118 protein-coding genes, 2 tRNA genes, 1 other RNA gene and 2 other annotated features are annotated in these 115,343 nt (G+C 37.5%); of the genes, 102 read left to right on the top strand and 19 right to left on the bottom strand.

Annotated features, from left to right (window positions below):
* The first annotated feature begins 123 nt into the window (after positions 1-123).
* The 9 genes from glmS to AC6UC9_RS05440 all read left to right on the top strand — a co-directional run bounded on the left by glmS (position 124) and on the right by AC6UC9_RS05440 (position 8,394).
* A complete protein-coding gene (glmS, locus tag AC6UC9_RS05480) occupies positions 124-1,941 on the top strand; it encodes a glutamine--fructose-6-phosphate transaminase (isomerizing) (protein WP_500701363.1) in 1,818 nt (605 codons plus the stop codon).
* Positions 1,942-2,086: 145 nt separating this feature from the next.
* On the top strand, positions 2,087-3,232 hold the full coding sequence (locus AC6UC9_RS05475) for an ABC transporter ATP-binding protein (protein ID WP_500696841.1): 1,146 nt from the start codon (positions 2,087-2,089) through the stop codon (positions 3,230-3,232).
* A 57-nt stretch (positions 3,233-3,289) separates the two neighbouring features.
* Positions 3,290-3,604, top strand: coding sequence for a hypothetical protein (locus AC6UC9_RS05470; protein ID WP_500696028.1), 315 nt, complete (start codon positions 3,290-3,292; stop codon positions 3,602-3,604).
* A gap of 102 nt (positions 3,605-3,706) precedes the next feature.
* Positions 3,707-4,750: a lactonase family protein gene (locus tag AC6UC9_RS05465; RefSeq protein WP_500701387.1), complete on the top strand. Its 1,044-nt coding sequence runs from the start codon at positions 3,707-3,709 to the stop codon at positions 4,748-4,750.
* A 95-nt stretch (positions 4,751-4,845) separates the two neighbouring features.
* On the top strand, positions 4,846-5,673 hold the full coding sequence (locus AC6UC9_RS05460) for an HAD-IIB family hydrolase (protein ID WP_500701362.1): 828 nt from the start codon (positions 4,846-4,848) through the stop codon (positions 5,671-5,673).
* A 50-nt stretch (positions 5,674-5,723) separates the two neighbouring features.
* The gene (locus tag AC6UC9_RS05455; RefSeq protein WP_500694319.1) at positions 5,724-5,972 is read left to right on the top strand and encodes a hypothetical protein; all 249 of its coding nucleotides are present in this window, start codon (positions 5,724-5,726) and stop codon (positions 5,970-5,972) included.
* An 87-nt stretch (positions 5,973-6,059) separates the two neighbouring features.
* The gene (locus tag AC6UC9_RS05450) at positions 6,060-6,380 is read left to right on the top strand and encodes an ArsR/SmtB family transcription factor (protein WP_500701361.1); all 321 of its coding nucleotides are present in this window, start codon (positions 6,060-6,062) and stop codon (positions 6,378-6,380) included.
* Positions 6,370-6,972, top strand: a complete 603-nt coding sequence (locus AC6UC9_RS05445) for a cation efflux transmembrane domain-containing protein (RefSeq protein ID WP_500701360.1) — start codon at positions 6,370-6,372, stop codon at positions 6,970-6,972. Before AC6UC9_RS05450 ends, AC6UC9_RS05445 begins: the two co-directional genes overlap by 11 nt.
* An 81-nt stretch (positions 6,973-7,053) precedes the next feature.
* Positions 7,054-8,394 (top strand): dihydrolipoyl dehydrogenase family protein, encoded by a 1,341-nt coding sequence (locus tag AC6UC9_RS05440; RefSeq protein ID WP_500694322.1) that lies wholly within the window; start codon positions 7,054-7,056, stop codon positions 8,392-8,394.
* Positions 8,395-8,453: 59 nt separating this feature from the next.
* Here the strand turns inward: AC6UC9_RS05440 and AC6UC9_RS05435 are convergent, their stop codons facing one another.
* Positions 8,454-9,335 (bottom strand): 3-hydroxyacyl-CoA dehydrogenase, encoded by an 882-nt coding sequence (locus AC6UC9_RS05435; RefSeq protein WP_500694323.1) that lies wholly within the window; start codon positions 9,333-9,335, stop codon positions 8,454-8,456.
* Positions 9,336-9,492: 157 nt separating this feature from the next.
* On the opposite strand from AC6UC9_RS05435, the gene AC6UC9_RS05430 reads away from it, so the two are divergent.
* From AC6UC9_RS05430 to AC6UC9_RS05390, 9 genes are all read left to right on the top strand, one after another.
* Positions 9,493-10,020 carry a GNAT family N-acetyltransferase gene (locus AC6UC9_RS05430; protein WP_500701386.1) on the top strand — a complete coding sequence of 176 codons (528 nt, stop codon included), beginning with the start codon at positions 9,493-9,495 and terminating at the stop codon, positions 10,018-10,020.
* A gap of 17 nt (positions 10,021-10,037) precedes the next feature.
* Positions 10,038-10,811 (top strand): sulfite exporter TauE/SafE family protein, encoded by a 774-nt coding sequence (locus AC6UC9_RS05425; protein ID WP_500696035.1) that lies wholly within the window; start codon positions 10,038-10,040, stop codon positions 10,809-10,811.
* A 24-nt stretch (positions 10,812-10,835) separates the two neighbouring features.
* Positions 10,836-11,582, top strand: coding sequence for a sulfite exporter TauE/SafE family protein (locus tag AC6UC9_RS05420; protein ID WP_500701359.1), 747 nt, complete (start codon positions 10,836-10,838; stop codon positions 11,580-11,582).
* A 23-nt stretch (positions 11,583-11,605) separates the two neighbouring features.
* On the top strand, positions 11,606-12,355 hold the full coding sequence (locus AC6UC9_RS05415; RefSeq protein ID WP_500696848.1) for a sulfite exporter TauE/SafE family protein: 750 nt from the start codon (positions 11,606-11,608) through the stop codon (positions 12,353-12,355).
* Between the two features lie 46 nt (positions 12,356-12,401).
* Positions 12,402-12,610, top strand: a binding site (T-box leader).
* A gap of 44 nt (positions 12,611-12,654) precedes the next feature.
* Positions 12,655-14,052 (top strand): asparagine--tRNA ligase, encoded by a 1,398-nt coding sequence (gene asnS, locus AC6UC9_RS05410; RefSeq protein ID WP_500701358.1) that lies wholly within the window; start codon positions 12,655-12,657, stop codon positions 14,050-14,052.
* Between the two features lie 120 nt (positions 14,053-14,172).
* On the top strand, positions 14,173-15,573 hold the full coding sequence (locus AC6UC9_RS05405; protein WP_500701357.1) for a DHA2 family efflux MFS transporter permease subunit: 1,401 nt from the start codon (positions 14,173-14,175) through the stop codon (positions 15,571-15,573).
* 207 nt (positions 15,574-15,780) lie between these two features.
* Positions 15,781-16,284, top strand: coding sequence for a C40 family peptidase (locus tag AC6UC9_RS05400; RefSeq protein ID WP_500701356.1), 504 nt, complete (start codon positions 15,781-15,783; stop codon positions 16,282-16,284).
* A 77-nt stretch (positions 16,285-16,361) separates the two neighbouring features.
* On the top strand, positions 16,362-16,946 hold the full coding sequence (locus tag AC6UC9_RS05395) for a YdeI/OmpD-associated family protein (protein ID WP_500701355.1): 585 nt from the start codon (positions 16,362-16,364) through the stop codon (positions 16,944-16,946).
* A gap of 165 nt (positions 16,947-17,111) precedes the next feature.
* Positions 17,112-17,771 carry a hypothetical protein gene (locus AC6UC9_RS05390; RefSeq protein ID WP_500701354.1) on the top strand — a complete coding sequence of 220 codons (660 nt, stop codon included), beginning with the start codon at positions 17,112-17,114 and terminating at the stop codon, positions 17,769-17,771.
* Between the two features lie 55 nt (positions 17,772-17,826).
* Here the strand turns inward: AC6UC9_RS05390 and ssrA are convergent.
* Positions 17,827-18,193, bottom strand: a transfer-messenger RNA (tmRNA) gene (gene ssrA, locus AC6UC9_RS05385).
* A 49-nt stretch (positions 18,194-18,242) separates the two neighbouring features.
* Positions 18,243-19,016, bottom strand: a complete 774-nt coding sequence (locus AC6UC9_RS05380) for a Cof-type HAD-IIB family hydrolase (protein ID WP_500701353.1) — start codon at positions 19,014-19,016, stop codon at positions 18,243-18,245.
* Positions 19,017-19,133: 117 nt separating this feature from the next.
* On the opposite strand from AC6UC9_RS05380, the gene AC6UC9_RS05375 reads away from it, so the two are divergent.
* Entirely contained in the window at positions 19,134-20,303 is a 1,170-nt protein-coding gene (locus tag AC6UC9_RS05375; protein WP_500701352.1) for a class I SAM-dependent methyltransferase, read from the top strand.
* A 97-nt stretch (positions 20,304-20,400) separates the two neighbouring features.
* On the top strand, positions 20,401-21,765 hold the full coding sequence (locus tag AC6UC9_RS05370; protein WP_500694335.1) for a glucose-6-phosphate isomerase: 1,365 nt from the start codon (positions 20,401-20,403) through the stop codon (positions 21,763-21,765).
* A gap of 72 nt (positions 21,766-21,837) precedes the next feature.
* On the opposite strand, the gene AC6UC9_RS05365 is transcribed toward AC6UC9_RS05370, so the two are convergent.
* Positions 21,838-22,152 carry a hypothetical protein gene (locus tag AC6UC9_RS05365; RefSeq protein ID WP_500699797.1) on the bottom strand — a complete coding sequence of 105 codons (315 nt, stop codon included), beginning with the start codon at positions 22,150-22,152 and terminating at the stop codon, positions 21,838-21,840.
* A 115-nt stretch (positions 22,153-22,267) separates the two neighbouring features.
* Positions 22,268-24,346, bottom strand: coding sequence for an NlpC/P60 family protein (locus AC6UC9_RS05360; RefSeq protein ID WP_500701351.1), 2,079 nt, complete (start codon positions 24,344-24,346; stop codon positions 22,268-22,270).
* A 318-nt stretch (positions 24,347-24,664) separates the two neighbouring features.
* Between AC6UC9_RS05360 and AC6UC9_RS05355 the strand changes: the two genes are divergently transcribed.
* From AC6UC9_RS05355 to AC6UC9_RS05340, 4 genes are all read left to right on the top strand, one after another.
* Positions 24,665-24,874: a MerR family transcriptional regulator gene (locus AC6UC9_RS05355; RefSeq protein WP_500701350.1), complete on the top strand. Its 210-nt coding sequence runs from the start codon at positions 24,665-24,667 to the stop codon at positions 24,872-24,874.
* A gap of 92 nt (positions 24,875-24,966) precedes the next feature.
* Complete coding sequence (locus AC6UC9_RS05350) at positions 24,967-25,191, top strand: TipAS antibiotic-recognition domain-containing protein (protein WP_500701385.1); 225 nt, start codon at positions 24,967-24,969, stop codon at positions 25,189-25,191.
* A gap of 93 nt (positions 25,192-25,284) precedes the next feature.
* On the top strand, positions 25,285-25,782 hold the full coding sequence (locus AC6UC9_RS05345; RefSeq protein WP_500701349.1) for a DnaJ domain-containing protein: 498 nt from the start codon (positions 25,285-25,287) through the stop codon (positions 25,780-25,782).
* Between the two features lie 132 nt (positions 25,783-25,914).
* Entirely contained in the window at positions 25,915-26,382 is a 468-nt protein-coding gene (locus tag AC6UC9_RS05340; protein WP_500701348.1) for a DUF2798 domain-containing protein, read from the top strand.
* A 63-nt stretch (positions 26,383-26,445) separates the two neighbouring features.
* Here the strand turns inward: AC6UC9_RS05340 and AC6UC9_RS05335 are convergent.
* Positions 26,446-26,518, bottom strand: a tRNA-Gln gene (locus AC6UC9_RS05335).
* Positions 26,519-26,635: 117 nt separating this feature from the next.
* Here AC6UC9_RS05335 and AC6UC9_RS05330 point away from each other — a divergent pair.
* Positions 26,636-26,709, top strand: a tRNA-Glu gene (locus AC6UC9_RS05330).
* A 713-nt stretch (positions 26,710-27,422) separates the two neighbouring features.
* Here AC6UC9_RS05330 and AC6UC9_RS05325 read toward each other — a convergent pair.
* On the bottom strand, positions 27,423-28,457 hold the full coding sequence (locus AC6UC9_RS05325; protein WP_500701384.1) for an SIR2 family protein: 1,035 nt from the start codon (positions 28,455-28,457) through the stop codon (positions 27,423-27,425).
* A gap of 11 nt (positions 28,458-28,468) precedes the next feature.
* On the bottom strand, positions 28,469-29,032 hold the full coding sequence (locus AC6UC9_RS05320; protein ID WP_500701347.1) for an SIR2 family protein: 564 nt from the start codon (positions 29,030-29,032) through the stop codon (positions 28,469-28,471).
* Positions 29,033-29,314: 282 nt separating this feature from the next.
* On the opposite strand from AC6UC9_RS05320, the gene AC6UC9_RS05315 reads away from it, so the two are divergent.
* Positions 29,315-30,319, top strand: a complete 1,005-nt coding sequence (locus AC6UC9_RS05315; RefSeq protein ID WP_500701346.1) for a serine hydrolase domain-containing protein — start codon at positions 29,315-29,317, stop codon at positions 30,317-30,319.
* A 44-nt stretch (positions 30,320-30,363) separates the two neighbouring features.
* Here the strand turns inward: AC6UC9_RS05315 and AC6UC9_RS05310 are convergent, their stop codons facing one another.
* Complete coding sequence (locus AC6UC9_RS05310; protein ID WP_500701345.1) at positions 30,364-32,754, bottom strand: Xaa-Pro dipeptidyl-peptidase; 2,391 nt, start codon at positions 32,752-32,754, stop codon at positions 30,364-30,366.
* A 123-nt stretch (positions 32,755-32,877) separates the two neighbouring features.
* Here AC6UC9_RS05310 and AC6UC9_RS05305 point away from each other — a divergent pair, with 123 nt between their 5' ends.
* Entirely contained in the window at positions 32,878-33,234 is a 357-nt protein-coding gene (locus AC6UC9_RS05305) for a DUF1516 family protein (protein WP_500694343.1), read from the top strand.
* Positions 33,235-33,274: 40 nt separating this feature from the next.
* On the opposite strand, the gene AC6UC9_RS05300 is transcribed toward AC6UC9_RS05305, so the two are convergent.
* Both AC6UC9_RS05300 and AC6UC9_RS05295 read right to left on the bottom strand, forming a co-directional pair.
* A complete protein-coding gene (locus AC6UC9_RS05300; RefSeq protein ID WP_500701344.1) occupies positions 33,275-33,979 on the bottom strand; it encodes a type 1 glutamine amidotransferase in 705 nt (234 codons plus the stop codon).
* On the bottom strand, positions 33,979-35,331 hold the full coding sequence (locus AC6UC9_RS05295; RefSeq protein WP_500701343.1) for a MurT ligase domain-containing protein: 1,353 nt from the start codon (positions 35,329-35,331) through the stop codon (positions 33,979-33,981). Before AC6UC9_RS05295 ends, AC6UC9_RS05300 begins: the two co-directional genes overlap by 1 nt.
* Positions 35,332-35,561: 230 nt before the next feature.
* On the opposite strand from AC6UC9_RS05295, the gene AC6UC9_RS05290 reads away from it, so the two are divergent.
* The 23 genes from AC6UC9_RS05290 (at position 35,562) to AC6UC9_RS05180 (ending at position 55,204) form a co-directional block, all read left to right on the top strand.
* On the top strand, positions 35,562-36,134 hold the full coding sequence (locus AC6UC9_RS05290; protein ID WP_500701383.1) for a thymidine kinase: 573 nt from the start codon (positions 35,562-35,564) through the stop codon (positions 36,132-36,134).
* A 20-nt stretch (positions 36,135-36,154) separates the two neighbouring features.
* Positions 36,155-37,243, top strand: coding sequence for a peptide chain release factor 1 (prfA, locus tag AC6UC9_RS05285; protein WP_500694425.1), 1,089 nt, complete (start codon positions 36,155-36,157; stop codon positions 37,241-37,243).
* The gene (gene prmC / locus AC6UC9_RS05280) at positions 37,227-38,078 is read left to right on the top strand and encodes a peptide chain release factor N(5)-glutamine methyltransferase (protein ID WP_500701342.1); all 852 of its coding nucleotides are present in this window, start codon (positions 37,227-37,229) and stop codon (positions 38,076-38,078) included. Before prfA ends, prmC begins: the two co-directional genes overlap by 17 nt.
* A gap of 15 nt (positions 38,079-38,093) precedes the next feature.
* Entirely contained in the window at positions 38,094-39,107 is a 1,014-nt protein-coding gene (locus AC6UC9_RS05275; protein WP_500701341.1) for an L-threonylcarbamoyladenylate synthase, read from the top strand.
* A 36-nt stretch (positions 39,108-39,143) separates the two neighbouring features.
* Positions 39,144-40,388 (top strand): serine hydroxymethyltransferase, encoded by a 1,245-nt coding sequence (gene glyA, locus AC6UC9_RS05270; RefSeq protein ID WP_500701340.1) that lies wholly within the window; start codon positions 39,144-39,146, stop codon positions 40,386-40,388.
* Positions 40,389-40,459: 71 nt separating this feature from the next.
* Positions 40,460-41,092: a uracil phosphoribosyltransferase gene (gene upp / locus AC6UC9_RS05265; RefSeq protein WP_500701339.1), complete on the top strand. Its 633-nt coding sequence runs from the start codon at positions 40,460-40,462 to the stop codon at positions 41,090-41,092.
* Positions 41,093-41,390: 298 nt separating this feature from the next.
* Positions 41,391-42,101 carry a F0F1 ATP synthase subunit A gene (atpB, locus tag AC6UC9_RS05260; protein WP_500694350.1) on the top strand — a complete coding sequence of 237 codons (711 nt, stop codon included), beginning with the start codon at positions 41,391-41,393 and terminating at the stop codon, positions 42,099-42,101.
* Positions 42,102-42,121: 20 nt separating this feature from the next.
* Positions 42,122-42,334: a F0F1 ATP synthase subunit C gene (gene atpE / locus AC6UC9_RS05255; protein ID WP_010021947.1), complete on the top strand. Its 213-nt coding sequence runs from the start codon at positions 42,122-42,124 to the stop codon at positions 42,332-42,334.
* A gap of 41 nt (positions 42,335-42,375) precedes the next feature.
* The gene (gene atpF, locus AC6UC9_RS05250; protein WP_500694351.1) at positions 42,376-42,894 is read left to right on the top strand and encodes a F0F1 ATP synthase subunit B; all 519 of its coding nucleotides are present in this window, start codon (positions 42,376-42,378) and stop codon (positions 42,892-42,894) included.
* Positions 42,881-43,423, top strand: coding sequence for an ATP synthase F1 subunit delta (gene atpH, locus AC6UC9_RS05245; protein ID WP_500694352.1), 543 nt, complete (start codon positions 42,881-42,883; stop codon positions 43,421-43,423). Before atpF ends, atpH begins: the two co-directional genes overlap by 14 nt.
* A gap of 36 nt (positions 43,424-43,459) precedes the next feature.
* On the top strand, positions 43,460-44,995 hold the full coding sequence (atpA, locus tag AC6UC9_RS05240; RefSeq protein WP_500694353.1) for a F0F1 ATP synthase subunit alpha: 1,536 nt from the start codon (positions 43,460-43,462) through the stop codon (positions 44,993-44,995).
* 22 nt (positions 44,996-45,017) lie between these two features.
* Positions 45,018-45,944 carry a F0F1 ATP synthase subunit gamma gene (locus AC6UC9_RS05235; protein WP_500694354.1) on the top strand — a complete coding sequence of 309 codons (927 nt, stop codon included), beginning with the start codon at positions 45,018-45,020 and terminating at the stop codon, positions 45,942-45,944.
* A gap of 23 nt (positions 45,945-45,967) precedes the next feature.
* Positions 45,968-47,392 carry a F0F1 ATP synthase subunit beta gene (atpD, locus tag AC6UC9_RS05230; RefSeq protein WP_500701338.1) on the top strand — a complete coding sequence of 475 codons (1,425 nt, stop codon included), beginning with the start codon at positions 45,968-45,970 and terminating at the stop codon, positions 47,390-47,392.
* 13 nt (positions 47,393-47,405) lie between these two features.
* A complete protein-coding gene (locus AC6UC9_RS05225) occupies positions 47,406-47,834 on the top strand; it encodes a F0F1 ATP synthase subunit epsilon (RefSeq protein ID WP_500694356.1) in 429 nt (142 codons plus the stop codon).
* Between the two features lie 125 nt (positions 47,835-47,959).
* Complete coding sequence (locus AC6UC9_RS05220; RefSeq protein WP_500694357.1) at positions 47,960-48,190, top strand: DUF1146 family protein; 231 nt, start codon at positions 47,960-47,962, stop codon at positions 48,188-48,190.
* A gap of 21 nt (positions 48,191-48,211) precedes the next feature.
* The gene (murA, locus tag AC6UC9_RS05215; protein WP_500694358.1) at positions 48,212-49,504 is read left to right on the top strand and encodes a UDP-N-acetylglucosamine 1-carboxyvinyltransferase; all 1,293 of its coding nucleotides are present in this window, start codon (positions 48,212-48,214) and stop codon (positions 49,502-49,504) included.
* A 106-nt stretch (positions 49,505-49,610) separates the two neighbouring features.
* Positions 49,611-50,624, top strand: a complete 1,014-nt coding sequence (locus tag AC6UC9_RS05210; RefSeq protein WP_500694359.1) for a rod shape-determining protein — start codon at positions 49,611-49,613, stop codon at positions 50,622-50,624.
* Positions 50,625-50,637: 13 nt separating this feature from the next.
* Positions 50,638-50,913 carry a membrane protein insertion efficiency factor YidD gene (gene yidD, locus AC6UC9_RS05205; protein ID WP_500696061.1) on the top strand — a complete coding sequence of 92 codons (276 nt, stop codon included), beginning with the start codon at positions 50,638-50,640 and terminating at the stop codon, positions 50,911-50,913.
* 42 nt (positions 50,914-50,955) lie between these two features.
* Positions 50,956-51,171: a DUF2969 family protein gene (locus AC6UC9_RS05200; RefSeq protein WP_500696062.1), complete on the top strand. Its 216-nt coding sequence runs from the start codon at positions 50,956-50,958 to the stop codon at positions 51,169-51,171.
* A gap of 31 nt (positions 51,172-51,202) precedes the next feature.
* Positions 51,203-52,399, top strand: a complete 1,197-nt coding sequence (locus AC6UC9_RS05195; RefSeq protein ID WP_500694362.1) for an FtsW/RodA/SpoVE family cell cycle protein — start codon at positions 51,203-51,205, stop codon at positions 52,397-52,399.
* 102 nt (positions 52,400-52,501) lie between these two features.
* Positions 52,502-53,638: a D-alanine--D-alanine ligase family protein gene (locus tag AC6UC9_RS05190; protein ID WP_500694363.1), complete on the top strand. Its 1,137-nt coding sequence runs from the start codon at positions 52,502-52,504 to the stop codon at positions 53,636-53,638.
* A gap of 80 nt (positions 53,639-53,718) precedes the next feature.
* Positions 53,719-54,297: a DNA-3-methyladenine glycosylase I gene (locus AC6UC9_RS05185; protein ID WP_500701337.1), complete on the top strand. Its 579-nt coding sequence runs from the start codon at positions 53,719-53,721 to the stop codon at positions 54,295-54,297.
* 37 nt (positions 54,298-54,334) lie between these two features.
* A complete protein-coding gene (locus AC6UC9_RS05180; RefSeq protein ID WP_500696065.1) occupies positions 54,335-55,204 on the top strand; it encodes a helix-turn-helix domain-containing protein in 870 nt (289 codons plus the stop codon).
* A 20-nt stretch (positions 55,205-55,224) separates the two neighbouring features.
* Here the strand turns inward: AC6UC9_RS05180 and AC6UC9_RS05175 are convergent, their stop codons facing one another.
* The 5 genes from AC6UC9_RS05175 to rpsD all read right to left on the bottom strand — a co-directional run bounded on the left by AC6UC9_RS05175 (position 55,225) and on the right by rpsD (position 58,546).
* Positions 55,225-55,716, bottom strand: coding sequence for a universal stress protein (locus AC6UC9_RS05175; protein ID WP_500694366.1), 492 nt, complete (start codon positions 55,714-55,716; stop codon positions 55,225-55,227).
* A gap of 68 nt (positions 55,717-55,784) precedes the next feature.
* Positions 55,785-56,069 carry a hypothetical protein gene (locus AC6UC9_RS05170; RefSeq protein WP_500701336.1) on the bottom strand — a complete coding sequence of 95 codons (285 nt, stop codon included), beginning with the start codon at positions 56,067-56,069 and terminating at the stop codon, positions 55,785-55,787.
* Between the two features lie 6 nt (positions 56,070-56,075).
* Positions 56,076-57,359 carry a replication-associated recombination protein A gene (locus tag AC6UC9_RS05165; protein ID WP_500701335.1) on the bottom strand — a complete coding sequence of 428 codons (1,284 nt, stop codon included), beginning with the start codon at positions 57,357-57,359 and terminating at the stop codon, positions 56,076-56,078.
* A 14-nt stretch (positions 57,360-57,373) separates the two neighbouring features.
* Positions 57,374-57,832: a YueI family protein gene (locus tag AC6UC9_RS05160; protein WP_500701334.1), complete on the bottom strand. Its 459-nt coding sequence runs from the start codon at positions 57,830-57,832 to the stop codon at positions 57,374-57,376.
* A 108-nt stretch (positions 57,833-57,940) separates the two neighbouring features.
* Entirely contained in the window at positions 57,941-58,546 is a 606-nt protein-coding gene (gene rpsD, locus AC6UC9_RS05155; RefSeq protein ID WP_039144319.1) for a 30S ribosomal protein S4, read from the bottom strand.
* A 330-nt stretch (positions 58,547-58,876) separates the two neighbouring features.
* On the opposite strand from rpsD, the gene ezrA reads away from it, so the two are divergent.
* From ezrA to trxA, 33 genes are all read left to right on the top strand, one after another.
* Complete coding sequence (gene ezrA / locus AC6UC9_RS05150) at positions 58,877-60,595, top strand: septation ring formation regulator EzrA (RefSeq protein WP_500701333.1); 1,719 nt, start codon at positions 58,877-58,879, stop codon at positions 60,593-60,595.
* A gap of 113 nt (positions 60,596-60,708) precedes the next feature.
* Positions 60,709-61,854 carry a cysteine desulfurase family protein gene (locus tag AC6UC9_RS05145; protein WP_500701332.1) on the top strand — a complete coding sequence of 382 codons (1,146 nt, stop codon included), beginning with the start codon at positions 60,709-60,711 and terminating at the stop codon, positions 61,852-61,854.
* Between the two features lie 33 nt (positions 61,855-61,887).
* Positions 61,888-63,111: a tRNA uracil 4-sulfurtransferase ThiI gene (thiI, locus tag AC6UC9_RS05140; RefSeq protein WP_500701331.1), complete on the top strand. Its 1,224-nt coding sequence runs from the start codon at positions 61,888-61,890 to the stop codon at positions 63,109-63,111.
* A 42-nt stretch (positions 63,112-63,153) separates the two neighbouring features.
* Positions 63,154-63,357 (top strand) — a binding site (T-box leader).
* A 38-nt stretch (positions 63,358-63,395) separates the two neighbouring features.
* Positions 63,396-66,062, top strand: coding sequence for a valine--tRNA ligase (locus AC6UC9_RS05135; RefSeq protein ID WP_500701330.1), 2,667 nt, complete (start codon positions 63,396-63,398; stop codon positions 66,060-66,062).
* 49 nt (positions 66,063-66,111) lie between these two features.
* Entirely contained in the window at positions 66,112-67,455 is a 1,344-nt protein-coding gene (locus AC6UC9_RS05130; protein WP_500701329.1) for a bifunctional folylpolyglutamate synthase/dihydrofolate synthase, read from the top strand.
* 107 nt (positions 67,456-67,562) lie between these two features.
* The gene (locus tag AC6UC9_RS05125; protein WP_500694426.1) at positions 67,563-68,567 is read left to right on the top strand and encodes a rod shape-determining protein; all 1,005 of its coding nucleotides are present in this window, start codon (positions 67,563-67,565) and stop codon (positions 68,565-68,567) included.
* Positions 68,568-68,626: 59 nt separating this feature from the next.
* On the top strand, positions 68,627-69,475 hold the full coding sequence (mreC, locus tag AC6UC9_RS05120; protein ID WP_500694374.1) for a rod shape-determining protein MreC: 849 nt from the start codon (positions 68,627-68,629) through the stop codon (positions 69,473-69,475).
* Positions 69,459-70,007: a rod shape-determining protein MreD gene (gene mreD / locus AC6UC9_RS05115; RefSeq protein WP_500701328.1), complete on the top strand. Its 549-nt coding sequence runs from the start codon at positions 69,459-69,461 to the stop codon at positions 70,005-70,007. The genes mreC and mreD overlap by 17 nt, the downstream gene beginning before the upstream one ends.
* Positions 70,008-70,025: 18 nt before the next feature.
* Positions 70,026-70,706, top strand: a complete 681-nt coding sequence (locus tag AC6UC9_RS05110) for a septum site-determining protein MinC (RefSeq protein ID WP_500694376.1) — start codon at positions 70,026-70,028, stop codon at positions 70,704-70,706.
* Positions 70,706-71,509, top strand: coding sequence for a septum site-determining protein MinD (gene minD, locus AC6UC9_RS05105; RefSeq protein ID WP_500694377.1), 804 nt, complete (start codon positions 70,706-70,708; stop codon positions 71,507-71,509). Before AC6UC9_RS05110 ends, minD begins: the two co-directional genes overlap by 1 nt.
* 67 nt (positions 71,510-71,576) lie before the next feature.
* Positions 71,577-72,839: an EF-P 5-aminopentanol modification-associated protein YfmF gene (gene yfmF / locus AC6UC9_RS05100; protein WP_500701327.1), complete on the top strand. Its 1,263-nt coding sequence runs from the start codon at positions 71,577-71,579 to the stop codon at positions 72,837-72,839.
* Positions 72,832-74,118, top strand: a complete 1,287-nt coding sequence (gene yfmH, locus AC6UC9_RS05095) for an EF-P 5-aminopentanol modification-associated protein YfmH (RefSeq protein ID WP_500699820.1) — start codon at positions 72,832-72,834, stop codon at positions 74,116-74,118. The genes yfmF and yfmH overlap by 8 nt, the downstream gene beginning before the upstream one ends.
* Before the next feature lie 71 nt (positions 74,119-74,189).
* Positions 74,190-75,155: a helix-turn-helix domain-containing protein gene (locus AC6UC9_RS05090; RefSeq protein ID WP_500701326.1), complete on the top strand. Its 966-nt coding sequence runs from the start codon at positions 74,190-74,192 to the stop codon at positions 75,153-75,155.
* 73 nt (positions 75,156-75,228) lie between these two features.
* The gene (pgsA, locus tag AC6UC9_RS05085) at positions 75,229-75,810 is read left to right on the top strand and encodes a CDP-diacylglycerol--glycerol-3-phosphate 3-phosphatidyltransferase (protein ID WP_500699822.1); all 582 of its coding nucleotides are present in this window, start codon (positions 75,229-75,231) and stop codon (positions 75,808-75,810) included.
* 23 nt (positions 75,811-75,833) lie between these two features.
* Positions 75,834-77,072, top strand: a complete 1,239-nt coding sequence (locus AC6UC9_RS05080; protein ID WP_500699823.1) for a competence/damage-inducible protein A — start codon at positions 75,834-75,836, stop codon at positions 77,070-77,072.
* A 139-nt stretch (positions 77,073-77,211) separates the two neighbouring features.
* Positions 77,212-78,768 carry a ribonuclease Y gene (gene rny / locus AC6UC9_RS05075; protein WP_500701325.1) on the top strand — a complete coding sequence of 519 codons (1,557 nt, stop codon included), beginning with the start codon at positions 77,212-77,214 and terminating at the stop codon, positions 78,766-78,768.
* An 83-nt stretch (positions 78,769-78,851) separates the two neighbouring features.
* Complete coding sequence (locus AC6UC9_RS05070; protein WP_500699824.1) at positions 78,852-79,661, top strand: TIGR00282 family metallophosphoesterase; 810 nt, start codon at positions 78,852-78,854, stop codon at positions 79,659-79,661.
* Between the two features lie 15 nt (positions 79,662-79,676).
* Complete coding sequence (mutS, locus tag AC6UC9_RS05065) at positions 79,677-82,325, top strand: DNA mismatch repair protein MutS (protein WP_500701324.1); 2,649 nt, start codon at positions 79,677-79,679, stop codon at positions 82,323-82,325.
* Positions 82,326-82,337: 12 nt separating this feature from the next.
* Positions 82,338-84,254 carry a DNA mismatch repair endonuclease MutL gene (gene mutL, locus AC6UC9_RS05060; RefSeq protein WP_500696881.1) on the top strand — a complete coding sequence of 639 codons (1,917 nt, stop codon included), beginning with the start codon at positions 82,338-82,340 and terminating at the stop codon, positions 84,252-84,254.
* A 24-nt stretch (positions 84,255-84,278) separates the two neighbouring features.
* The gene (gene ruvA / locus AC6UC9_RS05055) at positions 84,279-84,875 is read left to right on the top strand and encodes a Holliday junction branch migration protein RuvA (protein WP_500694387.1); all 597 of its coding nucleotides are present in this window, start codon (positions 84,279-84,281) and stop codon (positions 84,873-84,875) included.
* Between the two features lie 15 nt (positions 84,876-84,890).
* Positions 84,891-85,904, top strand: a complete 1,014-nt coding sequence (gene ruvB, locus AC6UC9_RS05050) for a Holliday junction branch migration DNA helicase RuvB (protein WP_500701323.1) — start codon at positions 84,891-84,893, stop codon at positions 85,902-85,904.
* A 63-nt stretch (positions 85,905-85,967) separates the two neighbouring features.
* Positions 85,968-86,345, top strand: a complete 378-nt coding sequence (gene yajC / locus AC6UC9_RS05045) for a preprotein translocase subunit YajC (protein ID WP_500694389.1) — start codon at positions 85,968-85,970, stop codon at positions 86,343-86,345.
* A 73-nt stretch (positions 86,346-86,418) separates the two neighbouring features.
* Entirely contained in the window at positions 86,419-87,540 is a 1,122-nt protein-coding gene (gene dinB / locus AC6UC9_RS05040; RefSeq protein ID WP_500701382.1) for a DNA polymerase IV, read from the top strand.
* A 55-nt stretch (positions 87,541-87,595) separates the two neighbouring features.
* Complete coding sequence (locus AC6UC9_RS05035; RefSeq protein WP_500696089.1) at positions 87,596-88,552, top strand: DHH family phosphoesterase; 957 nt, start codon at positions 87,596-87,598, stop codon at positions 88,550-88,552.
* Entirely contained in the window at positions 88,552-89,913 is a 1,362-nt protein-coding gene (locus AC6UC9_RS05030; protein ID WP_500701322.1) for a DEAD/DEAH box helicase, read from the top strand. Before AC6UC9_RS05035 ends, AC6UC9_RS05030 begins: the two co-directional genes overlap by 1 nt.
* Before the next feature lie 260 nt (positions 89,914-90,173).
* On the top strand, positions 90,174-92,825 hold the full coding sequence (gene alaS, locus AC6UC9_RS05025; RefSeq protein WP_500701321.1) for an alanine--tRNA ligase: 2,652 nt from the start codon (positions 90,174-90,176) through the stop codon (positions 92,823-92,825).
* Between the two features lie 54 nt (positions 92,826-92,879).
* Entirely contained in the window at positions 92,880-93,161 is a 282-nt protein-coding gene (locus tag AC6UC9_RS05020) for an IreB family regulatory phosphoprotein (protein ID WP_500701320.1), read from the top strand.
* An 8-nt stretch (positions 93,162-93,169) separates the two neighbouring features.
* Positions 93,170-93,595, top strand: a complete 426-nt coding sequence (ruvX, locus tag AC6UC9_RS05015) for a Holliday junction resolvase RuvX (protein ID WP_500701319.1) — start codon at positions 93,170-93,172, stop codon at positions 93,593-93,595.
* 19 nt (positions 93,596-93,614) lie between these two features.
* The gene (locus tag AC6UC9_RS05010) at positions 93,615-93,923 is read left to right on the top strand and encodes a DUF1292 domain-containing protein (RefSeq protein WP_500694395.1); all 309 of its coding nucleotides are present in this window, start codon (positions 93,615-93,617) and stop codon (positions 93,921-93,923) included.
* Between the two features lie 96 nt (positions 93,924-94,019).
* Positions 94,020-94,274, top strand: a complete 255-nt coding sequence (locus AC6UC9_RS05005; protein ID WP_500694396.1) for a cell division protein ZapA — start codon at positions 94,020-94,022, stop codon at positions 94,272-94,274.
* Positions 94,274-94,768: a CvpA family protein gene (locus AC6UC9_RS05000; RefSeq protein WP_500696092.1), complete on the top strand. Its 495-nt coding sequence runs from the start codon at positions 94,274-94,276 to the stop codon at positions 94,766-94,768. Before AC6UC9_RS05005 ends, AC6UC9_RS05000 begins: the two co-directional genes overlap by 1 nt.
* A 14-nt stretch (positions 94,769-94,782) precedes the next feature.
* Positions 94,783-97,143 carry an endonuclease MutS2 gene (locus AC6UC9_RS04995; RefSeq protein WP_500701318.1) on the top strand — a complete coding sequence of 787 codons (2,361 nt, stop codon included), beginning with the start codon at positions 94,783-94,785 and terminating at the stop codon, positions 97,141-97,143.
* A 78-nt stretch (positions 97,144-97,221) separates the two neighbouring features.
* Positions 97,222-97,542 carry a thioredoxin gene (gene trxA / locus AC6UC9_RS04990; protein ID WP_500694399.1) on the top strand — a complete coding sequence of 107 codons (321 nt, stop codon included), beginning with the start codon at positions 97,222-97,224 and terminating at the stop codon, positions 97,540-97,542.
* 23 nt (positions 97,543-97,565) lie between these two features.
* Here trxA and AC6UC9_RS04985 read toward each other — a convergent pair whose 3' ends face one another.
* Complete coding sequence (locus AC6UC9_RS04985) at positions 97,566-98,036, bottom strand: YslB family protein (protein WP_500694400.1); 471 nt, start codon at positions 98,034-98,036, stop codon at positions 97,566-97,568.
* A 136-nt stretch (positions 98,037-98,172) separates the two neighbouring features.
* On the opposite strand from AC6UC9_RS04985, the gene murI reads away from it, so the two are divergent.
* Together murI and AC6UC9_RS04975 are read left to right on the top strand one after the other, a co-directional pair.
* A complete protein-coding gene (gene murI, locus AC6UC9_RS04980; RefSeq protein ID WP_500701317.1) occupies positions 98,173-98,982 on the top strand; it encodes a glutamate racemase in 810 nt (269 codons plus the stop codon).
* Positions 98,982-99,572: an XTP/dITP diphosphatase gene (locus tag AC6UC9_RS04975; protein WP_500701316.1), complete on the top strand. Its 591-nt coding sequence runs from the start codon at positions 98,982-98,984 to the stop codon at positions 99,570-99,572. Before murI ends, AC6UC9_RS04975 begins: the two co-directional genes overlap by 1 nt.
* Positions 99,573-99,607: 35 nt before the next feature.
* On the opposite strand, the gene AC6UC9_RS04970 is transcribed toward AC6UC9_RS04975, so the two are convergent.
* Positions 99,608-100,591, bottom strand: a complete 984-nt coding sequence (locus tag AC6UC9_RS04970; protein ID WP_500696097.1) for a mechanosensitive ion channel family protein — start codon at positions 100,589-100,591, stop codon at positions 99,608-99,610.
* Positions 100,592-100,730: 139 nt separating this feature from the next.
* Here AC6UC9_RS04970 and AC6UC9_RS04965 point away from each other — a divergent pair, with 139 nt between their 5' ends.
* The 17 genes from AC6UC9_RS04965 to AC6UC9_RS04885 all read left to right on the top strand — a co-directional run bounded on the left by AC6UC9_RS04965 (position 100,731) and on the right by AC6UC9_RS04885 (position 114,404).
* Positions 100,731-101,147 (top strand): DUF948 domain-containing protein, encoded by a 417-nt coding sequence (locus tag AC6UC9_RS04965; RefSeq protein WP_500701315.1) that lies wholly within the window; start codon positions 100,731-100,733, stop codon positions 101,145-101,147.
* A 14-nt stretch (positions 101,148-101,161) separates the two neighbouring features.
* Entirely contained in the window at positions 101,162-101,614 is a 453-nt protein-coding gene (locus AC6UC9_RS04960; protein WP_500701314.1) for a YtxH domain-containing protein, read from the top strand.
* A gap of 136 nt (positions 101,615-101,750) precedes the next feature.
* The gene (gene ccpA / locus AC6UC9_RS04955) at positions 101,751-102,752 is read left to right on the top strand and encodes a catabolite control protein A (RefSeq protein WP_500694406.1); all 1,002 of its coding nucleotides are present in this window, start codon (positions 101,751-101,753) and stop codon (positions 102,750-102,752) included.
* A 76-nt stretch (positions 102,753-102,828) separates the two neighbouring features.
* Positions 102,829-103,563: a YebC/PmpR family DNA-binding transcriptional regulator gene (locus AC6UC9_RS04950; RefSeq protein ID WP_500694428.1), complete on the top strand. Its 735-nt coding sequence runs from the start codon at positions 102,829-102,831 to the stop codon at positions 103,561-103,563.
* 62 nt (positions 103,564-103,625) lie between these two features.
* Complete coding sequence (gene comGA, locus AC6UC9_RS04945; protein WP_500701313.1) at positions 103,626-104,615, top strand: competence type IV pilus ATPase ComGA; 990 nt, start codon at positions 103,626-103,628, stop codon at positions 104,613-104,615.
* Positions 104,596-105,411 carry a type II secretion system F family protein gene (locus tag AC6UC9_RS04940; RefSeq protein ID WP_500701381.1) on the top strand — a complete coding sequence of 272 codons (816 nt, stop codon included), beginning with the start codon at positions 104,596-104,598 and terminating at the stop codon, positions 105,409-105,411. The genes comGA and AC6UC9_RS04940 overlap by 20 nt, the downstream gene beginning before the upstream one ends.
* A complete protein-coding gene (locus tag AC6UC9_RS04935) occupies positions 105,408-105,623 on the top strand; it encodes a type II secretion system F family protein (protein ID WP_500701312.1) in 216 nt (71 codons plus the stop codon). Before AC6UC9_RS04940 ends, AC6UC9_RS04935 begins: the two co-directional genes overlap by 4 nt.
* Positions 105,623-105,919: a competence type IV pilus major pilin ComGC gene (gene comGC, locus AC6UC9_RS04930; protein WP_500696102.1), complete on the top strand. Its 297-nt coding sequence runs from the start codon at positions 105,623-105,625 to the stop codon at positions 105,917-105,919. The genes AC6UC9_RS04935 and comGC overlap by 1 nt, the downstream gene beginning before the upstream one ends.
* Complete coding sequence (locus AC6UC9_RS04925; protein ID WP_500699838.1) at positions 105,903-106,349, top strand: hypothetical protein; 447 nt, start codon at positions 105,903-105,905, stop codon at positions 106,347-106,349. Before comGC ends, AC6UC9_RS04925 begins: the two co-directional genes overlap by 17 nt.
* Before the next feature lie 146 nt (positions 106,350-106,495).
* Positions 106,496-106,924: a competence type IV pilus minor pilin ComGF gene (locus AC6UC9_RS04920; protein WP_500696103.1), complete on the top strand. Its 429-nt coding sequence runs from the start codon at positions 106,496-106,498 to the stop codon at positions 106,922-106,924.
* A gap of 261 nt (positions 106,925-107,185) precedes the next feature.
* A complete protein-coding gene (locus tag AC6UC9_RS04915) occupies positions 107,186-108,178 on the top strand; it encodes a class I SAM-dependent methyltransferase (protein ID WP_500701311.1) in 993 nt (330 codons plus the stop codon).
* Positions 108,179-108,199: 21 nt separating this feature from the next.
* Positions 108,200-109,408: an acetate/propionate family kinase gene (locus AC6UC9_RS04910; protein ID WP_500696104.1), complete on the top strand. Its 1,209-nt coding sequence runs from the start codon at positions 108,200-108,202 to the stop codon at positions 109,406-109,408.
* Between the two features lie 203 nt (positions 109,409-109,611).
* The gene (locus AC6UC9_RS04905) at positions 109,612-110,970 is read left to right on the top strand and encodes an amino acid permease (RefSeq protein ID WP_500701380.1); all 1,359 of its coding nucleotides are present in this window, start codon (positions 109,612-109,614) and stop codon (positions 110,968-110,970) included.
* A gap of 88 nt (positions 110,971-111,058) precedes the next feature.
* Complete coding sequence (locus AC6UC9_RS04900) at positions 111,059-112,447, top strand: bifunctional metallophosphatase/5'-nucleotidase (RefSeq protein WP_500701310.1); 1,389 nt, start codon at positions 111,059-111,061, stop codon at positions 112,445-112,447.
* A 1-nt stretch (position 112,448) separates the two neighbouring features.
* Positions 112,449-112,979: a YutD family protein gene (locus tag AC6UC9_RS04895; protein ID WP_500696897.1), complete on the top strand. Its 531-nt coding sequence runs from the start codon at positions 112,449-112,451 to the stop codon at positions 112,977-112,979.
* Between the two features lie 11 nt (positions 112,980-112,990).
* Positions 112,991-113,776 (top strand): TIGR01457 family HAD-type hydrolase, encoded by a 786-nt coding sequence (locus AC6UC9_RS04890; protein ID WP_500701309.1) that lies wholly within the window; start codon positions 112,991-112,993, stop codon positions 113,774-113,776.
* Positions 113,757-114,404 (top strand): TIGR01906 family membrane protein, encoded by a 648-nt coding sequence (locus AC6UC9_RS04885; protein WP_500701308.1) that lies wholly within the window; start codon positions 113,757-113,759, stop codon positions 114,402-114,404. The genes AC6UC9_RS04890 and AC6UC9_RS04885 overlap by 20 nt, the downstream gene beginning before the upstream one ends.
* 40 nt (positions 114,405-114,444) lie before the next feature.
* Here the strand turns inward: AC6UC9_RS04885 and AC6UC9_RS04880 are convergent, their stop codons facing one another.
* The gene (locus AC6UC9_RS04880; RefSeq protein WP_500694417.1) at positions 114,445-115,098 is read right to left on the bottom strand and encodes a VTT domain-containing protein; all 654 of its coding nucleotides are present in this window, start codon (positions 115,096-115,098) and stop codon (positions 114,445-114,447) included.
* Positions 115,099-115,343: the final 245 nt, after the last annotated feature.

Raw genomic sequence — 115,343 nt, 5'->3', positions numbered from 1 at the left:
CGGTGCTATACCAATTCTAACTTATATTTGACAAACACTTGTGAAACCATTATTATCAAAGATGTTAAGTATATAAATAAAATTTAAATACATCTATACCAATTTTAAAGAGAGGTCATTCCCATGTGTGGAATCGTTGGAGTTACAGGCAATAAGAATGCGACATCCATTTTAGTTAATGGATTAGAAAAATTACAATATCGAGGATATGATTCAGCCGGAATCTTTGTGGAAGGAAAAGACCACAAAGATTATTTAGTGAAAACGACCGGAAGTATCGACGATTTAAAGAAAAAGATTGGGCCAGAAGTACAGGGAACTGCCGGAATTGGACACACTCGTTGGGCTACTCACGGTGGGGTAAACATTGAGAATGCTCATCCACAATTCTCAGATGACAACCGTTTCTATCTGGTTCACAATGGTGTGATCGAAAACTATGAACAACTGAAGAAAGAATACTTATCAGACGTTAAGTTTCATAGTCAAACTGACACCGAAGTGGCGGTCCAATTGGTTGATAAGTTTGTGACTGAAGACAAAATGAGCACGAAAGATGCCTTCATTAAGATGCTTTCACTCCTTAAGAATTCTTCATATGCTTTCATTTTAATGGATAAAGAAGATCCAGATACTTTATATGCAGCCAAAAACAAAAGCCCCATGTTGATTGGATTATGTGACGGTTTCAACGTAGTATGCTCTGATTCAATTGCTATGTTAGACGTTACTGATACTTTTCTTGAGGTGGTTGATGGTGACGTTGCGATTGTAAAGCCTGATAAGGTAATCATCCTTGATGAAAACCGTAAGCCAGTAGAGCGTCATCAGTTCAAGGTAACCATTGATCCAAGTGCGTCTGATAAGGGGACTTATCCTTACTACATGCTTAAAGAGATTGATGAACAACCCAATGTCATGAGAAAATTAGTTAAAGAGTACTTTGATGCAGACGGAAACATGAACGTTGGTTGTGGCGTAATGGATACCATCCTTGATTCAGATCGAATCTATATCGTGGGTGCTGGTACCAGTTATCATGCTGGATTAGTCGGTAAAGATTTGATGGAGAAGTACACTGGAATTCCAACTGAAGTGCATGTCTCATCCGAGTTTGCTTACGAAGATCCATTGCTTTCTAAGAAACCATTTTTTATCTTTTTGACTCAAAGTGGGGAGACCGCTGACAGTCGGGAAGTTTTAGTGAACGTTAACAAGCATCATTTTCCTAGTTTAACCATTACTAATGTTGCTAATTCGACATTGTCGCGCGAAGCAACTTACACGATGTTGCTTAATGCTGGTCCAGAAATTTCAGTTGCTTCAACTAAAGCATATACTGCTCAAATTGCAATCCAAGCCATTTTGGCAAAGGCCGTTGGTATGCGGGGTAATCGTCAGGTCGCAAAAGATTTTGATTTAGCACGACAATTGGGTTTGGTTGCGACTGGGATGCAGTCAATTGTTGAAGAAAAAGATAAGATTGATGAAATTGCTAAGAAATATTTCGTTGATGCTAAACAGGCCTTTTACATCGGCCGTGGGGTTGATTACACTGTTTCCCTTGAAGCAGCGTTGAAGTTAAAAGAAATTTCTTATGTCCATGCGGAAGGCTTTGCTTCTGGTGAACTTAAGCACGGAACGATTGCATTGATTGAAAAGGGCACTCCAGTGATTGGTATTATCACCCAGAAGAAGACCGCTGGATTAACTCGTAGTAATCTGGAAGAAACTGCAGCTCGTGGTGCCAGTGCTTTGACGATCGTGCGACAAAGTCTAGCTCAAGATGGTGATACGTTTGTGATCCCGGACGTTGATGAGTTGTTAACACCGCTGCTTAGTGTCATTCCAGCTCAACTAATTGCTTATTACACTAGTTTGAACAAGGGATTGAACGTTGATCGTCCAAGAAACCTTGCTAAAAGTGTTACAGTTGAATAATGTTTTTAAGAGCTACCATTCTTGGTAGCTCTTTTATTATGTTGTTGAAGCATCGTTGAGTACTGAACTTTCTTTACATTTTAGTAATTTTCTCGTATTATTTTATTATCGTGTCAGTTGTAATTTTGAATTTAGGAAGTAAACCATGACTGAAAAAAATTATAAAATTAAAGTACAAGATGTCACCAAAGAGTATGACATGTTCAAGACTCAATCTGACAAGTTAAAGTCGTTTTTCTCATTATCAAGGAAAAATAAAACCCCACATTTTTGGTCTTTGATGGGAATTTCATTTACCGTTCAGCCTGGTGAAGCATTGGGAATCATTGGTGTAAATGGTTCAGGAAAGTCAACCATTTCTAACATTATTTCTGGCATTATTCCGCAAACGACCGGCCAAGTTGACGTGCGCGGAGATACTTCGATTGTTGCGATTAACGCTGGATTGAGAAAGAATTTAACTGGCCGTGAAAACATCCGAATGAAGTCATTGATGCAGGGACTTACAAACCACCAAATTGATGACATGATGGATGATATCATTGCCTTTGCTGATATTGGTGATTTTGTTGATCAACCAGTAAAAGACTATTCTAGTGGTATGAGGTCCCGACTTGGCTTTGCCATTGCCGTTCACATTAAGCCAGACATTTTGATTATTGATGAAGCCTTGTCCGTTGGTGACGATACCTTCTACCAAAAATGTGTTGATAAGATTGATGAATTTAAAGAAGAAGGTAAGACCATCATCTTTGTATCTCATTCACTAAAGCAGGTGCGTTTGTTGTGTGACCGAGTTGCTTGGATTAACTACGGGAAGCTACGGAAAATTGGTCCGATGGAAGAAGTCGTCTCCGAATACCAGAAGTTCATCAAGTGGTTTAAGTCGTTAAGCAAAAAAGAGAAAAAACAGTTCCAGAAAAAAGAAAAGACCATTCAGAAGAATTTTGATATTGATAAGTATCAAAAAGAAATTACTAATGAGTATGCTGAGGATCACCCGAATGACCCTAATCCAGCACGAACCATCCATAAGCGGTTCTATAGTGAAGTTATTCAAGAAAAGATGCCGTTGACCACTAAAATTATGACGTGGGCGGTTTTCTTTGCCATGATTTTCTTTTGCTTGGTAAATGTATCTGGTCATCCAACGATGGCAGTTGTTAGACATCCAAGTTATATCATTCACCCAAGTAAGAAGATGAGGTACCAGAAGAAGAATGGTAAATCAGTAATGGTCACTAAGCATGAATACAAACAACTTGAGAAACATGCCTGGGGACAACGATAAAAATTTTGCTATTATTCAAAGTGAATAATAGCATTTTTGTTTAGGAGGAAGATTTAGATGGCAATGAAGAGTCATGAAACATTTACATTGATTGAGGAAATTACGCGATTAGATGGTTCTAAGTACCTTGAAATCAGCAACATGGTGCAGAACGGACGAGCTGAGCTTGCTGCAGAACGAAAAATGATTAAACAGGTTCGAATCCTTCAACTAAACATTCCTCACTCCGTTCATGTCATTAATTACGAGAACTATGTTAACCAGAATTATGTGATGCCAAAGGAAAACTTTGACCACTTTGAGGAGTGGAAACGAACCCCAGCAATGGATCATGAAGTCCAGATGATTTTAAAAGAGAATCATATTGGTTAAATCAATTGGCTAATCTTTTTGTGAATTAAATCATTAATATTTGTTATCACCAACCACCAAATATGGCATAATGAGTATGAATAATATTTGGAGGTGTTGATGATGACTGAAAAATTTTTAATTGGAACTTATACCCAAAAAACTAGTAAGGGCGTTTATCAAATTGAATTAGACAAAGATAAAAAACAGCTGGAAAATGCTCAGTTAATTGCGCAAATTAGTTGTCCAACTTACGTTGTGGAATCTAGTGATAATAAAATCTATGCGATTGATCGTAATCAAGATGAAGCGGAAACACGTGGTGGAATTGCTGTTTTTGATGGCAGTACCATGCCAGCTAAATTAATGCAAGAAGACATTGAAGTGGGTCCTTCACCAGCCTACATTACTGTAGACGAAGGACGCCAGATGGTCTATACAGCAAATTATCATACTGGCAATGTCATTGCGTATCACATTGAAAGTGACGGGACTGTCAAAGAATCGCAGCGAATCCATGACGATGGAATGACCGGTCCACTACCAGAACAACAAAGTGGTCCTCATCCACACTATGCCGATCTAACTCCTGATGATCGCTTAGTGATTTGTGACCTGGGATTGGATCGAGTTTATTTGTATGATGTTTCTGACGCGGGTGAGATTACTCCTGTTAGTGAGATTCAGTTGTCACCTGGATTTGGTCCAAGACACATTGCTTTTGCTGAATCGACGGGAAAGGCTTACTTAATTGGTGAACTAAGTAGTAAGATTGCAGTTCTTGATTATAATGAAGAAGCTGGCATCTTTACCGTCCAACAGGTTGTTAAAACTATTCCCAATGACTACAAAGATGCCAATGGTGGGGCTGCAATTCGAATAACTAACGATGAGAAGTTTGTGTATGTTTCTAATCGTGGCAATGATTCGATTGCTGTTTTTAAGGTCCTAGGTGATGGTGACTTAGAGCGAATTCAAGTAATTTCAACTGAAGGGGAATTCCCACGTGATTTTAACTTTAATTCAGATCAATCCTTCCTAATTGCTGTAAATCAAAACACTAATAACGCAACCTTGTACGAGCGAAATCATGAGAATGGTAAGTTGTCTGTCATTCAAAAGGATTTTGCGGTACCAGAGGGAACCTGTGTTGCTCCTCGAAAATAGTTAATTTAATTAAAAGTTAATGCTTTTATAGTGTTAACTTTTTTCATTCCCTTAACAAATTGATATAATTAATTTAAACAGGTGGGGTGGAGATTTTGATTAAATTAATTGTGACAGATATGAACAAAACCTTTTTAAATGAAGCTAATCGATATGATGAGATTAAGTTTTTAAAAACGTTTCAAAAAATGAAACACCAAAACGTTAATTTTGCCGTCGCTAGTGGCGGACCGAATGATAAATTACAAAGCCTGTTTATTGATTATCGGGACCAAATGGATTTTATTTCTCAAAATGGTTCAGTAATTTATCGTGGGAGTGATTTAGTTCATGCCGAATCGCTGAATGATGATCAGATTAAACAGACCTTAAAGATGCTTTATGATGATTTTGGCCCTGACATTGTCGGGGTTAACGTATCTGGGCTTAAGCATACTTATGTAGATAAAAGGCTACCCGAAAAAATGTATCAGTTAATGAAACAATACTATAGTAATACGGTCCGTTTGAATGATTTGGCTAACATCACAAGTGAGAACACTGATGATCAATTAGTAAAAGTTGGTGTGACGTTTAAGCAAGGTGCAAACGTGATGCGAAAAGTTCATGAAATGCGACAGATGCTTCCAGATAATCTTGAGAGTTTGAACTCTGGCTTTAATACCGACCTAATTGGTGTAAAGGGGGTTGACAAAGCAACTGGCGTGCGCTATTTGATGAAAAAATATGATGCCAATCCTGAAGAGGTTGTCACATTTGGGGATAATGAGAATGATTTAGGAATGTTGGATTTAACCCCGAATAGTTATGCTATGAAGAATGGCATTCGGGAGGCAAAGGACGCCGCTGGTCACGTTACCGAGTTTGATAATAACGATGATGGGGTTCTAAGGACAATTGATACCATTTTAGATAGTCAGTAGTTTCATTTAGTAAGGTAATGACAGTACAAATATACGTGAGGCGATTAAAAATGAATAACGAAGAATTAAATAACATTGTTGAAGGACGTTTGGATAAGTACTTTGAAAAATATCCAAGTACTCCTGATGTTGAGATGTACAAGATTGAGTTGAAACGTTCAATCGTAAAAGATGCATTAGCTAAGATTTCAGATGAAGTTACGATTAACGATGCAATTAACCAGGCTTTTTCTGACTTTGGTGACATTGATCACGCTATTAATCAGATTGTTTTTAAAAGTCATGGAATCAAGGATTAAAATGAATTAGCCGTTGTGGCTTTTTTTATTAGGATACATATGATAATGTATTCATATGAAATAAATTACATATATAAGGAGAAAATCATGGATTCTAAGATTAATCCCAAAAAATTAGAAGAAGCTCATGAGTTATTTAAAATTTTGAGTAATCCGGTTCGGATTCAAATGTTAGTGTTGTTAGAAAATCACTTACTCAACGTTGGTGAGATTAGTGAGGAACTTGGGCTTGAACAATCAGCTACTTCTCATCAATTGGCAATGCTTAAAAAGCATCAATTTGTAAGTAGCGAACGGAAGGGCAAGTCAAATTATTATCGCCTGGATGATCCTCATATTATGGACATTGTAAATGAAGGACTAGCTCATTCGGATCATGTGGTAAGGGGTGTCAAACATGGAAACTAAAAACGTGGTTGGATATGGAATCATAGTTGAGTTGGTTGCGATTGCTTGGATGATAGTAGAATTTTCGGTTGGCTTAAAGGCCGGGATCGATGCCCACTCAATTGTATTAATTGCGTTTGCTCTTGATAGTTTGATGGAGATTATTGCTGGATTTGTTTTACTATTTCGTTTGGAAATTGAGTTTAAAGGGAGTTCAAAAATTGACATTAATCGAGTTGATAAGGTTGCCACGAAGATCGTTAGCATCATTTTGCTCCTTCTGTGTGTCTATATTCTAGTTACTTCTGGATATAATTTGTTTCAGCATGAAGGTGCTGATGGCAGTCTGATGGGGATCATCATTTCTATTTTGTCTCTTATTATCATGCCAATGATTGCCTATGCTAAGTATTGGATTGGGAAAGTAATTGGTTCTAACGCTTTAATTCAGGATGCCATGTGTAGTGTTACGTGTGCTTATCTTGCTGGGACGGTGCTTATCGGAGTTTTGCTTAATTATTTTTTCCATATTTGGTGGATCGATTCAGCAGCAGCAATTCTAATTGTTTTCCTTATTGGTAAAGAGGCATTAGAATGTCTTGTGGAGAGCTAATCTTGACAAGTGCAATTATAGAACTATAATAATAATTGTATAAAGTTTAGTTGTACAAAACTAAAAGGTGAGGTGTTAAGTATGAGTGAAAACAATTATCAATTTGATGTATTGTATTTAGGAAGTGGACATGGTGCTTTTAACGGTGCTATTCCATTGGCCCTAAAGGGTAAAAAAGCTGGCATTATTGAAGTTGGCAAGATTGGTGGAACTTGTCCTAACCGTGGATGTAACGCTAAGATTGCTTTAGACTTCCCAGTTAAGATGAAAAAAGACGTTGATAACTTCCAAGGACACGGCTTAGATGGAACTACTAAGATCAATTGGGCCGATAACGTTAAGCATGAAAAAGAAGTCATCAGTCAATTACCTGGTGGAATCGAACAGGGTCTAAAGAGTGTTGGCATCGATGTGATCCATGGGTATGGAAAGATCGTTGATGCGCACACCATCGACGTTGACGGTACCAAGTACACTGCTGATAAACTTGTTGTAGCAACTGGAGCTCATTATCACAAGATTGATATTCCCGGTGCTGACTTGGCATACGATGGAACTGATTTCTTGAACTTAGAAAAACAACCAGAACACATGACCGTTATCGGTGGTGGATACATTGCCATCGAATTTGCTACAATCGCAGCAAATGCTGGAACTAAGGTTACCATCCTATTGCACCATGACAAGGCCTTAAGGAAGTTCTATCAACCATTTGTTGAATCATTACTTAAAGATCTTGAATCTCAAGGAGTTCAAATCATTCGAAACGTTGATCCTCAATCAATCGAAAAATCAGGTGATGGCTTTGTAGTCAAGACTAACAAAGACGACATTGACTCTGATTGGGTTCTTGACGCAACTGGCCGTGATCCGAACGTTGAAGGATTCGGTCTTAAAGAAGTTGGCGTTGATTACGATAAGAACGGAATCAAAGTTGATGATCATCTTCAAACTTCAGTTGACAGCATTTACGCTGCTGGCGATGTTCTTGATAAACAAGTTGGTAAGTTAACTCCAACTGCTATTTTTGAGTCAATGTACCTTACCAAGTTATTTACTGGTGCTACTACTGATCCAATTAAGTATCCAGCTGTTCCAAGTGCAGTTTTCTCATCACCACGAATTGCTGAGATCGGTGTTAGTGTTGACGAAGCTAAGGCCAACCCTGATAAGTATGATGTTAAAGAATCAGACCTTGCCACTGATTGGTTCAGATTTGCAATGCAAGAGAACAAAGGTAAGACCATTTCAATCACCGACAAACAAGGTTACCTAGTAGGTGCTACTGAAATCAGTTCTGAAGCTGATAACGTTATTAGTACTTTGGCACCATTTGTTGAGTATCACATCTCACCAGAAAAGATGAGCGAATTGATCCCATTGTTCCCAACACTTGGTTCTGAGACTTTGAATCATCTATAAAATTAAAAATCTATAAAATAAAAAGTTCGCCATTTGGCGAACTTTTTTTGTATCTAATTCTATTTAAGAAATTCCGGTTTTCTGAAATCAGGATCTGGATAAGTGTAAAAGCCCTTACCAGATTCAAGACCAATGTTACCTTGGTCAATCATATCCTTGAATTTTTCGGAAGCTTTTTTAACTTCTGGGTTAGTTGACATCTTAGTGATATCATACATGGTTTTCATCCCAATAATGTCCATAATAGCGAAAGGACCAAGTGGTGCACCAGTTCCAATCATCCATGCCTTATCGATCGTTTCAGGATCAGAAACGCCATTGTTCCAGAGGACTAAAGCATCTGATAGAAATGGTACTAACAGTGAGTTTAATAGGTAACCCGGTTGTTCCTTGTTAACTAAGATTGGAACCATTCCAATTTCACGTGAAAACTGTTCCATCTCTTTTGGAAGATCCTTATTAGTTTTAGATTGTGACATGATTTCAGCGGTATTGTTTTTCCAAATTGAGTTAGCGAAGTGGTAACCCAAATACTTGTCAGGACGACCAGTAGCATCAGCAAACTGTGATGGTAGTAAAGTCGAAGTGTTAGTAACGATAACAGTATCTGGATCAGCTAAATCGTTGAACTTTTTGTAAAAGTCATTTTTAACATCTGGATCCTCAGAAAGAGCCTCGATAACTAAGTCAGCACCCTTAAGGGCGGCCTTTAAATCAGTGGTGTAATGGAGATGTTCCTCTGCGTTCTTGACCTGTTCATCGGTAGCTCCAATGTCTTTTTTTACTGCTTTTTCCCAACGAGCTACTCGCGCCTTAGCACGATCGAGTGAGCCGTCTGAACGGCCCCAAATAGTAGTGTTTTTTCCGTGGAAAGCCGACATGAAAGCAATTTGTGAGCCTAAGGTGCCTCCACCGACAATGACAACGTTATTGAATGTCATGGTGATTTCCTCCTATATATTTACTTATTATCCACTTCTATTCTATGCTAGTGAAAGCGCTTAAGCAACCTTCTTTATCTGTTATAAATGACAATGGTTGCAAGCCAGAGTAAATTAGTTAAAATATTAACTAAATTGTTAATGGAGGTTCAAAATGATGAGTGAGATTAGAAGGGTAACGATTGATGATATTAGTGCTTTACGATCCATTAGTCGGGAAACGTTTTCCGAGACGTTTGGAACCGAAAATAAACCTGAAAATTTAAATCAATACTTGGATAATGCTTATGATCCGGAAAAATTAAAGAATGAAATTTCTGATCCTAATTCTCAATTTTATTTTGCTTACATTGATGGAAAGTTAGCTGGTTATTTAAAGTTAAACGTTGATGATGCTCAATCTGAAGAAATGGGTTCGCATCTCTTAGAAGTGGAACGAATTTATTTGAAAAAAGAATTTAAACGTCATGGTCTAGGAACCGAATTGATTAATTTGGCTGTTAATGAGGCGCAGAAAAAAGGGAAAGAAAAGGTTTGGCTGGGCGTATGGGAACATAATAATGCTGGACTGAAGTTCTATCAAAAAATGGGATTTAAGCAAGTTGGGGATCATGTTTTTCAATTGGGCAAGAGTGCTCAGCGTGATTTGATAATGGAAAAGCCAATTAGTGGTAACATTAAGTAAGTAGTTAATAATCTTAATTGGGAAAGTTGGTTCTTTCGTTGTTATTTAATGGTATTTTTCTTTTAATTGCTAGCATCATCGCCGGAACGTTGAGTAGTGTCGTTGGCATGGCAAGTGTGATTCTTTATCCGGCGCTTTTGTTTGTTGGATTACCACCAATTATGGCAAACGTCACGATCACGGTGGGAATTATTTTTAGCGGAACAAGTGCCGTCTTGTCATCAAGACGAGAGCTCAAAGGACAGGGTTCGGTCACTCTTCACGTTATGCTATTTGCGGTCATTGGTGCGGTTATTGGATCAATTATCCTGTTACATAGTTCCAATAAGAGCTTTCAAGATGTTGCTCCCTTTGTCATCTTACTGTCCGGAGTTTTAATGTTAATTCCAAAACGACAGTCAACGTTTGCTTCTGAAAGTATTTCAAAAACAGCGAGTGCAATTGCCGCGATTGCCATTGTGATTGTCGGGATTTACGTTGGCTACTTCGGTGCCGGCGGCGGAGTGTTAATGGCTGCCATTTTGATTCGAATTATCGATGCACCATACGCCATTTGCAATGCGGTCCGAAATGTGACGACTTTAACCATGAACGCAGTATCAGCTGCCATCTTTATTTTTACTACCCCAATTAGTTGGAGTGCTTTGGTGGTGCTTGCCATTGGTCTGTTTATTGGTGGGTACATTGGCCCGATTATTGTTCGGGTAATTCCATCAGCTGTAATGAAGTACACGGTTGCGATTGGTGCGATTATCCTGGCTGCTTTTTTAGCATATCAGGCATATTTTTAAAAAAGATGAATGTAGGGAAATATTATGTGGAATTTAATTTTTTTAGTAGTGGCAGGAGTTGTTAGCGGGGTGCTTGAAAGTACGGTTGGACTGGCCAGTTTAGTTGCTTATCCAGCGATGCTTCTGGCAGGATTTGCACCGATCGTTGCAAACGTTACCAACACGGTTGGCTTTGCCTTTAGTGATTCAAGTGCCATTTTAGCGTCCCAAAAAGAACTTAAGGGACAAAGTAAAGTCATCTTTAAAGTCACCATCTGTGCTGGAATTGGGACCATTATTGGTTCTTTAATTTTACTTAACAGTTCGAATAAAAGTTTTGAAAATGTTGCCCCAATCATCATTATGATTTCGGGAGTTTTGATGTTGCTACCAAAGAGTCAAAAACAATTATCTGAAACGCATATGACTTTGTGGGGAAAGATAATTACCGCCATTGCACTTCTTTTTGTTGGGATGTATTTAGGTTACTTTGGTGCAGGCGGCGGAGTCATGTTAATTGCCATTTTACTTCGAGCTGTGAACCAACCCTATGCTGTTTGTAATGCAATCCGAAATTTTGTTTCTTTAATTTTGAACTGGATTTCGGCCATCATATTTATGTTTACAATGCCAATCAATTGGGTGGCTTTGATTGCCATCACAGTTGGGTTACTAGTAGGTGGATACATTGGGCCGTCAGTCGTACGTCATATTCCATCCAATGTTATGAAGTATGGAGTTGGGATCGGTGCCATTGTATTAGCGATTTGTTTGGGAATTAAGACTTATTAATAAAACAAGGAGAAAGTGGAAGTTTGATTTTAAAGTATTTCTTATTGATTTTTGCTGGGATTTTAAGCGGAATTATGGGAACCGCTGTGGGACTTGCTAGCGTTATTTCATATCCAGCAATGTTGGCTTCCGGACTATCACCAATCGTTTCCAGTGTGACTAACATCGTTGGTTTTGCGTTTAGTAACATGAGCGCAGTGGCTTCATCTCAAAGAGAATTAAAGGGTCAAGGTAAGACCATTTTAAAAGTGGTTATTTTTGCTGGAATTGGGTCTGCACTCGGTTCCCTGATTCTTCTTCGTAGTTCCAACAAAAGTTTTGCAGATATTGCACCAGTTGTCATCATGTTGTCTGGGATTTTGATCATGCTACCGAAGAGTCAAAAGCAGTTAATGAAAACCCATTTGGGATTATGGGGTAAGACCATTACCGCCATTGCACTGACGTTGGTTGGAATGTACTTAGGTTATTTTGGTGCTGGTGGTGGAATTTTGATCATGGCGATTTTAATGCGAGCCTTAAATGAGTCATATGCCGTGGATAATGCCATTCGAAATGTGATGTCACTAGTGATGAATTGGATCTCGGCTTTGATCTTTATTTTTACAATTCAGATTAACTGGCCAGTTCTGATTACGCTAACGATTGGATTGGTTATTGGCGGATACATTGGACCAGCCATTGTACGTCTCATCCCATCCAATATCATGAAGTACGGGGTCGGAATCTTGGCAATTTTATTGGCCATTTATTTAGGAATTAAAACTTACTAATCCTGTTGCAACCAGCCTATGATTATGGTATTTTTAAATCAAATAAGATATGACAATAAAGAGGACGAGTACCATTAATTTCTTTTATAGCGAGTCGAAGTTGGTGAGAGTTCGATAAAGAGTTAATAGGAAAAACACCTTGAGTTTTAAAGCTTGAACGAAGTAGGGCTAACGGTCGCAATCCGTTATCATTGTGTGAGTTGGTTTATGTTACATAAACAATATGGGTGGTACCGCGATGACCTCGTCCCTTTTTGAGATGAGGTCTTTTTTTATTGTCTAAAAAGGAGTTGTTAAGTATGAAAGAACAAAACGTTTTAGCAAAAGATTTGTACACTAAGAAACACGATTTTGGTAATGAATCAGTAGTTCTAGAAGGATGGATTCGAACCATTCGTAATTCTAAAAAAATTGCCTTTATCGAAATCAACGACGGTTCATACATTAAGAATGTTCAGGTAATTGTCAAGAGTGATCTAGATAACTTTGATGACATCATCAAACTGCCGATTAGTTCAACTCTGAAAGTAATTGGAAAACTTGTGGACACCCCAGACGCCCCACAGCCATTTGAAATTCATGCGGAGCAAGTTAAGATTGAGGGTGTTTCTGATCTAGATTACCCACTGCAAAAGAAGAAGCAATCACTTGAGTACCTTCGTTCTATTGCACATTTACGTCCTCGAACCAATACTTTTTACGCTGTTTTCAAGATTCGTTCGATGGCAGCCTTTGCGATTCATGAATACATGCAAAAACACGGCTTTGTCTATGTAAACACTCCGATTGTTACTAGTAGTGACACGGAGGGGGCTGGTGAGATGTTTCAGATCACTAGCTTAGATCAAAATGACCTGCCAAAGGATGAAAATGGTAAAGTCGATTACTCAAAGGATTTCTTTGGTCAAGAGACGAACTTAACCGTTAGTGGACAATTACCAGTCGAGGCCTTTGCTCTGGCATTTAGAAACGTATATACCTTTGGCCCAACTTTTAGAGCTGAAAATTCGCATACTAAACGCCACGCTGCCGAATTTTGGATGATTGAACCAGAGATGGCCTTTGCTGATCTTGATGACATTATTAAGACGTCTGAGGACATGTTAAAGTATGTTATTAATTATTTACTTGAAAATGCTGCAGAGGACCTCCAGTTCTTAAATGATAACGTCGACGGCAACTTAATTAAGTTGCTTCAAACTACTGTGAACGAGAAGTTTGCGCGGATCACGTATACTGAAGCCATTGACTTGCTTGAAAAAACCGACGTTGAGTTTAAATATCCGGTTAAGTGGGGGATTGATTTAAAGGCTGAACACGAACGTTATCTATCCGAAAAAGTGTTTGGCAAACCCGTGTTTGTAACTGATTATCCACGTAATATCAAAGCCTTCTATATGCGTGATAACGACGATGGTAAGACTGTTGCTGCTTCAGACCTTCTGGTTCCAAGAATTGGTGAACTAGTTGGAGGAAGCCAACGAGAAGAGCGTGAGCAAGAATTGGCTGACAAAATGGATGAATTTCATTTATCAAAGGATGAGTACGAGTGGTACCTCGAATTACGTAAATACGGTGGCACTAAGCACTCTGGCTTTGGAATTGGCTTCGAACGATTACTGATGTATGTCACTGGGATGGATAATATTCGTGATGTTATCCCTTATCCAAGAACCCAAGGTAGTATTAAATTTTAGACTAAAATGAGCCCATGAGAAATCATGAGCTTTTTGTTATCTTTTGTAACAATTCAAATGAAAAAATGATAGTCTATAAATAGCTATTAAATTAGTACAAATCGAAAAGGAGCGCTTTATATGGCAAAAAGTAATGGACTTAGTAGATTAGAAAGATTTTGGTTTATTACCATCATGTTAATCGGTACTTTCACCATGTCGATTAGTCAGTCATCACTATCGACGGCTTATCCCACATTGATGAAGTACTTTGATATTTCAGCATCAACCGTTCAATGGTTAACAACTGGCTTTATGATCATCATGTGTATCATGATGCCGATTAGTCCTTGGCTTTTGAACAACATGAGTTTTAAGAAACTCTTTATGGGAGTTTTACTGATGTTTGATCTAGGGACGTTAATCATTTTAATTAGTAATAGTTTTACGTGGGTTCTGATTGGGAGAGCCTTAGAGGCAATTGCCGTTGGGATTTTGTTTCCATCGTATCAAACTGTTTTACTAAATATCACGCCGGAAGATGATCGAGGAACGATCATGGGAGTTGCTGGATTGGTCATGGGTTCAGCTCTGGCTTGTGGACCAATCATTTCCGGAATCGTTTTGAAGTTTACCACTTGGCGTGGTTTGTTTGATGTTTTCATTGTGATTATCACTGCTGTATTCCTGATTTCATTCTTTGTGATGAAAGACGTTATGCCACGAATTAAATCAAAGTTAGATTGGCTTTCAATCATCTATTCATTTGGTTTGATTGGAATCTTATACGTAATTAGTGAAATTGCTAAACCAAACAATAACTATGGAATGCTTTTACTCATCCTGATTATTAGTATCGTTTTGATTGCGTTGTTTGTTTTCCGTCAGTTTAGAATCAGCAATCCACTATTGAACTTAAACGTGTTAAAGACGTTTAACTATGATTTGGCGGTACTCTTAACCGGATTCTCATACATTTCATTGATTGTAGTTACGATCATTTTCCCACTGTACTATCAACAGGTACTGGGAGTATCACCATTCATTTCCGGGATGGCACTAGTTCCTGGAGCTGTTTTCTTAAGTATCTTGAACCCGATCACGGGTACGATTGTTGATAAAATTGGATTTAAGCCAGTTATGTTAACAGGAATGTTGATGATTGTGCTGGGCTGGGCCATTTTAGCCTTTTTCCCAATTTATAATATTTGGGGCATGATGGTTCTGGCAATGTTAATTGAGGGTGGAAATGCCTTTGTCATGATGCCTGCGGTTACGCTTGGGGCCGATTCACTGCCGGAAGATTTGATTTCTTATGGAACGGCTTTAATTACGACGGTCAGACAGGTACTTGGGTCAACCGGAGTTGCGGTTGCTACGATTGTATTAGTGAGAGCAACTGGATTCTTCAAACTCAGCATGCCGGCAATGCCAGCTCAGGTTAATGGATTCCACATGGTTTACTGGGTCTTCTTGGTAATTGCGGTTATCGGACTACTGTTTGCGGTTATGATTAGAACGCCAAAAAAAGATCAAAAATAAATTAAAAACGTATTTTAGGTGGAAATCAAATGATTTCCATCTTTTTTTGCTTAAAAGTAAACTAATTTCACAAAGTAGCGCTTAAATTACTGAAATTAATGGATTTGCAATCGTGATGTAATCATTTGGTATTAATCCTAACCTATCATAGAAAGTGTAGGATGATTGTAAAATAATGCACAATAAATTAATAAAGGAGCTGGCAAGATGTTCAAAGGATTAATCAGAGGTGTAACAGTAGCGATTGCGTCGTTAGGTTTATTTGGTGTCGTAAACATCGCCACTAACCAAAATCAAGTATCCGCAAGTAAAGCCCATTTTTCAAACGTTAAGCGGGTTGCGACTAGTGAGCTTGGTAAATCATATTCGTACGGTGCAGTCGGACCTAACAGTTTTGATTGCTCTGGCTTTACTCAGTATGTCATGAAAAATGGTGCTAACCGCAATCTTGTAAGAACCGCACAGGCTCAATACGATACCTATAAGCATGTCAGAAAGAGTAAAATTAAAAAAGGTGACTTGGTATTTTTTGGCTCAAGTAAAAGTGACATTTACCACGTTGGAATTGCCTTAAACAAACATCAAATGATCGATGCACAAAATCGTGGAGTGGTGATTGAGCCAATTCACGCCCCGTGGTGGCATTTAGTGGGTGTTTCGCGTCCCGTTTCATTTGCTAAGAAAACAGTTCAAAGTCCCGTTAGGTTTTAATGAGCCTGACGGCTTTTTTGACTTCTCCAACTTTGCTGATTACTATGTAGGCAAATGTTGAAGGGAGTGCATTTCAAGTGCTAAGAAAAGACGAGCCATTTTTACCAATTACATCAAGAAAGGAACTTCGTGACTGGTTTGCTGAAAATTGCAAGAGAGAAGATTGTCTGTGGGTTCCAGTCAGCATGAGTAAAACCAGTGAAGAAAAGATGTTTTATTTGGATATCGTCGAAGAGGCACTGTGTTTTGGCTGGGTCGATGGTTTGCATAAAAGTTCGGATGAAACGGGACTAGCACAACGATTGACTCCTCGAAAGGAAAACAGTAACTGGACCGAGCTCAACAAGGAGCGGGCTCGAAGACTAATTAAACTAGGTTTAATGACTGAAGAAGGCAAACGAGTGTTACCAGATTTGTCTCCTAAATCGTTTAAGATTATTCAGCCGGTTAAACGTGCTTTAAAACGTGATCCGAAAGTATGGGATAACTTTAACCATTTTCCCGATTTGTACCAACGAGTTCGTGTTGATGGAGTTCAGTCCCGGTTGAAATTTAGTAAACCACAGTCATATAAACATCGGTTGCATAAGCTAGTAAAGAAGACGAGAGCCAATGAGATGTATGGTGGTTGGTGTGATGATGGAAGATTGTTGCATTATTAAGTTTTATTAGATTCAATGTTTACATCTGGCATTTGTATCTGAATTTAAACTTAATTATTGCTTCATAAGAATAATGACTAGTTAAATTTTTGTATTAAGTATTAATTAATTCTGATATACTTGTTTTATTAAATATTTTGGATAATCAATGAGGAATTAATTCAAATGACTAAAAAATATTTAACCAGTGGGACACGTACCAGTCATACGTATCAGTTTTATAGGGAACGCAGAAATGATCCAAGTTGGCGGGAAGATTACTTAGAGGTTAAATCAAAACGAAGACGTAATTTTCTGATGAAATTAGTTTCAAGGGTTGCGATTGTATTGATTGGGTTCTTTCTATTTAACCATTATGCTGGTGCTTTAATAAGTAGAATACAAAATGAGTTTAGACGGAATCCTTCATCGATAATTTCAAATCGAACTTTCAATCAACATAATTCAGCACAAATAACTCCTAATTCTTCTCAAGTAAAAACAGAAGCAACTCCAGCAAATAGTAACAATAATCAGGCTGAAAATGATGTTAAGCAAACAAGCACTTTGACAGAACCAATTGCTAAACAAATATTAGAGAAAGAAACACCTTATTTCCAAAATACGACTACTAATAAAATTAGTTATTGGAATTATGGTGGTAAACTATCTGGAGATCAGACAGGATATTGGTTTATAACTCAAAACGCTACTAGTGATATTGGATTAGAGGGGACCGTTAAAGATAATGGGGACGGAACTGCTCACATATCAGAAAACGTTGTTTCAAAAGCAACCGGTCCACATTCTTCAAATTTAGAAAAAGATGTGACAATTCCACGTTAAGCTTATAAAACACAAAAAAGCGAACCAATCAATTTAATGACTGGTTCGCTTTTAATTATGGAGGCGGCGGGATTTGAACCCGCGTCCGAGCATATTGCCTCCTGAACGTCTACATTCGTAGGCTAATCATTTGAAGTTCACTGTACAATCCGCAATTAGTCAATGCTAGCATGCACAGCTAATCTGATTAATCTCTTCATACTACTTCAGATGGGAGCAGTAAGCGTATCCTATTAAAGGTAGGACCTAGGACTGATCCATAGGAAAAATCAGCTAGATCTACGTCAAGCGCTTATTAGGCAGCTACAGCGTAAGAATTGTTATTATTTTTTGCAGTTATAATTAAACTGAGCGATTTGACGCATCGTCGTACGGAATGCAATTCAGGCTCAAACTATACCCGTCGAATCCATAACGCCCCCGACAGACACAGTACTACTATACCATGATATCTGCCTAATTTACAGTAATTTAGATCAGGCTAAAATGTTTCAGTCCGTTAACAATTCCGTGATTAGTATTTTTGGTGGTAATGAATTCACCATGTGGTTTGACATTTGGAAGTCCATTCCCCATTACGACCGGATGATCAACGTAGTCTAACATTGGGATGTCGTTATTACCGTCTCCAAACGCGTATGTTGGGATTCCAGTTAGTCCAGCAGTGTTTATTAATTGCTTGATTCCAGTAGCCTTAGAAACGTCATGAATGACCACATCAATTGAATAGGGCGAGTTACGGTAAAAGGTTAGGACATCTCCAAAGTTTTCTACGTAGTCAGTATCCAGATCAGTGTTGGTAACCACCATCATGTTAATAGGATTTTCGTGCCAATACTTTTTTGTGACAATGGTTGGAAGTGGAGCATGGACGTGTTCAAAGGCTTTAACTGCCAATTCATCGTGATTGGTAATGGCACCACGTTTTTGGTTCAGTAAAACTAATGTATTATCGTGTTTTTTAACAAAGCTATACAAACGATCAATGATTTTGGGGTTGATTGTATTAGAAAAGACTTCTTGGTTTCTTAACATCCCAAAATCACCGTTTGCGGCTACCACGGAATCAATCTTGGTTTTCTCTAACGTATCTCTGATTTCAAAAAGATTCCTTCCGGTTGAGATTACCGGAAGGCCACCGTGTTTTCTGATTTCATCCATTGCGTTTGCAACTTCATCGTTCACCTTTGAATTTTCATCAAACAAGGTCCTATCTAAGTCAAAAAATACTAAATATTTATACATAATCGAATCTCCTTTGCTTATTATTTTAACATATGACCTACTTTGCAATCCTACTAATTAATCGTGATTACATGTACAATGAGATAGGAAGCGATTTTTAGAGGAGAATAAAATAATATGAAAAAAGTTGAAATAACCGGTAAAGCCGTCAAAAAGTTTGAGGGCGGTTATCCACAAATTAGTGAAAAAGATTTAGTTAACGAAGCGGATTTTAGCAACGGCGAAGTCGTGGCTTTAATTAAGGGAGATCATTTCGTTGCCAGTGCTTACTTTGGCAAACAAGCCGGCGGAATTGGTTGGATTTTGGATCGCAAGGAAAATCAATTTATCGACGATCGTTTCTTTGGTCATTTATTTAGTCAGGCCTTCAGTAAAAGGATCTTACTTCAAGATGAAGGCATTGATATTCATCGCCGGTTTAACGGACAGGGAGACGGTTTGGCCGGAATTACGATTGACAGCTACGATGGTCAAGACGTGATTACCTGGGAAAATGCTGGAATTTATCAATTACGAAATCAGTTGATTCCAATCATTGTTAATCAATTGGGGAGTTACCAGAATTTATACGAGTATCAGCAGTTTGAACATGGTTCTGAAATCAAGTCAGTTGAAAACGCTAGTCCCGATCCAGTAGGCTCGGCCAATGTCTTGGAGGGTGAAGTAACGTATCCAATTAGTTTACAGAACGCAAAAACGACAGGATTAGACATTATTTATCGCGATGTAAGGCAGGATGTTTTTGATCAATCACAAGATAAAGTTGGTCTAAATTTATTTTATGAGGGAACTGGAGTTGCTAGTGCCATGATTGGTGGTGGTAGCGTTAAGACCGTTAACGTTGACGATAGTAATCGTGCTAAATCTCAATTGATTAATGAAATTGATGCTAATGGATACGTGATCGGTGCCCAAGAGGTCAGAAAAATGAGTGTCTTTGGGTATTTAGACTATGCGCAAAAGCATGATTTGAAGTTTGACTTAATCACCGTTAACGTGCCTGTCTTTGTTAGAGATAAAAAGAATCGGTTTGAGATTAAGCGTGACTTACAAGATCTCGTTAGTGCGGTAAGTCAAGTTGCTAGTAAGGATGCGTCTGTCTTCTTTACCACAGATACCAATAAAATGAATTCGAAAAAGTTTCGGTCTGAAATCTCGGATGCATTTGCCGCAAACGGTGTTAACGTTAATTTTGGAAAAACCTACTCTAACCCAAATGATTTTCCGATTGACCCTGATTATGAACGTGAGGGATCATTTAAGGGGATCAATGTGCGGATTAAATAAGAACTAATATAATAAAATTAACAGAGCAAAAACATCATTATGTAATTAATTTTTGTTGTATAATGTAAGCGATATTATAGAAAGTGGGGATAGTGTAATGGCTTATTTGAAATTTGATGATTCTAAGTTAAGCAAGTTTGTACATCCGGATGAGTTGCCTGAGATTCAAGCGATGGTGACTGCAGCGGATAAAGAGTTAAGGGATGGCACTGGTGCTGGAAATGATTTCCGGGATTGGTTAGATCTTCCAGAAAATTATGACAAAGATGAGTTCGCAAGGATTCAAAAAGCAGCTGACAAAATCAAGTCTGATTCAAAAGTTTTAGTTGTGATTGGAATTGGTGGTTCATACTTAGGTGCTAAGATGGCCGTTGATTTTCTGAATGGTACTTTTTACAACTCTGAACCTGATGACAAGCGTCGTGGTGTCAAGGTTGTCTTTGCGGGTAATTCACTTAGTGCTCCATATATTCATGATTTATTGAACTACATCGGTGACGATGACTTTTCAATTAACATCATTTCTAAGTCTGGAACAACCACTGAACCAGCAATTGCTTTCCGAATTTTCAAGGAAAAGTTAGTTAAAAAGTATGGTGAAGATGAAGCTAACAAACGAATCTATGCTACTACTGATGCTCATCGAGGTGCTTTGAAACAAGAAGCTGACGCTAACGGCTACGAAACCTTCGTAATTCCAGATGGTGTTGGTGGACGTTACTCAGTTCTTACCCCAGTTGGTTTATTACCAATTGCTGCTACCGGTGCTGACATTAGTCAATTAATGAAGGGTGCACTTGATTCTTCCAAAGAATACACCAATCCAGATGTTAATAAAAACGATGCCTATCGTTACGCTGCGTTGAGAAATATCCTTTACAGAAAGGGTTATACCACTGAATTACTCGAAAACTACGAACCAAACATGAGAATGTTCTCAGAATGGTGGAAGCAGTTAATGGGTGAGTCAGAAGGAAAAGACCAAAAGGGAATTTATCCATCATCAGCTAACTTTACAACTGATCTTCATTCATTAGGTCAATACATTCAAGAGGGGTTACGTGATCTGATTGAAACGGTTGTTAAATTAGATAAGCCTGATGACGATATTGCGATTCCAAAGGAAGAGTCAAACCTTGATGGTCTTAAATACCTTCAAGATGACACGGTTAACGAAGTTAATACCAAAGCCTATGAAGGGGTTGTTTTAGCTCATACCGATGGTGGGGTTCCAGTTATGACCGTTCATATTCCTGATCAATCAGAATATTCACTAGGTTACTTGATTTACTTCTTTGAAGTTGCGGTTGCTATTTCTGGTTACCTAAATGGCATTAATCCATTCAATCAACCAGGCGTTGAAGCATACAAGAATAATATGTACGCATTATTAGGTAAACCTGGTTACGAAGAATTAACCAAGAAACTGGATGCAGAATTAAAAAAGGAAAACAATAACTAAATAGACAAAAAGAACGGATTCAGTTGAATCCGTTCTTTTTATATGGTCAATGATTTGATTGTAATAAGAGGGTTATTCCCATTTTCCTTCAAGAGTACGTAGCTTCTTAATTAAGCGTTGTTGTGCTCTTTCAAGATCATTCATTTGATCATCAACGTGACGGTTTTTGTCCATTCCACGTTTATCATCTCGAGTCGGCTTAGCAACCTTAGTATCACGTAAGTTATTGGTCTGATTTTCATTTTCAATCAACTCTTTCACAACGTCCATTCGTTCGTTGTAGTTAGCTAATAAATCAGCATTGAATTTATCAGAGTTTTCTTTTTGGAACTTTTCTTGATCCTTGATTAATTTTTTAAGTTCTTTTTCTTTTGAGTGTGCGTCCATATTGTCATACCTCCAATATAAAAAGAATAGCACTAATGCTGTTTCAATAGCAATCTAATTTTATAAATAAAAATGGTCTTCCGATTAATCGGAAGACCATTTATTAGTTTAGATATTATTTGTCAGTATCTTTACGTCTGAAACCAAGTACTGCGGCAAGAGCAACCATGATAGAACCAATGGCACTCATAAGTAGTGTACTTGCTTGACCAGTTTGTGGCAAGATGTGACCATTCTTTTGGTCATTGTTTTTAACTGCAGAAGCTTGACCGTTATCCTTAGTAGCAATGTGTGAAGTTGTCTTATCATCATTGTTTACCTTAGCAGCAGTTTCTTTGTTTGAAGCATTCTTGTCAGAAACTTCTTTGTTTGAAACAACCTTAGCGGAAGTCTTCTTGTTAAGAGCTGCCTTTTGGTCAGTTGACTTCTTTGAAGCGTTCAAATCAACTGTGTTCTTCTTAGCAGTAGTGTCATTTGACAAGTTACTTACTTGTTCTTTAGGTGCTGCTGGAGTTTGTTGAACATTTTGTTGAACGTTAGGAGTCGTCTTTGAAGTTTTAACAGTCTCGTTAGTGTTGGCACTAGTATTTGATGATGACTTTGTTGGTTGAACATTCAAGTTAACCGTCTTAGTGTTATTTTGTGATACAACACTAGTAGTTTGTTGTTTGCCATTTGAAGCAGTTGGAGTTGGTGTAACACTAGCTGATTTATTAACAGTGTTCAATTGAGTAGTAGGGACACTAGCTCTCAAGTTGTAAGTGTATGCTCTGTTATTAGCACGTCTTGCAGCTGGAGTGCTTACGTTTTGTTGAACGTAGTTTGAACTAGCTTGGTTGTTAGCTCTTGGAGTATATGAATTGTTGTTAGTGTTTTGGCTTGGTGTGTAAGTACTTGCGCTTCCACCGTTAAATCCGTTAACACGTCCGAATAATACGGCACCAGGGAAATAACTAAGTGAATCGTTGTAAATAACACCACGGTTTTGAGCATCAAGCATTAAACCGTTACCTAAGTAGATTCCAACGTGGTAAAGATCGCCACCTTGAGAGAAGAATACTAAGTCACCCTTTTGAGCTTGACTACGTGAAATGTGTTGTGTAGCAGGGTATTGACTGTAAGTAGTTCTTGGAAGACTGTATCCAGCCTTGCCAAATACGTATTGAACGAATCCAGAGCAATCAAATCCAGCTGGTGTACTGCCACCCCAAACGTACGGAGTTCCAACATATTGTCTACCAATGTTAACTACTTGATCGGCATTAGTGTTTTGAGCTCTAAAGCTGACATTTTGAACTCTAAAGTTAGTTGCGGCTGCACGAGCGGCACTTAATTGAACGTTTGAGTAAGAATGAGCTGCTGGGGTAACATTGTTGTTTTGAGTGTTAGTCTTAACAGTTTCAGTCTTAGCTGATTGTGCAGGGGTAGTAGTTTTAGCATCAGCTTGTTTTGCATCATTGTTTGAAACTGGTGCTTGCTTAGCAGGTGTTTGTTGAGTAGTTTCAGATTTAGTAGCTGGGGTTACATTATTTTCAGCTTTTTCAGTATTTACTGGTTGTGCTTGTGTAGTAGCTTCGGCTTTAACTGAATCGTTGTTAGTAGTCTTTTGGTCAGCGTTGTTGTTTTGGTTGTTATCTGCTTTAGCAGAAACATCGTTGTCTAAATTATTAACGTTAACATCAGTTTTAGCTGATTGTGCAGGAGTAACAGCTTCTGCAACCTTGTTTTCAATCTTGTTTGGTGTAACAGTTGATGTTTGGCTATTGTTTTTAACGGCATCATTGTTAGCATCATTTTGATTGTTTTGGTTGTTTTCAGCTACTTGATTATTATCAGTAGTTGCTGATTGATCGTTAGTAGTTGTAGCTTTTGTTGCATCATTAGTGGTGTTGTTTACATCATTGTTTGAAGCAACATTAGTTTGAGTAGTGGCATCTTTAGTAGCATTAGCATCGTTTGTTTGATTATCAACGTTAGTGTTAACTTTGGCTGCGCTCTTAGATGAGTCATTTTTAATAGTGCCGTTATCTTTCTTGGCACTTTGAGTAGCTTGTGCGTTATTTCCTAAGGCGTCAGCGTTAACAACGCTACTGGTAGTTAGAAGGCCACCGGCAACCATCGTAGTTGCAAGGGCAGCAAACATCCATCTCTTACCAGCTTTGTACATTTTATAGTGTAATTTATCATTATTCATATATTTAATTTCCTCCTTTGGAATATATAAACAATAACATCAAAACTATGTGAAAAAAAGAGTTAAACTCAAGCGTAACTATAATGATATAGTGCGAAACATTCAGGAAATGGTTTGTTAAACTAGTAATGTTTCAGTAACATTGGTGTAATATAACTGTGCTACTTATAAAATGTGACTAAACGGCTTGACCACGACGTTACGTAACGGTTAACAATGATTTATTGAGAGGTATCATGCATGCTTAAAATAAAAGAATGAGCCGATATGGCGGGCGTTATAGCTCGTTCCCCTCAATACTATGATTGAATATATTTATTGGTTCTCAGAAGAGATATTGATTCTGGTTATCGAAATTATAATTCTAACGATATTTTGAAATTACAGGTGATTTTATTTTACAAAAGTTTTGGTTTTGACTTAAAAGAAATTAAAAAAATTATGAGTGATCCAGCCTTTAGTTTTCACAATGCAGTACTGATTCAAGAAAGATTTTATCTGAACTGGGCCGGCACCTTACCCGATTAATCAAAAGCATTTAAACTTATTTGCCGTTGATTTTCAAAATATACAAGAAATGGAAAATCGAATGATTGGTTTATTAAAACAATCATTAAGGAATAAAAATACTGATTATAAAAAATACTGATTATAATGGAAGAAAAATTTACAAATTACACAAAAAGTGTTTGCAATATACATGGCCAAATTATTCTATAGAAGCTCATCAAGGACTGTCTAAAATTTATTTAAATGATGGCCGGTTTCAAAAATATTACGATAATAAAGCGGGAACTGGTGCCACAGAAATTTTGGCTCAATCAATTCAAAAATATGCAAAGTAATGACCCTAACCCCAAAGACGTTTTATTAAACACTGATTAACCGAATTGTTCAATGTTTGGTAGAATTAGTGTAAATACATTTAAGGGGGGATTATGATGGCATATGGAAACTTAGACTATTATTATGCAATATTAGGATTACCCACAACAGCAGACAAACAAGAAGTTGACCGAGCTTATCGCAAATTGGCTAAGAAGTATCATCCTGATGTTAATCATTCTCCTGATGCTGCCTCCAAGTTCAAAGAAATTACCAGTGCGTATGAAATTATTAAAGAAAATAATTATAGTTCTGGATCATATGCAGGATCAAGTCAGTCTAGTTATGAATCACATTCTAATGAGTCTAACGCTAACAATGATTCTTATCAGCAAAACACTAATTATAATTATTCTAATTACCAGCAACAAAATCAAAATCATGAACCTCATCATTTTACTGAAGCTGACATTGGCAAGATAATTTTCTGGATTGCAATCGCAATTTCGATTGCGACGGTAGTGATTGTCATCAAAGTATTACCTCTTAGTATTATTTATGCAGTTTTGATTGTGTGTGGAATTTTGTATTACTTCTATCAGAAAAAATGATTAATTATAAAGATCGAGCATTAAAATGCTTGGTCCTTATTTTTATTAATTAAGTTTTTATTGTAATAAAAACTTACATGAAAAAATTCTTTATGGTAGATTAATCATTGCTGAAAAATTAGGAGGTTAGGTATGCCAAGGGATTTTAAGGAAGAATTATTGTTTACTGGATTAATGGCCGGAATGATGGTGATCGTGATGGAGGCCTATAATATTGCACTCGGAAGTGGGGTTGATTCTACTTTTGTTAAAAGTGTGTTAGTGGGTTATCCATTTGCATTAGTTATTGCGGCTGTTTGTGATTTGCTTTTTGTGGGACCACTTGCAAAGGGGATCTTTTTCAAATTTATCTTTAATGAAAAAATGGAAGAGAAACCACTTTTGATTTCTTTAGGAATTTCAATTTTGATGGTGTTAGGAATGGTAACTTGCATGTCAATTTTCGGAATTGTAGTTGAAGGCGGATTTTCAAGTCTTAATCTAGCAACGTTTGGGATGACATGGATTAGAAACTTGATTTTGGCTCTGCCATTACAACTTCTGATCGTTGGACCAATTGCTAGAATGGTTTTGGGTAAAGTTCAAGAAATCAGGAATTAGAATCAATTCAATAAAAAAGAACCATTTCAATAGTTATTGAAATGGTTCTTTTAGTATTTATAGTTGAGTATACTGGGCTCGAACCAGTAAATTGCGGATTCAGAGTCCGCTGCCTTACCAATTTGGCGAATACTCAATATTTGAACAACTAATATACTACAATTCTTTATGGACAGTTGTCAACAGAAAATTTTGCATTACTTTGTTGACAGACTGGTTTAAATTGGGTAAACTATGTAATTGTTCAGTTTATTGCCCGTTGGTCAAACTGGTTTAAGACGTCGCCCTCTCAAGGCGGAGCTATGAGTTCAAGTCTCATACGGGTAATTGATATAAGCCTCTAAACATTGGTTTAGAGGCTTTTTATTTTATCTTGGTCTATATTTGGTCTCTTTAGTTGATTTTATCGAGCGAATCTTGTGCTAATTCGTACGGCTATTTATCTCAAATGGGAGTGACACTTACTCAGCTTGCTAAAGATGGTATTGGAAATGCAAACACACCAGCACCATAACATCAAAGCAATCCAGTTCAAAAACCAAAAGTTATTAATGGTGGATTTCATTCTGAAAATGCAACTAAATTTGGCACACTGCCCGCTTACGCAATCGTTCATTACTACGGTTTACACTGGCTTTAATTGTAGAACTCTCTACTGCCTAGTTCGTCCAGTGGGTCAAACTGCATGGGAAACATTTAAATAATTGAATATAAATTAAGTTTAAGATAGCAGTAACTATTAAAGTACTAATTACCGATACGATAACTTTTACTATAATAGCCTTTATGATATTGCGTAGATGGTTCAAAGGAATTACCTAGTTGCATGCTGATTACGTGTATTGGTATTCATTTATATTTTCTCCTTTCTAGGTTGTCTTAGAGAGGATACATATAAGTAAATCACACTTCTTAATTGAAGTGTGTTTTTTTGTTTTTACTCATTTATTCTTATTAAGAAGAAAGCTACTTTAGATGATTTGAAAGACAAGAAGTGAGTTTGGGTTCATATCAATGTAGCTTTTTTATACTTATAGACTTTATTTCTTTTTAAACTTTTTTAAATCCCAAATTAAAAATAATCTTCTCAATGATGTTAACTCATTATTTCCACTTTTTTCGTGCTTATTAAATAAATCAATAAATTTAGGAAGGGCTTTATTTTTTACATATCCATCCACATCATTAAAATCTAGTTTATTTATGTTAAATGAAATTTCGTCTATTATTTTTGAATTTGAGGTACTCTTTTGATCTGTAATTTCTTGTAAGCTATTAAATTTAATATGATAAGATTTGTTGACCTGATTAATTTGGTAGTTTAAATTTAAAAAATGTTTTGATTTAATTTTATTTAATACTTTATTTAAGACAAATTTTGGGAGATTATTATTCCTTAAATTAGGATAATAATACATGAATGGATATCTAGCGGTCGCATCACGTACAAAAAAATTCCAAGCTACTTGTGGCATAATTTCATGCTTTTCATTTATATAATCTTCTAAGTATGATACTGCCGTTGGAGATACGTATATATTTTTTTGGTCTCCTATAGCCACAACCATATTATCTTTGTTCTCTTTAGATAAATTTTTAGGTGATACTAATTTAGATTGCAGTGCACCTTTTGCCCCAGCAGCTACAATTAAATTTTTCAAATATTTTTCAAATTTTTTGACCTCACTGGGAGGTAAACCCTCATTTATTTGTGATATTTTTTGGAAAATACTTAAATAATCTGAAGATTCAATAAGAGTATAATTTAAATGTAATTCGTTCAATGTGACAATTTTTTCATTTGGTTTTTTTACATTTTTTTTATAATTTACAACTATTATTCTACTTGCTGATTTTCTGACATCTTCTTTTGGTAATTGTTTAGAAAAATCACTCAATAATTTTCTTATATTTCTATCAGTTAATGAATATCCTAAAAATAATATGGGTGATGTTATCATAGAAGTTAAAATTTTTGCGGAGATTAGAATAGAATTCTTATCATATTCCCTATAATCTTCGGAATTAATTACTATTGAATTTGGTTCTTCCACCGATCCATGTATCTTATATATTTCAGACCAACCTAAAGTATCATCAAAAAACCTCTCTGACCCAAATAAACTGTCGGATTGTTATGATAATACTTATTTAACATGTCCTCAATAAATGTATCATAATTTGTTGTAACAATTATTTTTGCTTTTGATAATAATTTTATGAATTCTTTAAATTCATCTGTATTTTCTATTCCATTTTGTAATTTGTATTTTTTAAAGTGATTTGCTATTTCAAATTTAAATGGAGATATTCCCTTTATAACTGCATCTTTTGTAGATATTCCATTTACCTCTATTTTATGGTCAAAGAATTGATTATTGAATTCACTTCCTATTTTGTCAGCCATTTTTGTGTTTGCAGAAAAATTTATTTTGCTATTGTCATTAGTTTCTTTTTTTGCTTCCATAATGTAGGAGTGAAATTGGGACCAGAAGTCTTTTTTTGGATAAATATTATTCCAAAATTCTTCTAATAAATCTGTCCAAGATGGAGAGTTTTCTATATATCTTTTTGAGATACCAGATCCAATAAAAATTATTGGATAATGATTATTTTTTAAAACATCATGTAATTTAATTGACATTTTCATTAAGTCCCTTCATATTTTTGCAATTTCTTTTAATATATAATGTTCTTAATTAACAATTTTGTATTAATAATATTATATATGTAAGTAATGTTTCTCACAAGATAGCAGATTGCAGAAATTAGTAATTAAGTATTAACAAATAATTATACTTGTTACTTTTTATATTTAAGTATGTATTAAGTATTGTTTAGGGTTAATGAACCATTATAAATTTATTTGAATTATCTAACTTTTCGATCTCTTAAAAGACTAGTATAATTGATTTTACTAGGAGATTACAAAATGAATTTTTCAAAAACAAAAGCTAAGATTAAACAAATGATTGAAAATCAGAGTATCCCAGGCGCGGCATTTTCGTTTATCACTGGGATGAACGTTGAAAGTGATGAAATGGGATTAAAGCAAGTGGAGCCAACGAAAGAAGCCGTTGGACCAAACGACGTTTACGACATTGCTTCTTTGACCAAAGTGGTCGGGACCCTGCCAGTTATCATGCGTTTACTTCAAGATGGACGGATTCACCTAGATGATTCTGTTTCTGACTATTTACCAGAATGGAAGTATCCGGAGGTTACAATTCGTCACTTGTTGACTCATACGTCTGGGATTGAAGGGTACATTCCCAATCGAAATCAGATGAACATCAATCAGCTTCGTAAGGCACTCTTAGGTCTTCATGTGGGCGATAATTTTAACAAGCAAATGAAATACGAAGACGTGAACTATATTTTCTTAGGATGGATTGCTGGGTTGGTAATGGGAATTCCCATTCAACCACTGATCACACAAATGGTTCTAAAACCACTTGGTTTAAATGACACGACTTTTCATCCTGAAGCGCAACGTTCTGTCCCAACCACATACAATGAAGAAACCCATACTAATTTGCAGGGTAAAGTTCATGACCCGAAGGCGCAAATCTTGGGTGATGATTGTGGTTCAGCTGGGATGTTTAGTACTTTAAATGACTTGTCTCGTTTTGCCCAGTGGATGCTTCAGGTTAATAGTCGTAGTAGTATCTTTAATAATGAGACGTTTGATGAATTGTATACTGATCAGACACCGATGGAAGATGGTACCCGGTCATTTGGCTGGGCATTAGCTGATTACGAAGGCCATCCGTACATTTGGCAGTCTGGTTATACAGGGGTGGTAATTGTACTCAATCGGGACCAGAAGAGTGGCTTTGTCTTTTTGTCTAATCGGGTTCACCCCCACTTAAGTGATCATTTCATGGAAGACCGAAATGACTTAATTAACACCTATCTTTACGAATTATTTAATTAGATAAAAAACACGTTTACCTTATTTTTAAGGCAAACGTGTTTTTCTTATTTATAAGGAACTTTAAGATAACTGTTTTCTAGATCAATCGTGTACTCAATCTCTTGATTCCCTCGCTGAGTCATCTGAAAGTCGGTTCCGTACAGTACTAGTCCAAGCTTTCTTTCCGCTGGAAGGTGATAGAAGGTTGGTTGTAAAGTTAAGTCAACATCATAAAATTGGTTTGGGACCAATTGATCGTTTTGATAAGCGGAATGGCGGTTCTGAAGGTTCATATGTCCAAATGAGATCATTTTATTTGGTGTTGAATGCTTATTTAAGGTGAATTCCCGTAGATCATCCGTGTACCATCTGTGTCCTAGTAGAATTCCCTTGGGCTCAAGAATGGTAGGGGTAACATTCAATCTTTTAGCGTCCCCGTAATCGACCAATTGAGCTGACAGGATTCCGACGTTCTTAGACGTAGCAATGCGCAGGTGAAGGGTACTAAATCCCGAAATGATTTGATCTTCACTAAAAGATATTGTCTTAAAGATCAAACGGTGTCCTTTTAACGAACTGTTTGGATCAAGTAAATCTTTTTCCCACCGTGTTGGATGAGAACAGTATGCCTTAAATTGCGACGAATCCAACTGATCTTGGTATTTAAGCTGGCCTTTGTTTGAAGTTTTGCTTAGTTTCTCATCATTTAAATAGTATTTTTTACTATGATTATCAAGCCAGTTATTCTTTTTGTTCCACGTTTCCGGCTTGACGTTGTCTTGCACAATCACATTGGGGATTTGGTTCATTAAGTTATTCTCAATCCCATATAACTCATGTGAAATCCACATGTTGACGATGTCGTTGAAATCAAACGAACGAAAGGCGTTGATGTAAATGTGTTGACCTTGGTGAAGGATAATTTTTTGATTAATTGGAAGAGACTTGATTCCCTGCCATAGTTTGGCTGCGTTGACTGGTTTAACGTTCCAATCGTTCAGGCCTTGCACGATTAAGACATCGGCTTTAATGTTTTTAACGTTGTTTCGGTAGTTTCTTTTGTCCCAAAATTCGTTGTAATTCCCGGTAGTACGGTCCATCTGTTTTTGCATAATTGATAAGTAGCGATCAAAGAAAGGACGGATCTGGAAATTATCACCAGGATTGAGACTTCTACTGAATGTCTCGGCCGCTAAAACGTCAGCGTCTTCTCCCTGAAATCCACCCGGAGCCATTACAAGGCCATTTTCACGATAATAGTCGTACCAAGAAGAGATGGCGGCTTCTGAAATAATGGTTTTAAGGCCGTTCACTCCAGTAGTTGCTGCAGCATTGGCAAGGGTTCCTAGGTAGGAACGTCCGGTCATTGCTACGTTACCATTGGACCAGTCAGCTTTGATCTCGATATTGTCCGTTCGGTTGGTGAATGCTCGCCGTTTATGATTAAGCCATTCAATTACCGCAACTGTTGAATCGGTTTGTTCGGGGGAACCGCACGTCTGAATTCCGTCAGAATCTTTGGTTCCAATACCAGCTGAATAAACCACTGCATATCCCCTCATTAAGAAGTAGTCATTTAAAGTATAACCGGGCTTTGCAACGTGTCTCTCAATGGCTTCATCGGAAAAACCTTTTGGCGTTCTAGTACTAAACTTTTGGGGTTGTTCTTCATACATAATGTCAGAATAAATGGTATCATCTGGTTCTTTTCGAATAATTGGTTTGTTTACATCATGAGTGATTTGGTCTCCAAACGCATCGTTTGTCCCTTGGTCGTACGGACTAGCCGTATAAAGAGTTCCTAGCTTAAAGCTAGTTTGGGGACGGGTGATCTCAGCTTTAACTAGATCAGCCCTCCCGTCTTTATCAGAATCAGTGTCGGTTTCAACGTAGACTGTTTCATAAATGAGGTCTTCTGGTTCAAAAATAGCCTGCGCTTTGCCATTAAAGAAGAGGGGCTTATCTTTTGGAAATCCCTTAAAGAATCCCTGGTTTGCTAAGTGATCAAGGTAGGTTTGACCAGTCTTGTTATGAGTAGTTAGTAGAAGGTACCAAGCTTTAAGTAAGTCGTCTATGTCCCATTTACCAGGTTTATTGAGGTACTTCAAGTTAATTTTCTTCATTGCTTTCAGTGGTTCATCAACCTGAAAGTCGACGTCTGCTTGAAATTCAAGCAATTGGAGGACCACTAGATAGAAAACCCGTTGGTTGACTTCACCATTATTTTGCAAATAATCGCCAAGTCGTTTATCTGGAGCCGCTAGTCGGTTATTCAATTGCTCCATTTGACCACTTTTATTGTTTACGTTAATAAGCGTTTTACTAAGTAATTTCAAAAATGCTTCTGAAACGTTTTTAGAATTTTCGATTTCGGTTGGATTAAAGCCAACTTGGGCTAACTCCCGTTTAGCGGTGTTAAGGTCAACTAGTACTTGTGCGAACTGATTATTTTTCATGTCATCCACCACTCCTTCTTTTCAGTAATTATGCCATAACCAGAGAAGGGTGTTAACGAATTATGACTAAAAGTCCTTATGGATTGTGTATAATGGAGTTAATCTAAATGGGGAAGTGTTATTATGCTAATTTGGATTCATTTATTAACGTGGTTGGTTCTTTTTATTGTGGTCTGTATCGCTCTTTTTTCGAACTGGCATTTTAAAGTTATGACGATGATTGCCAGACTCTGTTATGTGATTTTAATTATTTCGGGAATTTTTCTGATCCCATTTGCATGGGGACGTGATCCAGTCTTGACGATTATCAAGGTTGTTTGCGCGTTACTATTGATTGGTCTGATTGAGATGGCGTTTGCCTTTAAATCACAACAGAAACTTTCAGGATGGTTTTTGTGGATGACCGTGATTGCAATTATAGTGGTGGCAATTCTTGGATTGCTTCTAGCAGGTGGTCGACCGTTTATTCATTTTATGTAAAAAAAGAAGCACTACCAATTTAATCGGTAGTGCTTTAATTTTAGAATGATTCAACTTTTACTTTTTTCGTATCACCCGAAAAATCAGTATCGGGATACTTCTTTTCAAGGGCATTAAACATCATACGCTTAGCCAAGTTACCGTTTCGGGCTAAAATAGGGCCATGAAAGTAGGTACAGACGGTGTTTTTGTAAATGGCACCTTCTGTACCATCCTTGCCGTTGTTGCCATGTCCCTTAATGACTTTTCCCAGTGCTCGTTCACTTGGTCCTAAGTAGGTCACTCCAGCGTGGTTTTCAAAGCCATGGTATTTTTCCTTGGTTTGTTCGTTTTGAATTTCAATGTTTCCAATGAAACGATTGTCCTTCATTGCATCCGTGTAGTGATCAAGGGCACCAATGCCAGGAAGCTTTTTGCCATTAGCTGCAACGTAGTAGTTTCCAAGTAACTGGAAGCCACCACAAATTGCAATAACAGGCTTGCCTTGTTCAATGAAACGTTTAATTTCGTCCTTTTTGGTTTGAATGTCTTTTGAAACAATGGTTTGTTCAAAGTCTTGTCCACCACCGAAAACCATGAAATCATAATCGTCAGCGTTGAACCCTTCTTCTAAACTAACAACGTTTGAGGTGACCTCAACGCCAATCTGTTTAGCGTAATATCGTAACGACAAAATGTTACCGATATCACCGTAAGTATTCATTAAGTCACCATATAAGTGAGCCACTCGAATGGTTTTTGTCATTAGTCCATTCCTCCTTTAATGAATCCTTTTTGTGCTAGTAAATGTCTGAATTGAAGCATAGCCGTGTAAGTGGCCAGAACGTAAACCTTTTTAGTGGGAAGCTGCTTAATTTGTTCCAAGACTTTTTCAATGTTTGGTTCAATGATGTGATTGTCATCGTGAACCCCAGCAACCTTAAGGCGGAAGGTAATGTCTTTGTATCGTTCACCACCGGAAATGAATTTTTTAATGTTCATCTTTGGCAGACGTTCAAAGTCGCCATCCCAGATCCAACTCGTGTCAATTCCGTCAGCATAGTTAGCATTTTCAAGAAAGACAAATGAAAATGGTTCTTTTTCATGAGAAATCATATCAATGACTTGGTTAAGTCCAACTGGATTTTTAACTAACACAATGGTTACTTCCTTGTCACCAACTTTGATTTCTTCTTGTCTTCCAAAGAGTCGCTTGTTGGTTTCAAAAGCGTGTTTAATTTGATCAGGACAAACTCCCATTTGCCGACCGGCAGCGTAAGCAGCGAGGGCGTTGTAAATATTGTACGTCCCACCAACATCAATTGAATACTGGTTTCCATCAATGTCAAAGGTTGAACTAGTTGGGGTTTCGTCCACCACTTTAGTGACTTTGTAATCTAGTTCTGGACGATGGAAACCACAGTTAGGACAGAAGTAATCACCTAAATTTCCGTAAGTGATGTAATGGTAGTGCATAATGTGTGAACAAACGGGACAAAGGACCCCATCCGTGTTAGGGGCTGCCTTGATGTCTTTATCAGCTGGTTGATCTTGAAAGCCATAGAACACTTGTTGATTTGGCATTTTTTTAGAGTTAAAAATGGCGGAATCACCGTTTGCAACCACTAGGGCATTTGGAGCTAGTAAGATCCCATTTAAGATTTTTTGGTAGGTAGTGTAAATCTCACCATAACGATCCAGTTGGTCACGGAAGATATTGGTCAAAACAAACATCTTTGGTTTGATGGCCTTAACAACCGGTTTTACGTTGGCTTCGTCAACTTCTAAGACTGCAATTGGATTTTCACCATATTTGGGATGCTTTGCTTGTAAAAAGGTTGAGACAATTCCCTGAGTCATGTTAGATCCAGTTGGATTAGTCAGAATTTGATCATATTCTTCCTTTAGGACTTGAACGATCAGTGCGGTAGTCAAAGTTTTACCGTTCGTTCCTGACACAATAATCACATCGTAATTTTTACCCAGCGTCTTTAAAATATTGGGATCAATTGCAGTGGTTATTTTTCCTGGTAATGAGCTACCACGGTGCAAAAAATTATGCAGGAACCAGTAAGATGACTTACCAGCCATGGTGGCAATTCTACTCTGAAATGACATAATGAGTTCTCCCTTAGAAATGATTAGTTTTGCACAATTAAAATAATTCTATCATAAAACTACGCTTATAAGTAAGAATAGTAACTAATTTAAGAAAAAGCAATTATTCAAATGGTAGAACAAATTTTGAATTTGGATGCGAAAAAGTGGTAAATTCGATATAATGAAAAAGTTAGTGAAAATAGAGAAAAGGTGATAACTTGGCACAATTATTCTTTCGTTACGGAGCCATGAATAGCGGAAAATCAATCGAAATTATCAAAGTCGCTCATAACTATGAGGAACAGGGTAAATCAGTTATTTTGATGACAAGTGGCCTTGATACCAGGGAAAAGAAGGGAACCATCGCTTCTCGGATTGGGTTGACTCGTAAAGCCCTTTCAATTAATTCCGATTCAAACGCATTTAAAATGGTAAAAGATGAAATTGAAAAACGCGATGAACCCATTAGTTGTGTGCTAGTTGATGAAGCCCAGTTTTTAAATAAACATCACATCTTTGAATTAACCGAAGTGGTTGATCAATTACATATTCCGGTCATGGCATTTGGACTTAAAAATGATTTTCAAAATAAATTGTTTGAGGGATCGAAGTATTTACTATTGTATGCGGATAAGATTGAAGAAATGAAAACGATTTGTTGGTTTTGTGAAAAGAAAGCCATTATGAACCTAAGAGTTCATGATGGGAAGCCCGTTTACGAGGGCGAGCAGATCTTTATGGGTGGTAACGAGTCATATTATCCTGTTTGTCGTTATCATTATTTCAATCCTCCGATTGAAGCACAAAAGAATAAGGAGTAATAAGAATGGCTGAAGCCGATATGGATAAAATTTTTGATAAATTACAATCCGTTTCTGACAGATACGATGAATTAAACGAACTGATCAGTGATCCAGAAGTGATTGCTGACACGCAGAAGTTCATGAAACTCTCAAAAGAAGAGGGTAGTCTCAGAGAAACGGTTGAAACTTACAATAAGTATAAAAAGATTAGTAAACAATTAGATGATGATGAGACCATGTTAAGAGAAAAACTTGATAGCGAAATGGAAGACATGGTTAAATCCGAGATTAGTGACTTAAAGGATCAGAAAACGCAACTTGAAGATCAAATGAAATTGTTGTTGATTCCTAAGGATCCTAATGACGAGAAAAATATTATCATGGAAATTCGTGGAGCAGCTGGTGGAGATGAAGCCAGTTTGTTTGCGGCTGACTTATATAACATGTACACCAAGTATGCCGAACGTCAGGGATGGAAGATTGAAGTGATCGACGAAACTGATACCGAAGTTGGTGGTTTTAAAGAGATTGTTTTAATGATCACTGGTGATAAAGTCTATTCCAAGTTAAAGTACGAAAATGGTGCTCACCGAGTACAACGAATTCCTTCGACAGAATCGGCTGGACGAGTTCACACTTCAACAGCTACCGTTGGTGTAATGCCTGAGGAAGAAGATGTGGACATTGACATTGATCCAGGCGATATTCGAACGGATGTCTATCGCTCCTCTGGTGCTGGTGGTCAACATATTAACAAAACTTCATCAGCCGTCCGAATGACCCACCTCCCAACTGGGATTGTGGTTGCAATGCAAGATGAGCGTTCTCAACAACAAAACCGTGCTAAGGCAATGCGAGTTTTGAAAGCGCGTGTCTATGACTACTACAAACAAAAAGAACAGAATGAGTACGATGAGAAACGGAAAGATGCCATTGGAACGGGTGACCGTTCTGAACGAATCCGGACTTATAACTATCCTCAAAATCGAGTTACTGACCATCGAATTGGATTGACCTTGAACAAGTTAGACAAAATCATGGATGGTGACTTAGATGACATCATTGATGCATTAATTGTTTCTGATCAAGCTAAAAAGCTGGAGAAATTGAATGACTCAGAAGCTTAGAAATAATGCAACTGTTTTTGAAGCCCTTAAATGGGCTTCTTTGCGTCTGGAGCAAGAAAATTTGGATCCTGATCAAGGACGCCAGGTGATGAGGTCTTTGATGGGATGGAATTTGACGGATTTGCTGATGAATTATCGGTTTAATTTGTCTGATGATCAGGAAGCTAAGTTTATTGAAATGATAGAACGGGTTCTAAATCATGAGCCACTGCAATATGTAATTGGAACTGCCAATTTTTATGGATACACGTTTCAAGTTAATCCCAGTGTTTTGATTCCAAGACCTGAAACGGAAGAATTAGTGGAGTGGATCTTAAATGATTACGATGATCATCCTATTAACGTATTGGATGTTGGAACTGGTAGTGGTGCCATTGCGGTTTCATTAAAAAAGCAACGCCCAAGTTGGAAAATAACTGGTTCTGATATTTCACTTAATGCATTAAAAATTGCTCAAAAAAATGCAACGTCAAATCACACCGAAATTAATTTTGTTCAGAGTGACCTATTTGGCGCTTTTAGTGAACAAAAATTTGACCTGATTGTCTCTAATCCACCATATGTGGGTCAAAATGAGATTAAGTATATGGATGAAAGTGTCTTAAAATATGAACCACGTCAGGCTTTATTTGCTGATAATGATGGACTTTCAATCTATCAGAGAATTTCGCGTGATGTTGATGCTCATTTAGAGAGGGATGGCTCTCTTTATTTAGAAATTGGCTTTAGACAGGGAGATCCGGTTCAAAAGATTTTGATGAATGATAATAAAAGGCGGTCGGTTCGTCTCCGAAAGGACATGGCAATGCGTGATCGAATGATTAAAATGAAATAAAGGAGAATTTTTAAAATGGATACAAAGATATTTACGCCGGATCAGATTGATGCGGCCGCAGAAGAACTTAAGAAGGGGAACCTCGTTTCTTTTCCCACCGAAACAGTTTACGGACTAGGGGCCGATGCTACTAATGTCTCAGCGGTTAAAAAGGTTTATAAAGCTAAGGGACGTCCAAGTGATAACCCATTAATCGTTCACGTTGCTGATGTTGAGACGGTTGAGAAGTATGCTCAACCGTTAGACGAAGAAGTAAAAAGATTAATGAAAACGTTTTGGCCAGGTCCATTGACAATCATCTTAAAGTTAAAAAGGGGTGCACTTGCTAAAGAAGTTACTGGTGGACTTGATACCGCTGCTTTTCGAAATCCTGATAAACAGTCAACTCTAAATTTGATTAAGGCCGCTGGTGTTCCGTTAGTAGGTCCATCAGCAAATACGTCTGGCAAACCCAGTCCGACCCTTGCAAAGCATGTTTATCATGATTTAAATGGTAAAATTGCGGGTATTTTAGACGACGGTGCCACTGACTTTGGGGTTGAATCGACGGTTATTGATATGTCAACGGGGAAGCCAGCAATCTTGCGTCCAGGTGCAGTTACCGTTGACCAGATTGAAAAGGTCGTAGGCCCAGTTGACGATGCCGTTCATCATGTTAGTGCGGATCAGGTTCCAAAGGCTCCTGGAATGAAGTACCGTCATTATGCACCAGATGCTCAGGTTCAAATTGTTGACGATAAAGATGACTGGAAGCGAGCGGCTGATTGGATTAAAAAACAAGATGGGACTGTGGGAGTTATGGCAACTGACGATGTAATTGATGCAGTTGACTGGCCAAACAACGCAGAAACTTACAGTCTTGGAAGTGATATTAATACGGCCAGTCATTTACTGTTTGCCGGACTTCGTCAATTTGATTTAGAAGATGGTGTTGATAATATCTTGACACAGGGATTTACCCCAACTGAATTAGGGGAGGCTTACATGAACCGCTTAAACAAATCCGCAGGACAAAAGCACTTTGAATAGTATACTTAATTCAAATAGTGAAATGAGGTAGATATCATGTCAGACAAAGAGTATGAAAAGATGGATCCCGAACTTTGGGACGCCATTCACGGTGAAAAAAAGCGTCAAGAGGACACAATTGAGTTGATTGCATCCGAGAACATTGCTTCAAAGGGTGTTCGAGCCGCCCAGGGCTCCGTTTTAACCAATAAATATGCGGAAGGATATCCCGGTCATCGTTATTATGGTGGCTGTGAGTATGTTGATAAAGTGGAGACGCTAGCCATTGAACGAGCAAAAAAGTTGTTTGGTGCTGAGTATGTAAACGTGCAACCTCATTCTGGTTCTCAAGCTAATCAAGCAGCATATGCTGCTTTCTTAAAGCCAGGAGATAAGATCCTTGGGATGGATCTAAATGCCGGTGGACACTTATCACATGGTGCTAAGGTCAACTTTTCTGGTAAGATTTATCAGTCGTTTACTTATGGAGTTAATCCAGAGACTGAGCAACTTGATTACGATCATATTCAAACAATTGCAGAGGAAGTAAAACCGCAAATTATCGTAGCTGGTGCATCTGCCTATAGTCGAATTATTGATTGGCAGAAATTTAGAGAGATTGCTGATAGTGTGGGTGCCTACTTAATGGTAGATATGGCTCACATTGCCGGGTTGGTCGCAACCGGGTTACATCCTAGTCCGGTAGGAATTGCCGATGTAGTGACAACTACAACGCATAAAACCTTGCGTGGCCCTCGTGGTGGAATGATTTTAAGCCAAGATAAGTACGCCAAAAAGATTAAATCGGCTGTTTTTCCTGGGACCCAAGGTGGTCCTTTAGAACAAGTAATTGCTGCTAAGGCGGTTGCCTTTCATGAAGATTTACAACCCGATTTTGTTACTTATTCCAAGCAAATTCTTAAAAATGCGAATGCCATGGCTGACGAGTTCAATAATTCCGAACATTTACGAGTAGTTTCTGGTGGAACTGATAATCATTTAATGACCGTTGATCTGACTGATACCGGTTTAAATGGTAAACAAGTTCAAGACATGCTGGATTCATTAATGATTACCACTAACAAGGAAGCAATTCCAAATGAAAAGTTGAAACCAACTTTAACTAGTGGACTACGAATTGGGACTCCCGCGATCACTTCAAGAGGGTTTGATGAGAATGATTCAAAGAAAGTTGCTGATTTAATTATTAAAGCCATTGACAATTACGATCAACCCGATGTTTTGGCTCAAATCAAGAGTGACGTATCCAAATTGTGTAAAGAAAACCCAATTACACGATAAGGAGCTAGAAATTTTTTGGTATTCCTTGTGTTATAATAGGTATAAATATAATACGAAGAGGAGAGTGCATTATGGGCGAGTTTCACGTAATGGATCATCCGTTGATCCAACATAAATTAAGCATTATTAGAGATAAGAATTGTGGGACACGTGAGTTTAGAGAAGTCGTTAATGAAATTGCTAGTTTGATGGTTTTTGAAGTTGCTCGTGATATGCCACTTAAAGACGTTGAAGTTGAGACACCTGAAGGAACTGCGCACGCTAAGAAATTAGCTGGTAAAAAAGTTGCTGTTGTTCCAATTCTGAGGGCTGGAATTGGAATGGTAGATGGGGTACTTGATCTAATTCCTACAGCCAAAGTTGGTCATATCGGGATGTATCGTGATGAAAAAACCTTTCAGCCTCACGAATACTTTTTAAAGTTGCCAAGTGATATTGGTGAGAGGCAGATCTTCGTTGTTGATCCAATGCTTGCTACGGGTGGATCTGCAATCATGGCGCTCGATGCATTAAAGAATCACGGCGCTAATCACAAAAACATTAAGTTTGTTTGTCTAGTTGCCGCTCCTGAGGGAGTTAAAGCGGTTCAAAAGGCTGAACCAGAAGTTGACATTTATGCCGCTGCACTTGACGATCATCTTGATCATGGTTACATCGTTCCTGGGTTGGGAGATGCTGGTGACCGTTTGTTTGGAACAAAATAAAAATAATAATTTTAAGTGAGAGTTAGTAAACTCCCACTTTTTTGTTAGATTGCTTTACGTAAAGGCCGGGTTTAAGTTTTGCCAATTTCGATTGTGAAGTAATTGTTATAAAGACTATAAAATTAGAATTTTTGGTGCTTTATAGCTTTGAAATTTGCCTGAAATGGTGGTATTATTTCATCAGATTTGAATAAGTGAGCTTTTGACTTGTTTGAATATAGAATCGCAATTATTCAACTACTTTTTATGGCACGTTTTTTATTGCGAGTGATAATAGTTGCGAAAAGAGGTGATATCTGTGGAGCCAACTCGTACTTTTCAATTTTTAGGTCTTACTTTCAACGTCAGCAATATGATTTCTGGTGTGATTGTGGCTGTTGTTTTGTTCGCTTTTATATTCGTCTGCTCGAGAAACCTGCAGTTGAAACCAAAGGGGAAACAGAATTTATTGGAGTACATGATTGATTTTACAAATGGAATTATAAAGTCAACGATTGGTAATGATGCGCCTAAGAATTATGGACTATGGGCATTTACGCTATTCTATTTCATCTTAATAGCTAACTTACTTGGTTTGTTCTTGCATATTCAGGTAGGTAATATTGTCTACGTCAAGAGTCCTACGGCCGATCCAATCGTCGCTTTGACGTTCTCATTAATGTCTCTGACATTTGCTATGTATTGTGGTGTTGAGAAACTAGGTTATAAGGGACACTTTAAGGGATTCTTACAACCTGTCTTCTTGTTCCTACCGATCAACCTGCTTGAGGAGCTTACGAACTTCTTAACACTTGGAATTCGTGTTTATGGGAATATCTTTGCTGGTGAATTGTTGGCCGGGATAATTGCTAATTTAGCATTTTCAAATGGATTGTGGCTGATTCCAGTCGCTGCCCCACTTGAGTTAGCATGGCAAGGATTCTCAGTGTTTATTGGCTGTATTCAAGCCTATGTATTTGTAACATTATCATCTGTATATGTTTCTCAAAAATTATCAATTGAGGAATAAGAAAATAGGAGGATTATATTATGGGAGCTATTGCTGCTGGAATCGCAATGTGTGGTGCCGCTATTGGTGCCGGAATTGGTGACGGTTTAATTATTTCCAAGATGCTTGAAGGTATGGCACGCCAACCAGAATTATCAGGAACACTTAGAACTAATATGTTCATTGGTGTTGCCTTAGTTGAAGTTATGCCCATCTTGGCCTTTGTTGTTGCCTTCTTGGTTATGAACAAATAGAGAAAACATTTTCTTAGTTTAGAAAAAGGAGGTGTCAATAGATGTATACACATTTAGTTATTGCGGCTGGATTCAATGTTGGTGATATGCTGTTTTATGCCATCTTGTTCTTACTCTTGATGTGGATTGTTAAGATTTTCGCATGGAAACCCGTCACAAAGATGATGCAAGATCGTGCAACTAAAATTGCCAACGATATTGATTCTGCTGAACAATCACGTAACGATGCTGCTAAGTTAGCCAAAGAACGTGCCGATGCATTACAAAACTCGCATGACGAAGCAACTAAAATCGTTAGTGATGCTGAACAAGCTGGTCAAAAACGTCGCGACACAATTATTTCCGATGCTCAAGATGATGCTAAAACCTTAAAGGATAAAGCTCATAAAGATATCGAACAAGAACGTGAAGACGCTTTAGCAAGTACTAAAGATGATGTGGCAGATTTATCTATTGAGATTGCTTCCAAAATCATTAAAAAGAACTTAAATGCTGATGATCAAAAAGCATTAATCGATTCTTATATTGAAGGGCTAGGTAATCCAAATGAGTCTAGATAAGGTTACGCTTGCCAAAAGATATTCTAATGCGCTCTTTCAAGTACTAGAAGAACATGATGAGTTAGAAACTGGGAACGCTGATTTAATGGCGATTAAAGACATTTTTCAAAGTGACCCTGGTTTATCTATCGCATTAGCAGGGCCAGTACTTGATCTTAAGCAAAAAGATTCGATCATTAATTCTTTGATTGATGGCGCAACTTCTCAGTACGTCAAGAATTTTGTAAAGATGGTCTATGACTATGGGCGTATTAATGATATGGTCGCGATTATTGATGAATTTGGCAAATTATATGATAAGAAGCAAGGAATCGTGCGTGCTAGCGTAGTTACAGCAGTTCCAATGAATGACGAAGAGAAAGACAAGTTAACCAAGACATTTGCCAAAAGGGTTGGTGCTAAAACAGTTGACTTATCTGCGAAAGTAGACAGTAGTATTATTGGCGGTGCGATTTTGTCGTCAGATAACGTTGTTTACGACGGAAGTGTTCGTACTAAAATTAAAGAAGTACGGAATTTGCTCTCTTAGTCGATAAGATATCTATATTGAAGAGGTGAAACTTTTATGAGCATTAAGGCTGAAGAAATTAGTGCCCTAATTAAAAAACAATTAGATGGCTACAAAGACGAACTTAACGTCGACGAGACTGGTGTCGTTACCTATGTTGGTGACGGTGTTGCTCGTGCATATGGTCTAGATAATGCTTTATCCGGTGAATTACTGGAGTTCCAAAATGGTGTTTATGGAATGGTACAAAACCTCGAAAGCAACGAAGTTGGTATCGTTGTTTTAGGTGACTTTACAGGTATTCGTGAAGGTGACAGTGTTAAAAGAACCGGAAGAATCATGGAAGTTCCTGTTGGAGACAATATGGTTGGACGAGTTGTGAATTCATTAGGCCAACCAATTGATGGTAAAGGTGAGATCAAGACCGATCAAACTGCTCCAATTGAGAAAAAAGCACCTGGAATCATGCAACGTCAAAGTGTTAAACAACCACTACAAACTGGTATCAAATCAATTGATGCTTTGGTTCCGATTGGTAGAGGTCAACGTGAGTTGATCATTGGTGATCGAAAGACTGGTAAGACTTCAATTGCGATTGATACAATCTTGAACCAAAAAGATCAAGATATGATTTGTATCTACGTTTCAATTGGACAAAAAGATTCAACTGTTAGACAACAAGTAAACACCCTCCAAAAGTACGGTGCGATGGATTACACAATCGTCATGTCAGCTGGTCCATCTGAACCTGCTCCCTTGCTTTACATTGCACCATATGCTGGTGCAACCATGGGTGAGTATTTCATGGATAAGGGTAAAGATGTTTTGATTGTTTTCGATGACTTAACGAAACAAGCTAATGCTTATCGTGAACTTTCCTTAATTTTGAGACGTCCACCTGGCCGTGAAGCTTATCCTGGTGATATTTTCTACACCCACTCACGTTTACTTGAACGTGCTGCTAAGTTGAGTGACAAGATGGGTGGCGGTTCGATGACCGCTCTTCCAATTGTTGAGACGCAAGCAGGGGATGTCTCCGCTTATATTCCAACCAACGTAATTTCAATTACTGATGGTCAGATCTTCTTAAACTCTGACATGTTCTATTCTGGAGACCGTCCAGCCGTGGATGCTGGTACTTCAGTTTCTCGTGTTGGTGGAGATGCCCAAATTAAGGCAATGAAAAAGGTTGCTGGTACATTACGTTTGGATCTTGCTTCATATCATGAACTTGAATCGTTTGCTCAATTCGGTTCTGATCTTGATGAAGCTACTAAAGCTAAGCTGGATCGTGGATCTAGAACGGTGGAAGTCTTAAAGCAACCACTTCATTCGCCACTACCAGTTGAAAAACAAGTTTTGATCTTGTATTGCTTAACTCATGGCTACCTAGATAAAATTGCCGTTGATGATGTTTTAAGATTCCAGGATGAGATCTTCAAATTTTTTGATACAAATTATCCTGATCTACTTGAAAGCATTAAGAAAACTGGTGATCTTCCAGATGAAAAGAAGCTAAACAGTGCAATCCAAGAGTTTGCAAGCACCTTTAAGCCTTCAGCTAAAGGTGACAGTATAGTTAATAGTAATTAACTTGAAGGGAGGATAACAACTAATGGCTGAATCGATGAATGATGTAAAGCACAGAATCGCATCGACCAAGAGTACACGTCAGATTACCGAGGCGATGCAGATGGTTTCAACGGTTAAGTTGAACAGAATTCAGGCACATACAGAGAACTATAATCAGTATGTATCTAAGGTTAAGTCTGTAATCGCTCATCTGGCTCAGTCCGATTTGTTAGAGGATAATAAACCTTCAAGTCAAGATTCAAAAAATGCTAAGAAAAAGACCGCCTATATTGTAATTTCATCTGATCGTGGAATGGTTGGAAGCTACAATAGTAATGTAATCAGAGGTGCCAATGAGTTTATTGAAAAGCACACTCCAAATACTGATGATTATATGATTTTAGCAATTGGTGGTAATGGTGCAGACTTCTATAAGAAGCGTGGAGCAAACGTTGCATACGAAAATCGCACCGTTTCAGATGTTCCTACTTATACCGAAGTTCAAGGGATCGTTAAGACCATTACCTCCATGTATAATGATGGAATTTATACTGATTTGTACATTTGTTATAATCACTTCGTTAACCGAATTTCCTCTGATTTTAGGGCTGAAAAGCTTCTTCCCATGGATAAAGAGTCAATTCAATCATCTATGGATGATAAAAATAGTGGTCAAGCTGGATCTGATGTCAAAGTTAAAAACTTGATTGAAGATTATGATATTGAGCCATCCGCTAAGGCTGTGCTTGGTGTTGTAATTCCTCAATATGCTGAAAGTTTAATGTATGGAGCGATCTTGGATGCCAAGACAGCTGAACATGCTTCCAGTTCAACCGCAATGAAATCAGCCACTGATAATGCCGATGATTTGATTTCATCACTTGAACTCAAGTATAACCGGGCACGACAGGCAGCTATCACTACTGAAATTACAGAAATTACTGGTGGTCAAGAAGCATTGAACCATTAATAGATGGGAGGAATTAAAGCATAATGAATACTACTGGTAAAGTACAACAAGTTATCGGGCCAGTTGTTGATGTTAAATTTCCCCTAGACGGTGATTTACCAGAAATTAATACTGCTTTGAACGTTAAAAAGGGTGACAACAAGCAATTAGTTGTTGAAGTTGCTCTTGAGTTAGGTGACGGAGTGGTACGTACCATCGCTATGGACGGAACCGATGGTTTACGTCGTGGGATGGATGTTGAAAATACTGGTGCTCCAATTGAAGTACCAGTAGGTAATGATACTCTAGGTCGAGTATTTAATGTTTTAGGTCAGCCAATTGATGGTGGACCAGAATTTGGTCCTGATCAAACGAGATGGGCCATTCACAGACAACCACCTAAGTACGATGAGTTAAACCCATCGACTGAAGTTCTTGAAACTGGAATTAAAGTTATTGATTTATTAGCTCCATATATTCGTGGAGGTAAAGTTGGATTATTCGGTGGTGCCGGTGTTGGTAAAACCGTTTTGATTCAAGAATTAATTCATAACATTGCTCAGGGTCATAACGGTATTTCCGTTTTCACTGGTGTTGGTGAAAGAACCCGTGAAGGTAATGATATGTACTTTGAAATGAAAGGATCGGGTGTGTTAAAGCATACTGCCATGGTGTATGGTCAGATGAATGAGCCACCTGGTGCTCGTATGCGTGTGGCATTGACGGGTCTTACACTTGCTGAGTACTTTAGAGATGCTGAAGGTGATGATGTTCTTTTATTCATTGATAACATCTTTAGATTTACCCAAGCTGGTACGGAAGTTTCAGCTCTGTTAGGACGTATTCCATCAGCCGTAGGTTATCAGCCTACTCTGGCTACTGAAATGGGACAACTTCAAGAACGAATCACATCAACTAAAAAGGGTGCGATCACTTCAATTCAAGCTGTTTACGTTCCAGCCGATGATTATACCGATCCTGCTCCTGCAACAACGTTTGCCCATTTGGATGCTACCACTAACCTTGAGCGTTCATTAACGCAACAAGGTATTTATCCTGCCGTTGATCCATTGGCATCAACATCATCTGCCCTTTCTCCAGAAATCGTTGGACAAGAACACTTTGACGTTGCAAGTCAAGTTCAACACGTTCTTCAGCGATATCGTGAATTACAAGATATCATTTCAATTTTAGGAATGGATGAATTATCCGACGAAGAAAAGACGATTGTTGGTCGTGCTCGTCGTATTCAATTCTTCTTATCACAAAGTTTTACCGTTGCCGAACAGTTTACGGGTCTTCCGGGTAAGTATGTACCCGTTAAGGATACTATCGCCGGATTCAAGGGAATCCTTGAAGGTAAGTACGATGATATTCCTGAAGACTGTTTCAGAAACTGTGGTGGAATTGATGATGTCGTTGCAAACTACAACAAACTGAAAGAACAAAAAGCAAGTCAAAGCAAATAGGAGGCTGATCTAATTGGCTGATAATAAATCGTCAGTATTAACCGTTAGTATCGTTACTCCTGATGGCGAGGTTTATTCCAATGATCAAGTCACCATGGCTATCATTGAAACCATGATGGGTGACCTTGGAATTTTAGCTAACCATGTTCCAGTGATTGCTTCTTTAAAAATTGGTGAAACGAGGTTTAAGTTTAACGGAAATGACATGGATACCGTTGCGGTCAATGGTGGATTTGCCGAATTTTCCAATAATACTTTAACCATCGTTGCTGATAGTGCTGAACGTAAAGGTGACATTGATGTATCGAGAGCTACTCATGCCCGAGAGCGTGCAGAACAGAAGATTAAAGATGCTCAATCTAAGAACGATACGGATGCATTGAAACGTGCACAAGTTGCTTTACAAAGAGCTGTTAATAGAATTAATGTTGCACAACATTAATTAAAAAAGAGGAACTTTTTAGTTCCTCTTTTTTGTTACAATTTTTTACATGGACCTCCGATTTACGACAATTGAATGATTTTATGATAGTATATAGTAAGAATGAATATTAGGAGTATCGCGTAATGAATCCATTTGGAGTTGAATCTTTAATAACAATAATTAGTCAGCTATTCTTTATTGCATTAGCTTTTTGGTCTATACAAGGAATTCACTTTGAACGGTTTTTACCAATTCAAGAACGACAAGGGAAGGTCTTGATTGTCCTCCTTTCGATCGTAATTGGTTTTATATGCAGTTCGTTCTTTATGTCATTCATTGATAACTTAAAAAATTTAACAGTACTATTTAAATAATACGTAATAGGAGAGAGTACCATGGAAAAAATTGTTGTGCATGGCGGAAACAAACTTAATGGTCGAGTTCACATTGAGGGTGCAAAAAATGCCGTTTTACCGATTCTAGCTGCTACTATTCTTGCAAGTGATGGCGAGACTGTTTTAACCAACTGTCCCATGTTGTCCGATGTGTTTACTATGAATGAAGTTTTAAAACATTTGGGTATTCAAGTTGATTTTGATAAAAGTAAGAATAAAATTACAGTGGATGCTTCTGGAAAAATTTCACCAGAAGCTCCGTACGAATATGTTTCAAAAATGAGAGCCTCAATTGTTGTGATGGGTCCACTTTTAGCTCGTTTAGGTCAAGCAAAAGTTGCTTTACCAGGAGGATGTGCAATTGGAAGTCGTCCCATTGACTTACATTTGCGTGGCTTTGAAGCCTTAGGTGCTCACATTGAACAACATGATGGTTACGTAGAAGCATCTGCTCCTAACGGACTTACTGGAACCGATATTTATTTCGATTTTCCAAGTGTTGGTGCTACTCAAAATGTAATGATGGCCGCTACCCTTGCAAAGGGAACTACCAAGATTCAAAACGTTGCCCGTGAACCTGAGATTGTTGACTTACAAAAAGTATTGAACAAAATGGGAGCAAAAGTTTCTGGAGCAGGCACTGATACGATTACAATTACCGGAGTACCAAGTGTTCATGGTGCTAGTCATGAAGTGGTTCAAGATCGAATTGAAGCTGGGACTTTTATGGTTGCCGCAGCGCTTACTGAAGGAAATCTTTTAATTGAAAACGGGATTACCGAACATAACTTACCATTAATTTCCAAAATGAAACAGATGGGGGTTAAAGTTGAACAAGAACGCGATGGTGTTCGTGTCATTGGACCCGCAAAATTAAAACCAGTTAACGTTAAGACTGCCCCATATCCAGGCTTTCCTACTGACATGCAGCCTCAAATGACAGTACTTCAGTTAAGGGCCGATGGTGTCAGCAAGCTAACGGAAACTGTTTTTGAAAATCGGTTTATGCACATGGAAGAATTACGCAGAATGGGTGCTAAGTTCGACATTAATGGCGAAACAGTCACCATGTATGGACCAACCCATTTTGAGGGCGCTAAAGTTGCTGCGACTGATCTTAGAGCCGCAGCTGCCTTGATTTTAGCTGGTCTAGTTGCTGATGGTTATACGGAAGTTACTAATCTGAAGTATCTTGATCGTGGCTACTACGAATTTCACAAGAAACTGCAAAAACTTGGCGCAGAAGTTGAGCGAATCCCAATTAAAGAAAGCGACGCAATTGCTAATGACTAACTTGATCGTTAGAAAAATTTAGATAATTTCGTATGTGATAATTCTCTTTTGCTATTCTGGATATGCTATAATTTAGTTAAACGATGTTACGGAAGGAAGTATTTTTATGGCACAAGATATTGGGATTGACTTAGGAACTGCTAACGTTCTTATATACGTTACGGGGAAGGGTATTGTTCTTAATGAACCATCTGTAGTTGCCGTTGATACTAAAACAAATAAGGTATTGGCGGTCGGTTCTGAAGCTTACCAAATGGTAGGTAGAACTCCTGGAAACATTAAAGCCATTAGACCTTTAAAAGACGGAGTTATTTCTGATTTTGATATTACTCAAGAAATGCTTTCGTATTTTATCAGTAAATTAAGCGTTAAGGGCGTTGTTTCTAAACCACAGACGATGATCTGTGCTCCTACAAACATCACTAACATTGAACGAAAAGCAATTATCCAAGCAGCGGAACGCGCAGCTGGTGGCGAAGTTTTCATTGAAGAAGAGCCTAAAGTAGCTGCCGTAGGTGCTGGTATGGATATCTACCAGCCTCATGGTAGCATGGTAATCGATATGGGTGGTGGAACCTCAGACATTGCGGTTCTTTCACTCGGTGATATCGTAGCCAGTAAATCACTTAAAATTGCTGGAGATGTGATGAACGTTGATATCGTTAACTTCTTGAAACAAGAACATAACCTTATTATCGGTGAACACACCGCTGAACGAATTAAAATGCAGATTGGAACGGCAGACGTTTCCACCCAAGATGTTAAAGAGATGGAGGTTAGAGGTCGTGACTCAGTTAGTGGGATGCCTAAATCGGTAACCATTACTAGTCAGGAAGTTGCGAGAGCTATTAGTGGTTCAATTAACTCCATTGTGTCAGGTGCAAAGGCAGTCTTAGAGACAATTCCACCAGAAATTTCAGCTGATATTATTGATCGAGGAGTAATGTTAACCGGTGGTGGTGCACTTCTTAAAGACATTGATACTGTAATTTCAAATGCGTTAACGGTTCCGGTTTATATTTCTGAAGATCCTTTAGACAATGTTGCAAAAGGTGCTGGTGAAATGCTTGAGCATATGAGTAGCAATAAAAAGAGTCGTGGATTTTTCAGTAGAAAATAATTGAGAGAAAAAATTGAAACGAATATTTATATCTTTAATTAAGTTTTACCAGCGTTTTATTTCACCATTGTTTCCGCCTAGTTGTCGGTACTCACCAACCTGTTCGCATTATACGCTCGAAGCGATCAATCGCTTCGGAGCATTGAAAGGGACACTGATGGGGGTTACACGAATTTTGAGGTGTAATCCACTGGTTAAGGGTGGATACGATCCAGTTCCCAAGAAGTTTTCATTGGGAAGAAATAAAAAAGCTGAGGAAGATTATCGTCGCTCAATGAAGCTAAAATAGTTGATTTTATCAACTATTTTTTATTCTAGGAGGTTTTTAAGCGTGGCTCGAAAAGAAAAACGAATTGGTGTTAATATTATTGATGATCCAGAAGAAAACGCGCTGAAATTGGTGCAAATTGGCGGTCATACCGTGGGCACCATTGAAGAAAAGAACGGGAAGTCAATTTGTGTGGTTGGTGACAAAACTTTCCATGAAAACAGCGAAGAAGATGCTGTTGCTGAGGTAATAAGAGAGTATAATTTGCACCAAAGATAAGTATGATTTATGAAAAAAAGGAGTTCTAATCGTGTTTAATAGGTCGGAAAGTACAGACGAGAATCGAATCGATTGGGGAATCATTTTTTGTGTACTGATGCTTGCTTTGGTGGGCATAGGGTCGATCTTTGTAGCTGCCAGTCATGATACAAGTCAAACAAGTGTCGTAAAGGCGGTTGTTTCGCAATTAGTGTGGTATGCAATTGGTGCAATTGCCATCGTTGTGATTATGCAATTTGATTCCGAACAGTTATGGAAATTAGCACCTTATGCGTATTGGTTTGGGATCTTTCTTTTAGTTGCTGTTTTGTTCTTGTATAGTCGTTCCTATGCGGCACAAACTGGTGCTAAAAGTTGGTTTCAGTTAGGGCCACTGACATTTCAACCATCTGAAATCATGAAACCTGCATATATTTTGATGTTGGCTAAAGTCATTGCTTCTCACAATAATGAACATCCAATTCATGAAACTCGAAGTGATTGGGCGTTACTTGGTAAAATGATTCTATGGACGATTCCAATTGTGATTTTACTAAAGTTGCAAAATGACTTTGGAACTACCATTGTGTTCATTGCCATCCTGGCGGGGATGATGATTGTATCCGGTGTTACGTGGAAAATACTGGCGCCAATCTTTGGTGTTACAGGTGGTCTTGGTGCCATTGCACTGACACTTGCCATTACTAAAGAGGGTCGAATGTTACTTGGTCATTTTGGCTTTAAGTCTTATCAATTCGCTCGAATTGATACTTGGTTGCATCCTGAGTCAGATACGAGTAACCAAGGATTTCAACTATGGCAAAGTATGAAAGCAGTTGGATCAGGAGGTCTTACTGGAACGGGATTCAATGTTTCAAAAGTTTACGTTCCTGTTCGTGAGTCTGATATGATCTTTTCCGTGATGGGAGAGAACTTTGGATTCATTGGTGGGGTATTATTGATTCTTCTTTATTTCTTATTGATTTATGAAATGATCAAGGTTACTTTTGAGACTAAGAATGTTTTCTATGCCTATATTTCTAGTGGAGTTATTATGATGATTTTATTCCATGTTTTTGAAAATATTGGAATGAGCATTGGGTTGCTGCCAATGACTGGAATTCCGCTCCCATTTGTGAGCCAGGGAGGTTCTGCCTTAATTGGTAACATGATAGGGATTGGGTTGATAATGTCAATGCAATACCATAACAAGAGTTCAATGTTTAGTACAGATAAGAATTTCTCATAAAGCATGAAAGCATGTTCATTCATGCTTTTTTATTTGGGATTATTTACCGGTTAATTTTTGTGTTATAATTAAGGTTCTATTATGAACGACAGAGGTGCGAATATGACTAAAAATAAGAAGCACGTCGCGTTATTATTTGGTGGTAATTCATCAGAACACGACGTCTCAAAAAGATCCGCGCATAATATTTATGATGCGATGGACAAGGATAAGTATGAAGTCAGCTTATTCCTAATTACTAAGGATGGAATCGTCTTGAGCGATGATGCTTCACATCGTGTATTTGATGGTGAAGATGAAACGGATGTGGAAAAAGATGAGATTTTAAATCTCGACATGAATAATCCGCTAGCTCCCATTATTAATTTCGATAGCGCTAAAGATATTGACGTTTTCTTTCCCATTATTCACGGAAACTTAGGGGAAGATGGAACCATTCAGGGGCTATTACGTCTAATGAATAAGCCCTACGTTGGAAGTGGAATCTTAGCTTCTGCAATGTCTTATGATAAGGATATTACTAAGAAAATCCTAGATGAAGCAGGCATTAACAATACCAAATACGTCTTATTGACTCCAGATAATCGTAAAGATTGGAATTATGCTAAATTATCTAAAAAGCTCGGTTCATTAATGTTTATCAAACCAGCCAATCAAGGTTCTTCCATCGGTATTCATCAGGTGCATAATCAAGAGGAATTGGATAGCGGACTAGAAGATGCTTTTCGTTATGACAACAAAATTTTGATTGAGGAAGCAATTGAGGGACCAGAAGAAGTCGAAATTTCTATTTTAGGAAATGAAAATCCCAAGGCATCAAAACTAGGGGCAATTAAAGTTCCAGCAGATGACAAATTCTATACCTATGACAACAAGTTCGTGGATGCCAGTCAGGTCCAATTTACCATTCCAGTTGAATTGCCAGATGGTGTCGATGATCAAATCACGAACATGGCATTAGACGCTTATAAGGCCCTTGGATTAAAGGGAATGGCACGAATTGATTTTCTTGTTTCAAAGGATTTTAAGCCGTATTTGAGTGAAGTTAACACATTACCGGGCTTTACCAATATTTCTTTGTATCCGCAACTTTGGGAAGCTTCTGGAATTAGTTATACCGAATTAATCGATAAATTGATTGAACTAGCTTATGCTGAATTTGACCGTCAATCTAAAATTTTGCATGACTTTAAGCCGCTTCAAAAGGGCGATCAGAAAAAAGTATATAAGGATAAATAATAAAAAAAGATTATGACATAGTCATAATCTTTTTTTATTTGAAGATTGTTCTTCGTATATACTTATAAGAGGTGATAATAATGGAAAGATGTAACTGGGCAACTAAGAGTCCACGATTAATGAATTACCATGATACGGTGTGGGGTGTTCCAGATTATGACGAAAAAGCATTATTTAGAGAACTGTCACTAGAAATAATGCAAGCAGGACTTCAGTGGAATTTAATTTTGAAGAAGTTAGATGGACTGGATAGCATTTATCATAATTTTGATTTTAACTATTTGTCTACTCACGCAGAAACCATCAAAGACACTGCAATGAGTGACAAACGTGGAATTAGAAATCGATCGAAACTTGATGCCATTTTAACCAATGCCAAGATTGTTTTTGAGTTAGAGGAAAAGGGGATTCATTTTTTTGACCAATTATGGCAGCAGGTGAATTATACCCCCGTTGATCATTTAATTATTGATGATCAAATCGATATTTCGGAAATGAAACCAATGATTAAAAAATTTAATCAGGTTTTTCAAATGTATCATTTTAAAAGAGTTGGGCCCACAACACTCTATTCGTTTTTACAAGCTTCGGGGATCATTAATGATCATAACGTTAATTATTTTAGACACGATGAAATTTTGAATCGTCAAGGGAGATGACGTGCAATTGGAAGTCATAATGCCCTCAAAAGCGCTATTGAAAAAGATTGGAGCGAGAATTAAAAAACGCCGAATTGATATTCATATGACGCAGTCGGAGCTTGCCAAAGGACTATGTACTCAGTCAACCATCAGTGCGCTTGAAAATGATGGGTGTTTTAATCAATGGGTGATTATTCCAGAAATTGTGTCCCGATTGGGATTGAACTTAGACGAAGTTTGTTCTGATGAAAAGTATTGCTATGCTAAAAAAATACTGAAGAAAGTTGAATGCATTCTACTTCATTATCATTTCAAGAAAGCTAATACGATTATTGAAACAATTAAAGTTGAGAATATTGATTCAAGAGAAATCAAAGGAAGATATTATTGTGAACGTGGTTTTGCGGAACTATTTTGTGGTTTTTCTTTAGATGAAGTAATCCTATGCTTTCATACTATGATTGACTCGTGTTCCGTCAAAACAAATTTTATTTGTACTGCATGGAGTTATTTGGGCATTGCAATCTCATATCGGAGATTGGGATGTCAAAAATTGGCTCGTAAGTATTTGGATGATGCTTTGGTGAGGATGGGGCAATTGCTACATCGAAGAGAAATGAATACAATTGATCGATATGTTGTCATTAAGTTAGGACTTGCCATTGTCACTTTCGCATTTGTAGCTAACGATAATCAACTAGTGATTTCTGAATCCAATGTTATGATATCTTACCTAAAACGCAAGTATTCCTTCTATTGTTTGAAATCATTTTATAATTTGAAATATTTGAGTTATAAACGAGAAAAACTGTTTGAAAAGGCAGAAAGCACCCAAATTAAAATCAATCTTTTGAAAGGAGTAAGAGATAGCGGGCGGATTGATAAATTATTAAAAATTGCCAAAACAAAAAATCATTCGAAATAATCATCGAATGATTTTTTGTTTTACTTAGAAACTTTTTGTTTTCCTTTTTTAGGATCAACTTTTTGATTATTTAGATTTGTTCTTACAACTAATACATCACAGACCGCCATCCTAGTGACATATTCAGTTACTGAACCAATTAGTAACCGTTCAACACCATTTAACCCGGTTGCACCGATCATGATTAAATCAATATCGAGTTTGTCGGGAATTTCCTTTGAGATGATTGTTTTCGGTGCGCCATATTCGATTGAATAATCGACTTTGTTAACGCCATCATCCTTAGCTTCTCTGGCGTACTGTTCGAGTGTTTTTTTAGCGTTTTGAGTTACTTCTTCAACTACTGATGTATCAAAACTAGAGATATTTTGAAATGCTCGTGTGTCTACAACGTGGACAATGTGTAAATGAGCATCATTACGTTTGGCAACGGCAACGGCCTTTTTAAAAGCCAACTCGGATTCGTATGAACCATCAACGGGAACTAAAATATTATTGTATTCTTGTAGCATAAAAACCACCTCGATGTTTTATTTAACTTAATTCTAGTATTTTTTAATTGAAAAGTCAGATATAAAGGCTATTTATCCATGTATTGAATGATGAATAGTTCTGGAATCACAGCACACAAACACCCCGCACATAAAACTAACAGAGTAAAAACGGTGTTATCGAAGAATATTGAAATAATTCCAAAAATTGCTACCACAATTAGAATGACACCACTAATGAGTAAGATGATGCTTAATGAGGTAAACTTTTCGGGATGAAACAGTAGGAAACTTTTATGAGCATGGGTCAAAAAATAAATTCCGTTAATAATTAAAATTACGGAGAAAAATAACATTAAAACTTTTATGAGCATCGACAATTATTCCTTTCCGACATGCCTTTCAGCCTCGTTGATTTTTTCATATTGATCAGCTAGAGCTCTTTCGTATTTACCGTTCAGCTTTGGTTGGTAGTACTTGGCATTCTTAATTTTGTCAGGAAGATACTGCTGTTTAACCCAATCATTGGGATAATTATGTGGGTATTTATAACCGACGTGTCCTAGTTTTTTGGCACCCTTGAAATGGGCATCTTTTAAGTGATCAGGAATGTCTCCGTAATTGCCAGTTTTTACGTCAGATAAAGCCTTATCAATCGCTGTAATTCCTGAATTTGATTTTGGTGAAAGACAAAGATCAATGATGGCATCAGATAGCGGAATCCGTCCTTCAGGGAGACCGAGTTTATCAGCAGCTTGCACTGCCGATACTGTTCTGGAAGCAGCAGCCGGATTAGCTAACCCAATGTCTTCATACGCAATTACCATTAATCTTCTTGTTAGGGAGTTTAAATCCCCTGATTCAATTAACCTCGAGGCATAGTGTAGGGCCGCGTTAACATCGGAGCCACGAATTGATTTTTGAAGTGCTGACATCACGTTGTAGTGAGCGTCGCCATTTTTATCTTGACTTAGTGCTTTCTTTTGTAAACAAGCTTCAATATCAGCCAGAGTAATGTGAATGACGCCATCTTGGTCAGGCTTAGTGGACTTGGCGGATAATTCTAGGGCGTTTAAAGCACTTCTCAAATCACCATTGGTACTGTGAACTAAAAAGCTCATGGCGTTATGGTCAAGTTTGATCTTTAGATTACCTAAGCCATTTTGCTTGTCCGCTAGTGCTCGCTTAACGGCTTTGGTTATGTCATCACTGGTTAATGGATGAACTTGAAATATTTCTGTTCTAGAACGAATGGCCGGACTGATATTGATATAAGGATTTTCTGTCGTTGCCCCGATTAAGATAATTTGCCCACTTTCTAGTAGTGGTAACAAAAAATCCTGCTTGGTCTTATCTAACCGATGGATTTCATCTAGTAATAACACTACCGTTCCACTCATTTTAGCTTCTTCAGCTACCGCCTGGAGGTCCTTTTTGGTATCAGTTGCTGCATTTAACATCCGAAAAGCATATTTAGTCGAACCCGCAATTGCACTTGCAATGCTGGTTTTTCCGGTGCCAGGTGGACCATATAAAATCATTGATGAAAGCATTTTAGCTTTTACCATGCGATCAATAATCTTGCCCTTGCCAACCAAATCCTGTTGGCCAACAATATCTTCAATTTTAGTGGGCCTCATTCTGTAGGCGAGGGGCTTTTGCATTCTATAGCTTCTTTCTACTTAAATAACCGTGAAAACCATGATTGGTGTTTTTTAGGTTGATCGTTGTCATGTTTGGCGTTAACCTTACTAGGATCAAAATCAATATGGTCTTTATTAATTGCATCAGGGGCAACTAAGACCACGGCATATTGATTAGGCATCGTACCATAAGCGCTGTTGTTTTTTAAAGTAAAGTTGGTGTTATTTTGACTGGCTAACTTCATGTACGGTTGTTGCTGTTCTTCAGCTATATTGCCGTTAATGAAGAGTTGATAAGTGGGATGTTGTTTCATTTCTTTACTTAACTGATCGATTGCATCCTGGTTTTTATCTTCAGAAACCGTAATGGCGAAGTCGACCCGTTCTCGAAAAGTTCCCAAGTATTTTCGTTGCTCATCTGGGTTAATTTGAGGGGAGTTTCCACTCATTGCTTGATCAAGTCGATTTTGAACTGATCCTTTGTCATCTGTCATAATATTTGCTCCTTATTGAGTATTTACTACATTTTAACATTAAAGAAATTGGAGATACAAAAAGGCGGTCTCAATCGAGATCGCCTTTTCTTTAACAGACACAATATTTTAACGGTTGTAGTATTCAACAACTAATGAAGTATCGATGTCTGCATTTAATTCATCTGGTTGTGGATATCTAGTCAATGAACCCTCAAGCTTATCAGCATCAAATGATACATAAGCAGGGCGGCTCACAACTGATTCGACAGCTTCTTTGATGATGCCCATGTCCTTATCCTTTTCACGAACACCGATCACTTGACCGGGCTTTACTTCGTAAGAAGGGATATCAACTCGCTTGCCATCAACGGTAATATGACCGTGGTTAACTAATTGTCTAGCTTGTCGTCTAGTGGTAGCTAAGCCTAAACGGTAAACCATATTATCTAAACGGCTTTCAAGCATAATTTCAAAGTTATCACCATGCTTACCCTCACGGATTTTACCAGAGCGGTTAAACAATGAGTAAAATTGACGTTCAGTTAAACCATACATGTAACGTAATTTTTGCTTTTCACGTAATTGAACACCATATTCTGAAAGTTTTTGACGACGACCTTGGCCGTGAACACCTGGAGCATATGGACGACGTTGTAATTCTTTACCAGTACCTGATAAAGAAACTCCAAGACGACGAGAAATTCTCCAACTTGGACCTGTATATCTTGACATAAATGAATCCTCCAATAAAATATTTGGAGTAAAATAACGATGTACGCTTAGTATTCGTGCATATCCCTCTGAACTTTCGCCTCAGCAGCCAGTGGGTTACTAATTAAACTACAAGTAGCAAGGACATGTTGACGAGCTTACCGCATACTGCTGCATTATTTTACACAAGCTCAATTATATGAAATTAGCACTTAAAAGTCAATGCAACGTTGCAGTCGATGATCTTAAAAACTCAGAATGCTATCATAAATTTTTCTCATTTATGATATAATTACTTTAATAACGAGGAAAAGTTTATACATAATTAATTTGTTGAAGGACGGGTATTTAATGGTTAACGTCATTATTGGAATTTTAGTTGTAGTAGCTGTAATTTATTGTGCCGTGGTCATGTATCAGCACCATTTATTAAAAATTGCTGAAACAATTGAAAAACGCGTTAAGCGCCTAAATGATTTGAATCTGCAAGATGAGATTAATAAGGTGAAAGATATCGGCCTCACCGGTGATTCATTAAGTAGCGTTAATAGTGCTCAAGCTGATTTTGATAACGTTACTAATAACTTACTTCCTTCCGTCAAAAATAACGTTGAAGCGGTAAAAAGTGACGCAAAGGGAATTAACTTTGTTAAGACACGGGAAGTTTGCTCAGATGCAGAACAACAAATTAAAACCTCAGAAGATGATGTAAAGGTAATTCGTCAGTTTTTAGCTAAAATGAATCAGCTGAATTCTGAACATAAGAAGGCCATTACTGATTTAGAAGGTCGTTATAAAGAACTTCGAAAAGAATTGCTTACTAAGAATGCTTCCTTTGGGCCCGCAATTGATGCGCTTGAAAATCAGTTGTCGACGATTGAAGGGACCTTTGATGATTTTTCTAATCTATCAAAAAATGGTGATCACGAAAAGGCTGATAAAATTCTTGGTGATTTAAATAAGTCAACTAATCAGTTAGAAGCTAATGTGCAACAAATTCCTCATTTATATGCTACTAATAATGTAGAATTTAAAAATCAAATTGATGAGATTAGCTCAACTCATTCTAAAATGAATGCAAGTGGGTATGAATTTGCTGATGATGAATTTGACGTCTCTTTAGAGGAATTAAGAACAGCCGTTTCCGATAACCTTGAAAATATTGCTCACCTTGATTTAAAATTGGCCAAGGATTCTGATAGTGAGATTGAGACCAAGATTGATCGTCTTTACGATTTAATGGAAAAGCAATTAATTGCTAAGAAAAAAGTTGATAAAGGATTTAAGATCACTGGAGAATATATCCAACACGCCAAAAAACAAAATCAGGTTCTAATCGATGAATTAGATCGACTCAGTCATAATTACTCACTAGAACATGGTGAGATTGATAAGGCCAATGCTTTAGGAAAACAAATTGATGAAATTGAAGCTACCTATAAAAAAGATCGTGAGGCAATTGACAACAAGAAAGCCATTTATACTCACATCCTTGACAACGTTACTAGTAGCGATAGTCAATTAACGGAGATTGAAAAGAAACAACGGGCCATTAATGATTCGGTTGCTGACTTTAAGGATGAAGAGCAGAAGGCCCATCAGGTCTTAGATGATCTTGATTTGGAACTTCATGGGATTCAGCGTAAGATTGATGAGCTGAATTTACCGGGTATATCACAGGATTACATTGACTACTTTGGCATTGTGGCTGACGAGATTAAGGATCTTAATCGGACGATGGATAAGGTCAAGATTAGTATGGATGATGTTCAAAAACAGTTAAGCGTGATTAAATCAGATCGGGATACTCTTGAAGAGAAGACTGATGATTTGATTGATAGCTCATCGCTTGCTGAGCAAGTGATGCAATATGCCAATCGTTATCGAAATTCTGATCCAGAGATTAACAGAGCACTGGTAAAAGCTAAGCATCTGTTTGACGATGAATATAAGTATCCTGAAAGCTTAGAAACGATTGCCACTGCGATTGATAAAGCCAATCCTGGATCCTACAAGCGAATTGAAAATACTTATTACAAAAATAAGCAAGATTCACAAAATCAAAAGTAAGCACGAACAAGCTGAATTAGAGTTGGAACAATTCAGCTTGTTTTTATTATGTTTCAATGCTGGTATAATAAATCTTGTTATAATTTGGACGAATTAGAAAGAGAGGGTACCAAATGATTTACTTTGATAATAGTGCGACGACTAAAGTAGATAGTCAGGTTTTGGATACCTATAATCAGGTAAGTGAAAAGATCTGGGGAAATCCTTCCAGCCTTCATAACTTTGGTCAACAATCGTTTAATCTATTGAATCAATCAAGAAATCAAATTGCGAGAATCCTAGGAGTAGAACCTAACGAAATCTACTTTACTAGTGGAGGAACTGAAGGTGACAATTGGGTTATAAAGGGGACCGCCAAAGAGAAACATCAATTTGGTAAGCATATCATCACTTCTTCTGTTGAACATGCAGCGGTGAAAAATTCAATGCACGCTTTAGAAGATTTGGGATTTGACGTTACTTATTTACCAGTTGATAAAGAGGGACGAGTTTCAGCAAAAGATTTAGAATCCGCTATTAGACCGGATACTATCTTGGTGTCAATCATGGCGGTTAATAATGAGATGGGCGCCATTGAACCCATCAATGAAATTAGTGATGTCTTAAAACAATATCCCAAAATTCATTTTCATGTTGACGCCGTCCAGGCTGTTGGGAAAGGCCTACACGATTTGGTTTTCAATGATCGAGTTGATTTTGTCACATTTTCTGGGCATAAATTTCATGCTCCCAGAGGAATTGGTTTGATCTATGGGAAAAACGGTCGTAAGATTGCCCCATTAATGGATGGTGGTGGACAAGAACGAGGACAACGGAGCGGGACTGAGAATTTGCCTGCGATAGCAGGGATGGCTAAGGCACTCAGAATCATTTCGGATCATGAATCTGAAAGCATTGCACGTGAACAAAAGATCAGAGAACGAATTTATGCTCATATTACTAAGTTCAACAAGGTTCATCCTTTCTCCGGTTTATCAGACCACTTTGCTCCACACATTCTTTGCTTTGCAATTGAGGGAGTGAAGGGTGAAACGATCGTGCATGCCTTTGAAGAACATGGAATTTACATTTCTACTACGAGTGCTTGTTCATCCAAAAAAGAGGAAACGGCAGGAACTTTAGATGCTATGGGAGTAGACCAAAGCATCGCTCGCAGTGCCGTTCGAATTTCCTTAGGAGACAGAAATACTTTAGATGAGGCTGATAAGTTTAATCAAGTATTTGATGAGTTGTACGAAGAATTCAAAAAGTTAAGTTAGATAATCATTAAAGAATAGTAAGGAAGTGAGAGTGTGAAGTATAGTGAGATTATGGTTCGTTACGGCGAACTGTCCACAAAGGGAAAAAATCGCAGGGTCTTTATTGGGCAGCTGGGACATAACATTAGGCAAGTTTTAAAACAGTTTGATGGAGTCACCGTTGACGCCCAGCGGGATCGGTTACATGTCAGTTTGCATGGTCAAGATGCAGCTCCAGTGATGGCAGCCCTAAAAAAAGTCTTTGGAATTGAGACTTTTTCACCAGTTGTTAAGTTGGAAAAAAATACCCCAATTGAAGATATTCAGAAAAAGGCACTCGCAATGATTTCGAATCAATTCCAGGGTGGTCAAACATTTAAGATTTCAACTAACCGTCAAAATAAAGATTATCCATTAAACACTTATCAAGTAAATGATGAGGTTGGCGGGTATGTCTTAGATCATTTAGATGGGATTAAAGCTCAAATGAAAAGACCTGACATTAACTTACAGATTGATGTCAGAATGTCTGGCATTTATTTATCAAGTGAGACGATTCAGGGAGCATTAGGACTACCAGTTGGAACTGGCGGACGTGGTACCATGATGCTTTCAGGAGGCATTGATTCACCCGTTGCGGCGTACATGGCCATGAAGCGTGGAGTAAAGTTAGATATGATTCATTTCTACAGTCCTCCATATACTAGTGAACAAGCGCTAGCAAAGGCTAAGGACCTCACGGCGAAGCTTTCAGCATTGGGTGGAACCGTTGATTTTATCCAGGTCCCATTTGCTAAGATTCAAGAAGAGATTAAAGAAAAAGTTCCAGAGGGTTACTTGATGACGGTTCAGCGCCGGATGATGTTGAGAATTGCCGCAGCAATTACCATTGCACGTCATTGTGATGGAGTATTTACCGGTGAATCGTTAGGACAAGTTGCTTCACAGACTTTAGAAAGTATGCGAGCCATTAATGATGTGACTAATTTGCCAGTTCTACGTCCGTTGCTTTCTTTGGATAAGACTGAGATTATTAAGATTGCTGAACAAATTGACACCTATGATTTATCAATTCTTCCTTATGAGGACTGCTGTACGATCTTTACCCCACCAGCACCGAAAACAAAGCCGGACGTGGAGAAAGCCAGAAAGTTTGAAAGAAACATTGACGTGGATGGTTTAATGAAAGAAGCCATTGACGGTATTACGATCAGTAAGATTCACCCAAATGATGATTATTTGAACGCTAATGAAGATGTTTTTTCAGAATTACTTTAATGTGATTGACTAAAGATTATAAATTGAGTAATATTTATTATGTTAAATGCTTTGATCAAGAGGTTGGTTGTTATGACGCGCAGAGAGTGGACACGTGCTGGAAAGTCCATGCGTTAAAACTGTCATTGTTGCTTGTGAGCAGTTATGTTGAATGAATTAAGATGTAATCGGTACTAGCCGTTATCTAGTTAAGTTGGAATTAGCAATAATTCAATTTAGGTGGTACCGCGAGCATTCGTCCTATTCTGGACGGATGCTTTTTATTTTAAAAATGAGGTGAAGAAATGGCAAAAGAAGTAGATATGTCAACGAAATATGATCCCAACTCAGTTGAAGCAGGGATGTATAAGAAATGGCTTGATGAGGATGTTTTCAAGCCAAATGGGGATAAAAAGGCAAAACCATATTCAATTGTTTTACCTCCGCCAAATGTGACCGGTAAGCTTCACTTGGGTCATGCCTGGAATACCACCCTTCAAGACATGTTGATTAGACAGAAACGGATGCAAGGTTATGATACAGTTTGGATTCCTGGGATGGATCATGCTGGAATTGCAACTCAGGCAAAAGTTGAAGCAATGCTTAACGAGAAGGGAATCTCGCGGTACGATTTAGGTCGTGAAAAATTTGTCGATAAGGTTTGGGAATGGAAAGACGACTTTGCTGATACGATCCATAAACAGTGGGCCAAACTGGGGTTATCGCTTGATTACAGTCGTGAACGCTTTACGTTGGATGATGGTTTGTCAAAAGCCGTCAGGAAAGTATTTGTTGACCTGTATAATCAAGGGTTAATTTATCGTGGTGAATACATTATTAATTGGGATCCAAAGGCTCGGACTGCTTTATCTGATATTGAAGTTATTCACAAAGATGATAAAGGCGCTTTCTATCACGTTAAGTATCCGTTTGCTGATGATACTAAATTTAATGGAAAGAATTACATTGAAATCGCTACAACTCGTCCTGAGACTATGATGGGTGATACTGCTGTCGCAGTGAACCCAAGTGATGATCGTTATAAAGATTTAGTGGGTAAAAAAGTGGTTGTTCCACTCGTAAATCGGACCATTCCGATTATTGTCGATCAGTACGTTGATCCTGAATTTGGGACTGGAATGGTTAAGATTACGCCAGCCCACGATCCTAATGATTTTAAAGTTGGGAACAGACATGATTTAAAACGGATTAATACCATGAATGAAGACGCTACGATGAACGAAAATGCTGGGAAGTATGAAGGCATGGATCGTTTTGATGCTCGAAAGGCAATGGTCAAGGACCTTGAAGATCAAGGTTTGATGATTAAAATTGATCCCATTGTTCACTCGGTTGGTCATTCTGAAAGAACCGGGGTTCAGGTTGAAGCTCGTCTTTCGACTCAATGGTTTGTAAAAATGAAACCATTGGCCAAAAAGGCAATGGAGAATCAAAAGACCAATGATGCGGTTAGTTTCATTCCAGAACGATTTGAGCATACCTTTATGCAATGGATGGAAAACGTTCATGATTGGGTTATTTCAAGGCAACTATGGTGGGGACATCGGATTCCTGCCTGGTACAATAATGAGACTGGCAAGATTTACGTTGGCGAAAACGCTCCTAAGGATCCCGAAAACTGGACGCAAGATCCAGACGTGTTGGATACCTGGTTTTCATCAGCTTTATGGCCATTTACAACCCTTGGTTGGCCTGATACTGACTCAAAAGATTATCAACGCTATTTTCCTACCAACACGCTTGTAACTGGTTATGATCTGGTATTCTTCTGGATCTCAAGAATGATTTTTCAAAGTTTACATTTTACCGGTAAGCGTCCATTTAAAAACGTGCTGTTACATGGTTTAATTCGTGATGAACATGGGGTTAAGATGAGTAAGTCTTTAGGTAACGGGATTGATCCAATGGATGTTATTGATCAGTACGGAGCGGATGCCTTGAGATGGTGTCTTTCAACTGGAACAACGCCTGGACAGGATATGAAGTTTAGTTATAGTAAGGTTGAATCAGCCTGGAATTTTGTCAATAAGATTTGGAATGCCAGTCGTTATGTCATCATGAATTTAGGTGATATGTCTAAACCAGAGTTACCAGCTCAATCAGAATGGAATTTATCCGATCGATGGATTCTTTCGAAATTAAACTCTGTTGTTAAGCATGTTACCGAAGAATATGACAAGTTTAACTTTGGTGAAGCCAACCGTTCACTTTATGATTTTATTTGGAATGATTTTTGTGATTGGTACATTGAAATGAGTAAGGAAATTTTGACTGGCTCAGATGAAAAAGCCAAACAAAACACGCGAAATATCCTAGCTTACGTTTTGGATCAAATTTTGCGATTACTCCAACCAGTTATGCCATTTGTTACTGAAAAAATTTGGCTTTCAATGCCGCACGTTGGTGAATCATTGGTGGTAGCTGAGTATCCAGTAACTCATGATGAGTTTGATGATAAAAAAGCAGAATCAAATATGAATCATCTGATTGACGTTATTAAAGCGGTCAGAAATATCCGTTCGGAGGTTAATGCACCACTATCTAGTCCAGTTGACATTCTAGTTAAAACTAAGAATTCCGATTTGAAAAAGGTACTAGAAGATAACAGTGACTACATTGAACGATTTGGTCATCCTAATAAGTTAGAGATTGGTTCTGACATTAATATTCCTAAATTGGCTATGACATCGGTAATTACTGATGCTGAGATCAGTATCCCATTGGATGAACTGGTTGACCTAAATGATGAAAAAGAAAGGCTACAAAAAGAAGTCCAAAAATTTGAATCGGAAGTCAAACGAGCACAGAAAAAATTAGCTAATAAAAAGTTTGTAGACAATGCTCCGGAGGCAGTTGTCAACGAGCAAAAGGAAAAGCAAACCGACAATGAGGCTAAACTTAAAGCCGTTAAAATCCAACTTAAAGATGTAATCGATGCTTTAAATAAGTAAAAGACGAGGCTCAGCTAAACAGCTGAGCCTTCTTTTTAGAGGAGTGGCAATGGTGATTGATAGTTACAGTGCAGCATTAAAGTATATCCATGGTAGACCACGAATTAAAAAAGAACCACCTACAAAGCGGATGGATCACTTTATGAAGAAATTGGATTTTCCAGAAAAAACGCTAAACTGCATTCACGTAGCGGGAACTAATGGAAAGGGCTCATGTGTTGCTTATTTAAGTAACATGTTAATGGCTTCTGGACTCTCAGTTGGAACTTTTACTTCACCATTTATGATTAAGTTCAACGAGCGGATCAGTGTGAATAATCAACCAATTTCAGATGATGAAATTTTAGAGTTGGTGCGTGAAATTAAGCCGATTGTCGATGAAATTGATAAGAATGATCCTGATTTAGGTCCCTCTGAATTTGAAATCATTTGCGCTATGATGTTCATCTATTTCCGTGATCATCCCGTTGACGTTGTGATTGTGGAGGCCGGAATTGGAGGAAGATCCGATTCAACCAACGTGGTTAATTCGGAAATGTCAATTATTACTACCATTGGGATGGATCACATGGCACTGCTTGGTGATTCGGAAGAAAAAATTGCGGATAATAAGGCTGGAATTATTCGCCAAAACCGTCCATGTGTGATTGGAGGGATCAAAGCAGGTCCGAGAAAGGTGATTGAACGAGCAGCTATAAAATTAGATAGTCCGATTTGGGAATTAAAGCGTGATTATCAATTCGTGCCGGTAAATCAAAATCATTTTAATTTTTCAAGTGCTCATTTGAACATTGATAACATTTCAATGAAACAAATTGGAAGCTTTGAAATGGAAGATGCTGCAATTGCGATTGAAACTTTCTTGGTTTATGCGTTCAAATATTTAAACATGACAGAACCATCCATGATTTCTTCGGTCAAAGCGGGAATTAGTTCAACAAAATGGATTGGAAGGATGGAAGTAATTAATCATGATCCCACGATTATGATTGATGGGGCACATAATGTCCCAGCAATTCAGAGCCTTTTGTCGTCGCTTCGTTTTAGAAGTAGTAAGTGGAGAAATTCTCATCTTACAATTGTGATGGGGGTTTTCGCTGACAAACAGTATCCAGAAATGCTAAAAATTGTTGAATCTTTGCCTAATAGTGACGTTATTTTGACACGGTTTTCTGCGGGAGAAAAGCGAGCAAGTGCTGACTTTTCTAAACTTGATATCAATAACTTCCCTAATGTTTCATTAGTTAGCGATTGGCATAAAGCACTGAACAAATCGGTAAAAAAGGTCCGTGACAGTAAAAATGATAATCAGTTAATTTTGGTTACTGGATCGCTGTTATTTATCTCGGAAGTTAGAAAATATATTAAAGAAAATGAAGAAAAACTTAAGTAACTAATTTTGGCCTTATATTTCTGACTGATATAAATGCAGTATGATATACTAGTCTTATCAAAGTAATTACTTAAAAATTAAAACTTAAAATTGAAGGGATGAATAAATTGTTCGGATTAGGTACAAAAAACATCGGAATCGATTTAGGAACCGCTAATACCATTGTTTATGTTGATGGAAAAGGAATCGTTTTACGAGAACCCTCTGTGGTTGCTAAAAATACAAAAACTGGCGAGATTGTTGCTGTTGGTCAACAAGCCGAATCTATGATTGGTAGAACGCCTGCCAGCATTGAAGCTATTCGTCCAATGAAAGACGGTGTAATTGCTGATTATGATACTACTGTGACCATGATGAAATATTATATCGATAAAGCATTGGGAAGCCACGGTGGTAAGCCTTATGTAATGGTTTGTGTTCCAAGTGGTATCACTGCTGTAGAAAAGCGTGCCGTAATTGATGCTACTCGAGTTGCTGGAGCAAAGGATGCTTATGTAATCGAAGAACCATTTGCTGCTGCAATTGGTGCCGGTCTACCAGTTATGGATCCAACTGGAAGCATGGTTGTTGACATTGGTGGTGGAACTACCGACGTCGCCACTATTTCTCTTGGTGGGATCGTATCATCACGTTCGGTGAGAATGGCTGGTGATAAGTTGAACGAAGTGATCGTTACCTTTATCAGAAAAAATTATAATGTGCTAATTGGTGAACCAACTGCAGAACATTTGAAATGCACCATTGGTTCTGCATCAATTGGTGCCGCAAAGGACATGAATGATGAAACCGTTCGTGGAAGAGACTTATTGACCGGCCTTCCTAAGTCAGTTGAAGTAACTGCGGAGGATGTGGCTTCCGCAATGCACGAAGACATTCTTGAGATTATCACTACGATTAAAGAAACTCTAGAAGAGACATCTCCTGAAATTTCTGCTGATGTGATTGATCATGGAATTGTTCTTACTGGTGGCGGTGCTCTACTCAAAAATCTCCCAGAAGTAGTATCAGATGCCACTCAAGTTCCTGTGACAATTGCCAAAGATCCGATGGATTGTGTAGCGATTGGAACCGGTGAATCGCTTAAAAGTATTGAGGCAATGAATAGAAAATAAATTGGATAAGCGGGGATGAATTCCCGCTTATTTATTTTAAGCACGTACGGAGGATTATTATGCACAAGTTTTTTTCAAGTCGAAAGCTAGTAATCATTGTCGTTTGCTTAATTATTGGCTTAGGTTTGATTAGTGGGTCAGTGGCAGTGCGAAAAAATCGTGCTACTCCTCCATTGATTCAACAAGTTGGAAATGATGTTGTTGGATTTGGCGATCGAATTGTTAGTATTCCTGCCAATGGCGTTGGCTCATTGTTTGGTGCCACTGATAATTTGTTAAATACTTATCAGGAAAATAATCATTTAAAGGGTCAGGTTGAACAATTAGCTCAAACTCAAGTTAAAAATCAAGCACTGGAAAATGAAAATGAAAAATTAAGACAACAGTTAAATATAAAGGGGACTCCCACGGACTACAAGGCGATTAATGCTAGCGTAATTACTAGGACGCCATCCTCATGGCAAAATCAACTGATCATTAATAAGGGATCGGCTGCAGGAGTTCAAAAGAACATGTCTGTAATTGTTAATTCTGGATTAGTTGGTCGGGTTGCTGAAGTTAATAAGACCAACAGTAAAGTCGAACTAATCACCGACAAAAGTGATACTGCTAGTCGTTTTGCGGTTCAGGTTCAAGGAGAAAAGAAAGTCGTTAATGGATTAATTGACGGTTATAATCGTGATACTAATGAGTTGGTAATGGGAAGTGTTACTAATCAAGACAAGATCAAGACTGGGACGAAAGTTATGACTAATGGTCTTGGTGGCGTGACTCCTAAGGGACTTTATGTCGGAAAAGTTGCTGGAACTAAACAAAATAGTGATGGTATTTCTGAAAAAGTCAACATTAAACCAGCTGCAAACATGGATGATATTGAGGCGGTGACCGTAATTGGCAAGAAGGATTAGAAGAGGAAGTCCAATGAGACGTCCTTCCCGGTTAAAGTTCTTATATCCAATTGGGTTGGTCATTTCATTTCTACTGGAAGGAACGATTTCTAAACTTTTTTCACCAGTACTTTTTGGCAAATTTTCAATGGTACCTTACTTAACCTTATTGTGGTTGGTAATGGCCACTCTTTTTGCGCGCCATGAGAAATTACACATGGGCTGGTGGGCCTTAGGAATTGGAATCGTTTATGATATTTATTACGTTGGAATTATTGGGATCTTTACGTTTGCATTTCCGCTGGTGGTTTATGTTAATCGAATGGTTTTAAAATTTGTGCGTGAAAACATGGTCACTTCATCTCTACTTTATGTTGGGGATGTTTTGGTGGTATTTATTTTGAGCTACTTAGGTGACCGAATTGCACATATTGCCTCTCTTAGTGGTGTACAGTTATTGATTTATACTTTAGGGCCAACGTTAGTGTTGAACCTGATCTTATTTGTAATTCTGTATCTCCCAATCAGGGCACTTTTCAATTATTTTAGTTAAACTAGGAGCATTGACTGTATGGAAAATGTAGTTTTAAAGGGTACTCAAAATGGTTATGAAATTAATATTTCTGATACCAGTAGTTTTGATAGTGACATTAATGAATTCAAGAACTTGATGGAACAACTTAGTAGTGGAAAAGAATTAGGGAATGCTAAACAATTTTCTTTTGATGTTTTTACCGGGAATCGGATTCTCACTGGAGCGCAAAAGCAAACGTTAAGGGAGATTGTTTCTAAATATCCAAGGATGAGTATCAGGCGATTTATGGCTGATGTAGTTACTACATCAGAAGCATACCGAATCCGGGACTTAAATAAGGTTTCCGTCATTGGGAGAACCATCAGAAATGGTGAAGAGATTACAGCCAAGGGCGACGTCCTTTTTTTTGGTGCCATTCATGAGGGAGGTAAATTACTTGCGGGCGGTAACGTTTATAATTTAGGATATGTGAGAGGAATTGTGCACGCTGGATTTCCGAACGATGAAGAGGCCATTGTAATTGGCAACTTAAACGATGCCCAGCAGGTTCGGATCGGAGAACAGTTTGATATCGTCAGCGATAATAAGAATAGAATTTCTGAAAACAGCCGTACTGTTATTTACATTAATGACTTACATACTATCGAGTATGGCAATTTAGATCAGATTAAAGACATTAGTCCGAAGTTTTATAATCGAATAGGAGGAACCGAATAATGGGAAAAGCAATCGTTATTACCTCTGGAAAGGGTGGAGTTGGTAAAACAACTACTTCAGCTAACATCGGGACTGCTTTAGCCTTAATGGGGAAGCGCGTCTGTTTGATGGATTTGGATATCGGCCTTAGAAACCTTGACGTGGTTCTTGGACTAGATAATCGAATTATGTATGACATCGTTGACGTTGCCAATGGACGGGTTCCACTGCAAAAAGCATTGGTAAAGGATAAACGCTTTGACGATAATTTATACTTATTACCAGCCGCTCAAAATACAGATAAATCGGCCTTAAAAGAGGACCAAGTTAAAGATATTGTTGATGAATTAAAGCCACAGTTTGATTTCGTGTTGATTGATTGTCCAGCAGGAATTGAACAAGGGTTTCTCAATTCCGTTGCCGGAGCAGATAGTGCCATTGTGGTTACCACACCGGAAATTTCTGCGGTTCGAGATGCAGATCGAATTGTAGGGCTATTAGGAAAGCATCCTTTAAAAGAAGCTCCAAGGTTGGTTATTAATCGAGTTCGACCAAGTATGATGGACAATGGCGATGTAATGGATGTTGACGAAATTACTCATCACCTGGGAATTAGTTTACTTGGAGTTGTAGTTGATGATGATAAGGTGATTACTACTTCAAATCATGGCGAACCAGTAGTTTTAGATACTGATGATCCTGCATCAACGGCTTATCGTAACATCGCACGACGCTTGCTTGGAGAAACCGTTCCATTGATGAAAATTAAGCCACAGAAAAAAGGGTTTTGGTCTAAATTCAAACACGTATTTACAAAGAATTAGTTATACTAATTGATAAAGTTCTCTTAGAATTCTTTCTATGGGAACTTTTTATTTTGGAGGAATTAGTTTGAAAAAAACAATCACAGATGGGGTTTATTTAAATGTTCATGAGAGTAATAAATTCAAAACAACAGCGATTACAATTGACTTTGTTGCCCCGTTAAACTATGCAGATTATTCTGCTAGAACCATGGTCTCGGAAATGATGGAAAATTATAGTCACAAGTACGATTCAAAATTAAAGTTGGCTAGAAGACTTTCCGAACTATTTGGTGCCAGCTTTGGAACAAATGTGTTTAAAGTTGGCAATCGTAGTGTGTTGAGAGTGGTTATGAGCTTTGTTAATGATGAATTTACGTTGGATAATTCTGACGTTTTTGACGATGCGTTGACTTTTCTTTCAGAAGTTATTTTTCATCCCAACCTTGATGGTGAACATTACGTCAAGGAACAATTTGAAATTCAACGAAAAAATTTAATTCAATATTTAGATTCTCTTAATGATGACCATCGTTATTATGCAGCGAAGAGAGTTCGAGAGCTTTACTTTTCCGACCAACCCAATTATGCCAATTCAATCATTGGAAATCAGGAGCAAATTAAAAACTTAGAAAATGCAGCTGTTGTAAGAGAGTGGGAAAACCTTCTTAAAAACGACGAGATTTATATTTCGATTTTAGGCGATCTTTCGGAGAAACAAACTCAGATGATTGAGACGCATCTACCGTTTTTACCCAGAAGGGAATTTAATGAGCCAATGAATCGCAATTTTAGCCCCTTACCGATCAGGACTCAGGTTGAAAAAATTAATGGAGAACAATCCAAGTTTGATTTAGCTTTTGATTTTCCTATTTTTGTAAATGATGATGACTATTACGCAGCAATTGTTTTTAATGCTTTGCTTGGGGGAGCCCAACAATCATTAATGTTTCACAATATTCGTGAAAAACATAGCTTAGCATATTACATTTCGAGTAATTATAATTCTACTTTGGGGTATGTGTTAATTGAAAGTGGCATTAACGCGGTGGACGTGGATCAAGTTAGCCAGTTAATTGGTGAGCAAGTTAGTTTAATTCAGAAACAAGAGTATTCGGATCAGCGATTTTTAGACATTAAATCAGCATTGATTGATGGATATTATTCTAAATTTGATAGCCAACGCCGAACGCTTAATGGTGATTTTATTAATGAACTATATGGGATCGATTTGAGCCCCAGTCAATGGATTAATAGAGTTAGAGGGGTTACCAGTGACGATGTAAGTCAAGTAGCTTCGAAGTTTAAATTGCGGGCTAAATTTTTATTGGAAGGAATTAATAATGGTTGAAATTAAGTATGACAAGCTAAATGAAACGGTTTACCGCTATCAATTAGATAACGGAATGAAAGTATTTATTGACTCTAAGCCAGGCTTTCATTCAACCTACGGCATTTTAAACGTTCATTTTGGTGCAATTAATAATTTGATTTTGGAAAATAAACGATCCCGAAAGATGCCGCTCGGAATTGCTCATTTTTTGGAACATAAAATGTTTGATAAACAAAATTATGATTCAAGTGATCAGTTTGGCAAATTTGGATCGGATTCAAATGCGTTTACGAGTTTTGATCAAACCAGTTATCTTTTCAATACAACTAATCATGTTGGTGATAATTTAGATGTTTTAGTTGATTTGGTTCAGCATCCGTATTTTGACGAAAAAAAAGTTCAAAAAGAGCAGGGCATCATTGGACAGGAAATTATGATGTATCAAGATGATCCCGGTTCTAGAATTTATTTTGATACGATCGGAAATATGTATCATAACTCTCCACTTGATCATGATATTGCGGGCACAATTGATTCAATTGCCAAAATTACGACAGAAGACTTGTATGCAATGTATAACCAGTATTATGTTCCAAACAATATGGATTTAATGCTCGTTGGAAATGTCAACGAGAGTGATGCGATTGAAAGGATTGAAAGACTTGAAAGAACCATTCCCTCAATTAGTCAATCTGAGATTTTAACCTTGAAGCGGCAAACGAACGATGCCATTAAGAAAAGCTCGATTATATCAGATGAGCATACTACTATGAATTTGACAACAGGGAAAGTTGCGGTTGGATTTAGAGGACCCGACGAGATTAGTAGTGGGGTCCAATTCACTAAAAACGAATTATCACTGGGATTGTTTTTGTCGATGATTTTTTCTGAAGATGCTGAGCCATATCAAAAACTCTATTCCAAGGAGATCATAAATGATTCGTTTGGTTATGACTTTGATCTAGAAGATGGTTATCAATTTGTGATCTTTGTAGAGGATTCAAATCGTCCAGAAGAGTTTCGAAAAGCCGTTGAACGTGAAATTAAGAATGGATTAAATGACGACGCAAAATTGTCTAAGATTTTTAACCTAATTAAACGAGAAGAAATTGGACAGTATATTTCACTTATGAATTCCAACTCGGCTATTGCGAATCAAATGGGAGATCCACTAAATGGATATACCAATCTTTTTGATGAGGTTCAAATCTTAAACCAACTTTCCGTTCATGAGGTAATTGATTTTGCTAGTAAATTCTTTGACTTTAATAAAACAACTTTGAAGGTTATTTCCTAATGTATATCTTTTTTTAAGGTAACGCGTTGTGATATACTGACAATGAAATCTAAAACGATGGGGTTTTACATATGGATAAAGAAGAAAAAAATCAAAAAAGTGTAAACATTGGTCAATTATTGCGTAAGGCTAGAGTTGACTCAGGAATTTCAATTGATGACGTTCAAAAGAAAACTAAAATTCAAAAACGTTATTTAGAAGCAATTGAACAAGATGACTTTAAGGCACTGCCTGGTGATTTTTACGTTCGTGCTTTTGTTAAACAGTTTGCAGATGCAGTTGGTTTAAACGGAAGCGAGTTTATTCAAAAATATGACTCCGAGCTTCCTGGTGGAGAAAAGTTTGGCTCTTCTGAGGACGATAACGGTGAGGGTCAAAATAACATTAAGGAAAATCCTCAACCAGTTCAGTCTGAGATGCCCAAACAACGTTCTGTTAGACATCACTCAACGAGTCCAGAATCAGGCCCTTCAGGATCTGGTGTGAAGAAACTAATTCCGATTGTTGGAATTGTGGTCATTGTGATTATTATCATTGGCGTCATCTGGGTTGGAGCCGGAAAGTTAGCTCATCACAATTCAGATACTACTTCAAGTACAACGTCTGTTTCCGTATCTTCGGATAGTTCAAGTTCGATGGCCAGCTCGCGTTCGAAGAAGGCCGCTCAGGATAAGGCCAAAGAGGCCAAAACAAAGAATCAGAATAATCAAGGAACCCAGATTGCTAAGGGTGCTAATGAGAACGAGTACAATGTTAAAACCAATGAAAAAGAAACAAAGGTCACTTTAAAGGGAAATGCTAAGTCTTGGTCAGCTGTTTCGGTTAATGGATCACAGGTTTGGCAGGGAACTTTAAATCCCAACCAGACTCATGATGTCACCATTCCTGCTAACACGAAAGAATTTAACGTTAACCTCGGCAATGCCCCCGCTACTGACATCACGATTAACGGTCAAAAAGCTAATTTAGAGAAGCCCGCTAACAATGGGAATGCTCAAGTTAGAAATGTCACTTTTAAAATTACAGATAAACTTTAACCCAAACCTAAATAACGATCTGTTAAAGATAGCAGGTCGTTATTTTAGCGTTTAACCTCAGGAGGATAAACTTTTGAACTTACCAAATAAATTAACTTTATTTAGAATAATTTTAATACCAATATTTTTAATTTTACTGGTTGTGCCAATGGATCTTGGCAGCGTGATGATCGTGGGAACCATGATTCCAGTTACACAGGTTTTAGCTACCGTGGTATTCATTGTGGCAGCGTTAACGGACTTTTTGGATGGTCAAATTGCGAGAAGACGACACCTAGTGACTAATTTTGGGAAATTCGCTGACCCGTTAGCGGATAAGATGTTGGTAATGTGTGCCTTCATTGTCTTAGTTGGTCTTGGCAGTGTTGCTAGTTGGATTGCTGCTATCATTGTTTGTCGTGAATTAGCCGTGACTGGTTTACGTTTAATTGTTGTTGAAAATGATGGTGAAGTTGTTGCGGCTGCGTGGCCAGGCAAGATTAAAACCTTTTTCCAGATGATTGCGATTATTATTCTGTTATTAAATAATGCATTATTTAATAACATTAATCTTCCGATGGGCCAAATCTGTTTGTACATCTGCTTATTCTTTACCATTTACTCTGGCATTGAGTACTTTTACAAGAACCGAAAAGTTTTTTCTGATTCATTTTAATTAATACAGTTAGGAGTGGTTTGATGAATGCTGAAATAATATCAGTTGGGACGGAAATTCTCCTTGGTGAAATTACTGACACCAGTGCGCCCTTTATTGCGCGTCATCTGGCAAATTTAGGAATTGATGTTTACTTTCAAGACACCGTTGGAGATAATTACAAACGGTTAGAAGCTGTTATAAAGCTTGCTGAAAGTCGAAGCAACTTAGTGGTTTTAACAGGTGGGTTAGGTCCTACCGAAGATGACATTACTAAGATTGTGCTAGCTAAGCATTTGGGTCTTGGGTTAGATACGAATCAAAAAGCACTGGAAAAAATTAATCATTTTCATAAAAATTATCCAATGGAAAAGCCTCAAAATGCTGATATTCAAGCTGAATATATCCACGGTTCGACTGTATTACCAAATGATAATGGTTTTGCTGTTGGTATGTTTTTAAGGACTAAAAACTGTGATTACTTGGTTTTACCGGGACCACCAGTTGAGATGCAACACATGTTTACTAAATATGCACTTCCAATTTTGACTAAATTAGCTAGTGGTAATCCCGTTATTGCTTCCAAAGTAATGCGTTTCTTTGGAATTGGTGAAACAGAACTTGAGGACCAATTAAAGCCCTTGATTTCTCATCAAACGAATCCAACTTTAGCAACGTACGCTAAGCGAAATGAAGTTACCCTAAGAATTACTGCGAGTGGAAAGAAAAAATCAGATGTCGATCATTTAATTGATGAAATGATCTTTAAAGTAAACTCAATTGTAGGGAAATATTTCTATGGTTTTGGTGATGATAACTCATTGGCTAAAGTAGCTGTTAATATCCTTAAAAAGAAAGCATTGTCAATCACTGCGGCAGAATCACTTACTGCTGGGATGTTTCAGAGTCGGCTTGGTGATGTCTCAGGTGTCTCTGAGGTTTTCCCAGGCGGATTTGTGACTTATTCAGTTAAAGTGAAAGAGGGTGTCTTGCACATTCCAAGCGAAGTGATTGATAAGCATGGAGTGGTTTCATCTGAGACGGCTGTTTGGATGGCTAAAAATTCGAAAGCAATTCTCAATACTGACGTTTCGGTTTCTTTTACTGGAGTTGCTGGACCTGATGAATTGGAAGGACATCCTGCTGGGAATTTCTGGGTAGGAATTTCATTACCTGATGGTGAGGTTAAGACCCGTGAATTTAATTTTGGCAAGGATCGAAATGAAATTCGTGATTACGCTACAAAATGCGGTCTTAAAATGATTTATGATAATTTAAAGTGAAAATAGGAGGATATTGGTTCTCCTATTTTGTACATACTAGTTGACACTGATTTTTCTAAACTTTAGAATTAAGAAGTGAATAACGTTTATGCTAGTTATTTAAATAAATTTTTTATTAGTGATACGGAGGCATATGTAAATGATAGTTACAGTTGTTTCCGCTGTTATCGCTGTCGTTGTTGGTTTTTTGATTGGTCAGTTCACCTATAAGCAGGTATCTGAGAAGAAGTTAGATGCTGCTCATGAAAGCGCAAAAGATATCCTTTCTGATGCTGAAAAGCAAGCTGAGAACTCGCTTAAAGAAGCTAGTTTAGAGGCAAAAGAGAAGGGGAATGCTTATCGACTTCAAGTAGAAAAAGAGTTGAAAAAGCGTCGTCTTGAAGTTCAAAAACAAGAAGATCGTTTGTTGAAACGTGAAGAAACGCTTGATCGAAAGGATAGTGCGTTTGAGAAACGTGATAATTCTTTGGAACGGCAAGAAGAAAAACTTGAAAAAGAAAAGCAAGAACTGACAAAGAAACAACAAAAAGCAGATTCACTTATTGAAAAACGGCAACAGGAAGTTGCCAGAGTTTCTAATTTAACTAAAGAGGAAGCTCGTACGATGGTAATTGATGAGACTAAGCAAGAATTGGCTGATACCCGTGCTCAAATGATTAAAGAGAGTTACGATGCTGCTAAAGAAACTTCTGCTAAGGATGCTAAAAACTTGATTGTTGAAGCACTTCAACAGAGTTCTGCTGATATTGTCTCAGAGACTACTGTGTCTGTAGTAACTTTACCCAATGATGATATGAAAGGTAGAATCATTGGACGTGAGGGTCGAAACATTAGAACCTTTGAATCATTGACTGGGATTGATTTAATTATTGATGACACTCCCAATGCGGTGGTTTTAAGTGGCTTTAATCCAGTTCGACGTGAAGTCGCCAAAATGGCACTTGAAAAGTTGATTAAAGACGGAAGGATTCATCCAGCACGTATTGAAGAAATGGTTGAGAAGAGTAAAAAAGAACTCGATGCTCAAATTCAAGAGACTGGGGAAAACGTTGTCTTTGATTTAGGGATTCATTCAATGAATCCTGATTTGATTAAATTAATTGGTCAATTGAAATATAAAATTTCATATGGACAAAATGTTTTATCACGCTCCATTCAAGTAGCAAAATTGGCGGGAGTGTTTGCTGCTGAGTTAGGTGAAGATGTTACATTAGCGAAAAGAGCGGGATTGTTGCGTGATATTGGTCTGTCGTCAAATAGTGGAACTGATGTTTCATACGTTGATGCTGGGATTGATATTGCAAAGAAATATGGTGAGAGCCCAGAAGTAATTGATACAATTCAGTTAGGTGGTCAAAAAAGTGAGCCACATTATATGATTTCAGAATTAGTTGATGTTGCCGATAAGATTTCAATGGCACGACCTGGTGCAAAGAGTGATTCACTTGAAAGCTTCGTTCATCGTTTAGATAAACTTGAAAAAATTAGTAATAGTTTTGACGAGGTTTCCAAGAGTTACGCTGTTCAGGCGGGTCGCGAAATTAGAGTGATTGCCAAACCCGAAAAGATTTCTGACACAGAAGCAATTGTACTTGCCAGAGATATTAAAGATAAGATTGAAAAGGAAATGAATCATCCTGGTCATGTCAAGGTAGATGTGATTCGGGAAGTCCGCTCAGTTGAATATGCCAAGTAAAAGATCAGAGATTATCCTGGTCTTTTTTATTTTGATTTATCAGTGTAAAATAAGGGTATTACAGTAGAAGATGGAGAGCGGATATGCGATTTTTATTTTTAGGTGACACGGTTGGCAATATTGGGGTGGCAACGGTAGAAAAATATCTACCCTTGCTAAAACATGACTTAAAACCACAGGTAACCATTGTGAATGGCGAAAATGCAACAAAGGTGGGACGTGGGATTAATCATGACCTTTATTTAAAAATTATGCATGCCGGAGCAGACGTGATTACTTTGGGGAATCATGCCTGGAATAATCCAGAAATTTTTGATTTTATTAATCAAACCCAAAATTTAATTCGTCCCCTTAACTATCCTGGAAAAGATGTCCCAGGAAAGGGCTACATAGAAATGAACGTTAATGGTAGTAAGGTAGCTGTGATTAATCTTCAAGGTCGCGTGTTTATGGATGAAATTGATGATCCATTTAGTAAAGTGGATGCGCTTCTTGATAAGCTACATACCAATGGGTTTAATATCATCTTTGTGGATTTTCATGCCGAAACTACTAGTGAAAAGAAGGCCATGGCGCTTCATTTGGATGGGAAAATCTCCGCATTAGTGGGTACCCATACCCACGTGCAGACTAGTGATGGGCAAATCTTACCAAGTGGGACGGCCTTTTTAACTGATGCAGGGATGACTGGACCAGATGATGGAGTGATTGGGATGAAGTTTGAACCCGTTATTAATAAGTTTATGACGGCACGTCCTAATCGGTTTGAGGTTCAAGAAACTGGCGCAGCAGTGTTGTCAGGTTGCTACATTGATGTCGATAACAAGTCTGGCAAAGCTAAAAAAATTAAGAATATTTTAATCAACAAGGATCACCCATATCAAGAATTTTAAAGAGGAGCGATGTTAATGGCAAAATCAAAACAAACTACGCCAATGATGCAACAATATCAAAAAGTTAAGGATCAATATCCTGATGCTTTTTTGTTTTATCGAATTGGCGACTTTTATGAATTGTTTAACGAGGATGCTATTAAAGGTGCGCAATTGTTGGAGTTAACTTTAACCAAACGAAGTAGGAAGTCAGATAATCCCATTCCGATGTGTGGCGTCCCTCATCAATCCGTTCAAAATTACATTGATACCTTAGTAGATAAGGGATACAAGGTAGCAATTTGTGAACAGATGGAAGACCCTCGGACTGCTAAAGGAATGGTTGATCGGGATGTTATTCAGCTAATTACGCCTGGAACTCAAACTGATGCCAATGCCGAAAATGCCAAGGTCAACAACTACTTAACTGCGGTTACTTATAATAAAGATGAGCATTCTTTTGGATTTTCTTACATTGATCTTTCTACAGGTGAGTTAAAGGTTAGCTTGTTAGCAAGCGATGAAGCTGTCTTAAACGAAGTGATTAATCTTAATTCAAAAGAGATTGTAGTTAACGACTCGATCGATGATAATTTGATTCATCAACTAAAGGAAATCGGTGTTCTTATTTCAAAAGAGGATCAAACTTCTGAGGTGGGGTCAAATGTCATTACTAATATTGATGATCCAACGCTAATTGACTCCCTTAAAATGTTATTAACTTATATCTCGGACACACAAAAGCGTAGTTTATCTCATATTCAACCAGCAGTTAGATATGAGCCAAGTTCTTTTTTGAAAATTGATCATAATTCGCAATATAATCTGGAACTAACTAAAAACATTAGGACCGGCAAAAAGAGTGGCACGTTGCTATGGATCGTTGACGATACTAAAACGGCAATGGGTGGCAGAAAACTCAAGCAGTGGTTAGAGCGGCCGCTAATTAATCGGAAAGAGATTGAGCAACGCCAGAATCTAGTTGGGACGCTCTTAGATAATTATTATGAGCGGAGTGAGCTTTCCGACAATTTGATTAAAGTTTATGATTTAGAGCGACTTTCTGGACGAATTTCATTTGGCGGAGTAAACGGTAGAGACTTGATTCAGCTGGAGACTTCACTTGAACAAATTCCCAAAATTAAGCATGTTTTAAATGACCTAGATACTCCAGAGTTTGATGAAATTTATCAAAAACTAGATGATGTTAATGATGTGTATGAATTAATAAAAGACGCCATCGTTTCAGAACCCCCAATTTCTGTCACGGATGGTGGGGTCATTAGAAATGGTTATAATAAACAACTTGATCGGTATCGGGATGCCATGAAAAATGGTAAAAAATGGTTAGCTGATATGGAGGCTAAAGAGCGTCAGGAAACTGGGATCCATAACCTCAAGATTGGTTATAATCGAGTATTTGGCTACTATATTGAGGTATCAAAAGGTAATCTTGGTAAACTTGATGATAGTAGGTATGAGCGTCTTCAGACACTTACCAATGCGGAACGTTTTTCAACACCGGAACTAAAAGAAAAAGAATCGATTATTTTAGAAGCAGAAGAGAAATCTAAAAGTTTAGAATATGAAATTTTTACACAGGTCAGAGATAAGATTAAAAAGCAGATTCCGCGAATTCAGAAGTTAGCGAGTGGGATTTCACGTTTAGACGTTTTGCAGAGCTTTGCGACTATTTCTGAGAAGTATCAATTTGTAAAGCCCAAGTTTAATAATGGTCATGATTTGAACATTAAAGCAGGACGTCATCCCGTTGTGGAGCGTGTGATGGGGGCTCAAAGTTATGTTCCAAATGATGTGATAATGAATCCAGATATTTCTGAATTATTAATTACTGGTCCGAACATGTCCGGTAAAAGCACATACATGAGACAGCTAGCTCTAATTGTAATCCTGGCACAAATGGGGTGTTTTGTTCCAGCTGATGCAGCCGAGATGCCCATATTCGATCAAATTTTCACTCGGATTGGTGCTGCCGATGACCTTATTTCGGGTAAAAGTACGTTTATGGTGGAGATGAGGGAAGCCAATGAAGCCTTGAAACATGCCTCCGCTAATTCATTGATTTTGTTTGACGAAATTGGACGAGGAACTTCCACATATGATGGCATGGCACTTGCACAATCTATCATTGAGTATATTCATGATAATATTGGTGCTAAAACACTATTTTCGACTCATTACCATGAATTAACCGAATTAGATCAAGAGTTAAAACATTTAAAGAACGTTCACGTTGGGGCAGTCGAAAAAGATGGCAACCTGGTTTTTCTTCATAAAATTATGAATGGACCAGCCGATCGTTCCTATGGGATTAATGTTGCTAAGTTAGCTGGCCTTCCTGATCAATTGTTGAAGCGCGCTAGCACGGTTCTTTTAAAGTTAGAAGATGATGAGCAACAAAAAAGTAGTGATAATCATGTTACTCAAGATCAAGGTTCCGTTCATAAAGATAAACCAGCATCTACTACGCCTTCTAATTCAATTGATTTAAATGATTCAGAACAAATGGCATTGTTTAAAGTGGATGACCCCAAAAATGATAAGTCATTAGATAAAAACAAAAGTAAGATTATTGAGGACATTGAGAATACAGATCTTATGAGTAAGACTCCGATTCAGATCATGAATTTGGTGTATAAATGGAAGACTAAGTTAGAAAATTAAGGCGGTGATATTGTGTCCGAAATTCATCAATTACCGACAATCCTTTCCGATCAAATTTCAGCTGGAGAAGTTGTTGAGAGGCCAGCATCGGTAGTAAAAGAATTAGTTGAAAATTCAATTGATGCCAGTAGTAGTAAGATTGACATTGAAGTGGTTGATTATGGCCTTAAAAAGATTAAGGTGATTGATAATGGATCTGGAATTGCTCCTGATCAAGTTGAGTTGGCGTTTCGACGTTTTGCTACGAGTAAAATTAATAATAAACGTGATTTGTTTCGAGTTAAATCATTAGGATTTCGTGGCGAAGCGTTGCCTAGTATTGCCTCTGTCTCTGATGTGGAAATGAGGACTTCGGATGGTAGAGAACAGGGGTCTGAAATTAAAATTCATGGTGGCAAGGTTGTAAAGGTGGAGCCATCACAGGCACGAAGAGGAACATCGGTCGTCGTTTCTGATCTGTTCTTTAATACCCCTAACCGGCTAAAATATTTAAAGGCACCATCTACGGAACTATCTAAGATATCTGATATTGTCAATCGATTGGCTCTTAGCCATCCTGAAATTGCTTTTTCTTTGACTCATAATGGTCGCGAACTCCTACGGACTTCGGGTCGAAACAACATGCAACAAGTCATTGCTGGAATCTATGGCAATCGAAGTATGAAGCAAATGATTCCGATTAGTGCTGAAAATCCGGACTTTAAATTAAGTGGGTACGTCAGCTTGCCAGAATTAACTAGAGCAAGCCGTAAATATACATCTGTGATCGTTAATGGGCGATTTATTCGTGACTTTGGCATTGATCACGCGATTATTGATGGGTACGGATCAAAACTGATGGTTGGAAGATATCCGATTGTCGTTTTAAGTATCGAGATGGATCCAACTTTAGTTGATGTTAATGTACATCCTTCAAAAGAGGAAATCAGAATCTCCAAAAAGAAGGAATTAAGTTCATTCGTCTCACAAACAATTTATGATGCTTTAGCAAAACAAAATCTGATTCCGGATGCTATGAATAACCAGACTTTAAAAAATGGGGTTGCACGTCATAACTCTACGGAAATTTCACTTAATTTAAATCAACTCTATGAAGATCAAAATACACAAAAAAGTTCGATTCCACAGGTTAGTAAGTCAGACTCGATGAAGTCAGTGGCTAATCACAATGCTTATCCAGCTCATCATCAACCGATTATGATTTATCGAAAAAATGATTTAGATTCGAATTCCGCTCGTAAATTTAAAGCAAAGTACGAAAATGAAGAGGTCGACTTACCGTTTGGTGACAATCAGCAAAGTCCAAATTCGTCTCATGATTTTCCACAATTACGGTATGTTGGTCAAGTTCATGGTACGTACCTAATTGCTGAAAGTTCAGATGGGATGTATGTTGTTGATCAGCACGCTGCTCAAGAACGGATTAATTATGAATACTATCGAAGACAAGTTGGCAATGTGAGTGAAGACGAGCAGAAATTATTGGTTCCAATTGTTCTTGATTACACTTCCAGTGATGCTTTAATTATTTCAAATCATTTGGATCTTTTAGAGAAGAATGGAATCCATTTAGAGTCATTTGGGAAAAATAGTTTTGTCATTAGGCAGCATCCGGTTTGGTTTAAAGCTGGTCAGGAAGAAGATACCATTAAAGAAATGATTGACTGGGTTTTGAGTAATCAACAGCTTTCGATTGCACAGTTTAGAGAAAAAGCTGCCATCATGATGAGTTGTAAACGAGCAATTAAAGCTAATCATCATCTGGATAAGCGCCAGGCTCAGGCCTTGTTAGATAAATTACCACAGTGTGAGAATCCTTTTAATTGTCCCCATGGCCGTCCTGTTTTAGTTCATTTTTCTAATTCAGATCTGGAGACCATGTTTAAGCGAATTCAGGACCCGCATCAAAGTAGAGATGTGAATTTTTAATCCAATAGGAAATGAGTTGATTGTATGTATGAATACTTGTATGGGATGATTACGGATGTGACCCCCAAGTACATTGTTTTAGATGTTGATGGAGTTGGTTACTTAGTTTATGTAGCTAATCCCTATCACTATAGTACTGACCAACAGGTGCGAGTTTATATCCACCAGTCGGTTTCAGACAATGGGATTGCATTATATGGATTTATTTCGTTAGCGGATAAACAACTTTTTGAACAATTACTGAATGTTTCTGGAATTGGATCAAAAAGTGCCTTGGCAATTATGGCTGGTAATGACAGTAATGGTTTAATTAGTGCCATTAATGCTGGAAACATTAAGTATTTAACTAAATTTCCCGGAATTGGGAAAAAGACTGCCCAACAAATTGTGTTGGACCTAAAGGATAAGATTACATCTAATGACGTATTTGTTGGTAGTGTTTCGGTAAATGACGTTGAAGACACTGGAAATAAGCAGTTAGACGATGCATTGAGTGCATTACAAGCTCTTGGTTTTAAGCAACGCGAGGTTGATAAAGTTAAAACAAAACTACAGAAAATAGAAGCAGACTATACAACTGATCAATATATTAGTTCAGGTCTCAAACTATTGACTAAGTAGATTAGGAGGAAGTTAATGGCAGATGATCGAATAGTTTCTGGATCAAGTGATGATGAAACCGATGATTCTTTTGAAATGTCACTTCGGCCCCAAAGTTTTGATCAGTATATTGGTCAAGATGATTTAAAAAAGAAACTTAAGATTTACATTCAAGCCGCTAGGCAGCGAGAAGAATCGCTTGATCATGTCTTATTGTATGGACCACCTGGTCTTGGAAAGACCACACTAGCAAACGTGATTGCAAATGAGATGGGCGTTGATATGAAGACAACCACTGGTCCCGCCATTGAAAAAAAAGGTGACTTGGTGGCTCTTTTAAACGAATTAAAACCCGGTGATATTCTTTTTATTGATGAAATTCATCGTCTACCTAAAGAAGTTGAAGAGATGTTATATTCCGCGATGGAAGACTACTATGTTGATATTATCATTGGAAATGACGATTCAACCAAGCACCCCGTTCACTTTGAATTACCACCGTTTACGCTGATCGGAGCTACCACAAGGGCTGGATTGCTTGATTCACCATTTAGAGATCGGTTTGGTATTGTTGAACGGATGAATTACTATAATGATCGTGATTTAGAAAAGATTGTGAAACGTTCAGCTAAAATCTTTCATAGTAAGATTAAAGAAGATGGTGCTCACGAAATTGCGCTGCGCTCCAGAGGAACTCCCAGAGTTGCTAATCGATTGTTAAAACGGGTGAGAGATTTTGCACAGGTGGCCAATCATGATGAGATTGATGTTGATAGCGTTGATACCGCACTTAATGCCTTAGGCATTGATAAGAACGGATTAGATCGAACTGATCTCAATTTGCTTTCAACGATGATCGACTTTTACGATGGTGGTCCAGTTGGATTAAATACCTTAGCCGCCAATATTGGCGAAGAATCAGAAACAATTTCTGAGATGTATGAACCATATTTGTTACAGATTGGATATCTCAAGCGGACTGCTCGAGGACGGATGGTAACAAGAGCTGGTTATAAACATTTAGGCCGGAAATATCCTGAAGCTAATTAAATTAATTGGAAATTTTATCGACAATTTGGTAAGCTATTGTTAAATAAAGAATGAGGTGAAAACATGCAGAACATATCACAATATGCTGGAATTATTGTATTAATTCTTTTGTTCGTTTTAATGTATTTTATGATGATCAGACCACAAAAGAAGCAACAACAAAAGCATCAAAACACTTTGAAAAACTTGCGTAAGGGTGATCATGTGGTTACCATTGGCAGACTTCATGGAATTGTTGATCAAATTAATAATGAAAAGCGAACGGTTACTTTAGACTGTGATGGTCTTTATTTAGTATTTGACCTCAACGCGATTGCAAGTGCAAGTCGTCCAGGAGAAGATAGTGCTTCAGATGATTCAAAAAAGAGGGATACTTCCAAAAAAGACGAATCAGAAAAAGCATCTGATGTAAGTAATAATTCAAATGATGACAACGCTTAATAAGAGGGTCGGATGAGTCCGATCTTTTTTATTGGATGAACAAGAACGTACGTTTGGGACAGAAGGTGAACTTTTGGAAGAATCAATTCAAATCAATCATTCACGTCGGATTTTACATGTTGATATGGATGCTTTTTTTGCCTCAATTGAGCAACGTGAGCATCCTGAATTTGTTGATCAACCACTCATTATTTCTAAAGATCCAAGGACGACTGGTGGTCGTGGAGTAGTGACCACTGCTAATTACCCAGCGAGAAAGTTTGGCGTTCATTCAGCAATGCCTGCTAGTAAAGCACTTGAACTTTGTCCTAAGGGAATTTTTAAGGCACCCGAATTTGAATTGTATCGAAGCGTCTCGCATCAAATTCATGCGATTTTTCATGAATATACCGACCGAATTGAAACCGTTGCGCTTGATGAGGCTTACCTTGACATCTCAGATAACAAAAAGGGAATTGATAATCCGGTACTGATTGCTCATTTGATTCAAAGTGAAATATGGGAAAAGACTCATCTAACTTCTTCCACCGGGATTTCTTACAATAAGTTTTTGGCCAAGGAGGCTTCTGATTACCGGAAACCTGCTGGAGTTTCTGTGATCGATGTGGAAGATAGTCACGAATTTTTGATGAAACTTCCCATTGAACGTTATCGGGGTGTTGGAAAAAAGACGCTTCAAAAAATGCAACGATTAAACATCCAAAATGGTTATGATTTATACCAACAATCAGAGATGGATCTTATCAAGAATTTTGGTAAGTTTGGTTATTTTTTGTATCGTCGAGTTCGCGGATCCGATGATCGACCGGTTGAGTATCAAAGAGAGCGCAAATCAATTGGAAAAGAAAGAACTTATGGTCCTGAGTTAAAAAGCCGACAAGAAGTGGAATCACAACTCCATAAGATTTCTGAGATGGTGGAGCAGTCATTAAATCAGCATGAGAAACATGGAAAAGTTTTAGTCTTAAAGGTCAGGTACAGTGACTTTACTACGTTAACCAAAAGAGTTTCGTGGAATGATTTTATGGAAAACGATGCCAGTCTTTTTTATGATTTGGCAATGGAGCTTTTTGATTTGCTTCCTGATGCCACTAATGGCGTTAGATTGTTGGGAATAACACTTACTAGTCTCTCAGACTTAGGGTTTCAAAACGTTAAGCTTCCCTTGTATTCAGATCCTCACTTTGAATTATAGTGTTTGTGGGTTATACTTAACTGTTAAATAATTAAGATTATTAGAGGCTATTTTAATGAATACAAAGCAGCAAATTAACGAAAAAATCAAGGAATATCCGACGATTATTATTCACAGACATCAGAGTCCTGATCCAGATGCGGTTGGTTCTCAAATTGGGTTGGCTAGCATTATTAAAGCATCTTATCCGAATAAAAAGGTTTTGACCGTTGGAAAACAGTATCCAGGCTTTGATTGGTTAGGAAAAGTTACGAAAGCAAGTGACGATGATTACAAGAATGCCTTAGTGATTGTGGTTGATACTGCTAACCAGCCGCGAGTTGATGATGATCGTTATACAAAGGGAAAATATTTAATTAAAATTGATCATCATCCAAATGACGATCAATTTGGGGATTTGATGTGGGTTGAACCAGAAGCATCAAGCACTTCCGAATTAATTTATGATTTATTTGCTGCTAATGATGATTTAAAGATGACAGATGATGCAGCTCGTTTATTGTATGCTGGAATCATCGGAGATACTGGTAGATTTAAGTATTCATCGACTTCATCGCATACGTTTGAAGTGGCAGGCAAATTAGACCAGTACGATTTTTCGATTACCGACGTGGCACAAATTGAAGATGAAATTGATACTGCCCAAGCCCGTTTGGCTGCTTATGTATACAATAATTTGAAAATTGACGACAATGGGGCTGCATATGTAGTTTTGACTAATGAAGTAATTAAGGACCTCAACTTAGGTGATGATAGTACGTCATCAGTGGTACCGTTGCCTGGTAATATTGGCACTGTGGTTTCTTGGGCGATTTTTGTCCAACAAAAAGAAGGAAATTATCGCATTCGATTGCGTTCTAAAGGACCATCCATTAACGAATTGGCTAAAGAACACAACGGTGGTGGTCATGCGCTTGCAAGTGGAGCTAAAGCTGCTGATGAGGATGAGATTACACAAGTTGTTAAGCAGCTAGGAGAAATTGTGAAACAGTACAAAAAGGAGAACAATTAATGGGAGCTTCATTTAAAGATTATCATTTTCAACCCTTCATTAGTGATGCCATTCAGGACTTGGGATTTCATAATCCTACTCCAATTCAAACTAAAGTAATTCCAACCATTAAACATGGAAAAAGTGTGATTGGTAAGTCTGCTACTGGTAGTGGAAAAACTCATGCCTTTCTTTTGCCCATTTTTGATGGTTTAGATCTTAATAAAGAAGATGTTCAGGTTGTCATTACAACCCCCAGTAGGGAATTAGCATATCAAATTTATGACAATGCAAAACAAATTGCTAAATTCTCTGATAAAACCATTCACATTGGAAATTATGTCGGAGGAACTGATAAGGAACGCCAAGTTTCAAAGCTTGAGCATGAACAACCTCAGATAGTGATTGGCACTCCGGGTCGCATCTGGGATCTTGTTAAAAATGGTGATCTTGAAATCCATCGTGCTCGTCAACTAGTAATTGATGAAGCCGATATGACTCTAGACTTGGGTTTTTTAGATACAATTGACAAGATTGCTTCTAAAATGGCCGCGGATTTACAGATGATGGTGTTTTCTGCCACTGTTCCACCAAAGTTAAGGCCATTTCTAAAAAAGTACATGAAAAATCCGGTCATGGATGATATTCCCACCAAAACGGTTATCAATCAGGATGTTTCTAACTGGTTGATTTCGACTAAGGGAAAAGATAAAAATGATTTAATTTATCAGCTGATCACGATGGGTGAGCCGTATTTGGTACTTATTTTTGCGAATACGCGTGAGCGGGTAGATGAGATCTATGATTATCTAAAACAACGTGGATTAAAAGTTGCTGAAATCCATGGAGGAATGCAACCGCGAGTTAGAAAGCGGGTTATGAAGCAGATTCAAAACCTTGATTATCAATTCGTGGTGGCGTCTGATCTAGCGGCCCGTGGAATTGATATTTCAGGAGTTTCTCATGTTATTAATGATGATATTCCAACTGATCTAGAATATTTTATTCACCGAGTTGGAAGAACCGGTCGAAATGGGATGAAAGGGACTGCCATCACTCTATATGCACCAGGTGAAGAACAAAAGATTTCTGAATTGGAGAAAATGGGGATTAAATTTACTCCTAAAGAAATTAAACATGGAGAAGTAGTTGATACTTATGATAGAAGACGGCGAGCTAAACGTCGTGAGCCCCAAAATAAATTGGATCCTACTATGATTGGTTTGATTAAGAAAAAGAAGAAAAACGTTAAACCTGGATACAAAAAGAAGATTCGCCGTGCTATTAAGCAAAAAAGTGATGAAGATCGTAAAATTGAGATCAGAAATCAAATTCGAGCCCGCAAGAAGCAAAAAAAGCGTAGCTCGCAGCGTTATCAGTAAGAGTCTAATTGACAGTAGTTTATTTTCTGGATATAATTTAAATTAGTTGGATATGTCAAATTAGTGAAGTACTACAGGAAGGTTTGAAAAATGAAAACAGACCGTACTTAGTTATTTTGATGCTACCAAACAGTAGATCGTTTCCCACGTTATAGGGACTAAAGAGGTAATGACAACATCGTTGCAAGTAAAGTGGTACCGCGTCCCGGCGTCTTTGCTAGCAAGGGTGTTTTTTATTTTTTATTATTATGGAGGATATCATGAAAAAGCTCAGCAGTAGTCAAGTTCGTCAAATGTTTCTTGATTTTTTCAAAGAGAAGGGTCATACCGTGGAACCAAGTGCTTCACTAGTCCCAAAGGATGATCCCACTTTACTTTGGATTAATTCTGGGGTTGCCACCATGAAAAAGTATTTTGATGGTTCAGAAGTTCCAAGTAATCCACGATTAACTAGTTCGCAGAAGAGTATTAGAACTAATGATATTGAGAACGTTGGTAAAACGGCAAGACACCAAACTCTGTTTGAGATGCTTGGTAATTTTTCGGTTGGTGATTATTTTAAAAAAGAAGTCATTCCGTGGGCATACGAGTTATTGACTAGTCCGAAGTGGTTTGGATGGGATCCAAATAATTTATACGTCACCGTTTATCCTGATGACAAAGAAACAAAGGAATTATGGGAAAAGGTTGGGATTGCGCCTGATCATATTGTTGAAGCAAAGGACAATTTTTGGGACATTGGTCAAGGTCCCTCAGGTCCTGATTCGGAAATTTTTTATGATCGGGGTGAAAAGTACGATAACTTGGCACCTGATGATCCCGAAAATTATCCTAGCGGTGAAAACGAACGATATTTGGAAGTTTGGAATATTGTGTTTTCTCAGTTTAATCACACGCCTGAAGGAACCTATGAGCCACTTCCAAGAAAAAACATTGATACTGGAATGGGACTTGAACGGGTTGTATCAATTTTCCAAGATGCACCAACGAACTTTGAAACCGATTTATTTATGCCAATTATCAAGAAGACTGAGGAATTAAGTGATGGTAAGAAGTATGATGGTAATCGGAAAGATGACATCCCCTTTAAGGTCATTGCCGATCACATTCGGGCAATTACCTTTGCCATTGGTGATGGGGCCCTTCCCTCAAATGAAGGACGAGGTTATGTCATTAGACGCCTGATTAGACGGGCAACTGTTAATGGACACGAATTAGGTATTAATGATGCCTTTTTGTATAAACTAGTTCCCGTTGTTGGTCAAATCATGCAATCTTATTACCCCGATGTTCTTGAACAGAGTGATTATATTAAAAAGATTGTTAAAAATGAGGAAGAGCGTTTTAACACCACGCTAAGCGATGGCTTGCAACTGCTTAATAACCTTATTTCTGAGACTAAGACCAATTCTAAAAAAGAAATTTCTGGTAAAGATGCCTTTAAACTCTACGATACTTATGGTTTTCCCCTTGAACTTACCGAGGAATATGCTGGTAATGAAGGGGTTAAAGTGGATGAAACTGGTTTTGATGTTGAAATGCAAAAGCAACAAGACCGGGCTAGAAACGCTCGTGGGTCGAAGAAATCGATGAAAGTTCAACGAGATTTGTTACTTGATATTAAAACTCCTAGTGAATACGTGGGATACGATCGACTAACCGTTGATGCTGCTAAACTTAATGATATTATTTTTGATGAAAAGCTGGCAAATCAGATCACGCCGGACCAAAAAGAAGCTGAATTAATTTTCGATAAAACACCATTCTATGCTGAAATGGGTGGTCAAGTAGCCGATAGTGGTAAGATTTATAACCAAAATGGTGACGAAGTGGCTGAAGTTGAGGATGTCCAAAAAGCTCCAAATGGTCAAAATCTTCATACTGTTAAAATTACCGGTGATATGAAGAAAGGTGAGAAGTACAAGTTAGTTGTTGACCGCGATTTCCATGATCGGGTTGAGAATAACCATACGGCAACTCATCTATTAGATCAGTCACTAAGAAATGTTCTTGGTGGTCATACGCAACAAGCTGGCTCACTAGTTCGTCCTGATTATCTTCGTTTTGACTTTACCCATTTCGGTCAAGTCACTGACGCTGAACTGCAAAAAGTTGAGAACATGGTTAATCAAAAGATTTTTGCTGCCATTCCCGTTCAAACCGTTGTGACCGACCAAAAAACCGGAAAAGAAATGGGCGCTATTGCACTTTTTGACGCAAAGTATGGTGATGAAGTTCGAGTAGTAAAGATTGATGATTTTTCAATTGAGTTTTGCGGTGGAGATCATGTTAAAAATACCAGTCAGTTGGGATTATTTAAGATTGTCTCTGAGACCGGAGTTGGATCTGGAGTCAGAAGAATTGAAGCTGTTACCTCTAAAGATGCTTTTAATCTTTTAAATGATGAGGAACGAATGTTAAAGGAAATTGGAAAGACAGTTAAGTCGCCAACAACCGATGAAATTCCCGGCCGTGTTAAACAATTACAAGGTCAAATTAAGGATTTGGAAAGTCGACAAGAATCACTTGAAACTAAGCTAGCTAACCAGGAATCCGCAGACATTTTTGATGATGTTCAGGACGTTAACGGAGTCACTTTGATTGCAGGACACTTAAAAAATGCTAATATGAGTCAACTAAGAGAATTAGCTGATACCTGGAGAGATAAAAACGCTTCAGACATTCTTGTTCTTGGGACTGGTACTGATGACAAAGCTAATTTATTAGTTGCAGTTAGTGAAGATCAAGTGAAGGCTGGAATTAAAGCTGGTGATTTAATTAAATCAATTTCTAAAAATATCAGCGGTGGCGGAGGTGGTCGTCCTAACATGGCCCAAGCTGGTGGTAAAAATCCAGCTGGTATTGATGATGCTTTAAAAGCTGCCAAGACCTGGATTAAGGAACATAAGTAATAGTTGTTATTTGAAAATTAGTCGTGTATTATCTTTTTTGTAGGGGAGGGATCTATGATGGAGCACAAACAAGAAAACATTTCATTATTTAAAGACAAGTCGAATCTAGATATTCATAAGACGCTGGCGACTGTTTACCAAGCCTTAATTGAAAAGGGTTATGATCCTTATGTTCAATTAGTTGGTTATTTAACATCTGGCGATCCAGCATATCTTCCAAAATTGAATAATGCGCGGACGCTAATGTGTCATTACGATCGAGAAGAAATAATTGATGTGCTTTTACATTCATATTTGAAGGGTAGAACACCATCAATGGATGGGACGTCAGATTAGTGAGATTAATGGGATTAGATGTTGGATCGAGAACCGTTGGTGTAGCCATGAGCGATGCTTTAGGGTGGACATCTCAAGGAATCGAAATCGTTAAAATCAACGAAGATGAAAAAGAGTTTGGGTTAAAACGAATTAAGGAATTAATCCAGAAATATGATGTCAACGGCGTTGTCATTGGACTACCTAAGAATATGAATAATACTTCTGGTCCAAGAGTAGAAGCTTCGAAAAATTATGGGGATTTGATAAAGAAAAATTTTAATCTGCCAGTTGATTTTGAAGATGAACGACTCACCACTGTTGAAGCTGAACGAATGCTGATTGAACAAGCTGATGTTTCAAGAGCAAAACGAAAAAAAGTTATTGATAAGGTTGCGGCTGAATTGATTTTACAGAGTTACCTTGATCGTAAGGGTAAGTTATGTAATTTCTAATTAGAAAAGAGGAACTAATATGAGTAAAGAAAACGAGAACAACCAACAAGAACAAGTTACGCTTGTCGATGAAGATGGAAAAGAAAGTTTGTATAATATTTTATTTACCTTCTCATCTGATGATTACAATCGTTCCTATATTTTTATTTATCCAGCAACAGATGATGATAACGATGAAGTAGATATTGAGGCTTATGCATTGCCAAAGGATGATGATCCTGCTAATCCAAGTGGTGGAGAATTAGAACCAATTGAAGATGACAATGAGTGGGAAATGGTTCAAGAAATGCTTGATACATTCCTGCAATCAGGACAAGATCAAAAATAATTAAATAATTAAGTGATGCTGGAAATCCAGCATCCTTTTTTTAATTAATTTAAAGGATTTTCATGATAAAATGGAAGCATTGCGGGAGGTTTTACTTTGGCTGGTAAAAATAGATTTAAAACTAAAATTGGTGGGAAGGAATATACTTTTATTGGGGATGCTTCAGATGAACACATGGAGACAACTGCGCGCATCTTAAACAATCAGTTGGCACAGTTAAAAAACATCTCCAAAGGGGTAAGTGATGAAGATGCTGCCATTTTAATTGCGTTTAATGCAATTTCTGATCAATTAAAAAAACAATTAGAACTTGATAAGATTAACAATAAAGCGGAGGATGACGAAGACTAATGTTATTTACAATTATCATCATAATTATACTAATCTTTTCGATTGTCCATGGTTATCATCGTGGCCTGGTAAATGAGTTATTCAGCTTTATTAGTTATTTGATTGCTGCAATAATTGCGTTTGTTTATGTGATTCCGGTTGCTGATTTTTTAAGAACCGTCTCTAATATGATTTTAGCGACCCATGCTTACAGCAATACTGGCTTCTGGCGGGGACTATCATTTTTGGTAACTTTTGTAGTAGTGGCGGTTATTTTAAGATGGGTTTCACATCTATTGAATCGAATTGTTTCTTTGCCAGTGTTAAGACAACTGAATTCACTCTTGGGTGCGGTTGTTGGCGTAATCATTAGTTTGTTAGTGATAATGTTAATACTTGATGGATTATTATTGACTAACAATAATTGGGTAAATACTGAATATCAAAATTCAACCGTCTCACAGATGATCACGATGGATTCTCCACACTTATTTAATCAAATGATAAATCGGTAAAATGGGATGAAAAAATGAACGAAAAAGTACTTGATACATTAGAATATAACAGAGTGAAGCAGTTGCTGGGTCAATTTCTAACTACTGAAAATGGATCAAGAGAATTAAAACAATTAAGGCCAAGTAGTGATTATGATGTAGTCTCTCACTCATTGGATGAGTCAGATGACGGCTCACATATTTATCGCCTAAACAAAATGATCCCAGTTCCTAGGTTAAATGACATTACTCCATACGTGAAACGATTAGCGGTTAATGCCGATTTAAACGGTACTGAGTTGGCTCAAGTTAGTGCGGTTTTACTTGCAAGTGTGCGGGTTAAAACTTTCTTTGATAATTTAGCGGATGATAAAATTGATTTGAATGTTTTGTACGATGAAGCCAAGAACTTTAATGATCTTCCGGAAGTTTCAAAACGACTTGAGACGTCAATTGACGAAGATGGACGAGTGTTAGATTCGGCATCTAATCAGTTGCGTTCCATTAGAAGAAAAATCGCGCGCTTAGAAGCTAATATCAAAACTACCATGAATAAGTTTATCCATGGCAAACAATCGAAATATTTGAGTGAGCCAATCATCACGGTTCGAGATGGTCGTTATGTTATTCCAGTTAAGGCAGAAGACAAACAAAAATTTGGTGGAATCGTTCATGATCAAAGTACAAGTGGATTGACTTTGTACATTGAACCTCAAAGTGTAGTCTCATCTAATAACGATCTGAGAAGATCACAACTAGATGAGCGCAAAGAGATTCATAAAATTTTGGGTGAATTATCCGACATGATTAGACCTTATCAAGAGGAACTCATGGAAAATGCTTCTAAATTAGGCCATTTTGACTTGATCAATGCTAAAGCCAAGTTTGCAGATCAGATGAATGCAACTAAGCCAAGTGTTTCAAGGGATAATCATGTTAATTTAAAAAATGTCAGGCATCCGTTAATTGACCAGCAAAAGGTTGTTGGAAATGATATTTCAATTGGATCTGATTTTCGACAAATTATTATTACTGGTCCGAACACGGGTGGTAAGACGATTACCATCAAAACGCTTGGGATAAATCAGTTAATGGCCCAATCTGGAATTTTTGTAATGGCAAATGAAGGTAGTCAAATTGGTGTTTTTGATAATGTGTTTGCTGACATTGGGGATGAACAGTCGATTGAGGCTAATCTTAGTACCTTCTCGTCTCATATGGATAATTTGATTGACATTTTAAAACACATTACTAAGAGAAGCTTAATTTTAATTGATGAACTAGGTGCTGGAACGGATCCTAAAGAAGGAGCGGCATTAGCTATGTCGATTCTAGATAAAATCGGTGAATCAGGTAGTGAAGTGTTGGCCACCACTCATTACCCAGAACTGAAAGTTTATGGATACAATCGGCCAGAAACGATCAACGCCTCAATGGAATTTGATGAGAAGACCCTTGAGCCAACCTATCGACTATTGATGGGGGTTCCAGGACAAAGTAATGCTTTAAACATTGCTAAGCGACTGGGATTGGATGAGTCGATCATTTCTGAAGCTAGTTCACTAATGGATTCTAATAGTCAAGATATTAATAAAATGATTAAGCAACTAACAAAACAGACTAAAGCTGCCGATGAACGTGCCCGTAAACTCAAGGTGGAACTGGCAGATAATGAACAATTGCACGCTAGGTTAGACGAGCAACTCACTAAGTTTAATAATAATAAAGATACGATGGTTAATGATGCCAAGCGTCAGGCCAATCAAATTGTTTCAAAAACAAGACGAGAAGCTAACGAAATTATTAATCATCTTCATCACCTTCAACGTCAAAGTAAACAATCAGTCAAAGAAAATGAATTAATTGATGCTAAGGGAAAGATCAATTCTCTTGAGCAGCATCCAGAACTTAAACATAATCGTGTTTTGAGACGAGAAAAAGCAAAGCATAACTTTAAAGAGGGTGATGACGTACTGGTTAAGTCTTATGGGCAAAGGGGTGTTCTGCTTAATAAGATTGGTAGAGATAATTGGGAAGTGCAACTTGGAATTTTAAAGATGAAAGTTTCCGAGTCTGACCTTGAAAAGGTTCAAAAAGAGACTTCAAAGCCGAAAAAGCACACGCCTAGTGTGCGGCGAACGCGTTCAAGTGGGATTTCACCAACCCTTGATTTACGTGGTGAAAGATATGAATCAGCCATGCAACAACTAGATCGTTACATTGATTCCGCTCTTTTGGCTGGTTATCCGTCCGTTACCATTATTCATGGGAAAGGAACCGGGGCTCTACGTAAGGGAGTCATAAATTATCTAAAACGCAATCGCCGCGTTAAGGAATTTGGTTTTTCACCATCAAATGCTGGTGGGGACGGCTCAACTGTCGTCAAGTTTAAGTAGATTGTATGCAACTTAGTTGCATTTGAATCAATACGTGTTTATACTTACTCATAGTAAGAAGTTAAGGAGGCAAATGTTATGGTTAATGAAACTAATGATGCAAACTTTAAAGAAGACACTGCCGATGGGATTTCAGTTGTTGATTTTTGGGCACCATGGTGTGGTCCATGTAAGATGCAATCACCAGTAGTTGAAGACTTGTCTGAGGATCCTGAGGTAGCAGATAAGGTTAAATTCTTTAAAATGAATGTTGATGATAATCCAAACACTTCACGTGAATTTGGGATTATGAGTATTCCAACTTTGATGGTGCTTAAGGATGGCAAGGTTATCGACCAAATTGTCGGCTTTCATTCAAAGGATCAGTTGAAGAAATTGTTGTCTGCATATACAGCATAAAAAAAGAGCCAAATGGCTCTTTTTTATTTTGCAATGATAATTGGTTTAAAATCACTAGGATTGTTGACCGGAGCATTGGGATCAGAAACAACTATAAAGTTCACACTGTTTAATTTAATGGTTGCTTCGCATTCGGTTGCAATTTGATCGATCTGCTGTTTCGTTTGTGCTAAAAAGCCAGCTTCAAGCATAAAATCAGGATCCTTGTTCAGCTTTAATCTGGTTTCGACTTCTGGTCCAGCTAATTTCCAGTTGATTTTTTTGAGACTTTCCTTTTTAAGTTCTAGATTACCAAACTGACTTTGTTTAAAGAATACTTGAAGATCATCATTTGATGCTAGTGGGAACTTAGTGGCAAGATCCTTGCCAGCCCAGTATAAGATGTCGTGAATATCTTGATCCAACAAATCTGGTAAAAGACTATCTCTTAAAAGTTCGATTCCCCAAAAGGGTGAATCAGAATGTTCTTTGCGAAACTTTTCGTATTTATTCATATCAGAGTCCTCTTCCAAAAAGATACTTTACAAATAACATTTTATCATAGAACACCGTGAAATAAAGGAGAAAGGCAACTTGAACTAAATTTAAAAAAACGCCATAATTAGATTTGAAGTTAATAGGAGGGATAATATGAAATCATCACCAGTAGCTTATATGGATTCTGGAATTGGTGGAATGACAGTTGCAAAAGTGGCACTTTCAAAATTACCACATGAAAACATGATTTATCTTGGAGACGAAGCACGACTTCCTTACGGTGAAAAAACCGCAGATGAGGTTCGCAGGTACTCAGCTGAGATCGGGAGTTTTTTTGTTGATCAAGGCGCTAAGATGATGGTGATTGCTTGTAATACTGCCACGGCAGCAGCTCTTTCGTATTTAAGAAAGATCCTTCCAATTCCCGTGATTGGAGTTATTGAACCGGGAAGCTTAGCTGCAGTTAAGAAAACTAAAAATCAAAAAATTGGTGTGATTGCGACCAAGGGTACGGTTGCTAGTCACTCTTATCGAGATACAATTAAAGGCATTGATCCTAATATCACTGTGAAAGAAGTGGCGTGTCCGGATTTTATTCCGCTTGTTGAAAGTGGTGATTATCAAAGTTCGACCGCTAAAAAGACGATTATTGAAGGTTTGAAATCGTTTAAGGATAGTGGGATTGATACGTTAGTATTAGGTTGTACTCATTTTCCAATTATTGCGAGTTTAATTGCGGATGTAATGGGCCCCGATGTTACTTTGGTTAATCCTGGATACGAAACGGTTAATGCTGTTAAAAATGAATTAAAGCAAAAGGGCGAACTAGCAAACGTGAAATCGCCTAGTGATCGTTTTTACACCACTGCCGATGTTGAAAGATTTGATAAAGTGGGTAAAAACTGGTTGCATACTGATATTGATGCTAAGTTGATTCCTGTTAAACAATTGGAGAAATACTGATGAAAAATAATCAAATTGTTCTTGCCTCAAAAAATCCTGGTAAAATCAATGAGTTTTCGGAGATGCTTTCAAAATTAGGCTTAACCGTGAAGTCAATTAATGATTTTGAAGATGTTCCACCGATTGATGAGAATGGTTCAACCTTTGAAGAGAATGCAAGTATTAAAGCCAGGGTCGTCTCTGACTACTTAAATTTGCCGGTGTTAGCTGATGATTCAGGTTTGGTGGTTAATGCTTTAGGTGGAGCGCCCGGAGTTCATTCAGCGCGTTATGCTGGCGATCATAATGATGATGCTAATAAAGCTAAATTGTTAAAGAACATGGAAGGCCAAAAGGATCGTTCCGCCCATTTTAATACAACACTGATTGTGAGAAGACCGGATGGTAAACAACTAGTGGTTGTGGGAAGAGTTATCGGTCAGATTGTAGAAACTCCAAAAGGGACAAATGGATTTGGTTATGATCCTCTCTTTTATCTTCCTGACGTTGGTAAAACTTTGGCGGAGTTAACGGACGCCCAAAAGAATCACTACAGCGCTCGTGGCAATGCTTTGCGTAAGTTAACTAGTGTAATTGAAGATTGGTGGTAAAAAAGAGCCTATCACGATTAGTGATAGGCTCTTTTTTAGTTTGTGCTTTGTGGTGGTTCTGGCACCACTAAAGGTGAAAGTGGAAGATTAATTCCGGCCTTATTAATAGCAGTCAGGTATGCTCCTAGATATTCAGCGTTAACGTCGAATTCACGTTCATTCTTAGTGTGTAAGAAAACGGAGATTGCAAGCGAGCCATCTTGTAAGAAGTTAGTCCCGAAGATGACTGGTTTACCAACAATGTCAGGGTCATTGGGACACTTTTCTTCGTTAACTTTAGCAATGATATCTTCGACCTTGTGGATTGGGGTTTCAGGAGTAATTCGAATATTGATGATGGTCATCATTTCTCCACGGGAAAGGTTGGAAACGGTGGTGATACTACGATTAGGGATGAAATTTAAAGTTCCATTGATACTTGTGATTTGAGTCGTGCGAAGCCCAACGGCTTTAACGTACCCCTCAATATTGTTAATAATAACGCGTTCCCCCACGTCGATTTGATGTTCAGCTAGGATAAAAAAGCCACTAACAATATCACTGACGAATCCTTGTGCTCCAAGTCCAATTGCTAAACTGAAGATTCCGGCTCCTGCGAGTAACGTTCCAACTGGGATTCCAATCATTGACAATAGTGAATATAACCAGAAGAAAACGACGGTGTAGTAGTAAATGTTGGTGGTAAGGGTGTACATCGTTTTATTTCGTCTGGCAGCAATGGGTTCTGACGTTCCGGTTATTTTGGGCAATTTATCCTGTTTTTGCGAGATATCATTTTGACGTTTGTTAAAATAGTGTTTAATAAATCTTCTTCCAACTCTTATTATAATTAAGAATAAAATTGAAACTAAGATAATGCTGATAATCTTGGTAGTAAGATTAGAGAATATTTTAGCCCAGTCAAAACTTCTAAAATACTTAGTTAAAAACGATGGATTTGCTACGTTTTCAACGGATCCTGATTTAAGGGCTGATGAAGCGTTAGCTCCGTTAGCCACTAATTGGATAAATATGTTCATAATGTCCTCCGCTCCTAATTTTTCGATTATCAACATTTTAACAGAGACGAGACCCAAATAAAATTAAGCTTTTTAAATTGTCATATGGGTTAGATAATGCTATTCTAAATGGAGAAGAAGCCATTAGGAGGATAATTAAATGGGGATTGGTGAGTTAGCAGCGCTAATTGCTGCAATTGCTTTTTTAGTATTAGTTGTATTTTTATGCTTGTTTTTGGTCCGTTTATCAAAAACGGTTAAAGACTTAAGTAAAAATGTTGATAGTCTTACTAATGATGCAAATCATATTAGCAAAGAGTGTGAGCAGATTATGGTGATTTCAAATACATTGTTAAATAATGTTAACTCAAAGTTGGATCAAGTCGATCCAGTTTTTCAGGCTGCTGCTGATTTAGGTGTTAGTGTTTCAGATTTAAATGAAGCAACTAGAACTGCAACTGAAAAAGTTAGATCGAAGAGTGGTTTGTTAGCTAAGACTTCGGCTTTAACTTTTGCTGGTAAAATGATTGGTAGATTGTTCTCCAAACGCAACAAAAATTCTGAAGGAACAAATTAAGGGGTGGATTGGTTATGAATTTTAAAAAGGGAATGCTTTTAGGATCAGTAATCGGTGGAACTGCTGCATTTGTAGCGTACAAATTATTAGATGAATCGAGAAAGCGTGAGATCAAAGACTTTCTTCTTGATACCACTGAAGATGTTAAAGATCGTGCGCTAGATTACGTCTATTACGCAAATGACACTGCTGAAGACCTTAAGGATCTTGCTTCAGATAAGATGGATGATGCTAAAGACTCAGTGCAAAAAGTAAATGAATCACTGGGGGATAAGTTATCTGATTTGCAAGAGGCTGTTAATTCATTAAGGGCGAACGTTGAGGAACATCCTGCTCCTAGAAATGAATTAGATGATCTTTCTAAAGAAAAAGAATCTGATGACATTGTGATTGATCCTGATGATGCCTTTAGTGATCAAGATCGAGCAGAAACAATTTATCCAATTCACGAACATCACGAAAAGTAATTTATTTACCCAAATCGGACGGTAGTCCGGTTTTTTTTGCCTCAAAATGTAACCGATTTCACTTGAATGAGTTCTTTTACTTTGATATATTTATAATAATTAATGGTCTAGTAGTACATAATAGGAGAAACCAAATTTGAAAAAACAAAATGTGACAATTTATGATGTAGCTCGTGAAGCCAATGTTTCAATGGCAACTGTCTCAAGGGTAGTAAATGGGAATCAGAATGTGAAAGATGCTACCAAACAAAAGGTTTTGAGTGTCATTGATAAACTTGACTATCGACCTAACGCAGTTGCTAGGGGACTAGCAAGTAAAAAGTCAACGACGGTTGGAGTTATTATCCCCAACGTTACCAATACCTATTTTGCTTCGCTTGCACGCGGGATTGACGATATAGCAACGATGTATAAGTACAATATTATCTTGACTAATTCGGATGGGAACAATCAGCGTGAACTCACTTCAATGAATACATTGCAAGCCAAGCAAGTTGATGGAATTGTATTTATGGGAAATGAAATTTCTGATGAACTTCGGACTGAATTTAAAAAGTCACACGCCCCAGTTGTTTTGGCAGGTTCAGTTGATGCTAGTGGTAAGATTCCTAGTGTGAACATTGATTATCGCCAAGCCGTGTATTCCGAGGTTACCCATTTGATTAGTAACGGAAACGATCGTATTGCTTTTATCTCCGGACCCTTAAACCGATCGATTAATAAAGATTTCAGGTTAAAAGGGTATAAAGACGCGCTTTCAGATGCTGGAATTCCGTTTGAGAAAGCATTATTATTTGAGACCGATGTAAGCTATTCTGGTGGATATGCTTTAAGAGAGCAACTAAAAAAGAATGAAGTAACTGCGGCAATTGTTACCGATGATGATATGGCTGCTGGGGTGATGAACTCAATGACCGATGACGGTGTCAGTGTTCCCGGGGAATTTGAACTGGCCACTAGTAATGATACTAAACTGACTGAGATGACTAGACCAACTATGTCAACTATTACTCAGCCGCTTTATGATGTTGGAGCTGTTGCCATGCGACTCTTAACCAAGTTGATGAATAATGAAGAAATTGATGAAAACAAGGTCTTTTTACCCTTTGGATTAAAGAAGCGTGAATCGACCAAATAGAACTGTGCTTGATACTAGGGCCACTAATTGATATAATTGTAGAGTTAATATGTTTAAAGAGAGAGGAGTTGTGATCATGTCAGGACATTCAAAGTGGCATAACATTCAAGGACGAAAGAACGCCCAAGATGCTAAGCGTGGAAAGATTTTCCAGAAGATCTCACGTAACTTATATCAAGCTGCAAAAGCTGGTGGAAGTGATCCCGAAGGAAATCCTCAATTAAGACTAGAAATGGAAAAAGCTCGTGAAGCAAACATGCCAAAAGATAACGTTCAACGAGCAATTGACAAGGCTTCAGGAGTTGGTGGAGCTAAATTTGAAGAAGTAACATATGAAGGTTATGGACCTGGTGGGACTGCCGTTATGGTTTCTGCTTTAACCGATAATAAAAACCGAACCGCTGCTGCTATTCGTTCAGCCTTCACTCACCATGGTGGTTCCCTTGGAACTGACGGATCGGTCTCATATATGTTTGACCGAAAGGGTCTTATTACGATTTCAAAGTCAGATACTGATGACGACGAGGATAGTATGTTGATGGCAGCGTTGGATGCTGGTGCTGATGATATGAAATCAACGGATGATGAGTATCAAATTCTTACTGATCCTGCTAGCATGGCTAGTGTTCGTGATGCATTACAGGATGCAGGATACAAATTGGATGCCGAAGTTAAGTTGATTCCACAGAATACGACAGAAGTTCCTTCAGATAAAGTTGAACAGTACAGTGGTCTAATTGATGAATTAGAAGATAACGATGATGTTCAAGATGTTTATGAAGCTGCTGTATTACCTAATCAAGCTAAATAATTAAATTAGTTTATAAAAGATGCAATCTTTAATTAGATTGCATCTTTTTTTCGTATTTAGTTATGAAGGATGTGATTAAAGTGAAAGTGACACAATGGTTGAACAATATTATGGAATTTGCAGTTCAACGACAAGCTTCGGATGTTTTTATTTTACCTAAGGAAAAAGACTATTGTATCAAGGTTCATACGGCCGTTCGGACGATTCAAATTACGGATTTGAGCAAAGACATGGCTAAAAAAGTCATTTCATATTGTAAATATCAAAGTGGGATGTCGGTTACGGATAATCGCAGGCCCCAATTAGGATCGATGGACTATGTAATCAAAGGTCAAAAATTACGTTTACGATTGTCATCGGTGGGTAATTTCAGTCAAGATGAATCAATGGTAATTAGGATTATCTATGACAGTAATCATGTCGATAGTGGCTTTTTTTATGCTGATCAAATTCAAAAGATCGAGTCCTCTTGTAAAAAACGTGGTTTACTTTTGTTTGCTGGTCCTACTGGTTCTGGTAAGACGACCACGATTTATCGAATCGTTAGAAGCATTAGTAAAAATCAGATCGTGATGACAATTGAAGATCCAGTTGAAATTTATGAAGAAAATTTTTTACAACTTGAGGTTAATGATCGGGCCCAAATGACTTACGCTGATTTACTTAAAGTGGGATTAAGACAACGTCCTGATGTTTTTATAATTGGTGAGATTCGTGATCATCAAACGGCCGAAGTGGCAATCTCGGCGGCTCTATCGGGACATTTAGTGCTAAGCACAGTTCATGCAAGGTCTCCTGAAGGAACAATTCAAAGATTGCTAGAGCTCGGGGTTGATTATGAAAGAATCAAATCAGCTTTGAATTTAGTGGTGTATCAACGATTAATACCAACCGTTTCAAAGAAGACTAAGACTCTTATGACTATTAAAGATAAATTTGGTGATCATGCGCTATTAAAAGACGATATGAATGATTGGAAGAATCGAATTGATGAGCTTTCGAGGAAAGGAATAATTAGTGAAAAAGTTAAAGATGAATACTATTACGGGTAAATGTGTTTCCCTTAAACAACAGTCATTCTTGTTCTCAACCTTGGGAGACCTTTTATCGATGGGATTTTCTATCCGTCAAAGCTTGAAGTTTATTAAAGTGGTGTCAACAAAAAATCAGAAAATAGTTACTAGGATCATGCAAAGTTTGGAGGACGGGAATTCGCTGCCAGAATCGATGAGATTCTTTTTGAGTGAATCAATTTATTACCAATTAGAAATTGCCGATAAACATGGAGATTTGATTAATGAGATGAAGGAGGTCGGGGAGTTCTTAAAGTTAAGAATTGCTCAAAATGAAAAGATTAAGGGAGTTGTAATTTATCCAGCATTTTTGTTTGTGGTCTTGTTTAGTATTATTTTTGCAGTTAGGTTTTTTATCATGCCCCAAACTGCTGATTTAACCGGTAAATCAGCTTCTAATGGAAGTCATTTTATTCAATATGTCATTTATGGATTAATATTCATGGCGCTTGTGGCGGGAATTTTTGGTTATCAAAGTTTTAAAAATAAAAAGTGTATTGATCGAATTAATTTGTTGGTAAAGATCCCATTACTTGGTTCATTGTTTAAGTCATATTACCAATATTTTGTGACCTCCAACTTTGCGCTAATGATCAAAGGAGGATTGGACTTAAAACAAGTTGTTTTTAGTTTATTAAAATTTGATCATCAGAGTCTTCTATATGATGTTGGGAAGACCATGCAAGATGGTTTTAACAATGGACTTAGTTTTGGAGCAAGTTTAGCTCATTATTCCTTTGTTTCTGAGGAAATGATTGTGTTTCTGAGGAAATGATTGTGTTTCTATCAAATGGAAGTACTCAGTCTGAATTAGCCCAAAATTTAAAAGCTTTAAGTCAGCTCAGCTTTAAAGACATGATCAAAAAGTCGAATTTACTGATTAAGTTAATCCAGCCGATTTCATTTGCGGTGATCGGCATCCTAATTGTGGGTGCTTACTTGCAGATGTTACTGCCAATGTATAACTCAATGAAAGGAATTTACTAATGAAGAGAAAAGGATTCACACTAATTGAAATGACAATTGTCTTATTCATTATCTCGCTACTGGTTCTAATTATTATTCCGAACTTAAGCAATCAAAAGGATCACGCCAAAAAAATTCATGGATCGGCGATGGTGTCGGTTATTCAAACTCAAATCGATGCTTATGAAGACGAAAAGCATGACGGAAATGTAACCATTAACAAGTTAGTTAGAAGCCATTATTTAACGAGTAAGCAGGCTAAACAAGCTCAAGTGGAAAGAGTGGTCGTAGTAAAAAATCATGCTGTTCAAAGATAATCAAGTGGGTTTTACGTTAGTGGAAAGTCTCCTCGTTTTGTTTTTAACATCCCTTATTTTAGGGATCACCTTGGTTGCCGGAAACTATTTGGGATTTTTTGAGGGTAAAGAGGAACGCTTTTTTCAAACTTTAGACTCAGGGTGGAACGACGCGTTACTAGAGTCACAGAATAGTCATCATTCAACGGACGTATTGTTTTATCCAGATGATGAAGTGGTGTTTGCTAAGTGCGGCAAATCGAAACAAAAAGATAAGATAATTAGGATGCCAAAGGGATTAAGCGTTAAAAGTTATCATGATATTGAGATCAAAAGTGATGGATACGTTAAACCGCAAACAATTCGATGGTATTCGCAGAACCAAAAGAAAACGATTTTACAAAAAATTCAACTTGGATGGGGTGCATATCATCTTGAGACTATTAAATAAAATTAGACTTGGATTTACGTTGATTGACTCTTTAGTTGGTCTAATTCTGATTTGTAGTGGTATGATCTTTTATTTAAACGTTAATGATTTTGAATATCATTGCTTAAGAAAAAGTCAGTATGAAACACATCAGGTTAGGATGAATTATGAACGTGAATTACTTAAAAAATATAAATGATCGAGCCGGTTTTTCGTTGATTGAGTCCATTTGTTCACTTTTGTTGGTCTCGTTAGCATTTAGCTTGATTATGATTACTAGTCAATTAATTCAAAAGGAAAAGTGGAGTGATAATCAGGGAACCTTTTATCGTTATCTTGATGTGATTGAATCACCTGATTATCAGTTTAAGATGATTAAAGTCACTAAAGATGCCATTAAATTAAAGAGTAAGAAAGAAAATAAGGAATATATAATGGAACATTATCATGACATGGTTCGATTGCGTGGAGTAAATGGTGGACATATTCCAATCATATTAAACGTTAGTAAGGCATCTTGGTCATTACATCATCATATATTAACTAGTCAAATTAGAATTAATGGGGTCAATTATGAAGCCAAAAGTCACCTGTAAGAGAAGCGGGAGTTTAACGTTAGTTGCAATTTTGTTTTTAACTTTTTTGTCTGGAATAGTTGTTTATCGTTACCAAAAGATTAATTTTCAAATTCAAAATAATCATATTCGAACCGCAAAATATCAAAGACTAACGAAAGAATTGAATAATTCTAATAGATAAATGAGAAATCTTGAATAATATGCGTGAATTCTGGTAATATTAACCCTAGATATATAAGAAGAGGGGTTGATATTCTGTCTGAGAAAGAATCAATATCATTGTTTCAAGTTTTTGATCAATCCAGTAAAGTCTTGAGTCAGGCGTTAGGTACTTCGTATCTAGACGCTTTCATCGAAACCGCCGATAATATGATTGATAACAATATCGTTCGGGTCGAGGATGGTATTCCGAAATCCAACGTTGTTGATGAACTGACTAAGTTGTATCAAACGGTTGACTATAAAAAGATGGATAATGAATCGATTAGACGTGCTATTCAAATGGTTATGATCAAAGCTACTAAAGAAGATAAGATTCAGGCAAATCATCAAATAACTCCTGATACAATCGCTTACATCATGGGATACATAGTTACGCGGATTTATGAACACAAGTCTAGCGTGAGCATCCTTGATCCAGCAGTTGGAACTGGGAATTTACTTACAGCGGTCATGAATCAGCTACACGATTCACTTCATGATACTGTTAAGGGATATGGAATCGATAATGATGATTCAATGATTTCAATTGCTAGTATTAGTTCTGAAATGCAAGATTTAGATGTTGAACTAATTCAGCAGGATAGTATTGAACATCTGTTGGTTCCTAAGGTTGATTTAGTTGTCTCTGATCTCCCAGTTGGTTATTATCCAATTGATGAAAAGACAAAAAGTTATGCGACGCGGTCACAATCTGGTCATTCATATGTTCATCATTTATTGATTGAGCAGTCAATGAATTACTTAAAGCCTGCTGGATTTGGAGTGTTCCTAGTTCCAAGCAATCTTTTTGAAACGAGTGAAGCAAAGGGACTTTTGAAGTGGTTTCAAGATTCGGTTTATTTACAGGGAGTACTGAATTTACCCCAAGAGTTGTTTGGGGATAAAAGTGCTCAAAAAGCCATTTTAATTTTGCAGAATCGTGGTGGAGATAGTCACCAAGTTCAAAAAGTGATGTTAGGAGAGTTTCCTTCGTTTAAGGATACGACTGCCTTTCAAAAGTTCATGGCTGAGATTGTTGATTGGGAAGAAAACGATTTATTGAAGAAATAGTTGAAATTAAGGAGATTACTCATGGGTAAGATTATTGCAATTAATGCTGGTAGTTCGACTTTAAAGTTTAAGTTGTTTAAAATGCCAGAAGAAGAAGTTCTTGGAGAAGGTTTAATTGAAAGGATTGGCTTACCAAAATCACATGTTGAAATTAAATATGATGATGGGAAGAAATTTGAGGAAACATTAGATGTTAAGGATCATGAACAAGCAATCCAAATTTTGTTAGATCAATTACTCGATCTTGATATTATCAACGACTATAACGAAATTACCGGAGTTGGACATCGAGTCGTTGCCGGGGGAGAATATTTCGATCAATCGGTAATCATTACTCCTGAAGTTCTCAAAAAGATCGAAAGTTTGGATGAATTGGCACCCCTGCATGAGCCAGCCAACGTTCTAGGAATTAAGGCATTTGAAAAGGTGCTTCCAAATGTGACTAGCGTTGCCGTCTTTGATACATCATTTCATCAAACCATCCCCGAGAAAAATTATCTGTACAGTCTTCCTTATGAGTACTACGAAAAATATACGGCTCGTAAATATGGATTCCACGGGATTAGTTATCGCTATGTCTCTCAAAGAGCAGCTGAGTTAATGGGTAAACCCGTAGAAGATTTAAAGATGATTATCATGCATTTAGGTGCGGGGGCTTCAATTTGTGCCGTTAAGAACGGTAAGTCCTATGACACATCGATGGGATTTACCCCAGTTACTGGTTTAACCATGGCTACGCGTTCAGGTGATGTTGATCCTTCTCTTTTGGCCTACGTTATGGAAAAAGAAGGAATGACAGATATCAACGATATGATTAAAGTCTTAAACACTAAGTCTGGATTACTTGGTATTTCGGGTGTCTCTGCTGATATGCGTGAGGTTGAGGCTGCTCAAAAGACTAATCATCGTGCTAGAATTGCCCGTCAAATCTATGTTAATCGAATTGTTAGATACATTGGATCCTACCTAGCTGAACTTGGTGGTGCTGATGCAATTGTGTTCACTGCTGGAGTTGGTGAAAATAGTATTACCGTTAGACAGGAAGTTACTGATCAATTGTCATACTTCGGGATTGGCGTTGATAAAGAAAAGAACAATGTGCGTGGGGTGGTTAGAGATTTGAGTGCTGATGGCTCAAAGATTAAAACCCTTTTGGTACCAACCAACGAAGAATTGATGATTGCCCTTGATGTTCAGCGACTTGAAAAGGAAAAGAAAGCAAGTAAATAACCTAAAAGAAATCTTGGTAAATCCAAGATTTCTTTTTTATGTCATTGATTTAACCTTTTTTGAAATTTTGGTAGTTTTTCTTACAAAATATCTGTATAATTTCCATAAAAAGTAGCAAACAGCTTCACGTATCCGTGTATAATGTAGGCATACGTAAAGAAAGGATGTTTTTGTTGGAAAAAAATACAAATAATGAAAACCAAATGTCACGTGGACTTAAAAGTCGTCACGTTCAATTAATGGCACTAGGCGGGACCATTGGAACCGGATTGTTTTTAGGAGCTGGTCAATCAATTCATTTGGCTGGTCCATCCATTATCATTGCATATATAATTGCTGGAGTTGCTTGCTTTTTCTTAATGAGAGCACTTGGTGAATTACTACTTTCAAATACGAATAGTGTTTCGTTCATTGAATTTATTAATAAGTACCTAGGAGAAAAAACTGGTTTTGTGGCAGGCTGGACCTACTGGTTTTGCTGGATTGCCATTGCAATGGCAGAAGTAACCGCTGCTGGTCTATACATGAAGTTTTGGTTTCCTGACCTGCCACAGTGGGTAACTGCTGCCTTCTTAATTTTGATTTTATTCTTGTTGAACTCAATCACCGTGTCTGCTTTTGGTGAAACCGAATTCTGGTTTGCATTGATTAAAGTGGTGGCCATTGTGGCGTTAATCATTATTGGAATTGTTTTGGTTTTGATGCATTACAAGACAAGTGTTGGTTATGCACAGGTGTCTAATTTGTATTCTGATGGCTTTTTTGCCCATGGTGCATCGGGATTTGTCCTTTCTTTTCAAATGGTTCTTTTTAGTTTTGCAGGAATTGAAATGATTGGGATGACTGCTTCAGAGACCCAAGATCCGCAGAGAATCATTCCTAAATGTATTAATGAAGTCCCAACTAGAATCATTATTTTTTATGTTGGTTCGTTATTGGCTCTGATGTGTATTTTTCCTTGGCAGTACATTTCAGCAAATTCGAGTCCTTTTGTCCAAGTGTTTTCAAACATTGGAGTTAAGTCAGCAGCTGCTATTATTAATTTCGTGGTCTTGACCGCTGCAGCCTCTTCTTGTAATAGTGCTATTTTTACTACCGGTAGAATGTTATTTTCTCTAACCGACAAGAGCCAAAATAAATTTGCAAAGAAGCTTGGAACGCTTTCAAAAAGGCACATTCCTGCAAATGCAATTTTGTTTTCAACGATTGTGATTGCTATTTCAGTGTTGTTAAACATTTTGATGCCAGACGGTGTTTTTGAATTAGTTTCAAGTATTGCTACCACTTGTTTCTTGTTTGTTTGGTCTTTAATTGTTATTACACACTATGAATATCGCAAGTCACTTAACCAGGAACAGACAAACAAACTTACCTTCAAGATGCCATTTTTCCCATATTCTGACTTTTTCGTTGTTGGATTTATGGTCTTCGTTGCTTTTGTTTTAATTTTCAAAATGCAAACATTGATCGCATTAATTGGATCGGTTGTTTGGCTTCTTGTTCTATATGGATTTAAAGTTTTAAATGATAAAAGAAGAGAAAACAAAGAAGTCGATGATTAAAGTCATCGACTTTTTGATTATAGTTATTGATGGATGTTAAAATAGAAATTAGCGATAGTTACAGAAAACATTTTGAGGAAGTAATTTTATGGATGATAAAGTAGCAATTCTGCATACCAATGATCTTCATTCTCATTTTGAAAATTGGCCCAAGATCAGAAGATTTATGAAACTAAGAACAAAACAATTGGAAAAGCAGGGTTATCGAGTGTTTAAAGTTGATGACGGTGACGCCATTGACCGATCAAACGCGCTGACTGATGCTACTTCTGGTAAGGCCAACATTGAATTGATGAATTCAGTTGGTTATGATGCTGCAACAATTGGAAATAATGAAGCACTAACAATGTCACATGACGAACTGGCGCATCTTTATGATGATGCCAATTTTCCCGTTGTTTTGGATAATGTGATTGATGAAAGAACTGGTCAACTTCCAAAATGGGCGATCCCGTATCGTGATTTTAAGCTAAAAAATGATGTTCGGGTCCGTTTTATGGGCTTAACGGCGCCTTATCCCACGTACCAATACATGGATTGGAATTCACTTCCAATTAAAAGTACCATTGAGCGTTGTTTGAATGATTGGAAGGGGCAATATGACGTTCTGATTTTGCTTTCTCACTTAGGGATTAGCAATGATCGAAGAATTGCGAAAGCATTTCCTGACATCAATATTATCGTTGGGGGTCACACTCATCATTTGTTAGTTCATGGTGAAATGGTTAATCAAACCATGTTAACTGCAGCTGAGAAATGGGGCCACTACGTCGGTGAAATTACTTTTGACGTTAACGCTGAAAAAAGAGTAGAGAACGTTAAAGCACGTGTATATAAAACATCTGAAATGGAAACCGATGTGCAAGATGCAGAGGAGATTGAGCGTCTTGAAGATCGCGGTGAGAGAATTTTAGCAAGTAGTAAGGTTGCTGACATTCCTCATACAATGACAACGTCACTAACTGATGATAATGAACTGGTTGACTTGGGACTAAAGGCCATTGAAGCTAAAGCTGGGACAACTGCTGCCGTTTTGAACACGGGTTTGTTTTTAGGTGATTTAAAAAAGGGAATTGTTGACAAAAACGAACTCCATAAATTATTACCACATTCAATTCACGTTATGAAAAGTCAATTTTATGGTTATAACTTGTGGGAAATGATTATGGAAATGGAAAAGAACAAGGACTTTTTAGTTCGTTTTGAGCAAAAAGGAATGGGTTTTCGGGGAAAATATTTTGGAAGGCTCATTTATGATGGGATTCGATACGACACTAATAAAAAGCAGTTATTCTATCATAATCAACTAGTAGAACCCGATAAAAAATACACGATTGCTTTGATTGATCATTATAGTTTTATTCCGTTTTTCCCGGCGATTAGCATTGTGGGTAAAAATAACATTTTTTATGGTGAAACTTTGCGGGATGTTTTTGGTGATTATCTAGCAAAGAAGTTTCCGATCGAGGGGAAGTAAAATGGATCACAACGAAATTGAGAGTTTGATTGAAACAAGGAATGATGAGAGAGATTCCTTGGCTACTATTAAGCAGGTTGATGAAACAACTTTAAGCATTAATGGCCACGTGTACGTTCTTGAAGCTAATATTAGAAATGCTTTTGATTTAGGTGAATTTGCCAATAAATTTAATCCCATTTTGACACGTTTTGATTACATTGTTGGTGACTGGGGATATAATCAGTTACGGCTAAAAGGTTTTTATGCTGACTTTAGAAATGTTAGTAAAGGTTTACGTCATGCGGCAATTCCAGATTATATTATTGAGGATGCCAATTTTGGTTCTAATTACTTTGTCTTACACAATTTGGAAGCCGAAAAGGAAAAGAATCAAAGCCATAAAACTAGTAGAAAAAGACAACGTGCTGGTGGAAAAAATAGAAAAGCAGGAACTGCAAGCAAGCATAATGCTAATCAGACGTCAAATAATAATTTTAAATCAAAACATTTTAGAGATGGCAAGCGCGGCTTTACCATTAGACAGAAATAGGTGAAATCTTGATGAAGAGTTACAAGGGATATTTAATTGATTTGGATGGAACCGTTTATCAAGGAAAAAAGCGAATCCCAGCGGCTAAGCGTTTTATTGAGAGACTCCAGAAAAATTACATTCCTTTTTTATTTGTTACGAATAATTCAACTAAGACTCCAAGTGAGGTGGTCCATAATTTGGCACTTAATCACGATATTCATGTTACAAATGACAACGTTTATACTTCTGGGATGGCTACAGCTGCTTTTGTTAGTGAGGATGCGAAGTCGCATGAAAATAAAGTCAGAACGGCATACGTTATTGGAGAAAATGGATTAAAGGAATCCATGGAGAAAATGGGTTTCAATATTTTTACAGATAATCCAGAGTATGTAGTGGTTGGTCTTGATCGTGACTTGACGTATGAAAAATTAGCACGAGCAGTGCTGGGGATTGCCCATGGTGCTAAATTTATTGGAACTAATCCAGATGCGAGAATTCCAAGCGAATATGGGATGCTGCCAAGTGCTGGTTCAATTATCGACTCAGTTCGGTATGCTTCAGGGGTTGAGCCGGTGATGATTGGCAAACCCAAGACCTTAATTGTTAGAAAAGCTTTAGATCAATTGAATTTAAGCAAAGCAGACGTAATCATGGTAGGCGATAATTATGACACTGATATTATGGCCGGCATTAACGATGGAGTAGATACTTTGCTGACTTATACTGGTGTGTCTACCAGAGAACAGGTAAAAAAGAAAGAAGTTCAACCTACTTATGAGGTAAATAGCTTAGATGAATGGAATACTTTATAGTTTGAAAGATTTAGTAGTATTTGTTTTAATACTACTTTTTTTAATAACATTTGCCGTTTTTTTTGTTATCAATGCTAGTTGGCTTTATTATGTTGCATCTTCCGTGTTGAATTTAACTAATCAATTTCATGTTTCAAGTGGATTATTAATGAGTAATTTTTATAAAATGATTGGTTTCATTCAGAATCCATTTGCGTCTAAATTAAGTTTGGACCAGTTTCCAATTTCAGCAAATGGGATGGTACATTTTAACAATGTAAGAGCGTTGGTATTAGTTAATAATTTGGCATTGTTAATTGTATCCATGGTTTTACTTGTCATTATGATTCGTTTCCTTTACTTTAAGAAGTTATGGAAGTTTCAGTTGATTTCAGAGATGACGATTTTATTTATAATTTTTTTTGGAGTCTTTTGTGTTTTGGATTTTCAAGATGTTTTTATTTATTTCCATGATGTTCTTTTTAGAAATCAGGATTGGGTTTTTACGCCAAAGAAAGATCCAATCATTAACGTATTGCCGAATCAGTATTTTTTAATGTGCTTTTTGTTGTTTTTTTTAATTATTCTTTTGGGATTATCTTTTATAATTTGGATTGGTAAAAGACAACTAAAAAAAGAGTCTGTCTAGAAGATTAAGATCTAATAGACAGGCTCTTTTTGTTTGAAACCTATTTCGATGTAGAAATCTTGCTTTTTAGATATCCAATTAAAGCTGGAATTAGTGAAATTACGATAATCAAAATGATTACTAGTGAAAAGTGTTCTTGAACGAACGGAATATTTCCGAAGAAATACCCAGCTCCACAACAAATCAGTACCCAACTGATACAAGCAATGAGGTTGTATTTAAGGAATTTTTTATAGCTGAAATCTGTGCCAGCGGCTACAAATGGGGCAAAGGTTCTGATAATTGGCATGAATCTAGCCAAAAAGATGGCAATTGCACCGTATTTATCGAAGAATTCACGTGCACGAGTTAGATCTTCTTCCTTGATAAATTTACCAAAAAAGTGGTGTTCAGTTAGTGCGTTTCCAACTTTTCTTCCAATAAAGAAGTTAAGGGAGTCTCCACCGGCAGATGCTAAGAAGAAGATAATGATGAATATCCAGATACTAAGATGATAATTGGAGTTAGCAGATAGGGCAGCGGCTGCAAATAAAAGTGAATCTCCAGGAAGGAAAGGTAAAATGACCGCTCCAGTTTCAATAAATATGATTGCAAATAAGATTAAGTATGTCCAATCGCCAAACATGTTTACGATCGTGATTAAGTGATGATCAATGTGTAATATAAAGTCAATTAAAAATTTAAAAAAATCCATGTTTTTCCTCTTTTTATATAAGTCATTAACTATTTAAGTGTATCAATAAAATGAGGATTTTTGAATTTAATTTTTTCTTATTTAAATTAATTTGGGTTTATTTAAAAAAAGTATTGACGTTAACTGTGATAGATAGTATAGTATTAGTTGTCGTCAAGTGCGGCATATCAATTTGGTTAAAATTAGTCAAACTTTTCTATTGACAATAAATTAACCACATGGTATATTATTACATGCGGCGTTGA

This window comes from Fructilactobacillus sp. X7R4C1 (assembly GCF_059901115.1).
Note: the sequence above shows the minus strand (reverse complement) of the source record. Positions and strands in the feature narration are given on the sequence as shown.

Coding starts and splice junctions, on each gene's coding strand:
- AC6UC9_RS05360 (WP_500701351.1), bottom strand. CDS start 24,346: ATGAATAATGATAAATTACACTATAAAATGTACAAAGCTGGTAAGAGA.
- murA (WP_500694358.1), top strand. CDS start 48,212: ATGGAAAAAATTGTTGTGCATGGCGGAAACAAACTTAATGGTCGAGTT.
- AC6UC9_RS05170 (WP_500701336.1), bottom strand. CDS start 56,069: ATGCTCATAAAAGTTTTAATGTTATTTTTCTCCGTAATTTTAATTATT.
- AC6UC9_RS04965 (WP_500701315.1), top strand. CDS start 100,731: ATGGGGATTGGTGAGTTAGCAGCGCTAATTGCTGCAATTGCTTTTTTA.
- AC6UC9_RS05380 (WP_500701353.1), bottom strand. CDS start 19,016: ATGTATAAATATTTAGTATTTTTTGACTTAGATAGGACCTTGTTTGAT.
- upp (WP_500701339.1), top strand. CDS start 40,460: ATGGGCGAGTTTCACGTAATGGATCATCCGTTGATCCAACATAAATTA.
- AC6UC9_RS05405 (WP_500701357.1), top strand. CDS start 14,173: ATGGCAAAAAGTAATGGACTTAGTAGATTAGAAAGATTTTGGTTTATT.
- AC6UC9_RS04925 (WP_500699838.1), top strand. CDS start 105,903: ATGCTGTTCAAAGATAATCAAGTGGGTTTTACGTTAGTGGAAAGTCTC.
- AC6UC9_RS04910 (WP_500696104.1), top strand. CDS start 108,200: ATGGGTAAGATTATTGCAATTAATGCTGGTAGTTCGACTTTAAAGTTT.
- AC6UC9_RS05310 (WP_500701345.1), bottom strand. CDS start 32,754: ATGAAAAATAATCAGTTCGCACAAGTACTAGTTGACCTTAACACCGCT.
- AC6UC9_RS04970 (WP_500696097.1), bottom strand. CDS start 100,591: ATGAACATATTTATCCAATTAGTGGCTAACGGAGCTAACGCTTCATCA.
- atpE (WP_010021947.1), top strand. CDS start 42,122: ATGGGAGCTATTGCTGCTGGAATCGCAATGTGTGGTGCCGCTATTGGT.
- AC6UC9_RS04935 (WP_500701312.1), top strand. CDS start 105,408: ATGATTGTGTTTCTATCAAATGGAAGTACTCAGTCTGAATTAGCCCAA.
- ruvX (WP_500701319.1), top strand. CDS start 93,170: ATGGGATTAGATGTTGGATCGAGAACCGTTGGTGTAGCCATGAGCGAT.
- mutS (WP_500701324.1), top strand. CDS start 79,677: ATGGCAAAATCAAAACAAACTACGCCAATGATGCAACAATATCAAAAA.
- AC6UC9_RS05175 (WP_500694366.1), bottom strand. CDS start 55,716: ATGCTACAAGAATACAATAATATTTTAGTTCCCGTTGATGGTTCATAC.
- AC6UC9_RS05300 (WP_500701344.1), bottom strand. CDS start 33,979: ATGACAAAAACCATTCGAGTGGCTCACTTATATGGTGACTTAATGAAT.
- atpD (WP_500701338.1), top strand. CDS start 45,968: ATGAATACTACTGGTAAAGTACAACAAGTTATCGGGCCAGTTGTTGAT.
- asnS (WP_500701358.1), top strand. CDS start 12,655: ATGAAAGAACAAAACGTTTTAGCAAAAGATTTGTACACTAAGAAACAC.
- AC6UC9_RS05275 (WP_500701341.1), top strand. CDS start 38,094: ATGGATACAAAGATATTTACGCCGGATCAGATTGATGCGGCCGCAGAA.
- AC6UC9_RS05290 (WP_500701383.1), top strand. CDS start 35,562: ATGAATAGCGGAAAATCAATCGAAATTATCAAAGTCGCTCATAACTAT.
- AC6UC9_RS05320 (WP_500701347.1), bottom strand. CDS start 29,032: ATGAAAATGTCAATTAAATTACATGATGTTTTAAAAAATAATCATTAT.
- comGC (WP_500696102.1), top strand. CDS start 105,623: ATGAAGAGAAAAGGATTCACACTAATTGAAATGACAATTGTCTTATTC.
- AC6UC9_RS04950 (WP_500694428.1), top strand. CDS start 102,829: ATGTCAGGACATTCAAAGTGGCATAACATTCAAGGACGAAAGAACGCC.
- AC6UC9_RS05420 (WP_500701359.1), top strand. CDS start 10,836: ATGTGGAATTTAATTTTTTTAGTAGTGGCAGGAGTTGTTAGCGGGGTG.
- ruvB (WP_500701323.1), top strand. CDS start 84,891: ATGGCAGATGATCGAATAGTTTCTGGATCAAGTGATGATGAAACCGAT.
- AC6UC9_RS05315 (WP_500701346.1), top strand. CDS start 29,315: ATGAATTTTTCAAAAACAAAAGCTAAGATTAAACAAATGATTGAAAAT.
- AC6UC9_RS05365 (WP_500699797.1), bottom strand. CDS start 22,152: ATGGACGCACACTCAAAAGAAAAAGAACTTAAAAAATTAATCAAGGAT.
- AC6UC9_RS04995 (WP_500701318.1), top strand. CDS start 94,783: ATGAACGAAAAAGTACTTGATACATTAGAATATAACAGAGTGAAGCAG.
- AC6UC9_RS05400 (WP_500701356.1), top strand. CDS start 15,781: ATGTTCAAAGGATTAATCAGAGGTGTAACAGTAGCGATTGCGTCGTTA.
- AC6UC9_RS05145 (WP_500701332.1), top strand. CDS start 60,709: ATGATTTACTTTGATAATAGTGCGACGACTAAAGTAGATAGTCAGGTT.
- alaS (WP_500701321.1), top strand. CDS start 90,174: ATGAAAAAGCTCAGCAGTAGTCAAGTTCGTCAAATGTTTCTTGATTTT.
- yajC (WP_500694389.1), top strand. CDS start 85,968: ATGCAGAACATATCACAATATGCTGGAATTATTGTATTAATTCTTTTG.
- AC6UC9_RS04895 (WP_500696897.1), top strand. CDS start 112,449: ATGGATCACAACGAAATTGAGAGTTTGATTGAAACAAGGAATGATGAG.
- atpA (WP_500694353.1), top strand. CDS start 43,460: ATGAGCATTAAGGCTGAAGAAATTAGTGCCCTAATTAAAAAACAATTA.
- prfA (WP_500694425.1), top strand. CDS start 36,155: ATGGATAAAATTTTTGATAAATTACAATCCGTTTCTGACAGATACGAT.
- AC6UC9_RS05070 (WP_500699824.1), top strand. CDS start 78,852: ATGCGATTTTTATTTTTAGGTGACACGGTTGGCAATATTGGGGTGGCA.
- murI (WP_500701317.1), top strand. CDS start 98,173: ATGAAATCATCACCAGTAGCTTATATGGATTCTGGAATTGGTGGAATG.
- AC6UC9_RS04920 (WP_500696103.1), top strand. CDS start 106,496: ATGAACGTGAATTACTTAAAAAATATAAATGATCGAGCCGGTTTTTCG.
- AC6UC9_RS04880 (WP_500694417.1), bottom strand. CDS start 115,098: ATGGATTTTTTTAAATTTTTAATTGACTTTATATTACACATTGATCAT.
- atpF (WP_500694351.1), top strand. CDS start 42,376: ATGTATACACATTTAGTTATTGCGGCTGGATTCAATGTTGGTGATATG.
- AC6UC9_RS05370 (WP_500694335.1), top strand. CDS start 20,401: ATGGCTTATTTGAAATTTGATGATTCTAAGTTAAGCAAGTTTGTACAT.
- AC6UC9_RS05345 (WP_500701349.1), top strand. CDS start 25,285: ATGATGGCATATGGAAACTTAGACTATTATTATGCAATATTAGGATTA.
- AC6UC9_RS05080 (WP_500699823.1), top strand. CDS start 75,834: ATGAATGCTGAAATAATATCAGTTGGGACGGAAATTCTCCTTGGTGAA.
- AC6UC9_RS05450 (WP_500701361.1), top strand. CDS start 6,060: ATGGATTCTAAGATTAATCCCAAAAAATTAGAAGAAGCTCATGAGTTA.
- yfmH (WP_500699820.1), top strand. CDS start 72,832: ATGGTTGAAATTAAGTATGACAAGCTAAATGAAACGGTTTACCGCTAT.
- AC6UC9_RS05160 (WP_500701334.1), bottom strand. CDS start 57,832: ATGACAGATGACAAAGGATCAGTTCAAAATCGACTTGATCAAGCAATG.
- trxA (WP_500694399.1), top strand. CDS start 97,222: ATGGTTAATGAAACTAATGATGCAAACTTTAAAGAAGACACTGCCGAT.
- glmS (WP_500701363.1), top strand. CDS start 124: ATGTGTGGAATCGTTGGAGTTACAGGCAATAAGAATGCGACATCCATT.
- ruvA (WP_500694387.1), top strand. CDS start 84,279: ATGTATGAATACTTGTATGGGATGATTACGGATGTGACCCCCAAGTAC.
- AC6UC9_RS05210 (WP_500694359.1), top strand. CDS start 49,611: ATGGCACAAGATATTGGGATTGACTTAGGAACTGCTAACGTTCTTATA.
- AC6UC9_RS05470 (WP_500696028.1), top strand. CDS start 3,290: ATGGCAATGAAGAGTCATGAAACATTTACATTGATTGAGGAAATTACG.
- mreC (WP_500694374.1), top strand. CDS start 68,627: ATGCACAAGTTTTTTTCAAGTCGAAAGCTAGTAATCATTGTCGTTTGC.
- AC6UC9_RS05185 (WP_500701337.1), top strand. CDS start 53,719: ATGGAAAGATGTAACTGGGCAACTAAGAGTCCACGATTAATGAATTAC.
- rny (WP_500701325.1), top strand. CDS start 77,212: ATGATAGTTACAGTTGTTTCCGCTGTTATCGCTGTCGTTGTTGGTTTT.
- glyA (WP_500701340.1), top strand. CDS start 39,144: ATGTCAGACAAAGAGTATGAAAAGATGGATCCCGAACTTTGGGACGCC.
- rpsD (WP_039144319.1), bottom strand. CDS start 58,546: ATGTCAAGATATACAGGTCCAAGTTGGAGAATTTCTCGTCGTCTTGGA.
- AC6UC9_RS04960 (WP_500701314.1), top strand. CDS start 101,162: ATGAATTTTAAAAAGGGAATGCTTTTAGGATCAGTAATCGGTGGAACT.
- AC6UC9_RS05010 (WP_500694395.1), top strand. CDS start 93,615: ATGAGTAAAGAAAACGAGAACAACCAACAAGAACAAGTTACGCTTGTC.
- AC6UC9_RS05020 (WP_500701320.1), top strand. CDS start 92,880: ATGATGGAGCACAAACAAGAAAACATTTCATTATTTAAAGACAAGTCG.
- AC6UC9_RS05455 (WP_500694319.1), top strand. CDS start 5,724: ATGAATAACGAAGAATTAAATAACATTGTTGAAGGACGTTTGGATAAG.
- AC6UC9_RS05235 (WP_500694354.1), top strand. CDS start 45,018: ATGGCTGAATCGATGAATGATGTAAAGCACAGAATCGCATCGACCAAG.
- AC6UC9_RS04885 (WP_500701308.1), top strand. CDS start 113,757: ATGAATGGAATACTTTATAGTTTGAAAGATTTAGTAGTATTTGTTTTA.
- AC6UC9_RS04985 (WP_500694400.1), bottom strand. CDS start 98,036: ATGAATAAATACGAAAAGTTTCGCAAAGAACATTCTGATTCACCCTTT.
- AC6UC9_RS05090 (WP_500701326.1), top strand. CDS start 74,190: ATGGATAAAGAAGAAAAAAATCAAAAAAGTGTAAACATTGGTCAATTA.
- AC6UC9_RS05135 (WP_500701330.1), top strand. CDS start 63,396: ATGGCAAAAGAAGTAGATATGTCAACGAAATATGATCCCAACTCAGTT.
- AC6UC9_RS05435 (WP_500694323.1), bottom strand. CDS start 9,335: ATGACATTCAATAACGTTGTCATTGTCGGTGGAGGCACCTTAGGCTCA.
- AC6UC9_RS04905 (WP_500701380.1), top strand. CDS start 109,612: ATGTCACGTGGACTTAAAAGTCGTCACGTTCAATTAATGGCACTAGGC.
- minD (WP_500694377.1), top strand. CDS start 70,706: ATGGGAAAAGCAATCGTTATTACCTCTGGAAAGGGTGGAGTTGGTAAA.
- prmC (WP_500701342.1), top strand. CDS start 37,227: ATGACTCAGAAGCTTAGAAATAATGCAACTGTTTTTGAAGCCCTTAAA.
- AC6UC9_RS05440 (WP_500694322.1), top strand. CDS start 7,054: ATGAGTGAAAACAATTATCAATTTGATGTATTGTATTTAGGAAGTGGA.
- atpH (WP_500694352.1), top strand. CDS start 42,881: ATGAGTCTAGATAAGGTTACGCTTGCCAAAAGATATTCTAATGCGCTC.
- AC6UC9_RS05110 (WP_500694376.1), top strand. CDS start 70,026: ATGGAAAATGTAGTTTTAAAGGGTACTCAAAATGGTTATGAAATTAAT.
- AC6UC9_RS04975 (WP_500701316.1), top strand. CDS start 98,982: ATGAAAAATAATCAAATTGTTCTTGCCTCAAAAAATCCTGGTAAAATC.
- AC6UC9_RS05430 (WP_500701386.1), top strand. CDS start 9,493: ATGAGTGAGATTAGAAGGGTAACGATTGATGATATTAGTGCTTTACGA.
- AC6UC9_RS05000 (WP_500696092.1), top strand. CDS start 94,274: ATGTTATTTACAATTATCATCATAATTATACTAATCTTTTCGATTGTC.
- AC6UC9_RS04940 (WP_500701381.1), top strand. CDS start 104,596: ATGAATACTATTACGGGTAAATGTGTTTCCCTTAAACAACAGTCATTC.
- AC6UC9_RS05475 (WP_500696841.1), top strand. CDS start 2,087: ATGACTGAAAAAAATTATAAAATTAAAGTACAAGATGTCACCAAAGAG.
- AC6UC9_RS05375 (WP_500701352.1), top strand. CDS start 19,134: ATGAAAAAAGTTGAAATAACCGGTAAAGCCGTCAAAAAGTTTGAGGGC.
- AC6UC9_RS05445 (WP_500701360.1), top strand. CDS start 6,370: ATGGAAACTAAAAACGTGGTTGGATATGGAATCATAGTTGAGTTGGTT.
- AC6UC9_RS05030 (WP_500701322.1), top strand. CDS start 88,552: ATGGGAGCTTCATTTAAAGATTATCATTTTCAACCCTTCATTAGTGAT.
- comGA (WP_500701313.1), top strand. CDS start 103,626: ATGAAGGATGTGATTAAAGTGAAAGTGACACAATGGTTGAACAATATT.
- AC6UC9_RS05035 (WP_500696089.1), top strand. CDS start 87,596: ATGAATACAAAGCAGCAAATTAACGAAAAAATCAAGGAATATCCGACG.
- AC6UC9_RS05165 (WP_500701335.1), bottom strand. CDS start 57,359: ATGCAAAAGCCCCTCGCCTACAGAATGAGGCCCACTAAAATTGAAGAT.
- AC6UC9_RS04900 (WP_500701310.1), top strand. CDS start 111,059: ATGGATGATAAAGTAGCAATTCTGCATACCAATGATCTTCATTCTCAT.
- AC6UC9_RS05390 (WP_500701354.1), top strand. CDS start 17,112: ATGACTAAAAAATATTTAACCAGTGGGACACGTACCAGTCATACGTAT.
- AC6UC9_RS05340 (WP_500701348.1), top strand. CDS start 25,915: ATGCCAAGGGATTTTAAGGAAGAATTATTGTTTACTGGATTAATGGCC.
- AC6UC9_RS05130 (WP_500701329.1), top strand. CDS start 66,112: ATGGTGATTGATAGTTACAGTGCAGCATTAAAGTATATCCATGGTAGA.
- AC6UC9_RS05220 (WP_500694357.1), top strand. CDS start 47,960: ATGAATCCATTTGGAGTTGAATCTTTAATAACAATAATTAGTCAGCTA.
- ezrA (WP_500701333.1), top strand. CDS start 58,877: ATGGTTAACGTCATTATTGGAATTTTAGTTGTAGTAGCTGTAATTTAT.
- AC6UC9_RS05305 (WP_500694343.1), top strand. CDS start 32,878: ATGCTAATTTGGATTCATTTATTAACGTGGTTGGTTCTTTTTATTGTG.
- AC6UC9_RS05295 (WP_500701343.1), bottom strand. CDS start 35,331: ATGTCATTTCAGAGTAGAATTGCCACCATGGCTGGTAAGTCATCTTAC.
- AC6UC9_RS04890 (WP_500701309.1), top strand. CDS start 112,991: ATGAAGAGTTACAAGGGATATTTAATTGATTTGGATGGAACCGTTTAT.
- AC6UC9_RS05465 (WP_500701387.1), top strand. CDS start 3,707: ATGACTGAAAAATTTTTAATTGGAACTTATACCCAAAAAACTAGTAAG.
- AC6UC9_RS05190 (WP_500694363.1), top strand. CDS start 52,502: ATGACTAAAAATAAGAAGCACGTCGCGTTATTATTTGGTGGTAATTCA.